The organism is Oikeobacillus pervagus (assembly GCF_030813365.1).
GTDB classification, from domain to species: domain Bacteria; phylum Bacillota; class Bacilli; order Bacillales; family DSM-23947; genus Oikeobacillus; species Oikeobacillus pervagus.
Window position 1 is genome coordinate 1 of sequence record NZ_JAUSUC010000004.1, and the last position, 115343, is coordinate 115343.

Genomic DNA, 115343 nt, shown 5'->3' on the forward strand with positions numbered 1-115343 from the left:
CTTGATTTCCAATGTTTTCTATTTTGCATTAAACATTGTAACCATGAAGGGAGAATTTGACCCTTTTCTTTTTACACAATTATATGGACTTTATCTGAGAGCTAAAAATTAGACATTTCCAAAAAGTCCACAAGCCTAGAGTCCCCTATATAATTGACAATTAATGGATGGTGCCTGGCACCCCCCATTTTATACCAAAAAACCTCCACTTTTTTGAATGGAGGTTTCTGGGGTCTAGTAAAATCGCTTAAATCCTTCGAAATGTTTTTTGTAATAGGAATTGGAAAGGCTGCTTATTTCTACTCCGTTATCGGCTGCATGAATAAATTGGTTATTCCCTACGTAAATTCCCATATGTGAAATTCCTTTTTTATATGTATTTTCAAAGAAGACGAGGTCTCCTACTTGTGGAGTATTAATATAATAGGAACGACTGTAATATCCTTCTGTATTGGTTCTTGGTATTTTTTTACCCGCCTTATTAAAGACATAGTAAATATACCCACTACAATCAAAGCCTGAAGGAGTCACTCCCCCCCATAAATAAGGTGTTCCGGTATGTTTCTTGGCTTCACTAATTAAAGATGTAGTAGAATTAGTCGATGCATTGCCAGACTCCTCATCTACTGTGCTACCATTTCCAGTAAGCTTTAACTTTTGACCAACATATATGATATTGGAATTTAAATTATTCACCTGTTTAATTGTTTGAACGGTTGTTTTGTAGCTTGAAGCAATTTTACTTAAAGTATCGCCGTTTTGAACAATATATGTACTTGTTGATGGTTGGGACGGTGTTGGGGTTGTTGGCTTAGGTGCTGGTGTATTAGAAACACTTCCTCCCACCTTTAATTTTTGACCACTATAAATCATATTACTTGTTAAGTTATTCCAATCTTTTAGTTGTTGCACCGTGATTCCATATTGGTTGGCAATTTTATGCAGGTAATCACCTGGTTGTACTGTATACGTTTGTCCTGATTGTGGTGCGGTGGTCTCTGGCTTCGTTTGTGATGGTTTTGATGGGCTTGGTGCTGGCGTAGTCGGCGTCGTTGGCTTTGGAATATGGTTGCCCACATTTAACTTTTGTCCTGAGTAGATCACATTGCTTGTTAAGTTGTTCCAGTCCTTAAGTTGTTGAACTGTAATTCCATGCTTAGTTGCAATTTTGTGTAAATAATCGCCTGGTTGCACTGTATACATTTGTCCTGATGAAACTTTCGGTGTAACGTTTTGTTTTGGAGTTGATGAAACCGTCGTATTTGATTCAGTGGAAGAATGAGAATCGGCTGTTACTTTTAACACTTGATTCACATAGATTGCATCTGACGAAAGGGAATTTAGTTCTTTCAGTTTTGCGACCGTTGTTTGATACTTTTGAGCAATTTTAAATAGAGTTTCGCCTTGCTGCACTGTATGGGTTTGAGAAGCTTCAGCTGTTGCGGCAAATCCTACTGAAACAAATGCTGCTGTTGAAAGCATAAAAAGTGATTTTTTCATGTCCTTTTTCTTCTCCTTTTATGTTATTTGATCTTTCCGTCTATCACTAGATAACATTTATTTTATAGGTTCTTAGTTCTGGTAAATTTGATATACCACCTAATTAATGTTCTATATCCCTTCCACATTTTCCTCCATTTTCCGAGGAAAGTTTTCATTTTTTTCACAAAAGAGACATTTTACCTAGTTTATTGTTAAATAAATACATGACTTTCAGCTTATATAAAGTGAAACTTCATTCGGTGGGTGGGTTCTTCATCTCCACTGAATGTTAGTTGAACTTATCGGACCTTTAGGGGCCGTGATCCTCCACTTAACTTCTTTGTTTCCAAATCATTTGGAGGTGGAGGTTTTACTGCCCATTAAGGCGGGATAAAATGAATGAATCTATGTGAATCGAATGATCCCATAAGAAAAACCGCCATTTTATGATATAGGTCGTAAAATGGCGGTTTTCTCGTATATATACTGCGGGCGGTTTTCTACATATTTTTCGAATAAAGTTCTTTCGTATAAATTAACTCATGTGCTAGTAGTTTTCCGTCGATCCAACGGAAATGTTGTTTCGTTTCGAATTTTTTAAATTTCATTGAACCATTCCCGTAGGATATCTTGTATTCTTCTTGAGTTGTAATATTAACTCCGTTTCTTGTATCTTCACTTTGGATGAAGTTTACATTTAGTAATTCTTCATATATCCCTTTTTTATCTAGGTAATCGATGTACTCTTGTGTTTTTTTGTAAATTGGTCCTGAAGGGTTCATATAACCTTCGACAAGGGAGAAATCGCGGTAATTATAGGCATCCACAGAGGCGTACATAAATTCACTCACTAGACTAGCCAGCCCGCTATAATATTCTCCATCCCCTGATCCCTCTTCTTCATGAATAGATGAAGATTCTCGGTCTTGAAGAGCCAAAAGGTCTTCTTCGTTAAAATTCAATACAATTGCTTCTTCTCCAACCACTTCTACCTCGTTACTTTTAATCATGCCATTTGCCGTTCTTAATTCAGCGTGAATGGTCACAGATCCATCTGTCGCAATGGGGCCTAGTTGATTAATTTCCTTGATCGATGCTCTAGAATTTCTCCCATTAACAAATAAAAGAGCCTCATCACGATTAGAGGAAATAGGAATAAACGCACCGTTCAATTTAATTTTTTGTTTTAATTCATTCTTTTTCGCTTCTTTAAAATCGATCTCTGTTTCAGCGGTTAAATTGGCATATTCCCCTTTAAATGATGCTGTCACTTTTTTTAACGTTCCCGGGAAATATTCGCCTATTGTTTCATATGTATTAGCTTCCTTTAATTGGTTGAACATTTGCTTTCCATCCGTCACTTTTACATGATCTAAGTTCGTCTTCATTTGCACTTCAATTCGCAGTGGCTGAAGATAATATTGATGATATAAACCGAATTTTTTCTCTCCCGGAACGATTTGAAGGATTTTGTTTCCCCTAGAATCTATGATAGGTTCCTCTGAATGACTTTTGGCTGCTGACATTAGCAGGCCATCAATGCTTGACCATTCATCTTGAATGTAAGATATCATTCCTTTTACATCTTCTTCTGTCAAATCACCTTTCTGATGTTCCCCAAGGATCATTTTCGCTGTCTTTAAATCCTTAGATCTCACTGCATCTGAGAATTTCTTCACCATTGTTTCACTACTGTATTGATTAGCAAGATAAAAATGAATACTAATGGCGATGATGAATACCGACACTAAAGTACCTATTCCGACGTAGAGCCTCTTTTTATTTGGCCGTTTAGTTTTTTTGGAAATTTCTTTTGAGCTATTCTGTTCCGGTAGGGTGGGGGATTCACTTTTCGTTCCACAATTCGGGCAAAAAAGCGCATCTGAGGAAAGGGAGGTTCCGCATTTCCTGCAAAAACTCATATGATTCACCTCTTTTTAGACATCTGTTTAGTTATATTATAAAACTTCAAACAGTAGGGTTTTCGGACTGTTGATTTCCCCTATCAAATTTAATGGCTTACTGACCAGTTATGTTCGACGCAAAATCCCCTATTAGGAAGTGGGAAGTTCAATATAGACAGTACGTTGCTAAAAAAGAATAAAATTTCTATTCCACAAATCCATAACAAATGTATCATATCTTTTTACTTGTGAATATAAAAAAATGAAATGGATGAACTTTTGGGAATGTGTTTGGATCGTAGTCGTTTTGAAGATGTTGAGAAATGTTAATGGAGAATTCACCTATATTTTGTGAAAGGGCCACCTTGTTTAAAGGAATCTCATATAGGATAGATTCTTTTTCTAAGATGGCCCTTTGAGTAGTTAAATTTGTGGTGTTGACTTCCATTGAAGGTAGACGTTTTTCGCTAATTCTACGGCACCATTGCTTCCTCCTTGGCCTTGAACACCTTCAAAAAGGATGGCTAAGACAAAGTTTGGATTATTTTGATCATACCCTGCGAATAGACCGTTTTCCTTTCCTTTAGATCCTTGTGCTAATTTTAGTTCGGCTGTTCCTGTTTTTCCAGCTAGTTTTAGTTGAGGTACATTGCCAATCTTGGCTGTTCCTTTTTCAACGACGGCACGAAGATCCTTTTTTAAAATATCGGCTTGTTTTTGTGTAATTAAATCTTTTTTCCATACTTCTGGCTTATCTTCTGCAAAGAGCAATGGCTTCATCATGGTCCCGTCATTGATAACTCCGCCGTAAATCGAAGCTAGATGCAACATGCTCATTAGGACCTCCCCTTGCCCGTATCCTGAATCAAGCAATAAGGATTCCTTATCTAATTTGCCACTATTGGAAACTTGTGAAGCGCGAATTGGGTATGAATATGGGAATTTTTCTGAAAAACCAAATTTCTTTAATCCCTTCACCATGTCTTCCCCACCGATTTCATTCGCTAGCTGTGCAAAATAAATATTATCGGAATATCTCATTGCATCATGCAAATCTACTGGTTTTCCAATATCTGATACACGAGTTACTTGATTCCACTTCAGCCCTTTTATGTTTCGTTTTTTATCTGGATCGAGCTTTCCTGTTTGAAATCCAACAGATGCTGTGATCGTTTTCATCGTTGACCCAGGTGCATAGGTCGCCGCAAAGCGATTAAGCATTGGCTTATTAGGATCTTTTTCAAGCTGATTATAACGGCTTTCGCCTATGCCATGAACAAATTCATTCGGGTCAAAAGCTGGAGAGCTAACAAGCGCCATTGTGTTCCCTGTTTTTGGATCAACTGCTGCTACAGAACCCGGCTTTCCTTTCATATGATCATAAATGAGCTTTTGTAATTCGGCGTTAATCGTCAGTTTTACTGATTTTCCATCTTTTGGTTGTTTCTTTGCAATAACGACTGTATCGCCTTCTACTTTCTCAATCATGATCTGGCTGCCATCCTCTTCATGCAGTTGCTCTTCAAGTAATTGTTCTAACCCTCTTTTTCCGACAAAGTCTTTTTCTGTGTAGCCTTTCTTTTTCAATTTTTTCAGTTCTTCCCCACTAACCTTGCCAACATATCCAACTAAATGTGCCGCTGATTCGTGATAAGGGTATTCGCGAATTTCTTTACTATTTGCTTGAACCCCTTCGATGGCTAGAAGTTGATTTAGTTTCGTTTGATTTTCAAAAGGAATCGTCTTAAGTGGAACAAAATATTGGGGTTGAACCCATGCTTGGTTCATTTGACTTTTAATAAACTCTGTTGAAATGCCTAATTGTTGCGATAGTAGCGCCAATCTTCCAGGGTCTTCACCAAATTTTTCCGGAATCACCCCGATTTCATAGCCTTTACTATTAATCGCCAAGGAATTTCCAAGTTGATCAAAAATTTCACCACGTTTTCCTTCTACTGTTTTCAAGCGAATTTTATCCCCATTTTCTAAATCCGGGAAAATATAGGTCGTATTCCAATCTAAATACCAATTTGTTTTTCCGTCACGTTCTTCTAATTTTAATACTGCTTTTTTACGGAATTGGATTTCTCCAGCGACGGTTTTCATTTTGACTTGAATAGGCAATTCGACTTTTTCGGACTTTTTCCAATCCTTCTCCTCTTTGATCTCTGCTTTTACCTGTAGGTCATGCACATTTAAATCTTGATATATCGTATGATAGCGGTCTACAAAGCCTTTCTTTTTAAATTCTTTCTTTGCTTTTGATGTTACATAATCTTGATAAAGAGTTTGAAAGTCTTGTTTATTCCAAAGCTTTATGTACTCTTTCAACCGTTCTTCCGGTGTGGGTGTTTTTTCACAAGCAGAAAGAAATAGGATATTGAATAGGAGCAATAAAGAACCTATTATGAAATGAGATCGTTTCACTTTTTTCTTCCCCCTTTCCAAGCGGTTTTCATGAATATTATAACAGCCTTCTACATGATTTGACATTGTGGTCAATTATTCTTCATAATTTGTCAAAATTGATAAATTCGTTGTTTGAAATGACAAACAACCGAGTAGAGAGTTATAGTCTTGTGAAAATCGTTGTAGGACATCATCCTATTATTGAACCAAAAGCCGGGAGTTGTTGTGCAAAAAAATCCGGGAAATAGGCATATATTATGGGAAATACGCAAATATTGGAGGTTCAAGTGCAAATCTTTAGAGAACTAGCGCATATTTGCGTGGGAAATAGGCATAATCCGACGGGAAATACGCAAATCTTTTTTCGAGAGGTCGAAATACTCCATGCTTTTCACTAGAAACTTAGATCAAGCGATTGAATAATCGAAAGATCTGCTCTGCTGTGACTTCTAACTGAGTACTTGCAATAGTAGGTTGTATAGCCTCTTCGATTGGCAGGCATTCTGTTTGAATAGAAAAAATCCCATCGAAATAGTCATTCAGTGATTCGAGGTTCATATCGACCCTCCCCCCAAGGCCCACGACAGGTTTATCATATTTTTTCGCAAGCTTAGCGATTCCAAATGGGACTTTTCCCATTAAGGTTTGATGGTCTATGCTACCTTCCCCTGTTATGATGAGATCCGCTTGTTTGACCTTTTCCTCTACCTTGTTGAGCTGAATGATCGTATCAATTCCTGAAACAATTGTCCCATCTAAAGCAGCTAATAGCGCTCCCCCTAACCCTCCAGCCGCACCGCTCCCATCCACTTTTTGAACATTTATTCCATATTGATGAAGAAAAATTTCACAAAGACGATGTAATCCCTGATCAAGTATCGCAATTTGATCATCTTTTGCCCCCTTTTGACGAGCGAAAATATAGGCCGCTCCATTTGGACCATAAAAGGGATTTTGAACATCACAAACAACTGTAAACCTAGTATTCTTAACAGAAGCTGGTACATATTGATCACAAATATTCTCCACTTTTAATAAGGGGTTTCCTGTAGGAGGTAATAACTTTCCATCGATGTCAAAAAGTTGCCATCCAAGCGCCTGTAGCATCCCAAGTCCCCCGTCATTCGTAGCACTTCCACCAAGTGAAACCATGATATGTGGAATCCCACGTTCAATCGCTGCTTTGATTTGTTCACCAAGTCCATATGTATTCGTGTTCATTGGATTCCGCTCATGTTCGTTGATGAGGGTAAGTCCACTGCTTTCGGCACATTCAATCCATGCTACTTGCTCATCACTTGCTGTGAATGTGATATAAGTTGCTTCAATCGGACTCATAATGGGGTTATGAACCGTGATTCGATGAGACTCTGCCTCATGATGTTGCTGCAGTAAAACATCTACAGTTCCTTCTCCACCATCTGCCATCGGAATGATTTCAATGTGAGCATTCCTCATCCCTTTTAAAATTCCCCGTTTAATTGCTTCTCCTACTTGGTTTGCAGATAATGAACCTTTAAATGAATCTGGAGCAATCATGACTTTCATTTATTCTTCCTCCATAGCGCATATTGTAGTCTTATTTTACCAATGTCTAGGAGACCTTACAAAAATAAAGAAAAAAGTGCAACGCAAATAAACATAGGAAATTTGCATAAATTCCCGGGAAATGAACAAAAACTAGGATATTCTCATGAGAAATAAGCAAAATTCCTTGGAAAATATACAAACAAAGAAACTCGCAAATTCTTCTGGGAATTTCTTTCTGTTAACCCCTTTCACATTGAAAAAAAGGAACCCCCCTCATATAGAATTCCGAGGATCTCCATTCAATAAAATTAATAATTCCACTCTTTTTATGAAACTATCGCTATTTTCCTTCGTATTAATAGGAAAGAAAACATTTTTTGAGGTGATATTATGTATAGTGAAGCTTCTTATGATTATATGCCGTCAGTCTTGAAAACATTTGCGATTTCTTTATCCTTTTCGTTATTAGGTATGGTTGCTGGTGTATTTGTTCCTCCTAGTTTGATTATCCCGCTTGTCGTTGTTGAGTTCATCATGTTATTGTCTGTTATGTTTTTTAGACGGAGAAAAGCAATCTCTTATACATTCTTGTATGTGTTTACCTTTATTTCTGGGATTACGATTTACCCGGCAATTGCCTACTATCTTTCCTCAATGGGAGCGAATTTAGTACTTGGGGCACTTGGAACAACTGTCGTCATTTTTACTGGGTTAGGTGTTTATGCGACGAAAACGAAAAGGGATTTTTCCTTCCTTGGGGGATTTTTAATGGCCGCGCTTTTGGCTTTAATTGTTTTAGGTATTTTTAATTTCTTCTCCCCTCTTACTTCAACAGCTATGCTTGTTTATTCTTTCATTGGGGTTCTTGTGTTCAGTGGATTTGTTCTATATGATTTCAATATGATGAAGAAATACGGAGTGACAGCAGAGGAAGTACCCTTAATGGCTCTTAATCTTTATTTGGATTTTATTAATATATTTTTGGATCTACTTAGATTTTTCAATATTTTATCAGATGATTAGTAGGAAGACTGATTTAGGAGGAGCCGAAATGATAGGCATCCTCCTTTTCTGATCGTTATATTTCACTAAGGATGATACCTAATCGTACTTTCGTTAAGGATCAATGAAGTTTTTCTTGTCGTAAGAGGTGGTCTGTGAAAGGAAGTGGAAGGATGTTGTTTAGCTATGAGAAAGGAAGCCATGCGCCCTTGCTTAATTAGGAAACTTCCAGTAACTAATTCTATCACTTCTTCTGGAATGAGTTTTTCCCCGTCTTTTATCGTAAATTGGATTCGGTAATCTTGCGGACTGACTTCCATTTCTATTTCCCATTGTTCATCTAAATACTGAATGGTTAACAGAAATTTTGTCACTCTCCTAACCTCAAATTCAACATATTTCTTATTGGACACATGTTTTAAAAAGTATTCTGAATTGGCTAGATGCCTTAACACATCAGAAATGTGACAAAATGAAACAATTTCCACCTGATCATTATTCCTCATCCTTTTGCCGCAAAAAACCAATAATAAACTTTTCTTACATGGATTATTTTTCATTTCTTAATACAAACCTCCTATAATTATATAAAAATAGATAATTTTTTAGGAATTTTGTCCTTATTTTATATTTTACTTGAATTTTTTCACAATCTTTCGTTTATTTAATATTAGAATACGAATTGTTATTCACATATAGAATATCTACCGTTTTTTCACTTGAAAAAAGATATGTTTTGGGAAAAACATAGGTAGGTGTTAGCATGAGCTTACATGAAAACTTGAGAAAGTATCGGTGTGAGGTTTTAAAAGAAGGGCAAGCTGAAATGGCCTTACGCTTAAATGTTAGCCAACCAACGATTTCAAAATATGAATCAGGCGATAGCAATATAACGGTTGATATGCTTAAAAATATTAAGGTCGCCTATCACATCCCTGATGACTTACTGATTGATTGGCTTTTGGATGAACAAACGAGTCATTATGATGCAGGTTTATTAAGAGAAAAGGTGAGCCAACTTGAGGATCAGGAAATCAATCAACTATTAGAGGATTATCCAGAATTAAAGAAAAACTTGCTATATTTTACATATCTATCAGAGCAAGATCGTGATAAAAAAGTCGCGGGAATTAATGAGATCTTTAAAGTGTTAAAAAGTTGGAAATAATTTTTATACGTAAATGAAGTGGGGGCTTGTGTTTTCTGGAACAAGCCCCCACTTTTTTAATAACTACGTGAGGGTCTTGCTGCATCTACTAAAAGGAAAACTGCCGTTAAAATATGCATTGCCATGCCAACAAATGGAATCCATGCGATAAAGGATGTTATAATTCCGAGTATACTCCCATGTGTGCTTTGCTCATCTTTCATACAGAAAATCAGTGTAATGATGTGCAAAACAGCCATCACCGCTAAAGGAACCCACGCAAAGCCTAATACAACCATACCGCCAATGATCGGAAATCCAAGAAACGCCTCCAATCCACCAGTTACCCATTTCAATATTTTTGAAGTACTCATAATATCCTCCTTCAATATCTCTTACTTGTATATACGTTGCCGATAGAATTAAGTTTCATAAATAATCTTTGAGAAAGAATATTTATAGGGATTCTAAGGGGATTGGGGAGAGATTGGGGGGTGTTTTCGAGGTGAATCGTGAGGGCACGGGGGATTTTGACTATTTCCCTAGCTGTTTTGCATATTTCCCGCAGCGTTTTGCGTTACGATTCGCCACTTTTGCGCTTCTTCATCGGATTTTTGCGCTATAACTTTAGTTTTTTGCGCTTGTTCTCGGGATATTTGCACTACTGCGACTTTACTTCCGATTCTCAAGAGGGGGGCTTCCCCGGACGACCACTTTTGACTATTTCCCAAACTAATTTGCATATTTCCCACTGCGTTTTGCACTACAATATGTCACTTTTGCGCTACTTCATCGGGTTTTTGCGCTATAACTTTAGTTTTTTGCGCTTGTTCTCGGGATATTTGCACGACTTCGACTTCTCGCAGATGCACATCTTTGACTTCCTTCAATCCCGGTATCTGTCCAAACATTTCCTCTTCAATAATTGATTATGTCCTTTTTCTATTTTTCATCATATAATGAAGCATACTATTAAAATGTGTAGCTTCGTTTTTTAATCGTGAATTCGGTATTGCAACCGGGACTTTTGAAATACATAATTATTTCATTCATATCCAATGGAAAGGAAGTTTTCTTATGTTCACACCATCTCCTGATTTGGAGGAAAGGTTAGGTCTCATTTTTAAGCATTTGCATGAAAACCCGGAAATTAGTTGGAAGGAAACGGAGACAACAGAGTATATTGCGAATTTATTAAAGAAGGAAAAGATTTCTTTTCGGAAGTTTGACGATTGTACTGGTTTGGTCGCTGAAATTGGCTCTGGTAAGCCGGTGGTTGCTATTAGGGCTGATATTGATGCTCTTTGGCAGGAAGTAGATGGAAAATTTCAAGCGAATCATTCATGTGGTCATGATGCCCATATGACGATTGTCATCGGCACATTGTTAACGATTAAAGAACAGGTTCGAGAAGGGACGGTTCGATTCATTTTTCAACCTGCTGAGGAGAAAGGGAATGGCGCTCTTGCGATGATTACAAGAGGAGTCATTCAAGATGTTCATTATTTATTTGGTGTACATTTGCGTCCAATTGAGGAAGTTCCTTTTGGAAAAGCGGCTCCTTCTATTCGACATGGCGCGGTTTTATTTTTAAAAGGGGAAATCACCGGTAATGATGCTCACGGGGCAAGACCACATCAAGGGGTCAACGCGATTGATGTGATGACTGCTTTAAATCAACAGTTAAAAACGATTTATTTATCTCCTTTTGACCCTTATTCTATTAAAATGACGAAGATGCAAGCAGGTGGAGAAAGCTTCAATATTATTCCTGGATCTGGGGAGTTTGCCTTAGATGTCCGTGCTCACAGCAATAGTTTGTTACAAAATCTACAAAAAAAGGTCGTTCGGGTTATTCATGGTGTTGCTTCTACTTTTGACGTGAACATTGATTATGAATGGACCGGTTTTACACCGGGAGCAGAGGTAGCACTCGAAGCAGAGGGAATTTTGCAAGAGGCCATTTTGGATGTATTAGGACAAGAAGGATTGGCCCCACCTGTCGTGACTCCTGGAAGTGATGACTTCCACTTTTATACGATTAAGGAACCGCAAGTAAAAGCGGCGATGTTAGGGCTTGGAGCCGACTTGACACCTGGGCTTCATCATCCGAACATGATATTTGACCATAGAGCTATTCCTATCGGGGTGAAAATTTTATCCACGGCCATTTTAAAAGGATTACAATCTAAATAAGTGCCAGGCACCATCCATTTCTTGGATATTACCTGGCACTTAGTTTATTTAAGTATTGTAACTTTCACTGTACGTACGCCCCAATTTCTTGCTTCTTGTTTCGTTTGGACGTATACATCAATTTTATTTCCTTTGATACTTCCGCCTTTATCTGCTGCGATGGCTTCACCGTATCCCTCTACATGTACTTTTGTTCCTAATGGAATGACTTTAGGATCTACTGCGATGACTTTTGCTTTTGGGTTTTTCTTTAGGTTGAAGCCTGTTGCTGTGATACCAGTACATCCTTTACAGTTTGCAGTATAGGCCGTAGATTTAACAGTGATGACTTTTTTAGATGGATTTGTATTGTTAACGACAGGTGTAGCGGCAGTATTTGGTGTATTTGTTTCAGAAACAATTAATTGTTCGCCAACTTTGATTAAGTTGGATTTTAAATTATTCCATTTTTTGAGTTGGTCGACAGTTGTTTTATAGTTACGAGAAATTTTGTATAATGTATCTCCGCGTTTCACAGTGTATGTTTGCGATGCAGCCGATGTAAATGATGCTCCGAAAGTTAACGTGCTTAAAACTAATATTGTTGCGAAAAACATTGTAATCCATTTTTTCATGAATTTACCTCCAGTTCTTTTTGAACAAGTCCTATTTTACCATGATATTTACCTAGTGATTTTACAGTTGTATAATGGTTCCATTACGTGTATATTTCAAATATGTTACAAGCAATCTGAATTTCGTACTAAATATATGAGGAATTTCCACTTTTGAATGTGCTTTATTAGAGGAAAGACAGATATTAAAAGGAAAATATACGTTATTGACGAAAGAAGTCATATGAAGTACATTCTTTTTATAATGCTAAAAAGTAGGAAGTGAGAACCATATGGGATTGTCCCGTTCGGAAAAACAAATGCCAAAAAAGAAAAAGCGGTTGAGAAAAGTTATTTTATTCCTCCTTCTCTTCCTTATAGTAGGTGGTGGGGTGTATGCCTACTCCATCTATCATTCTTTAAACAAAGCGATTAATACGATGCATGATCCAATGGATAAACATATTTCGAAAAAACGTGGTAGTAAAGTGAATTTGAAGAAAGTCGAACCTTTCTCGGTCTTATTGCTCGGTGTAGATGAACGTGAAGGGGATAGTGGAAGATCGGACACGATGATTTTACTCACGGTGAATCCTCACAAGGAATCCCTTCAAATGTTGAGCATTCCTCGTGATACACGTACTGAAATCATTGGAAAAGGAACGGAAGATAAAATCAATCATGCTTATGCATATGGTGGAGTCAAAATGTCGATGGCCACTGTCGAACATTTCTTGGATATTCCAATTGATTATTATGTAAAAATTAATATGGAAGGTTTCAAAGATATTGTGGATGCGGTTGGCGGAATTCGTGTGAACAATGAATTAGCCTTTTCCTATGAGGGGAAAAACTTTCCGAAAGGTTCGATCACTCTAGATGGTGAAGAAGCTCTATCCTTTACTCGAATGAGATATGAAGATCCACGCGGTGATTTCGGACGTCAAATTCGCCAACGTCAAATCATTCAAGGGGTCATTGATAAAGGGGCTAGTATGTCAACCTTATGGAATTATGATGATATTTTTCAAGCTTTAGGGAAAAATATCCGAACAAACTTAACATTTGATGAAATGATGACGATCCAATCAAAATACAAAAAAGCCGCCAAAAAAATTGTTCAAAATGAAGTAAAGGGTGAAGGAAAACGTATCGGAAAACCTTGGTACTATATTGTGGATGATACGGAAAAAGATCGATTACATGACTTACTTGTCGATCATTTAAATTTAAAATAATGTGAGGGGCTGTCCGAAAAGTAGTTTTCTAAGCCTAAATCGGTAAAATGCAAAACCCAAGAATGCTGTCATATCAACATTCTTGGGTTTTTAATTTGGGAGAAATTCATATTAAAATGGACTTTTGAGACAGTCCCTTTCTTACATTTACACTGAATGTTAGTTGAACTTTATGATAAATACAAGTGAAGCCGAATTTCCCGCTTAAAATATAAGGGAATTTGCTATAATAAAAGAATATGTATTTTTAATTAGAACGGGATTGGAGGATTTTTTTGAATGGCATTTCAAGTTGAAAGTTTGAAAAATGAGTTGACTTCTTTCAGTGAACATTTAAAAAACGAGCTGTCCCCCTCTTTAGAAGAGGATCGGGCATTGATTGAGGATGGATTCCAATTATATAAAAAACGGCCTGTCTACGATATTCAGGGGAATGATGAATTTATTTCTTGTGTTGTGCTCGATCCATCACCTGAAAGAGTTCGTCTCGATCTTGATTTTCCAACATTCAGCACCTGTACATGCGGGAGAAATCATTGGTGTTCTCACCAAATTGCAGCATTTTTCTCTGTATTAAAAGAAATGTATCCCGTTTCCATGTGGTTAGAGGAATGGAAGGAAACGACTTCCCCTCAAGCCAAGAAAAAAAAGCCTATTGAAATCCCAGGGGTGTCTTATGCTCGTGACCTGCTGAACGCGAGCATAAGAGCAGGTGACGATGGCCCTGAAAACTGGGGAAAGCGGGTTGAAGTCGCTTATCAAACGTTAAACTGGGATTATGTCAGAAAAAATCCTTATATTCTAGAAAGCCAAATTCAAAAACTTCATCATCAATTAATGAAAAAAAGTCCAATTGAACAGGAGTGGAGACCTTTATACCAATTATTTATAAGTCTCCATCTCTTCTTGTTGACCACTAAGGATTGTGAGCAAGCAAGTGAATCATCGCAGCATCTTCACAATGTTTCCTCTTCCGCCTTGTTTTTTTTAATCGAAGAAGGGGATGAAGCATTAGCTCAATTATCAAGCTGTGCGGCTCCTTTTGCTTTTGACCGATATATTCAAGCTTTAAAGGGAGAATGTCAGAAACTAATTGATGGAAATAGTACTGAAACAAATTACCTCTTTAAAAGAATAGAGTTCTATCGAATGATTTGGACTGACTTTTTCAAACGGGAACAATGGAGAAAGACGGAGCTCAAAAGACTCGAGTCGAAAGTTCAATCAAATGATTTTCTCGGAACTCTTGCTTACATGCACCAACTTTTTTTACTGAATAAGCTAGATAAATTTGCTGAACTTGCCTACTCTTTACCGAGTGTTTTTCTCCAATTTTTCAACTTTTGGATTCATTATGCCTTAGTACAGAAAAAATATGAACACGCAAGCATTTTAATAGAGATCATCAGCGAAAAGGTTCAAGATTTTCTTCGTTCTTTAGATGATGAATATGAAAAGGGACGATTTGCACGGTGGCTGATCCATGCCGTTGATCAAGATTGGATATCCAATCATCAGCCTGAACTATATGAAAAACTTTTAACCGCCATGCTCCCTTATAGTTTTTACTCATTAAATCAACATTTACTCGTAAGTCAGCAATTGAAAAAGTGGGCAGAATTGCAACTATGGGCAGAATTGGAGCTTTCGGAGTTGGAACATATGGGGCTTAAAGAAGTGACGAAAATATCACCGGAACTCGTCCTTCCAATTTATATTCATGGCATCCAATTCCTCTTGGATCAACGAAATCGTGATAGTTATAAAAAGTGCGTTAAATATTTGAAGAAGGTCCGCACTATTTATCGAAAAATGAAGAAATTAGATCACTGGAATCATTATTTTGACTTTATCCTTCAAAATACTAAGAGATTGCGGGCATTTCATGAAGAATGTAGAAAGGGAAAGTTACTAGATGAGTAAACTGGGGAATATTTCAATACACATGCATTGGTTAGAAGAAGAACAGCGCTTTTTTCTATTTGGTGAAGATCGAAACGGTTATATTATACGACCCGAGTATTTTGCCAAACAGTTTTTGCTATGGCATGAAGAAAGCTATTTTGGAACAAAAATTGACATCAGTGAAAAAGAAGAAATACCTGGAATCACTTTATCCGCATGGGAATGGGTAACGGCCTTAAGTGCCGAGAAATTTAGTCATCTTATTCATTGGGAGTGGGATGATCTTGGAGATTTAGGATTAGCGATTGCTCCTATTATTTATGAGACGATTTCAAGCGGAAAGTGGCTTCCAAATTTTAATCCTGATCACCAGCAATGGGTGATCCCTTCAGCTGTTTGGGATGAGTTTTCAAATGATTTTTGGAAAAACTCGACAGAAGGATTGAATCATCGTGAGCTAGTGAGAACTGTATTTGAACTATGTGCAAAACAATCGATTGAACAAAGAATGCCAGATCATGTAAAACACAGACTTGCAACAGTTCAAAGTGGATCCCTTTCTCCAGAAGAATTAACTCAATACTTCGATGAGGAACGGTGGCGAGAATGGATTGAAATCGATGAAAGTCCTCTCCCTTTTACCATTGGTCTACGTTTAACAGAACCAGAAGAAGATGAACTTCCATGGCAGCTTGAAACTATTTTGAGAAATAAAAAAAATCCCGAGAAACTTTATAGTGTGGATGCTAGACTTCCACGAAATTGGAAACAACATCTACCCCATGTTGAAAAAGAACAGAATCGATGGCTTCGCTTATTTCCATGGCTTGAAAAAGACGGTACATTAATGGGAGAGTTATCGGAAGAATTAGCGTGGCAATTTTTGACGAACGCAAGCGAAAAGCTACTGCAACTTGGAATTGAAATTTTGCTTCCTTCATGGTGGGAGTCGATTCGCCAAGCCTCCCTTTCATTATCTGCAAAAGTCCGGTCTAGCCAAACCAATTATCGGCGGTCATTCGTCGGGTTGAATGCTGTGCTTGACTTTGATTGGAGATTGTCTATGAATGGAGCCGAGTTGTCAGAGGAAGAGTTTCAACAATTAATTGAACAAAATCGACGACTTATAAAGGTGGATGGTGAATGGATTCAGCTCGACCCTGAGATGATTCAAAAGCTTCAGAAATTGATGAATCAAGCGAAAAAAGAAGGGTTAACGATTTCCGATTTGCTTGAGCAAGAATTAACTCCTGTTGAGTCATCCGATGAAGAGGAAGATCTTTCAATCCAAACATTTGCTAAGATCCAAATCGATTTAACTCGTTCCTTAAAAAAGATGATTTCACAATTAAAAGATACGACGACGATTCCATTGGAAGAGGCTCCTTCTACTTTACAAGGGGAATTACGGCCTTATCAGCAACTCGGGTTTAGTTGGCTCCTATTTTTACGTTCTTTCGGATTTGGGGCATGTCTTGCAGATGATATGGGTCTTGGAAAAACAATTCAACTTATTTCCTACCTTTTAAAAGTAAAAGAGAACGAAAAGAGTGACACACCAGCGCTAATCATCTGTCCGACTTCTGTTCTCGGGAATTGGCAAAAGGAATTGGAGAAATTCGCTCCAAGTTTACAAGTGGTCTTACATTATGGAAGTAATCGGCCACAGGATGAGGAATTTGTCAAGTCGGTTCAGCAGGCAGATGTCGTATTAACATCGTACGGACTGTCACATCTCGATTTCGATAGCTTATCCTCTATCCATTGGAGTACGATTGCTTTAGATGAGGCACAAAATATAAAAAATTCGCAAACCAAACAGTCAAGAGCGATTCGAAAGTTAAAGGGCATGCATCATATCGCTTTGACAGGAACCCCTATGGAAAATCGGCTATCTGAATTATGGTCTTTATTTGATTTCATTAATCATGGCTATCTAGGCGGGGTTCAACAATTTCAAAAGCGCTATATTCTTCCGATTGAAAAGGAGCATTCCAAGGAAAAAATTGAAGAATTGCAAAGCCGGATCCGTCCATTTTTACTAAGACGAACGAAAAAGGATCCTGACGTTGAATTGAATCTTCCTGATAAATTAGAACAGAAGGAATATTGCCCGTTAACCGCTGAACAAGCGATGTTATATGAGAGCTATATTCAAGAAACCTTCACCGAAATTGAAAAATTATCGGCCTTTCAACGAAGAGGGTTGATCCTACAGATGCTCAATAAATTAAAACAATTATGTAATCACCCTGCCTTATTTTTAAAAGAAAGTCGCTCAAATAAAATCATCGAACGTTCAGAAAAGCTCCAAAAGCTCGTCGATTTAACCGACTATATTATGAACAATCAAGAAGCCTGTCTTATTTTCACCCAATATATCGGAATGGGTGAAATGATCCAACAAGAACTTGAACAACGATTTAAAGTGAAAATTCCATTTTTAAATGGAAGTATGGCCAAATCACAGCGGGACAAACTTGTGGAACAATTCCAAAACGGCGAATATCCTATTTTCCTTTTATCATTAAAAGCGGGAGGAACAGGGTTGAACTTAACCGCTGCCAATCATGTCATTCATTATGACCGTTGGTGGAACCCTGCGATCGAAAACCAAGCAACAGACCGAGCTTATCGAATTGGACAAAAACGATTCGTACACGTCCATAAACTGATTACAACAGGCACATTAGAAGAAAAAATTGACGAAATGCTTGAGAAAAAACAAGCCCTTAATGATGAAATCATCCAAAGTGACCAATGGATCACCGAATTATCTGATACTGAACTTCATCAATTAATCAAGCTCCAATAGAAAAGGAAAGGAAATCCCTGAACGAAGGCGGTGTAGACCGCTTTCTCTCTGGGTTTTTTCTTTATTGGAGTATGATGCTTTTCTATTGGGTATACGGTTGTAGATCTGGTTTTCGTAGGTTTGGAGGTTTGTAGATTTGGATTTGATTATTTCCTATGGGCTTTTGCTTATTTCCCGTGAGGATATGCACCATTTCCCGGGGTTTATGCTTATTTCCCTAGATATTTGCGTATTTCCCATGATATTTGATTATTTCCCTTATTTTTTTGCACTTCTTTTCCTTTGGACTCAACCTCAGCTGATTTTTGACCGTATTCTGGATTTGATCATTTCCCTGCGATTTTTGCTTATTTCCCGTGAGGATATGCACCATTTCCCGGGATTTATGCTTATTTCCCTAGATATTTGCGTATTTCCCATGATATTTGATTATTTCCCTTATTTTTTTGCACTTCTTTTCCTTTGGACTCAACCTCAGCTGATTTTTGACCGTATTCTGGATTTGATCATTTCCCTGCGATTTTTGCTTATTTCCCGTGAGGATATGCACCATTTCCCGAAGTTTATGCTTATTTCCCTGGATATTTGCGCATTTCCCATGATATTTGATTATTTCCCTTATTTTTTTGCACTTCTCCCCTTCCTCCAGATCACACTAAAAACGAGCTGATCCATGAGGGGGGACCAGCTCGTTTTTTCGAGGAATATTTGGGGTAAAGTATCTTTTCATTTATTTGGGGAGGGTTCTCTATCATCTGGATGGATAGAGGGAGGTTATTAGGCAAACATATTACTAATTCTGGAATACTTCTCGGTTGGGTGATTGGTTAGTTTACTCTGCGGTTGTTTGTTTGAAGTCTATAAGTAGTCGTTTGAAGGTTCATTCGTTCAATATGTTCTAATTGACATATTCTTTGGTCTAAAAGGAGATAATTTGCATGCATTTTTCCAATTAAATAGACCATTTCTTCTAATACTGACTCCATTTTGTTTATACGAATGGATACTTCCGTCATAAATGTCACCCCGTCTAAGGAAATTCTAATAATGGAACTTCTTCTTGCTCTTCTTGTTGCTTTCTACTTAAGAAACGAATAGAATTCACTAATACCTCTGTTACATACACTTTCCTCCCTTCCTGATTTTCATAGGATCGCGTCCGCAAATGACCGATAATCCCAACTAATGATCCCTTTTCACAATACTTCGACGTATTTTCGGCCGTTTTATTCCAAATTGTGCATAAAATAAAATCAGTATCATTTCCTTCACTTTTTTTCGATCGAAAATGACGATTCACTGCAACAATGATATTCAAAAAGGCCCTTCCATCGTTTGTATAGCGCAATTCGGGATCTTTCGTCAAACGACCTACTAGTGTGACATGATTCATCATTGATCATCATCTCCTTTCATCTAGCAGGTATGTCTATCATATGCAAAAGTCGATAATTCGTAAAAGATAGAGAAAAGATAATTAAAGGGTAAAAAAAGTTCAAAATGGAGTTTTCCCTATAGTGAAAATAGGATTTTCAACAGCAAACCATCGTAAGAAAAGCCATTTTGAACTTTAACCCTTTTTTCCTATGCCGTATCTATTTACGATTTCTTTTTTCTCTATGTTATAATGAGTGAAAAATGAAGAATAAGGGGCTATTCGTGTATGAAAACCTTTAAAATGATTAGTTTTCAAATCATTGAACAAGATGCCGTGAAGAATATTGACTTTATTGATGGATTAATTATTAATAAAGAAGATGAAAAACGTACTTGGTTATTAGAGGCATTCGTAGACATTTCCCACTATGATTATTTTCGGGATGCTCAACAAATGACGGAGGACCTAGAAGTACAAGCGGTCATTTCACGCCCTGAAAATAATCCCGCTGTTTTTCTTACACATATTCGTGGGATTAAGAAATTGGGTTCTCATATGAGTATTCTTTTTGAGGGTCATATAAAACGATTGCGTAATGAATATGCCGAATTATTATTAGACGATCTCATTCAACAAGGTTTTGAAGGGGAACAGCTTCTCCTTGAATTTAAGGAAAAATTAAAGTCTAAACCAGAATTCGCCGCTAATCGATAATATCAAGGAATTTGGCGCCCAAAAAAGCTATCCCACTCGGAAACAGCCAGGCATCCTCAACATAATCTAAACAGAATGATTCAAACATCTTATCTAGATCATAATGACAATGGCAACCAGCCACTAATGGGGATAGCTTTTTTTAAAGCTTCAAATATTTGACTCTCTGCGTACAAAATTTTTTTAATGAAGGATTTGTGATTCTAACAAGTCTTCACCCGTATTTAATGTTTGTTGGAGTTTCGTAATAATATATTGGATATCTTGTTTGCGGTAGTCTAGAAGCGGCAGTTCTTGTTGATACACTTGGTAATAAAGGATTGTCGCTAATCTTAGCTCTTTTTCAGATGCAAGAGTCAAATATTCTTCTTTTTTTTTAATTCCTCATTTAAATAATCTATGTAAAATTTAGCTTCTGCTTTACAAGAGTAATCAAAATCCTCACCCAGTTGCTCTCGAAGTTCACTCAGCTCGGCAATTTGATCTTTTGTTGGCTCCTCCGACCATATTTTCCCGATCACTTCATTTATTTTCAAAGCAAGGTCTTCGTGGAACTTCGGATCAGCCTTTGTTTCTGCATCCACTTTTCCATACCAAGAAGCACTCGTTTCAATATATTTTTTCCACACTTTCATAAAATCCTCTAAATTATAGGCTTTTTCTGACCATTTGATGTCTGCCATATATTGCTCATAAGCTTTTGAAATTGAACGAGTGATACTTATTTTTACGCCATGGGACAGATTTTTAAACATTTATAATAAGTACCTCCTACATGTACTAAAGTACACTGTTAAATGTAACATATATAACTTTATCATAACAAATAGATGATTGACAAAGTATTTCTCCATTTAATTAGGGAAATAAGTGAATTAAAGGGGAGTGATACGAGACCGTGGGTATACTCTCTGCTAATAATAAAAGCAGGGAATTTCCCTGCTTTTTAACGATCTTTATTATCTTCATCTTTACGATCTTCTCTGTCTTCAATGGGCTCTTCTCCAGGAGTATTGTTATCCTCCATTATATCGCCATCATTGTCAGTATTTTGATCATTTGTCCCGTTATCAATATCATCATTTAAATCCATATCATTGTTGTTGACTCCATTGTTGTCATTGACTCCATTGTCCTCATCTACTACTCCTGGTTGATCGTTATCCTCTGGAGGCGGCTCATTATCATTTGTCGCACACCCTACTAGTAACATTGCTGCAAACAAAGAACCCCCAAAAAGTTGTAATAATTTCTTACTCACCTCGTGCATCTCCTTTCATTTGTCAAAAATATAAGCCCTCATTGCCGGCCTGTTTTTAGATTTACCAAAAAATCCATTATCATACTTCTTTAATGAAAATTTTTCAGTTAAACCTATTATGTTTGAAAATGTATTTTTGAAGGTGCAGGAGTGCTGTTGGAAGTAGCGCAAATATCCTCGGGAAATACGCAAATTTATCGGGAAATCAGCAATTCCTACTGAGAAATAGACATATATCACAGGAAATGTTCATATCTCTTCAGGAAATATGCCATTCGCCTTGGGAAATAGGCATATCCTTGATGTAAGACATTTTTTAGATTCGGGACTTTATCTTTGGACATACCTTTCCCCTGAGAAATACGCAAAACTGCCATGTAGTCGCCTTTCATGAAGTCTAGGTAACCTAACCCTAAAATAAGTAGTCAGCTTATTCTCCTAAAGCGAACATAATTTCCGCTTCGCAAACTAAATCCCCGTCTACGGTTGCAATTGCTTTTGCTTTTCCTAATTGTCCTCTTAGTCTGACCATTTCAACTTCTAATCGGAGTTGGTCTCCTGGTTTTACTTGGCGCTTAAAGCGACATTTATCGATTCCTGCGAAAAAGGCAAGTTTTCCTTGGTTTTCTTCCTTTTTCAGTACGGCGACGGCCCCCACTTGTGCCAATGCCTCTACGATTAAGACTCCAGGCATTACAGGATAATCAGGAAAATGTCCGTTAAAAAACTCTTCGTTTGCTGAGACATTTTTAATACCTACAGCCCTCTTTCCCTCTTCTACTTCTAAAATGCGATCCACGAGCAAAAATGGATATCGATGTGGGATAATTTCCTTTATTTGTTGAATATCTAACATATGTATCGCTCCTCACTTTAAAAATCTGTCTATATTATCCCTTAAGACCAAACAAATGTGCAAGCGCCTTGCCCATCGGCGTACGGATTTCGCAGTTTCCGACTGAGATAAAGGAAACACAGCGAGGTACTTCACGAGCTGATGTTGACTTATCGGAGGGAGTAAACGGAGAAATTCGCTAGACGATAGGCGCTGGAGCTAGACGTGAACAAATGTGCAAGCGCCTTGCCCATCGGCGTACGGATTTCGCAAGTTTAGACTGAGATAAAGGAAACACAGCGAGGTACTTCACGAGCTGATGTTGACTTATCAGAGGGAGTAAACGGAGAAATTCGCTAGTCGATAGGCGCTGGAGCTAGACGTGGACAAATGTGCAAGCGCCTTGCCCATCGGCGTACGGATTTCGCAGTTTCCGACTGAGATAAAGGAAACACAGCGAGGTACTTCACGAGCTGATGTTGACTTATCGGAGGGAGTAAACGGAGAAATTCGCTAGACGATAGGCGCTGGAGCTAGACGTGGACAACATTTTTAAAGGTGATCCACAGTTCTAAATTTTATACAATAAAAAAGGGAAGAACTTCTCCCCTTTTGTCTTATCTTAAACCATTCACTAAGCCCAGCATTTGGTCTGCTAATGTAATGGATCGTGATTGAAATTGATAGGAACGTTGGACATTCATCATATCGGTCATTTCCTTCGCTACGTCCACATTTGATTTCTCTAGGGAACCTTGTTGAAGGCTTATTTCTTGGCGTTCGATGCCAGTTAATTCTCGCAAAATTTCAGTCTCAGGAATCGGTGGATTATTGGGCATTCCAAGAAGATTCCCCCCTTTTTGTTCTAAATACTGCGGGTGGTCAACCATGACGATTCCAAGATTAATAAATTGTCCATCCCCAGTATCTAATACTCCTCCAGATTGTAATTGGATCTCTTTTGATTGGGATGAAAAAGTGATGAATTGATTTTGCTCGTCCAATAGAGGAAAACCCTGTGCATTTACAAGCATCACCTCACGATCATTTACCGGTGTCACATAGAAACCCCCGTCTCGGGTATAGCGAATTTGCCCTTCCCCATTTTCTTGAACCAATACTTTAAAAAATTGGTTTTCGTTTGTAAGGGCAAAGTCTAGTGGGCGGTTTGTCTCTTGCAAACTTCCTTGAGTTGTGACCATTTGTGATTGTGCTAGTTTTGCCCCTACTCCCATTCGGATTCCTCTTGGAGTGAGTCTAGGAAGATCGCGGGCTGGGTTTAATTGATTATTCATTTGTTGAACTAATAATTCTGTAAAATTGGATTCGCGACGTTTATACCCGTTCGTGTCTACATTCGCCAAATTATGCCCGATGATATCCAATTGTTTTTGCAATTGATTAAGTGTATTTGTTGCTGTGATCATTGTGCGATTCATAATTTATCCTCCTTAAGAAGACTAATTGAGTCGACCCACTTCATTTGCTGCCTTCTCCATGCTACGATCATAAGCTTGCAGAACTTTTTGATTCGCTTCAAAAGCACGATAAGCTGTCAACATATCGGTCATTGTTCTAGCTGGATCAACATTTGACCGTTCAATAAATCCTTGCTGAACTCGAAATGATACATTGTTCATCGTAAACGCGCTTGGTAATCTACCATTCTCCATTCTATATAAGCCATCGCCCATCTTTACTAAATCATGAGAATTGGCCGAATAAGCAATGCCTAATTGGCTTACAAACTCTCCTTCAGCAAACACTTGTCCATTTTCGTCTACAACGAATTGGTCTGTATTCGTACGAATTGGATTCCCATTACGATCAAGCACATATAAGCCACTAGCTGTTGTTAAATACCCTTCTCCATCCACTGTAAAATTACCGTTCCGAGTATATCGAATATTGCCTTCAGGGCCTTGTATAGTGTATAATACCGTACCACTTTCACCCTCATTATTCACGGGAAGGTCAATGTCTAATAAGGCCAAATCGGTCTTTATGCCTGTTTCCCGAAGATCCCCTTGCCGGAAGTTTGGAATTGTTTCTTGCATATAGACACCTGTATTCACTCCCCCTACAAAGGAAGAATGGGGAATCGTTAAATTTTTTTGAGTAGGAGTCTTAGTTTGATTAAGTTGGCTTAACAACATCTCAGGAAAAGCACGTAAAGTGGATTGATCCGATTTAAATCCAGGTGTATTCACATTCGCCATATTATTTGAAAGCATTTCGGTGCGGCGTTGTTGTGTAATCATCCCTGATGCAGCTGTGTAAAAGCCTCGAAACATCTTTTTCACCTCATAACATCTAGTTCTTTGTCTGTTATCCTTTTACCTTATATCGGCCATTACAGCAAAACTGTTAAATAAGTTTCCGACTGGAAAGCTTATCAATGTTATCCAACATAATTCCTGTTCCGATTACTACACAATCCATTGGGTTTTCCGCAATTAATACGGGCACCTTTAATTCGTCTGCAAGAAGTTGATCAATTCCGTGAAGTAAAGCTCCCCCACCTGTTAAAATAACCCCACGATCAATAATATCTGCTGAAAGTTCAGGAGGAGTTTTCTCTAACACATTTTTTGCCGCATGAACGATTGCAGAAACAGGCTCTCTAAGTGCCCCTTCAATTTCCTTTGAATTGATCGTTAATGTACGTGGTAATCCTGATACCATATCTCGTCCGCGAATTTCCATTTTTTCATCACGGGCTCCTGGATAAACGGTTCCAATATTAATTTTAATATTTTCAGCTGTTCTTTCCCCAATTAATAGCTTATACTGTTTCTTTATGTAACTTAAAATCTCCATGTCAAAAATGTCACCCGCCATGTTGATGGATTGAGACGTGACAATGTCTCCCATAGATAGGACGGCAACATCTGTTGTTCCCCCACCGATATCCACGACCATATTCCCGCTCGGTTGGAATATATCCATTCCAGCACCGATGGCCGCAACTTTTGGTTCTTCCTCTAAATAAACTTTCTTTCCGCCGCTTTTTTCTGCTGCTTCACGAATTGCCTTTTGTTCTACACTTGTAATATTCGTTGGGCAACAAATGAGAATTCTTGGCTTGGATAAGAACCCTTTGACATTTAATTTATTAAGAAAGTATTTGAGCATAGCCTCTGTTATGTCAAAATCCGCGATCACCCCGTCTTTCAGCGGTCGAATCGCAACGATATTTCCTGGCGTCCGCCCTACCATACGACGTGCTTCTTCCCCAACCGCCAATACCTTATTCGAGTTACGATCGATCGCTACTACAGATGGTTCGTTTAACACTATTCCTTGGCTTTTTACATGAATAAGAACATTAGCTGTCCCTAAGTCTATTCCAATATCTTTTGAAAACATGATTATACTTGCCCCTTTCAATTCCCTATATATGTAAATTCGTATGAATGAAGTTCTATTTCCCTAATTGTTTATTTTAGCATATAACATACAATAAAAGGTGAAAACGTATAAATTTTTACATTAGTTTTTTTAAGAAGATGACGTGAAAATACTTTATAAAATGGGCTTTCTACGGGGTGAGGCGAATACTATAAAAAGGGGCTGAATAATAGGGATTTCCATTTATCCCATAAAAATAGGCCTACCCACTGCAAAAGGGCAGACCTTTCCTTTACTTTGCTGATTCTTTTTTGTACTTTTTCTTTGTTGCTTCTCCTCCACGCAAATGTCGAATTGATTTATGATAATCTAATATGGCTTTCACTTCATTAGCAAGTTCAGGATTAATTTCTGGCAATCTTTCTGTTAAATCTTTGTGGACAGTACTTTTGGATACGCCAAACTCCTTCGCAATTACGCGAACTGTTTTTTTCGTCTCCACGATATACTTTCCAATCTTGATCGTTCTTTCTTTGATGTAATCGTGCACACCGCTCGACCTCCCTAAAGTTGGATGTGAGAAGTGTGAAATGAGACTCGCTCTCGCTTCATTTAATTACTGATGATTCGCATCAAAGTCCTAGAACAGACTGATACGCTAGAAAGCATACACTTTCTATTCGTTTACAGCATCCATTTTACATATAATATTCGGATCATTGCCTATTCAACGATTCCTCACCTCAAACACTCTCTATTGTGTAGGTTTGTAATCATTTTATTAGCTTGGATTAAAATATATGCACGAAAAAGCTAGAAAGGACAAGGGGTGAACGAGTTTTATTCAAAAAAGGGGAGTTTTCTCGTTTATTATGAACATTTTAGTTTAGCTTACTTCTTATTAAGGACCCTCAACTTGAAGTGGACGGGTTGAATCCTTAGACATTTGATCATTTCCCAATCGCTTTTGCCTATTTCCTACCGGGATTTGCACTTGTTCTACGGGGATTTGCTTATTTCCCCAGGTTTATGCTTATTTCCCGTAGAATATTGCGTTACTTCTGATGAGATTTGCACTTCTTCCCCTGATTACATATTGTTTTTTTGCGGAACGGGGATTTGTTCATTTTTCAAATGTATTTAGCCATTTTCAGAAAGATAGGTCCTTTCCCTAGGTTTTCAATTGGAAAAAGCAGCCCAGTTTTGATGAGCTGCTTTCTAAATGATTATCCTTGAGTATTTTGTTTTGGTTGTTCTTTTGGAGACTCTTCATCCGATTTGTCTTGGTCATTTGAAGGTGTCTCTTTCGTTTGTTCATCTTTTGATGGAGTTGTTTCTTCGTCAGAAGGTTGTTGTATGTCTGAAGTATCTTGGTTATCAGAAGGTTTTTGCTCTTGCGCTTTGTCTTCTGTTTTTGATTCTTCTTTTTCCTTCTCTTCTTTTGGAAGTTCGCTTAGTGAAGAGACAGGTTTGTTAAAATAGCTTTGTGGGTTAATCGGCTTATCATCTTTACGAATCTCGAAATGAACATGGATTCCTGCTTCTTCATTAAAAAGACTTTGTCCTGCTTTAGCAATCACTTGTCCTTGTGTAACTGTATCACCTTTTTCAACTTTCAAATCTTTTACGGATTGATAGACAGTGACCACACCATCACGATGTTCAATTTCGATTACATTTCCTAAGAAGCTATCCTCTTGTACATTTGTAACTTTTCCACTTAATGCTGCTGTAACTTCAAAGCTTTTTCCATCTTTTGAAGCGAGATCAATTCCAGTGTTTGGTTGATACGTATTATTGTAAACGACAAGTGCTGCCTCTTGTTTTTCTTTAGAAGCTTTATGATCATAGAATTCCTTTTTTATGACAGCTGCATCAGGGTTCTTCATAGGCATGACGATGTTCTCCATCGCCTTATTGACTTCAACCGCAGGATTATCAAAGTTTTCTTTATTGGCCGATTCATCATAACCATACTCATCTTTTACTTCGTCATCGCTCGCTTGATACCAAATAATACCTGAAATTAAAATAGCTGCACTCGCAAGATAAATTGCCGGAAATACCCAACGTTTTTTTAAAATGTTCCTCATTTTTTGAGAAGATTGTTTCTTTTCTTCCTCTCTCATTTTCATCACCTCAGCAATCATTGTGAACAGATGAGAGGAAATATATACCTAGTAGAAAAATTTTTTTATCTTCCTATTTTTCGACAACTCCAAACAAATTATGTATAAAAATGAAAAACTTTTTCGGAAATCTGCTTATGATAGAAAAAGTATTAGAAAATTTGCCACAAACTATTGATTCGATCAAAATAAATAGTGGTAGAATATATATGAAGAAAGATAACTTGATCTCTACGACCCCACCCTTACGTTCTCTATTTCTTTCACCTAGGTGGGATTTTTTTTGTTGTAGCATAATAAGCCAAAAGCAGAAGCGCCTCGGGTCTGGCGTACGGATTTCTCAAGTTTAGACTGAGATAAAGGAAACGAGAGCGATCGTTCATGAGCTGATGTTGACTTCGAAGGGAGAAAACGGAGAAATTCGCTAGACGATTATGTATCCAACATTTTACTGCAGGTCTAAATTTTTAGTTACGCTAAACAATAAACAAGAATGAGGAGGGGGTGAACTGTTGATGAGGTTATTGATCAAAATTATCTTTACAATAGCGCCTTTTTTGTATATGGGACTCATTTGGATATTATCCAGTATGCCAGATAATGTGGTGATCCAATTATCTGATGAAAAATTGGACGGTTTTTTTAAAGAGTCGCTACACTTAATTGAATTTGCGATTCTATACATTTTGTTCATTGTAGCTTTATTAGTGAATAAACAGTTAATTTTTCCTCTTCATATTGCTTCAGCCATCGTGGCAATTTTTTATGGATTTATAGATGAGATTCATCAGGCTTTTATTCCCTTTCGCTCCGCTACTTTGATTGATGCCATTAAGGATATGATAGGAGTATTTGTCCTTGCCTTCATCGTTCATCACACCTATTTTTCCCACCGTGAAAATAAAATATCCCAATTAATGCATAAAGTTGAGCGATGGGTCAATTTATAATCGACCATAATAGACAAGCAAATTGCCGGGCCTATTCATCGGTATGCCCGGCAATTATTTTGTCTATTTTCTAGCTGTCGTTTGATTTGCTAATAGTTTCTCTGAAGGGGAAATCTCTACATCCTGGTAATAATGTTTCACAATTTCTTTATAATTTTTCCCTTCCTTTGCCATTCCATTTGCCCCATATTGGCTCATACCAACTCCGTGACCATATCCTTTTGTTGTGATAATAATTTCATCCCCTTTTAGAACCCAGCTAAAGTCAGTGGAACGTAAATCTAATTTTTCGCGGACTTCTCTTCCTGTCAATTCTTGATTTCCGATTTTCACTGTTGCTACCCGTTTTCCAGGGGTTCTCGCCGTAATAATTCCAACATCTTTGGTCGTATTTAATTTCACCCCTAATTTCGCTTCAAATTCACTTAGTTTTAGTGATTTCTTAGATTGAAACTTTGGCGAATTTTTATCCCAAGGACTTTCTACACTTTTTAAATAGGGAATAGAATGATTCCAATAGGATTCTGAATTCTCTGTAAAGCCATTACTCGTTGAAAAGAATGAGGCCTCTATAGGTTCACCATTATAAGTTAAGATTTGTCCAGCTGTTTCGGATACAGCTTTTTCGATCTTCTTCATTTTCCAATCAAAACCCTTTCCCCAAATCCCTTTTAATTCTTGTTGATTTTTATAGACTTGGTGCTGAATCGTATCTGTGACATCGGCATTTTGGGGTAGTGTACCATTTGTAGGATTCATGATTTTTTTCACAATAAAGGTGCGTGCAGATAAAGCTTGTGCTTTTAATGCCTCTTTTTCAAAGTCTGCGGGCATTTCAGCTGCCACAACCCCCGCAACATACTTTTCTAATGGGAGCTTTTCTACGGTGTTTTGATTAGAACGAAAAACAGATACTTCAATGGAGGATTCTGGCTGATTTGTGTTTGATTTCGTCGGTTTTTCTAATTGTTCACCTAGCTTTCCTTTTGCCTGGTCATTTGAAGAGAAGGGGAGAACGAGCAGTGCTGGTACAGCCATTGCAGCTACGAGTAAAATAGAGAGTGCTACGATTACAGGATTCAACTTCTTCATGCTTGATGCCTCCACGGTTTAGATTTTTTAGGAAGATGAAAATCTTCGCTCCATTCATTCATATGGGAATGGACAAGGGAATATGTCTAAAAAAGAAAGAATAAAATGTTCCTCATTTGGACATACTGGAGGATGTGCAATAGAATCCAATGCGGAAGCGACTTGTTCATCGACGTACGAATATCGTAGTTTCTGACTGAGATAAAGGAAACGAGAGCGAGGTTTTTCACGAGCTGATGTTGACTTATCGTAGGGAAGAAACGGAGATATTCGCTAGGCGATAGGCGCTGAGATCTTCCCGTGGACAACATTTTTAAAGACTTATCCTAACAAATTAAAAAACCTACATGCCGTTGAATAGGGCAGGTAGGCTTTGGGTTAAGCGTTCATGTCTGTTATAAGCATTTCAGCTTTTTGGTCATCAGTTATTTCTTCATCTACACGCACAATGTTAGCACCTAATGCAGCGAGTTTCTCATGGAAATTCACATATCCACGGTCTAAATGCTTCAATTCCGTCACGCGTGTATAGCCATCAGACACTAAACCAGCTACGATTAAGGCTGCAGCTGCACGAAGATCTGTTGCGGCGACTTCTGCACCTTGAAGTTGTGAAGGACCATTAATAATAACAGATCGACCTTCAATTTTAATATTAGCATTCATACGGCGAAATTCTTCCACATGCATAAAGCGATTTTCAAAGACAGTCTCCGTAATTACACTCGTTCCTTTTGCACGAAGTAAAAGAGCCATCATTTGTGACTGCATATCCGTAGGGAATCCTGGATGTGGCATTGTTTTGATATCTACTGCTTTAATTTCCTCAGGGCCAATCACGCGTAGACCATCTTTTTCTTCAATAATCGTAACACCCATTTCTTCGAGTTTGGCAATTAAAGAAGTAAGATGTTCAGGGACTGCTCCTTGTACCAAAACATTTCCACCGGTAATTGCTGCAGCTGTCATAAAAGTGCCGGCTTCAATTCGGTCTGGAATAATATTATGGTCTGCACCAGTTAAATCTTCTACTCCTTCGATTCGAATCGTTCCTGTACCTGCCCCCTTGACATTCGCCCCCATTTTATTTAAAAAGTTGGCTAAATCAACAATCTCTGGTTCTTTTGCACAGTTTTCAATCGTGGTCGTTCCATCAGCCAGTACTGCAGCCATCATAATATTCTCTGTTGCTCCCACACTTGGGAAATCTAAGTAAATTTTTGCTCCTTTTAATTTCCCGTCTACTTCTGCTTCAATAAAGCCGTTTCCTACTTTCACTACCGCGCCCATTGCTTCAAATCCTTTAAGATGTTGATCAATAGGCCGAGAACCAATTGCACAGCCTCCTGGTAAAGCTACACGAGCTTTTCCTGTTCTAGCAAGCAATGACCCCATAACTAACACAGAAGCACGCATTTTTCTAACGTATTCAAATGGGGCCTCTATTAATAACTCTCTAGACGCATCAACAGTGATCGTATTGTTTTCAAAGGTTACGTTACAATTTAAATAACGCAATACCTCGTTGATCGTATATACATCGGAGAGTGCAGGTACATCACGGATGATGCTTTTTTCTTTACTAGCTAATAATGATGCAGCGATAACAGGCAATACAGCATTTTTAGCACCTTCAACTTTAACAGTGCCGCTTAGCCTTTTTCCGCCGCGGACGATGATTTTTTCCAAGAGTATTCCCCTCCGCGTCCAATTTCTCTATATTAATATTCAACAGTTATGATTGGTGTGCCAATTACAAAGGCTGTCTTCTGGCCCAATCTGTTTTGTCTTAATCCAATTTGCAAATTCATTTGTTCTGTTTCTAATGGGATGTCCGTCATCATTTCCTTACTATACGCAGAAATCGAGTAGAAGTCCTTTTCTTTCACCTTTTCCATTTCAACTGCCTGTAGATCAGCCATAATGGAATTTATTTGCTTTGGCAAAACTTCCTTAAGTTTACCATCAAAATTACCTTTAATACAAGAGAAAATAATCGGGTTGTTGTTAAAAATTCGTGAATAATTTGGTTGGAATTGTTCGGTCAGAAAATGAATCATTGCGCCTTCATGATCCTTTCCATTTACCGTGTAAATAATAAAGGATTGTTCTGGTTGATGGGTGGTGGAAATAACTTTTATGGATTGTTGAATTTGACTTTGTTGATTGGTTCCAATAAAAACTTTTCTCTCTTCTACTATATTTTCCGACCATGTCCAATGTGAAAAACGATTCTTTAGCTGATGAACTGTTTGTTCAACATTATCCCTATTTACCGTTTCTCTTGTATGTATTGACCATTCTGTAATTTCTCCGTTGTTCTTTTTGACCTGTGTAGCAATTTTTAATAAATCCATTTCATTCTTCTTTGCAATCGTTGTATCCCCAATGATAAAAATAATAAAAATGAGTAGTGCTATACTGATCTTTATCTGTTTCATTTTGTATTCCTCTCCTTTATTTACATTTTTGCCTAATGTAAGGGAGAGATATACATGGGAATATTCGTCAAGATCTTCCATGATTCTTCGCTACGATATGTTGGCTTTGAACAGTCGAATGAACGCTCACTTTATGCGTATTTATTCGCGATCACAGCAAATAATAAAAAATGATTAAAATCTGCATACTAAGGAATTATTATTAAAAGCAATCAAAATTTCAAGTATAAAAAGGTCCTATTTAGAAAAATACTTTTGTCGATTTTGATCTCTACATAAGTCAAAAGTTATTGAAAGATTAGTGGTAATTGCTGAGACCATAGTAAATAATCCAAGAAAAAGTTACTTATTGAAGATCCGATGGCAATTGTTAAAAGAACATATAATAATCGGGCTTGAAAAACTCGATTTGGCTTTAGTAATTTTTCAAATTGTAATGCTTGCAAAGCCCAAAAAGTGAGTGCTAGAAACACAAGATGAGTTAAGATGCTTACTAACGCTTGTTGGCCGAATCCCGATACCATAGTTCTCCTCCTATACCATACTGATTTCACAATGTACATTGTATCACATTCTACTCAATAATCGAATAATAAAAGGAGAAAACCCTTCCCTATCTCCTCTCTATTTTATGACAAAAATATCTGTATGATCTATGGATACTCCTAGACTTCCACAACATATATGAAGAGCCAACATTTTTCTCCTTGTCCTTTTGTAGAAAATGACTACTTTTGTACGGGGATAATAGACCCTTTTCGTAGTTTTTTGTCGTTATTTCTTGGGAAATATTCGATACTTACTGTGAAATTAGTAGAAACCAAATTCGGAAGCGCCTGCACATCGGCGTACGAATTTCGCAAGTTTAGACTGAGATAAAGGAAACACGGCGAGGTCCTTTTCGAGCTGATGTTGACTTATCAGAGGGAAAAGACGGAGAAATTCGCTAGACGATAGGCGCTGTAGCTAGACGATAACAAATGCGGAAGCGCCAAAGTTTTAAATTTTATAGCAGGATAATAGAAAAAAGAGGGAACCCAAATAAGGTTCAACCTCTTGATTACTCTATTAAAAAACATTAGCTTCCTTCACCCAAATACATATTGGTCATAAACTTCATGAGCCATTTTTCTAAATTCCCACTCATTTCTTGCTGCAGATCAAATAATTGTTGTTCATCAAGTTCTGATACATTGACTGCCTGATTTTCAGTTAGTTTAGGGAAGTTAAGTTTTTCCTTGAATTTAGTATTTCCTTTGAAATCAAGTGTTAAGCCAAATTCATCCGCATTCGTGCCAATTGTAAGATCAATACCAAACTTTTGATCCATATAATCTTTCTTTAAGTTGATCTCCGTCTCATCATCCAATGTGCCTGAGAAGCTTAGCTTTTCATTTTCAAAAGAATCCCCGCCTATTTCACCGTCAAAGGTATGTTTCGATTGCTTTTTCCCGTCTTTATTTTGATAATCGGATTGAAGATTTAATTGTCCATCTACAACCTTTTTACCGAATTCCTTCACAACTACTTTATACTTTGATTCCTCCCTATTCTTATCTTTTTGTTTTTTATCAAAAGATAAAACTAGCTCTTCGTCTTCTTCTGATTTCATTTCTGTATGGAATGACTTAATATGATGGCCATTATGATCAACTTGAAGTGTATTAACTTTTACATCAACTGGGTCAAGATCTCCGGCTTTAAATTCGATCTCCCTCTTCACGACGACTTTATCCTTATTCACCCAAACAGTCGAAGCGAACCCTGATGGAACACTAAGATCTTTTGCTTCTTTACTTAATTTTTGAAACTCTTCCTTTAATTCCTTCTTAAATTCTTTCGGTTCTGGGAATTCCCCCATCGGATCTGATAGTTTAAGATTATCATAGTAAAGAGCATAGCGTTTTTGTATGATCTTTAATAGCTCTTCGTCTTTGGATACCTTTTCAAAAAAGGCTGACATAAAATGTTGAACTTCTTTCTCGCTCATGTTTAATTCAATTTTGTTTGCATCCACTTCTTGGTCATCAACTTGAATTGTTGCCCCTTTTATTAATTTAAAGTTGTCTTCCTTCAATTCATCAAGCAAAAATTGTTTGTACGTTTCTTTTACATGGTCTTTTTCTTTTTCTGACAATAAAATATCTTCCCATTTCATCATATTATAACTATATTCATCTGGCCCCGCATAAGTTGGATCCACTTTCCGCATCATATCTCCGAAGTCCTTGGAATTTACGTATAAATATTGACTATACAGAAAAGGAACCCGCAATGCTAGTTGTTTACTTGATTGATAGATTTCAGCATCCGCTAACTTCGCATCATCCATCTTAACCGTAATCTTACTTTGTAATTGATTTTTATGTGGATCGATATCGGACTGGAGCTCTAAACTCATTTTTTCAATAATTTGTTGGATCATTTCTATATCCGGATTTTGCTCTGTCGTTGTAAATTCACCTGAAATATTGTACCTCGATGATGAAGGCTCACTCGTTAATCTTTCATTTAATTTTAATTCCTCTCCATACTTCTTTTGAAATTCTTCTGAGGCTTGTTTAAATGTTTGGGCCTCAGAATATAAATATAGTTCTTTAGGTGTTAGCTTGAAGTAAATAAAGTACACGTACAAAGCTCCCGCAATCAAAATAACAGCAATAATACTAATCCAAGTCCATAGCTTCGCTGTAGTTGTCTTTAACGTTCTTTTGTTGCTTGGCTGTTTTCCATCAAGATTACTCACTCATGTTCCTCCTTTTTCTTAAATTAAAAAATACAATCTGAATTGATTATATTTTCGGGAAAATGCGATTATGACAAGAAAAGTGAAGAACTTTTTTAAGAATGGACAAGCATTGCGACCTTCGTTAAAAAAATAAAAGATGGAGAACTAGTTTGAAGGACTGTTTTAAAAGCGGTTATGGATTCTCAGAGATGTTTTATGATTAGGGGGTTTGCTTTGATGAAGTTAGTAGGTATTGTTTCTACCTATAATTTCCATACGTAGGGAGCTCATGCGACTTCCTTTGATGATCGCTAATTTCCCCTGGGATGTGAATATTACCTGGCTATTTGACAATTTGTAATATTTTTTCCCTTGAGCATTTTTGACGGAAATAGCAACATGATAATGAGAAATAAATAAAAGGACTGTCCAAAAGGCAAGCCCTCACAATGATATTGCGAGAGACAAACCTTAGTAGACAGTCCTTTTCGTATTAGAATCTATTTTCGTGAACATTGATTCTATTAATCGCACGTTTTAAAGCTAATTCTGCACGAGTAAAATCAATATTGTCCTTTTGTTCTTGGAGACGTCTTTCTGCTCGTTCCTTTGCCGCTTTAGCACGTTGAATATCGATATCCTCTGCATTTTCAGCTGATTGTGCTAAAATAGTTACTTGCTCCGGACGAACTTCTAAAAAGCCACCGCTGACAGCAACTAACTTTGTGTCATTGCCGCTTTTTAAGCGGATAGCACCAATATTTAATGGCGCAACCATCGGGATATGTCCAGGTAAAATACCAAGTTCACCACTTTGGGCCTTTGCACTGACCATATCTACATCCGACTCATGCACTGGGCCATCAGGAGTGACGATACTGACTTTTAATGTCTTCATTTTTTACCCTCCTGGTCCCTTATTATACCTCTACACCCATCTCTTTAGCCTTTTCTACTACTTCTTCAATGCGACCAACTAGACGGAATGCATCTTCAGGAAGATGGTCATACTTACCATCAAGAATTTCTTTAAATCCTTTTACTGTTTCTTGTACTGGCACATATGAACCTGGTTGACCAGTAAATTGTTCAGCAACGTGGAAGTTTTGTGATAAGAAGAACTGAATACGACGCGCACGTTGTACTGTTAATTTATCTTCTTCAGATAATTCATCCATCCCTAGGATCGCAATGATATCTTGAAGTTCTTTATAACGTTGTAATGTTTGTTGTACTTTACGAGCTACTTCGTAATGTTCCTCTCCTACAATATCAGGTGACAATGCACGTGAAGTCGATGCTAATGGATCTACTGCTGGATAGATACCCATCTCAGAAAGTTTACGCTCAAGGTTTGTTGTTGCATCTAAGTGAGCGAAAGTTGTTGCTGGTGCTGGGTCAGTGTAGTCATCGGCAGGCACGTAAATCGCTTGAATTGATGTAACAGATCCAACATTTGTAGATGTAATACGTTCCTGTAAACGGCCCATTTCTGTTGCTAATGTTGGTTGATAACCAACTGCAGATGGCATACGACCAAGTAGGGCAGAAACTTCAGAACCTGCTTGTGTGAAACGGAAAATATTATCAATGAAAAGCAATACGTCTTGTCCTTGTTCATCACGGAAATATTCCGCCATTGTTAAACCTGTTAAAGCAACACGCATACGTGCACCGGGTGGTTCGTTCATTTGTCCAAAGACCATGGCTGTTTTACTAATAACACCAGAGTCGCTCATTTCATAATAAAGGTCATTTCCTTCACGTGTACGTTCCCCTACACCCGCGAATACAGAAATACCACCATGTTCTTGCGCAATATTGTTAATAAGCTCCTGAATTAAAACGGTTTTACCAACTCCGGCACCACCGAATAATCCGATCTTACCACCCTTAATATAAGGAGCAAGTAAGTCTACTACTTTAATTCCTGTTTCTAAAATTTCAACTTCTGTTGAAAGTTGTTCGAATGTAGGTGCTTCACGATGAATTCCATCACGACGAGCATCGCCAGGAATTGGCTCATTCAAGTCGATTGTTTCACCTAAAACGTTAAATACACGACCTAATGTTACGTCCCCTACTGGTACAGAGATCGGTTTTCCCATATCTTGTACTTCCATACCGCGTTGCACACCGTCAGTTGAAGACATAGCAATCGTTCTAACCGTGTCATCTCCTAAATGAAGAGCCACCTCTAAAGTTAGGTCGATGCTTACTTCTGATTCTGTTTGCGCTTTGTACGCGATTTTTAACGCGTTATAAATATCTGGAAGCTGACCGCTTTCGAACTTAACATCAACTACCGGACCCATTATTTGAAGAACGCGTCCTTTGTTCATCCTTATCCCTCCTAACTAAAACTTTCGAAACGAATTGATCTATGAAGGGCTGTAACAACATTCTACTTTGTTAGAAAGGTGCGCTGTATACTCACTTACCAATTTATCGAACAAATTGTCCTGTGTTAAATGCTTTCCCCTTCACTTCCAAGAGAATGTGACTATCTATGCTACAGCTGTACTTTTTATTCTAATGCTGCCGCGCCACCAACAATTTCAGTAATTTCCTGAGTAATGGCTGCTTGGCGAGCTCGGTTATATGAAAGTGTAAGATTATCGATAAGCTCTTTCGCATTATCTGTTGCATTTTTCATTGCTGTCATCCGTGATGCATGTTCACTTGCTTTTCCGTCAAGAAGTGCACCATAAATGAGACTTTCAGCATATTGAGGAAGTAAAATTTCTAAAATTTCCTCTGCAGAAGGTTCGTATTCATAGGAAATCAATTTATGTGATCCTGAAATATCAGTTAATGGCAAAACTTTTTTCGCTGTTACTTCATGCTCGATTGCACTTATAAAATGGTTGTAATACATGTATAACTCATCATAAGTACCATCTGAAAACATATTAACTGCCTTATTCGCTAAACTCTTAATATTAGCGAAATTCGGTTGATCTGGAACACCTACGATATCTAATACAACATTCATGCCTTTATGCTTGAAAAAATCACGTCCATTACGCCCAATTGCAATAATGGCATATTCATCTTTTGATTTATGACGTTCTTGAATTGTTTTTAAAACAAGGCGAAGAACGTTACTATTATAAGCCCCCGCCAAACCGCGGTCAGAGGTAATGACCAAATAACCGGTTTTTTTAACGGGGCGGGAGACTAGCATCGGATGTGTAACGTCTTTGCTTCCAAGAGCGATGCTCGTAACTACTTCTTGTATTTTTTCCATATACGGAACAAATGATTTGGCATTCGTTTCCGCACGGTTAAATTTCGCAGCAGAAACCATTTCCATCGCTTTTGTAATTTGACTTGTTTTTTTAGTTGAAGTTATTCGAGTTTTTATATCACGTAACGATGCCACTGGTCTTCACCACCCTTTTTAGAAAGATATGATCGGTATTTTAAAAACCTTTCATGTAGCTTCAGGCACTGTTCAGCTCGAAATAACGAGCTCGATGTAGTGCCCTATGCCTTTTCCTATTTATCAGAACATCTCTTATGCAAAAGTCTTTTTGAACTCATTGATTGCTGCTGCCATATCTTCATCAGCAGGCAAGTTCTTAGTTGTTCTAATATGTTCTAACAATTGGGTATGATTATTGTCTAACCAGCTTAAGAATTGATCTTCAAAACGACGAACATCCTCAACGGCAATATCATCTAAATGTCCTTTTGTTAATGCATAAAGGATCATAACTTGTTTTTCTACTTTAAGTGGTTTGTTTAGGTCTTGTTTAAGAACTTCAACAGTACGAGCACCACGATTTAACTTCGCTTGGGTCGCTTTATCTAAGTCAGAACCAAATTGAGCAAATGCTTCTAGTTCACGATAAGCAGCTAAATCAAGACGTAGCGTACCTGCTACTTTCTTCATGGCCTTAATTTGTGCCGAACCACCAACACGAGAAACAGAAAGACCCGCATTGATCGCTGGACGTACACCAGAGAAGAATAGATCTGATTGTAAGAAAATCTGACCATCTGTAATGGAAATGACATTTGTTGGGATATAAGCAGAAATATCACCTGCTTGTGTTTCAACAAACGGAAGTGCTGTAATTGATCCAGCACCATGTGAATCATTCAATTTCGCAGCACGTTCTAATAAACGTGAATGCAAGTAGAATACGTCACCAGGATAAGCTTCACGACCTGGAGGACGACGTAATAATAATGAAAGTTCACGATAAGCAGATGCTTGTTTTGTTAAATCATCATATACGATGAGTACATGTCTTCCATTAAACATGAACTCTTCACCCATTGATACACCTGCATATGGTGCAAGGAATAACAATGGCGCTGGTTGAGATGCAGATGCAGTGACAACAATCGTATAATCTAATGCACCATGTTTACGTAGTGTTTCTACAGTACCGCGAACTGTTGATTCTTTTTGACCGATTGCCACATAAATACAAATCATATCTTGATCTTTTTGGTTCAAGATTGTATCAATTGCGACAGAAGTCTTTCCTGTTTGACGGTCACCGATGATTAATTCACGTTGGCCACGTCCGATTGGAACTAAGGCATCAATCGCTTTAATCCCTGTTTGTAATGGTTCATGAACTGATTTACGATCCATTACCCCTGTTGCTGGGCTTTCAATTGGACGAGTTTTTGTTGTATTAATTGGGCCTAGACCGTCGACTGGTTGACCTAATGGATTTACAACGCGTCCAATAAGTTCATCCCCAACAGGAACTTCCATGATTCGACCTGTACGACGTACTTCGTCACCTTCATGAATATCTTTAAATGGACCTAAGATTACGATCCCTACGTTGTTTTCCTCTAGGTTTTGTGCCATACCCATGACACCGTTTGAAAACTCAAGAAGCTCTCCAGCCATGACATTGTCGAGGCCATGAGCACGAGCGATACCATCACCAATTTGGATAACCGTACCTACATCGCTTACTTTAATGTCTGACTGATAGTTTTCAATTTGCTTTTTTATCAGCGCGCTGATTTCTTCAGCTTTGATGCTCATGAATTTCACCCCTTATTTTTTCAATTCATTTTTATTTCATATCGATAAGTAAAACCGAATAAATTATACTGTTAATTCACGTCCGAGACGATCAAGTTTACCACGAATGGATCCGTCATAAATACGAGTTCCAATTCGCACTTTCATTCCACCAAGAAGATTTTTGTCTACGATATTGTTAATAATTAACGAGTTTTTGCCTATTTTGCGGGCAAATGTTGAAGAAACTGATTGTTCTTCTTCTTTCGTTAACTTTCTAACTGTCATCACATTTGCTTCAGCAACCCCACGCTCTTCATAAGCCAATTGTATGTAAGCTTCGGCTACTTCTGCGATAATATCTTCTCGATGACGTTCTGTTAATAACATTAATGTGTTTAAAATATATGGAGAGGCTTCGGAAAATGCCCCTTTTAATATTTCTTTTTTCTTATCAATCGTAAGCTTAGGTGACTTAAGTATAGCTAAAAGATCTGGATGACCATTGAATACTTGCTTCACAACTTGAAGTTCTCCTTCAATTGGCTCAATCACAAAGTTTTCCTTTGCAATTTGGAAAAGAGCCAACGCATAGCGCTTTGCTACTGCAGTATTACTCATCGCTCTTCTCCTGCCTCTTGAATATATTCATTGATTAATTTCTCTTGATCTGCTGCATTTAGCTCTTTTTCAATCACCTTAGAAGCGATTAGAACAGATAAGGAAGCAACTTGCTCACGTAAAGCAGCCATTGCTTGTTCTTTTTGATGGTCAATTTCAACCTTCGCTGATTCTTTCAATCTTTCTGCTTCAGATCGTGCTGCAGCAATGATTTGATCCTTTTGCTCTTCACCTTGTTTTCTAGCATTCTCCATCATAGCTTGTGCATCTTGGCGTGCTTGTTTAAGCTCCGCACGTGTTTCTTCTAATAATTTATTTGCTTCTATACGACTTTTTTCAGCCGAGTCAATTTCATTCGCAATATGATCTTCACGTTGTTTCATCATTCCCATGAGTGGACCCCATGCGAATTTTTTGATTAACAATAATAGAACGATAAACATTACTAATTGGAATAGGATATCGCCGCCATTAAAGCCACTTGCAGATCCAAGTACAAATGCGTCTGTAAACACGCTATTTCACTCCCTTCAAGAGGTTAAACCCTATGGTGGGCACTATATCAAACATCTTTAGTTCAAAAAAAACAATCAAGAATATCGCACATAAAGGAATGGCGAAGGTTCTCGTGGAATGATCTTCGCCATTCGGAACAAAATTCCTGTCAATTATCTACCTAATACCATGAACGCGATAACAACTGCGATGATAGGAATCGCCTCAACTAACGCAACCCCGATAAACATTGTAGTTTGAAGCATTCCACGTGCTTCTGGCTGACGTGCAATCCCTTCAACTGTACGTGATACGATTAAACCGTTACCAATACCTGCACCAAGTGCACCTAACCCTATTGCGATTGCTGCTGCTAAAAGACCCATTTCAAAAGTTCCTCCTTTAAATGTATAAATAAATTATTTTATTTAAAATGGTTGTTCAAACTGAACAGTTATATCTTAATGGTCGTCACTCACTTTGTGAGCAAGGTAAACCATTGTTAACATTGTAAAAATAAATGCCTGGATACTTCCTACGAAGACACTGAATCCTTGCCATGCTAATGTTGGAATAATGGCTGCAATCGTTCCTCCAACACCTGTTGCAAGTCCACCAGCTAGTAAAGTTAATAAAATTTCTCCCGCATAAATGTTCCCATAAAGACGGAGACCAAGAGTTAGAGTGTTTGCAAACTCCTCAACAATTTTCAGCGGGAATAAAAATGCCATTGGTTGTACAAATCCCTTACTGTACCCGCCAAAGCCTTTCATTCTGATTCCATAATAGTGTGACAATCCCACTACCATGATAGCTAATGTTAATGTTACAGTAGGATCTGCGGTTGGTGATTTCCACCAAAGAGTATCATCAATTACGACTGAAAACGGCAAACCTAGCATATTGGAAACAAAAATATACATTAATAATGTAATTCCTAACACATGGAATCTTCCACCTGTTTTCCAGTCCATATTGCTTTTAATAATATTTCTTACAAAATCCATTACCCACTCAAAGAAGTTCTGAATTCCAGTAGGCTTCATGGCTAAGTTGCGGGTTGATATCACCGCTATTAAGAATACGATTACACTAGCAACCGTAATCATTAATACATTCGCTAGGTTGAATGTAAGAGTAAACCCAAAAAGGTCCAAGTTATATAATGGAGCTTTATGATCCAACTTTTTTCACCTCTCTTCCCCGTTTTTACGTTTTATTAAAGATTGAATAATAAAATCTATCATAATGACGATATAAGATGTCATTAATCCCAAAATTACGCTAATAAAATGGAAATGATCTGGAAGTTCCAAAGCAATTATGACTGCAAATACCGCCCAAGCCATTCTTGAAAATGTTCCCAATGTTCGAACCCTTTGACCTGCTACAACAGCATCGCCAAAACGAGAAATTCGTTTGATCATGAGCCAGTGATTCAATAGACTAATGCTTGTCCCTAAAATAAGGCCTAAAAAGATCGTCTTGTATTCCGTAACCCCCCACCCAATACAATAAAGGGCGAGCAACGAAAATATGTATTTGCGATGTCGATTTAACATCTGATGGAGTTCCTGCATATTACATTAATCTCCTGAATTAAAGTGGTGGCGTATCGTTCGCATCATTGCATAGACTCCTGTTGATAGCCCCGTCAAAAGACCCACAATTAAAAAAATCGGCATAGTATGTAGTAGACGATCTAACCAGCGCCCTGCAAAAATCCCAATTAATATCGACCCGACTAACTGTGATAGTATAGCGCTATATAGTGCCATAGCATAAAATGGTCTTTTTTCGCGATCTTTCATCATAATCCTCTCAGAAATCAAAAATAGAACGATCAATTATACATTTAAAAAGTAGCAAAAAAAAGTGTTTGCCTAGAAAATATGGATTTTTTCTGTTAAACTATATCCTTTGTTAGCATACAATAGCAATATACTAATGTCAATGCGTTTTCAGTGAAAAAGTTCACACTCATAAATTTTAAAGTTCACAAAATTATCAAAATTCCCCATTAATCATTTCGACTTATTTTTTACAATTTACTTGGGGTTTCCTCAGATGTTAATATCTGTTGTATTACAGAGAGAAAAAAGAGAGAGATCCTCTTTTTTCCCCTCATTATATAGATGAATCTCCCCACTTTTGGTAATCTTCCTTTCCTTTACTTCTAACAAAAGCTACAAATATGGTATTTGTTAGGTCAATATTGTCGGGTAAAAGTAATTCTTTCTCTTTTAATCCCCGCTGCACATTTCTTTGACTATCTAATAACCCCATAAACCTCATCGTTTCTTTCTCGTACATAGCAATCCCAAATTCCTCTGACGTGCTTGGAAGATAGACTTCATAGCGAATCGTTTTGGGTTTGTCTCCTTGTACGAGGGTAAACCCCATCACTCTTGGATATTCGGGCTCGTTCATTACATATAGATAAGGTAGATGAATCTCTTCATTTCCTTCCTTTAAAGTAATATATCCATCCTTTACTTTCTGTTTTGTATCTTCCTCTTTTAAAAAGGCAGAAACAATGACTTCTTTTTCTTCATTTGGTTTTAAAGAAAATGGCAGAGGGAATTTCCATTGAAGCTGTCCTTTTTTGCTTGGGTGTTCAAAATGATAATGCTTTGTTTCGTTGCTTATGTTTCTCACCTTTAATTTTTTCTCTTTTTCAGGGTGCTGTCGGCTTTTCATTTTCCCAAAGGAGAGAGAACCTGGTATCACCATTGTTTGCATTGTAAGGGCTTCCTCAATTTGAACTCGGCCTGTCCCTTGCTCATACACATGAAGCGGGTTTCCCTTTTGATCCTCTAATAATTTCGCCGTGTTCATCAAAGCGGCTTTCACTTCAGCTGGTGTCCAATTGGGATATGCCTGTTTTAGGAGCACAGCTGCTCCTGCGATATGGGGAGCCGCCATACTTGTTCCTTGTAAGGAAAAATAGCCGTTTGGAATGGTACTTTCTATTTCAACTCCTGGAGCAACAATATCCGGTTTAATCTCCCAGTTTGTCGTCACTGGGCCCCGCGAACTAAATGACGCTAATTGATCTTGTTCTTTTTTTATCTCAGTCGTAATCAGTAATTTCATTGCTTCCATTTGTTTTTTCCATTTTTCAGCGATTTTTTTAGGGATCGTAGCTGCTGGAATTTGAAGCTGATGTTCAAGGCCCGCATGTAAATGCTGATTCGTATTATTGTATATAATGACGGCCTTCGCTCCTTGCTCTTGAGCATTTTCCACCTTTAATGTAAAAGGAATTTTTCCTCGTTTGATCAAGGCGATTTTCCCCTCTACATTTTGTAAATGCTGTCGTTCACCATATTTTCCATCTACAATCTCAAGAGTTTGCATCATTTCCCAAGGAATACTATTCTCCATCATTTGCAATTTTATTTGTTGACGGTTTTTATTCGTATAAACATATGGTATATGAAGGATCGGCGTTGATGCCCCAACGGAAATCGCCTTTTCTGATGTACCAGGTGTTCCGACTGTCCATTGATCCGGCCCCGAATTTCCATTTGATGTGACCGCGACAACTCCCTTTTCCACAACCCGATCGAGAGCTTTACTAATGGGCAAATCTGGACCATTCATCTCGCTGCCTAATGACAAGTTAATGACATCCATATCATCCTTCACTGCTTGCTCTAAACCTGCTAACACTTGATCGGTCGTACCAGACCCGTTTGCCCCCAACACTCTATAAGCATAAAGATCGGCTTCTGGGGCCACTCCCTCCATTCTACCGTTCGCCGCAATAACACCTGCTACATGGGTACCGTGGAATGTCATTGCCTGATTTCCTTCTCTCGCCTCCATTGGGAAATCATCCCCGTCTACAAAGTCCTTTCCACCTTTATAATTTCTTCGTAAATCCGTATGATGATAATCTACCCCTGTGTCAATAACCGCTACTTTTACTCCTTTTCCTGTTACTCGGTTTCCTTTTTGATCAAAATAGGACCTCGCTTTTTTCGATCCGATAAAAGGGATGCTTTCATTTGCTAATGAATGATATACATTGGCTTCATGCACATGTTGGATACTTGGATATTTCTTCTTCAGCTTTGCGATCTCTTTTCGTTTCCCTTCTACCGCTACTCCATTGAACACTTCTTTATATATATATTTAATAGACACGGTAGTGGACGAATGTCGTAATTGCCGAATCCAATTTTCATCAATGGGAGATTGTACTTCTAAAATGGCTGTAATCACTTCTTCCTCATCTTGCATTGGAAGAGAGGGTAATTTGATAGAGGCAAATACTGGATAAGGGAAAATAATAACAAATATGCAAAATATGAATAAAAGCTTTTTCAATTCGATCGCCCCCATATCCTTATTATTTGTTCATAGTCCCTTAATATTCAGGTGCCAGGCACCATCCAGAATTAGGAAAAAGGCAGATCCCTGTCATTCTCAAGGGTCTGCCTTTTTTATTTTTCTATTCGAATTGATCTGGTGTTTGTTCTGTTTGTTTAAAGAAGTAACGAATGGTTTCTACAATTCGGCGGGAGGCTTCTCCGTCGCCGTATGGATTATTGGCTTTTGCCATTTTCTCGTATTCTTCTTTATTCGTTAATAATTCTGTTGCAAGCTTGTAAATGGTTTCTTCTTCAATCCCTGCAAGCTTCAATGTACCTGCTTCAATTCCTTCTGGACGTTCTGTTGTATCGCGAAGGACGAGGACTGGCACTCCTAATGATGGAGCTTCTTCTTGAATCCCACCTGAATCCGTTAAAATAAGATGGGCTCTCGCTGCGAAGTTATGAAAATCGATTACATCTAGTGGTTCGATTAAATGAATTCGATCGTCATTTCCTAATATTTCATTCGCAATTTCACGCACTGCTGGGTTTAAATGAACAGGGTAAACAACTTGAACGTCCTTCTGTTCATTGACAATTCTTTTAATTGCTCGGAACATGTTTCTCATCGGTTCGCCTAAATTTTCACGTCGATGCGCGGTCATTAGAACTAACCGGTCAGTCCCGATTTTCCCCAATATTTCGTGTTGATAATCTTGTTTCACCGTTGTTTTTAAAGCATCAATAGCTGTATTCCCTGTCACAAAAATCGTATCTTGTTTCTTATCTTCCCGTAGAAGATTTTCTTTTGCTTTTGTTGTCGGAGAAAAATGCAAATCAGCCATAACCCCTGTTAACTGTCGGTTCATCTCTTCAGGGAATGGGGAGTATTTATTCCAAGTACGCAAGCCTGCTTCCACATGTCCGATTGCAATTTGATTATAAAAAGCAGCTAGACTTGCGATAAAAGTTGTCGTCGTATCTCCATGGACAAGAACAATATCTGGTTTGACCTCTTTCATTACCTTGTCCAATCCTTGAAGACCTATTGTTGTTACATCAACTAATGTTTGACGATCTTTCATAATGTTCAAATCATAGTCTGGATGAACTTGGAAAATATTCAGCACTTGGTCAAGCATTTGACGATGTTGAGCCGTCACTGTCACAATCGATTCAATCTCATCTGGATGTTTTTGTAATTCAAGAACAAGTGGCGCCATTTTGATTGCTTCAGGACGTGTACCAAATATCGTCATTACCTTTATGGGTCGGTTCAATGTCTACACCTACTCATCACATTATTTCGTTCCAAATAAACGGTCACCGGCATCGCCTAGTCCTGGAACGATGTATCCCTTTTCATTTAATTTTTCATCTAAAGCTGCAATAAAGATGTCTACATCTGGATGTAATTCCTTAATTGCTTCTACTCCTTCAGGTGCTGCGATTAAGCACATGAATTTAATATGTTTTGCGCCGCGCTTTTTCAAAGAGTTAATTGCTTCAACTGCAGAGCCGCCTGTTGCTAACATTGGGTCAACTAAAATAAAATCACGTTCTTCTACATCAGAAGGAAGCTTTGCATAATATTCTATTGGCTTTAATGTTTTGGGATCGCGATATAGACCGATATGACCCACTTTGGCCGCAGGAATTAGCTTTAAGATTCCATCAACCATGCCAATACCAGCACGTAAAATTGGAACAATCCCAATTTTCTTTCCTGATAATATTTTAGATTTTGATTTTCTAACAGGTGTTTCTACTTCAATTTCTCTTAAAGGCATATCACGAGTAATTTCGAAAGCCATCAGTGTAGCAACTTCGTCAACAAGCTCGCGGAACTCTTTTGTCCCTGTGTTCTTATCACGTATAAATGTAAGTTTATGTTGGATTAGCGGGTGATCAAATACAAACACTTTTCCCAAGGGAATCGCTCCTTCTACTTATGTAAATTATTTGGGCGTATCTATGATGTCTTCTTGTTGAGCATCACACTTTGTACTATTTTACAGAAAATAACCTTTTTCGGCAATGTGGAAAGGTGATTGCCACAAAACTTTCCATTTTGTATGACTTTCAACCTTGGAGATTTTTTGAGGCATTAAAACACCCGCTATTATTGTGCCACATTGGTCTATCATTTAGTAAAAAAACAATGATTTCTAAAGTCAAAATCCTTATACATAATGAGTTGACGGGATTAGAAGCAATGGAGGCTCTAGACTTTGAATTGGGTAGGAGCGCTGGCTTTTGCATATTTCCTGAGGTGATTTGACTATTTCCCCTGAGGTTTTGCGTCTCTTCTGAGGAGATTTGAACATTTCCCAGAGTTTATGCATATTTCCCATGATTTATTGCGCTACTTCCCGAGATTTATGCACCTGTTCCCACGCAGTTTCTCCGAGATACTATTTTGAAAAAGCTAGACAACATCAAATGTGAAAGCGCCTTGTCCATCGGCGTACGAATTTCGTAAGTTTTCGACTGAGATAAAGGAAACACAGCGAGGTCGTTCACGAGCTGATGTTGACTTATCGGAGGGAGAAAACGGAGAAATTCGCTAGACGATAGGCGCTGTAGCTAGACGACATCAAATGCGAAAGCACCTTGTTCATCGGCGTACGGATTTCGTAAGTTTTCGACTGAGATAAAGGAAACACTGCTAAATTTTATCGTTTCCTAAACAAAGAAAAAAGCTATCCATTGTGCTAGCCTCCTTCATCAAAAACACGGATTTATTAGAAGGAAGACCAAGCTCTACGGGACAGCTTCTTTCAAGTTACATTATTTATTCATATAAAGGAGATTTGCTTGTTAATGCCGCAACACGTTTACGTGCTTCTTCTAACTTCGCTTCATCTTCGTGGTTTTTCAATGTAAAGGCGATGATGGATGCCACTTCATCCATTTCTTCTAAACCGAATCCGCGGGAAGTGACAGCAGCTGTTCCAATGCGGATACCACTTGTTACAAATGGGCTTTCTGGGTCATATGGAATCGTATTTTTATTAACTGTAATTCCAACTTCATCTAGTACATGTTCTGCTACTTTCCCAGTTAAATTAAGAGAACGTACATCCACTAGGAGCAAGTGGTTATCTGTACCACCAGAGACTAATTCTAATCCCTCTTTTTGCAAGCCTTCCGCTAGACGCTTCGCATTATTGATGATATTTTGTGCATATTGTTTAAAATCATCTTGTAATGCTTCTCCTAACGCAATTGCTTTTGCCGCGATGACATGCATAAGTGGTCCACCTTGGATTCCAGGGAAAATAGATTTATCAATTTTCTTGGCAAACTCTTCTTTACACATAATCATTCCTCCGCGCGGGCCACGCAATGTTTTATGTGTTGTTGTTGTAACGAAATCAGCATATTCAACTGGGTTTTGATGTAAACCAGCTGCAACTAATCCAGCGATATGAGCCATATCCACCATTAAATAAGCCCCAACTTCGTCTGCAATTTCACGGAACTTTGCAAAATCAATTTCTCTAGGATAAGCACTAGCACCTGCAACAATTAATTTTGGCTTATGTTCTTGCGCTTTGGCACGCACATCATCATAATCAATTCGATGTGTTTCTTTATCTACCCCATACTCAATGAAATTATATTGAACTCCACTGAAGTTAACTGGGCTTCCGTGTGTTAAATGTCCACCATGAGAAAGATTCATTCCCAAGACCGTATCACCTGGCTCCAAAATAGTGAAATAAACAGCCATGTTTGCTTGAGCACCAGAATGTGGTTGAACATTGACATGCTCAGCACCGAAGATTTCCTTCGCGCGATCACGTGCTAGATTTTCGACAACATCAACATGCTCACATCCACCATAATAGCGGCGACCTGGATATCCTTCTGCGTACTTATTCGTTAATACAGATCCTTGTGCTTCCATTACAGCTTCAGAAACAAAGTTTTCAGAAGCAATCAATTCGATTTTTTCACGTTGTCTCTTTAGCTCAGCTTGTATCGCTTCGTATACAGCTTGATCTTGTGCGGCAATTTTGCTCATGATTAATCCCCTTTCAATTTAGACGAAAAATGATAGTTAAAATTATTTTTTTAATATTTTTTAAATTCTCCCCTATTCTATCATGTTTTTAAAAATTATAAAGCAACTAAAAAACTGTTGATTTTTTCAAAAAATTTATATAATAGGGGAAAAGCTTTTTCAAAATCTCCTTAAGAACAATGGTCATTGATCCTATTTTTTTCATAGACTGCCCGTGAACCACCAATTAATTTCGGTCTTGTTTTTGCAAGTGTAACATGCGCATTCCCAATCAACGGCTCTCTTACACGTACAGGAACTGCGACATGTTTCAAATGCATTCCAATGAAGGTATCTCCAATATCAATCCCTGCATCTGCTTGAATAAACTCTACAACAACAGGCTGTTGAAAGTGTTCAAATGCATATGTAGCCATAGCACCGCCAGCCGTCCGAACCGGTATTACCGCTACTTCTTCTAGCTGGTATTTTTCCAAAACATCATGCTCCACAACAAGGGCACGGTTTAAATGTTCGCAACATTGAAAGGCAACATGAATACCGGTTTGTTCAGCAAATTTCTGAATCCCGCGAAAAATCATTTCGGCAATTTCAAATGTACCAGATGTCCCAATTCTTTGGCCTGCCACTTCGGATGTAGAGCAGCCGACAATCAATAGTTGACCGCTTTTCAATTTTGCTTGCTCTTGAAACTCTGCTAATATTCTTGAAAGTTGTTGTTCCCAAATTTTTAATTCATTTAACACAGGATATCCCCTCTTTTTTGAAAGGCTGTTTTTGTAAATTTTTATCGTTAGAACAATATGATACTTTCTAGAACCTTTTCCACCATTTTTAGAATGAGGAATGAGAAGCGATCGACGACTAGCCGATTGCCTCTATTTGCCACAATCTTTCTATCCCAGGAAAAGTCTTCCGTTTGTTCGTATCATACATTGAAAAATAATTTTCAAAAAAATACGGATTAATTAAAGGTTTTTCTCTTCGTACTCTGAAATTTTCCCCACGCGTCTTTCGTGTCGGCCGCCTTCGTAGTCAGTCGTTAACCAAGCTTTCGCAATTTCTCGAGCTAATCCTGGTCCAATTACACGCTCACCCATTGCTAGCATATTGCTATTATTATGCTGACGAGTTGCTTTGGCACTAAATACATCATGTACAAGGGCACAGCGAATCCCTTTTACCTTATTGGCCGCTATGCTCATGCCGATTCCTGTACCACAAATTAAAATTCCTTTATCAAATTCACCTTTTGCCACTTTTTCTGCAACAGGCAAGGCATAATCAGGATAATCAACAGATGCTTCACAGTCACATCCAAAATCTTCATATTCAATTCCCATTTCTTCTAAAAGCGATCTCACTTCTTCTCGTATATGGATACCACCATGGTCTGATGCGATTGCTACTTTCATTACAAAAAAATCCTCCTTTGAAAGATCCATTCACTTATCTCCTTTTATTTTGTCATAATTGCATCAAAATATAAAGAAAGATCTGCGAATAAAAACAGATTGCCCCAATAGTGCTGGTTGTTTCCTAAGTTTCGTACAAAAAACTGCCCAACAGCTATGGAGCAATCTTAAAAAACTTACCTTTCAATCGGTTTTATAGGTTTAGCCTCTTCGCTTTTATTGCTTTTATCTGGGAAGAGAAAACTGAAGACAATTCCGAAAAAGGCCGCAATAAAGAAAGTGGAAAAACGCGAACTAATGATCGCCTCTAGCGGAGAGGAAATCCAGATGATGGTGCTGACAAACCCAGAAATAATCGTCGCGGTTACCCCGATGCCTGAATACCTTTTCCAAGTAAAGGCTAGAATAATCGCTGGCGATAGTGTACAACCGACACCTGCCCATGCCCAACTAACCACTAGATAGACGAGGGATTCAGAGGTTAAAGCAATGATCAGCCCTACGATTCCGGCTACAATAATGGTCAATCTAGAGATCTTTACAAGCTGTTTCTCCGTCACTTTGATTCCCAAGGCATTGCGGATAATATCTTCACTGATAGAGCTTGTGATGACAAGAAGTTGAGAATCGGCTGTGGAGATGATAGCGGCTAGAATTCCGGCTAACAAGAGACCTGCAATCCACGGAGGAACTAGATCCATCAACATAAATGGTAGAATCGTTTCAACATCTGCAAAACTTTGATCCTGGTAAAGAGTCAGAGCCGTTATACCGATCATAAAAGCTCCACTATAAGCCAATAGAGTCCAAATAATCGCGACAGTACTTCCTGTTTTTGCCTCCTTTTTATTTTTCAATGCCATAAATCGTGCACTTAGTTGTGGTTGTCCCCCTAAAAATCCGAAGAACCAGGCAAAATTATTAAATAGTAAAAGACCTAAAGCGAAACCGGTTAATCCCCCAGTCCATGAATCCATCCCAGGGCTTGACGTACTTAAAGCATGGCTAATAGATAAATCATTTGTGTAAATCTGGTATAAGGCAATGATAGGAAGAACGACAAGAGTGATGAGCATCATAATACTTTGGATCATATCTGTCCACACGACGCTGACGAATCCGCCTGTATAAGAAAGAATGATTACAATGATAATACTAATGATCATTCCAACCATTGGAGAAATATTGAAAACGGTGAACAGAGTTTTACCAGCACCTGCAATTTGTGCCCCGAAGTAAAACATCATAAAACATAAGATTAGAACGGTCGACAACCATATGATGACTTTTCCATGGGTACCAAATCTTTTTGCTAAATATCCAGGAAGTGTTAGTACATTATATTCTTCCGCATCACGAAGAAACCTCTTCGCCAAAAACAGCCATGAAAAGATGATTCCTAATGATATTCCGACCGCTACCCACACACCTGATAAACCTGTTGCAAATACAAAGCCAGTGTACCCTAATAATAGCCATGCCGATTCTCCGGTAGCTCTTTCGGAAAAGGCTAAAGCCCACCCCGGCAATCTTTTTCCACCTAAAAGGAAATCAGAATGTCCCATATCACGTTTACTAGAAAGTAGGCCTATCGCAAGCATGAACAAACAATATACAATAAATTCGATCATAATGACGGTATGCAATTGAATCAGCTCCTTTGTTTTGCTAGTAGACACATTATTTGGATCATTACAAATTGACATATTCCCCTATTTGTTTTTGTACGGCTTTTTCATACATCTTCTCCGCAACAAGGAGATCGAATAAGGCCATCCCGGTTGATTTAAAGACTGTAGGGTACTCATCTGAAATAGTAGGCACCACTTTTTTCGTTACTACTTCAGAAAAAGGGATCACTTGTGATGGATGAACCCATTGATTTTGGAGGGGATCGATTAAATCCCCTGTCTCCTTTTTGGCATCAATTGTGTCTATGAAAATTTGTTTTATATTCGTATATAATTGATCTGGAAATTCTCGCATATGAGGTTGATATGAACCTATCCCGATGATGAGCTTTCCATTGAAAAGACCTTCAACATTCGGTAAAACTGGGGAATTGGCTGAAGTAGATGTAATGATTATTTCTGCCTGTTGCACTAATTCCAATGGACTTTCTACAACATGAATTTTTTGCTTAGAATGGAGTAGATTTTGTAGGTTATGAATAAAAGCTGGTAGTTTGGAAGGGGATCGGTTATATAAATATATATGTTGAATATCACGAACAACGGAAGCGCCCATCAGTTGATATAAACCTTGATATCCAGTCCCTATTAGTCCCACTGATTGAACATTAGATGGCGAAAGATGTTTAATCGCCACACCACCTACTGCCCCCGTTTTTAACCCTGTCAATAATGTTCCATTAAGCAAAGCCTTAATAGACCCGTCCTTCCGATCGTTTAACACAACGATTCCTTGGGTTACCAGTTTCTTCTTATTATTAGGGAAAACGCTTACAATTTTTGTGCCAATTGATTGATTCGCAATACAAGGCATTAAAAGAAAGGAATTGTCTTGATCGCGAATCTGGTTTCTGATTGGCATTTGGAACTGACCTTTATCATATAAAGTATAGGCATCTTCCACCACATCGATGATTTCTTTCATTGATGTCGCTTGAAGAAGATTTGCTTCATTTAAAACGAGCATTTTACAGTCCTCCTTTTTTAAAAAGGCTTTGTTAAACCGGCCGTTGATGACTTCTACTCTTTAGGAGCCGCTTCTCAACTGGGCTTGAGCTTTCATTTGCACAGCCTTTAAGAAGTCTTTTACACAACGGCATCCTCTAATACGAGATCATTCTCTGCAAACCGTTCAAAACGAAGGGGAGTTAAATCAATCGCTTTATAATGTCCGAAGTAGATTAACTCGGCTAAACCTTGGCCGACACCTGGTGCTTGTTGCATGCCATGTCCACTAAATCCTAAAGCCATATAATACCCGCTCATCGATGGATGTTTTCCGATTATGGCATTATGATCGACTGTATTAAAGCTATAAAGTCCGGCCCAGCTTGATGTCATCTTGACTCTTTCAAAATTGGGAATCCGATGAGCTAGAATCGGCCACATTTCGTCATAAAACAACGATCTATTCACTGTAAAGTCAATTCCCGGTTTCGTTTCCTCTGAAAAGCCAGTTAAAATCTTTTTTCCTTCATGACGGAAATAGACACCAGTAGGGTCGACCGTAAGCGGTAATTCGTTATTCAGTGGCTTTTCGATATCAAATTGGAAGATTTGTCGTTTTAATGGATGGACTGGAAGTGAAATTCCTATTTTTTCACTTAAATATACTCCCCATGCTCCAGCACAGTTGATCACAATTGGAGATTGATAGATCGTACCATCCACTAGACGAATTCCTGTTATTTGCTTTTGTTCCTCTAAAATACCATCCACTTCTTGATATAAATATTCGACCCCCCGTCGTTGAGCATGCTTGCGATAGCTTTGCATGATGGAGTAAGGATCAAGATACCCATCTTCATGGCAATAAAGCCCACCAGCAAGGTCTTCAATATTTAGCTCATGTATAATCTTTTGCAGTTCATGAGCCGACAACACCTCTGAAGGCACTCCGTATTTTCTTTGGAGTAATTGTTGTTTTTTAAACATAGGAATCATCTCTTTATTTCCCAAAAATAAATATCCTCTTTGTTTAAAGTCAATTGTGGCTTGCTCTCCATCTAATTCCATCTCCTTAGGAAACTGTTTATACACTTGTAAGCTATGACGACTAAGCTGAATATTAATATCTGTTGTATATAATTGCCGAATCCCTCCTGCACTTCTAGCGGTTGAGGAAAATTCATAAATGGGGTCCTTTTCAAAAACAATGATTCGACCTTCATATCCTATATTTCTCAGGTGGTAAGCTGTGCTTGAACCCATTACACCACCACCGATGATGATGATATCTGCCTTTTTCATAGAATCCTCCTTTAACTATTGATTTTTAATATATTATGGTGAGATCCTCCGCTATAGAATGTATATTTTGCACAAAAAAACGATATATTTCTTATAGCTTGACCTTGCCATCACGATGTAAAAAAACAATGTCGTATAGGGGTGTGGTGAATGAAGCTACTTGAGCAAATTGCCCAATCGATCGTGGATAAAACAACTTCTGTGCTAGAGCTACCTATGAGTATTACGAATGAAAAAGGAATCATCATTGGTTGCACCGACCAGAATCGGCTTGGTTCATTTCACGGGGGGATCAAAGAGGTTTTGAATGCAGGAAAAGCGGTTGAATATACAGAAGAACAAGTTGCGAATCATCCCAATATCCTTCCAGGTGTCGCTACCCCCATCTTTTACGAACAGAAGGCGATTGGGGTATTGGGAATTGTTGGCAACAGCAAGGATATTATCAAATATGTCTATTTAATCCGAACTCATGTTGAAATGCTTCTCCATGAAACGTTGAAAATGGAGGCCTTTTCTGCCCAATTAAAAACAACAGAAAATTTTATTCGCTTTTTATTACAACAACACCATCATCCAACAAATGAACAGCTTATTCATTATTGTGAAATGATGGACTTCGATTTAGAAACATCAAGGAGATGTATCCTTATTCAAATTCAAGATTGCACTGAACTAGATCTGAACAACCAAGGTCATAGCATGTTACAGGTCGATTTTTTCCATTTAATTAAGAAGCTTTTTAAAGTGCATGCGGAGGATATCGTCACATCTATTCGTCTTAAACAATGGCTGATCTTTAAGGTAGCGAAAGATAAGCATTCTACCATGTTGGAAACTTGTGAGAAAGCCGTCAGGACCGTGAATCAATTTCTTTACGATCATCAACTGAAGGGAAAAGCCGTGATAGCCGCTGGAAATAGCTATAAAGGGGTCGACGGAGTCAGTCGGTCTTACAAACAAGCTTTAAAATTATTAACGGTTGGAAAACGTTTTTCTATGGACCAAGAGGTGTATTCCTATCAGAATTGGGAGGTGTTAACAAATAGCATCGTCCATGAAATCCAACAACCCTTTTTAGAATCAATGGTAGAATATATTGACCATTTCATAAACCATCCTCAGGCAGATATACTCACTTCTACGTTTTTCACCTATTGTCGGGAGGGATTAAATATTAGTAAGGCCGCCCGTCAGTTGTATGTTCATCGTAATACTTTGATCTATCGCTTAAATCAAATAGAGAAGCTTCTTTCTATCAATGTCCACTCTTTCGAACAATGTATGTTCCTCTATATTGCTTTAAAAGGTTGCAATCTCATTCAACACAATGATTCTAACTGTTAACTCCCCCTATCATACAGATGAAAATCTAGCATTTTTGGAATATATGAATTCAGCCATCATATATTGTAACTGTACAGATTTGAGTGAGAAATGAGGGGATTGGAGATGTCTTCATTTATTTCGAAGCGAGTTCAAAGTTTACCACCTTATTTATTTTCGATTATTGATGAAAAAAAGAAACTTTTGCAGAAAAAAGGCGTGGATGTGATTGATTTAGGGATTGGTGCTCCTGATTTACCCACACCTCCTTTCATTGTCAATCGTTTAATAAGAGAATTAGAGAATCCGGGGAATTTTAAATATTCTAGTTATTCAGGATGCAAAGAATATCGTGAGGCCGTCGCTTCTTTTTATAAAAAGCAATATAATGTGGACCTCGACCCCGATACAGAGGTCCTTACTTTAATAGGATCTAAAGAAGGGATTGCTCATGTGATTCCAGCGCTCATCGATCCTGGGGATACGGTTCTGATTCCTGATCCTGGATACCCTGTTTATCGGACAGCAACTGATCTTGCAGGTGGAAGTTGTGCCGACTTACCATTAGATCACGAAGACTATCGTCCGATGTTTACCCATATTTCCGATTCCATTCGTGAAAAGGCTAAGCTTATGTTTTTAAACTATCCAAGTAATCCAACTGCGGCAACGATTGAATTGGATATTTTTGAAAGCGCAATAGCTTTTGCAAAAAAACATAAGATCGCCATCATTCATGATTCTGCTTATGGATTGGTGACATTTGATTCATATAAAGCCCCAAGTATTTTACAAGTTAACGGGGCAAAAGAGATTGCCGTTGAGTTCGGTTCATTATCCAAAAGTTTCAATATGACTGGGTGGCGAATTGGCTATGTCGCCGGAAACCGCGAGATCATTCAAGCCTTATCCAAAGTAAAAAGCAATACAGATACATGTCAATTCCTTCCTATTCAATATGCAGCAGCCGAAGCTTTGAACAGTGATTTATCATCCGTTGACGAAAATAATCACATTTATAAACAACGTCTCGAAAAAATGATCAATGCTTTAAGGAATATAGGGATTGCTGTGAAAAAGCCACGAGGTACCTTCTTCATTTGGGCAGCCGTTCCAAGTGGATTGACTTCCCAACAGTTTACCGAAAAGCTGTTGGAAGAAGCTGGAGTCATCGTGACTCCTGGAAATGCCTTTGGACCATCTGGTGAAGGATATTTCCGTATTTCTCTTTCTGTCGCTACCGACCGACTAGATGAAGCTGTGAAAAGAATGATGACTCTTGATCTTGAGGTGATGAATCATGACTCAAACCACTGAGAAAACGGTACAGCGTAGGAAAATGACAGGAGCTAAGGCGATTATCGAGTGTTTAAAAATGGAAGGAGTTACAAAAGTTTTTTGCGTCCCTGGCGAAAGCTATTTACCCGTATTAGATGCCATTTATGATGAACCCACCATTGATTTAATTTCGGCGAGACATGAAGGCGGGGCTTCTTTTATGGCTGAAGGGTATGCTAAAGCGACTCGTAAGCCCGGTGTTGTCATGGCAACCCGTGGTGTGGGCGGAGCTAATTTAACGATTGGAGTTCATACTGCCTTTCAAGATTCCACTCCAATGGTTGTCTTTTTAGGGCAGGTTCATAGCCAATTTCGTGGGCGAGAAGGATTTCAAGAAATTGAATTAGATCAGTTTTTTGGACCCATTGCTAAATGGACGGTTGAAATAAAGGATGCATCAAGGGTGCCAGAATTGGTCCAACGAGCCTTTCGTATTGCTCAAACAGGCAGACCCGGTCCAGTTGTCATCTCCTTACCAGAAGATATGCTAAAGATCGACAGCAAAATGGTTTTCGGACCAAAAGTCACTTGTCCTACCCCAAAACCTTCACAGGAAGAAATGAGGCAAGTGGAGAATTATTTAAACAAGGCAAAATATCCGCTCATTATTGCAGGGGGTGGTGTCATTCATTCAGATGGGGAGCAAAATTTGATCCGATTTGCTGAAAAATATGATCTACCTGTTATGGCTGCCTTCCGGAGACATGATGTTTTTCCAAATCATCATCCTTTATATGCTGGCCATTTAGGATTAGGTACCGCTAAGGAAGTTCTAGCTTCCGTACGTAAAGCAGATTTGATTATGGCCATTGGAACCCGACTTTCCGAAGTAACCACCCAAGATTATACTCTTCTTTCACCAAACCAAACACTCATCCATATTGATATTGACACCAATATATTAGGATCTGTCTATCCACCAGATGTTGGGATTGTGGCTGATGCCAATGAAGCTCTTCTTGCCTGTCTTCATTTAAATATCGAATCTACCTGGAAAGACTGGGGAGAAAAATGTCATCATGGCTATCTTCATGCATCCACACAAAGCATGCCAAAGCAAAACTCTACTTTTACGAATGGAGAAGTCATTGAGCTATTACAAAAACTCTTGCCAAACAATGCCATCATCACAAATGATGCTGGGAATTTTGCCGGGTGGCTTCACGCTTTTTATCCATTTTCAACGGAGAAATCATACATTGGACCGACGTCTGGAGCGATGGGATATGGACTTCCAGCTGCTATTGGCGCAAAAATTGCTCATCCCGATCGTATCGTCGTCTCCTTATCAGGTGATGGTGGGATGATGATGACCGTTCAAGAGCTAGAAACAGCGTCACGTTATGAGATTCCCGTCATCAGCCTTGTATTTAATAACCGAATGTATGGGACGATCCGCATGCATCAGGAAATCCATTACCCCCAAAAGGTGAGCGGAACCGATTTAGGAAATGTTTATTTTGCAGAACTAGCGAAGTCCATGAATGCAAATGGGGTGAAAGTGAAAAGCCGGACTGAATTCGAAAATGCCCTCCTCTCAGCGATAAAAAGTTCAAAACCGACTGTGATTGAAATCGAAATGAACCAAGAACAAATATCTGTTTCAAGAACCATTCAGCAATTGCGTAGTTTTAAATAAAACCATTCAATTGAAAGGGGAAAAATCTATGTCTAATCTCATCCAAAACGAAAAGGTAGTTAATTATATTAATGGGGAATGGGTAACACCTGCACAAGGGAAATATGCTTCTATTATCAATCCGGCAAATGGAAAGGCAATTGGTGAAGTTCTTCTCTCCTCAGCCGGAGATGTCGATCATGCGGTACAAGCAGCCAAACAGGCCCAGAAACATTGGGCATTAGTACCTGCCCCACAAAGAGCCGAAGTTTTATATCGTGTGGGACTTATTATGAAAGATCGAAAAGAAGAGCTTTCCCGCATTTTAACACAAGAAATGGGAAAGGTGATTGAAGAAGCTCGAGGCGAAGTTCAAGAAGGAATTGATATGGCTTTTTACATGGCGGGGGAAGGAAGACGATTATTCGGGAATACCACCCCATCCGAATTAAAAGATAAATTTGCTATGAGCGTTCGTGTTCCGGTTGGAATTGTTGGCATTATTACCCCTTGGAATTTTCCAATTGCGATTGCTACGTGGAAGTCATTCCCTGCTATTGTAAGTGGCAATGCCGTCATTTGGAAACCAGCGACAGAAACTCCTTTAATGGCACGGGAATTAGTAAAAATTTTTCATGAAGCAGGTTTACCAAAAGGCGTAATCAACCTTGTTTGTGGATCCGGTTCACAAGTGGGGAATGCCATGGTTGAGCATCCTGATATTGATGTCATCTCGTTTACAGGTTCGAATGAAGTAGGTCGTAATATCGCCGGAACTTGCGGAAGTCTATTAAAAAGAGTCTCTCTCGAAATGGGCGGAAAAAATGCTGTCATTGTAATGGATGATGCGGATCTAGACCTTGCTGTGGAAGGAATTTTGTGGAGTGCTTATGGAACAAGTGGGCAAAGATGTACTGCATGTAGCCGTGTCATGGTCCATGAAAAAGTGAAGGAACAATTAGAAGAACGATTATTAGTGGAGATGGAAAAATTAACATTAGGAAATGGCTTAGATGAACGTGTAAAAGTAGGTCCTGTCATTAATAGCCAAGCACTTCGTAAAATTGATGAGTATGTGCAAATTGGTCAAGAAGAAGGAGCGAAATTACTTGCGGGAGGGTCGATTGCTAAAATCGACAAGCTAGAAAATGGTTATTATTATGCCCCAACCTTATTTACTGATGTAAAAGCAACTATGAGAATTGCCCAAGAGGAAATTTTTGGCCCGGTTGTATCGATCATCCCCGTGCAAAGTTTTGAAGAAGCAATTGAAGTAAATAATAGCGTCACATACGGACTCTCCAGTTCGATTTTTACGAAAGATGTTAATAAAGTATTTGCTGCACAACGTGATTTAGATACAGGAATTGTCTATGTGAATGCGGGAACAACGGGAGCAGAGATTCATTTACCATTTGGCGGAACAAAAGGAACAGGAAACGGACACCGCGATTCAGGAGTGCAAGCACTTGATGTGTTTACAGAATGGAAAAGCGTGTATGTTGACTTTAGCGGAAAGCTCCAACGCGCCCAAATCGACGTAGAGTAATCCCAAAAGCGGAAGCGACTTGTCCATCGGCGTACGAATATCGTAGTTTTCGACTGAGATAAAGGAAACACAGAGAGGGATTTTTCGAGCTGATGTTGACTTATCGGAGGGAGAAAACGGAGATATTCGCTAGACGATAGGCGCTGATGCTAGACGATACCAAATGCGGAAACGCCTCGATCATCGGCGTACGGATTTCGTAGTCTTTGACTGAGATAAAGGAAACACAGCGAGGCGATTTTGCGAGCTGATGTTGACTTATCGTAGGGAAAAGACGGAGAAATCTGCTAGACGATAGGCGCTGATGCTAGACGATAACAAATGCGGAAGCGACTTGTCCATCGGCGTACGGATATCGTAGTTTTCTAGATAAAAAAAAGGGATGTCTCGCAAGATGGAGATATCCCTTTTTGTGGTTGCTATTGGTATTTCATCTCTTTTGTGAATTCTGCTTTTGCCTATTTCCCGATGAGATTTGCATATTTCCCGGTGCGGTTTGCGTATTTCCTCAGATTTATGTTTATTTCCCCAAGGTATTTGCCTATTTCCAAAAAGATATGCTTATTTCCCACTGATATATGCGTTACTTCTTCATTACAAATGAAAGCGGACGATCGTTGATTTAAGCTCTTCGGCTTGCTTGCTTAAACTTTCGGTTATTTTTTCTATACGATCTGCGACTCTTGCCTGCTCTTTCGTCGCTTCTGTCACTTCTTCCGCTCCTGCAGATGTTTCCTCAGCGATCGCCGCGACTTCTTGTGACTGTTCAGAAGTATGTTGAATGCACTCCATTTGTCGATCCACTAAAGTTGAGATCGCTTCTGTGGTGCTGGCTACTTCATGAATGGTCACTGTCATTTCCTCTATGACAGCATTTGCTTCGGCTACTTTCTTCACTTCTTCATTTGCCGATTGAACTTGAAGAGAGATTTGTTGGACAACACTCCCGACTTCTTGCTGAATCCGTTTCATGAGTTCGGTCGTTCCCTGTACAGCTGTGGCACTTTCATCCGCTAATTTTCTAACCTCATCTGCTACAACAGCAAATCCTTTTCCATGTTCCCCTGCTCGTGCTGCTTCGATTGAGGCATTCAAAGCTAATAAATTCGTTTGAGCGGCAATATCCCCTACAAGTTGAATGATTTGCCCCACTTTATTCGCATTTCCTTCAAGTCTTTTCACCGCTTCTAATGATTTCTCATTATTCCTTGTTAATCTTTTAATTCCATGAATGAGCGTATCAATCGCTTGTTTACTTTGATTCAAACCAAGAACCATTTCATTCGATTGATTCTCGGATGCTTTTGCTTGCTCCTGTACCTGTCCTGCCATGTCAATGACATCTTCCATTAATTCTGCCGTCGTTTGAATGGAGATCGCCGAACTTTCAGCACCGGAAGAGATTTCATCGACCGTTCTCGCAATCGACTCCGCCTGTCTAGACGCTTTCTGAGCTTCTTCCGAAATCGTGATTACACTTTCATTTGTTAAGGTAAAATTATCATCAATTTTGTGAACCATTTCTCTTAAGTTTCCTAACATGACGTTGAATGCTTTCGCTAAAGATCGCATTTCATCCTGACCCTTTGGTAACTTCACATCTTGATGGATATCCCCTTTGGCAGCTTCTAATGCTGCTTGCTCCAAGTTTTGCAATGGTTTTACAAAAATACTTCCCGCAAAGTAAGCCAAAATTCCTGACCATGTAATCCCCAGTAATAAAGTGCTAATCGTAAAGACCATTTCATTGAGATGCGGGGTAAAATTAGGATGGATATAGTAAATAAAAAAGGCACTCGTAGAATATGTAATAATAGCTAAAGCAGTGGTAAATACCACCAACTTATTCCGAAGGCCAAATCTAAATGATTTTTTCTTCATTCTTTGTCTCCTCCAACAGGATCATTTTAATTTATCTATTAAAGCCTCAATCAATGATTCTAATTCTTCATATGTCTGTTTATAAATTTCAACAGATCCCCCATAAGGATCGTGAACATCCGGGTTTTCTAGACCATCTAACACATATTCCTTCAATGTGAATGTTTTTCCTTCTTCATTCGGATAATGTTGTACAATCATTTGCTTATGATTCTCAGTCATTGTAAAAATATAATCGGACCAATGGATCAGCTCTTCACTTAAAGGTTGGGATTGATGTTTGAACGGGAGCGTCTTTTCTTGTAAAATTTGAATAACTTGTGGGGAAGCATTACTTCCATTTGCAGCAAAGATCCCAGCCGATTTCACCTTTATATTCTTAGCCTTCATCTTTAAAATAGCCTCTGCCATTGGACTGCGACATGTATTTCCAGTACATACAAAAAGCACGTTCAATCTGACTACCTCCTAAATAATAGAAAAGACATTTCAACTTTCTTCATTCTTATTATATAAGATATCAGTTTTTATTTTAATATTCAGTTAAAAAAGTCATATGTCTTTGTACTTAAATTCCATTCCTTCTCCATAAACTCCTCTTTTTTTTCGAAACTTTTCATTTAGGATTGCGGACGGGAATCCTCTACCTCTTTAGAGTAGAGATGAGAGTACGCTTTTGTCGAAATCCCCTTGTGGGATGGCAAGACAAAACATGATATACTACTTACAAGAACGAGTGTTCTTTGAAAACTGCATTATATGGGGTTGTGGTGAAGAAAGAACAGTCACCACGTAAAATAATGCCTGTCATGTGGGAAAGACCCACTCATTTGAAACCATTGCAAGGTTCGGAATGAACCTTCGTGGAGGGCAGGTCGATAGACCGCCCGATGAAGCGAGAAGCTCAGTCAATTCATTGACGGGTAGTTCACTTCCTAGACAATAAAAAAAGCCCGAACGTGATGACGGACTTTAAATCGGTAATAATAGTTTGATTCCAAAGGCTAATAATATACTCCCTCCGAGTGCTTCGCTATATGTGCCAAGATATCCTTGAACCTTTCGCCCTATTAACAACGCAATCCATGTTAACGTGGTGGCTGCCACCCCAAAACAAACAAGAGCTGCTACCGTTCTAGCTCCATATATACCAAGGGTCAGCCCGACAGAGAAACTATCTAAACTAACCGATAAAGCAAATAAAATAACTCCAATCCCCACTGGTGTAACAATCGAGTCAGACTCCTTCTTAAAGCTAGAGAAAAACATTTGCAAACCTAATATGATTAATAGTCCTCCCCCAGCATATCCTGCAATGGTGCCAAATGTTTCAGATAGAAATCTCCCAGCGATTATACCTAATAACGGCATCCATACGTGAAAGAATCCTACCGTTAATCCTATATAAAAAATTTGCTTTAGACGAAGTTGGAACATTCCCATCCCAATTCCAATTGAAAAAGCATCCATCCCTAAAGCAAAAGACATTAGTAATAAGGTTAGTATTTCTCCGATATATGCCGTCATTGTTCTCCCCCTTTGGACTACCTATCATAAAGGTATGCAAGTCCAAAGAGGAATAGAATGATAACTTCCTCCACAATCCATCGTAGAGGGATTTTATAGAGGGATTTATTTTTCAACTAGTAAAATTACTCCATTTCCACCATCCACTGATGTGCGGCTGCTTTTTCCAATCGATTCATAATTGCCAAACCGACTCCTTCTTTCGGGAACACTTCCGAAAAGATGATATCCACATCTGTTTCATTAAACTTTCTTAACACATCATAAAGTGATTTTGCTACGGATGATAAATCTTCTCTTCTTCCACATGGAATAATGACATCTGCTTTATATTGAGGGACCCTCTCCTCTGTTGTTAACAATCCCACCTTTTTTCCCTTTGCTTGTTCATCCTGAATCACCTTCTGAATCCAGTGAATATGGCCATCTAGCAAATACATCGGCATATCCGGTGCATAATGCTTATATTTCATTCCAGGGGATTTCGGTTGACTTTCTTTGTCTTTAAGGGCGGGATCCAATGACACTTTTCCCACAATGGTTTCAATCGCCTCTTTTGTAATCCCACCCGGGCGCAAAATGACGGGAATCGGGGCAGTACAATCAACCACTGTCGATTCAACCCCAACACCTGTCTCACCGCCATCAACGACGCCAGCTATTCTTCCTTTTAAATCATCTAAAACATGTTGAGCCGTTGTTGGACTTGGTTTCCCGGATTGGTTCGCACTAGGAGCTGCAATGGGAAGTTGCGCCTGGGCAATCACTGCTAATGCAACAGGATGATTTGGCATCCGAATGGCTACAGTCTCAAGCCCTGCCGTAACTTTCTCAGATAATACATTCGCCTTCTTTTTAAAAATAATCGTTAAGGGTCCTGGCCAGAAGGCACCCATTAATTTCTTTGCGGCTTCTGGAATTGTAGCAACTAATTCATTCAGCTGACTTTGATTTGCAATATGTACAATTAGAGGGTTATCACTAGGACGTCCTTTGGCATGATATATTTTTGCCACAGCCTCATCCTTTAATGCATCTGCTCCTAATCCATATACTGTCTCTGTTGGAAAGGCCACAACCTCCCCCTTCTGCAATAATGTCGCAGCCTCCTTAATTTGTGGATAACTTTTTTTTGCATCCACAGGATTATCCACAACCCAATGTTTTGTTAACATGTGTACTCACCTTCAAATAACATTAATTTCTGTTCTAAAAACTTTGTCGAAAATAGCTTTATTTCTACATTTTTTCTTTTCCTACTTTTGTGAAGTATAAAAGAATATGCACATTATGACAAGTGTTATCCACAAAATGTGGATAGTATCAGCAGGAATGTGCATAAGTCTGTGGATAGATGTGGATAAATTTCAGAATTTACACACTAAATGACTTTTCCATCAATATTGCCTCAGAAAATTGTTTATAACTTTTGACGAAGGATGGCGAATCATCCACATCGACCTTCTGAAAGCCGAGTAAATGAAAGAAATCCACAGCACTATTTAACTTTGTATAAAGATAAATCTTCTCTAGCCGCTCTTCCACAGCAAACTTAAATGCCTCACGAAACAAGGCTACCACCTCATATTGTTCTACACAAGGTGAAATCACTAATGAGCGCAATAAACCCTTTCCTTCTTGCATATGAATCCCTAGAGTGGCAAGCACTTCCCCATTATCTGACTCTAATAATAGAAAAGGATGTAACTGACTATCCACATCTGCTGTGGAAACTTTCGCCTCTTGTAAAAATTTCATGATTCTATCCACATCTTTTTCAGATGCTTTTCTAATCGTTTTCAACATCTCATCCCCCATCCTTTCTCTTTTATCACTCTATGTTTTGTAAAAGAAAAGTAGAACGGGGATTTAATCATAGATTCACCAATAGTGATCCACAAACTACCTTTTATTTGAACAACTTTTTGGCCATTTCTACTACAAAAAATTTCACTTCTACTTCCTCATCTTCCTCTTCTACGTATACAGGTTGTTTGTCCTCTTCATTTTCCTCATTGCTAGATTTCTTATCCTCTTCCATGTTTTCTACCTTTTGGACGATGATCTCTTGTTGTTTTTCCTGTTCCTCCTCATGTATAATAGGCAATTCTTCTTTTATCCCTTCATTTATCGGTTCTTCTTTCATATTTTTTTCTACAGATTCTTCTTGTATTTCTTCTTCACTCACTCGTTCTGTTTCTACTTTTTCCGTTCCCTCTTTGATTGTGCTCGCTTCTACATCTTCCTCTACTCCTGGACCTACTGCTACACCATTTGAGAAATCCAAAAAACATAATGGGGGATAAAGGACACACCACCAATTAGCTCCTTCCCCTTCACCAAGGGTAATTAAGACTGCTTCATATTCACCAGCAGGATATAAAAACTGTCCATATAGTTTCGTAGGAAATTTCACTTTTCCGAAGTCTACTTTTAATTCTTGATTCATTTTCTCTCTTTCCATCACCTGTTTTGCAATTTGTTGAATTTCTGGAAGTTTCTCTTTTAATAAACTACGAGCATCTTCAAGTGAAGTTAAATCAGACACCCACTTTGTAATATGAACATTCACTTCATCACGAATCTTTCTTTTTAATTGTTGATCTTCACTACTATCACTATTAGCCAATATTCTTAAACGAATCGCCTCATTTGGAATCACAATCGTATCCTGTGCGGCTGTTTCCTGTTTCGGTATATATAAACTTAAAATCGTCCCAATCGTTAATAATAATAGATAAGCAACCGCTGTTATTTTTCTTTTTCTCATTTTATTTTCTCCCCCTTCTATCCACCATTGTGTTCAATTGTTAGAAAATTTAAACACGGAATAGAAATAATATTTTCATAGAAAAAAGAGAGTAAGAGAAACCTAGGTTAATAAATAGAGAAAAAAATGAAGAAGCCCTTTAGCCCCTTCATTTAATCCTCATCTATTGTTAAAAAAACCATCCGATCTTTCCCGTTAATATCAAAAACAACTTCTGCCTTTCCATCTGAAAAGGCCTTTCTTAAAAGACTAGCTACCATTTCCCCTTGTCCTGCTCCTACTTCAAAACCTACTATTGCCCGATTCTTTAACACTTTGGGCAGTTGCTGACAAAATGACCGGTACATATCTAATCCGTCTTCCCCAGCAAATAAGGCTAGTTCCGGTTCATATTCTTTTACAACATCTGATAGTTGCTCTTTATCCTTCAAGGGAATATAAGGCGGGTTCGACAAAATAATATCAAATGATTCCGATTGATCCATTAGAGGTTGAAGCAGATTCCCTCGTATCCAATCGATATCCGCATGTAGACGCTTTCCATTTTCGATGGCAACCTTCAAGGCGCTTTCAGAAATATCCACAGCTGTGACATTGAGGTCAGGACGTTCTAATTTCATCGTGATGGCAATTGCACCACTTCCCGTCCCGATATCGGCCATTCGCAGCTTCTGATCATTTGGAAAATGGTTCTGAATTTTTTTTAATGCATTCCAAACAAGCTCCTCCGTCTCTGGCCTTGGAATGAGGACATCTTGATTAACAAGAAAGGTTCGGCCGTAAAACTCCTCTGACCCGATTAAATATTGAACCGGAACTCCTTTTGCATGTTGCTTCACTAATTCTTGAAAGCGCTCCTGTTCATCCTTTGTCAGCTCATTTCGAATATTGGCATATAATTCAGCACGACTATTATTTAATACATGTTTCAACAATAGTTCTCCGGCATTGGCATCCCGTTTATGTTCTGATAAAAAAGAAGAAGCCCATTTAAGGGCCTCATATACTTTAAATGGTGTGCTCATTAGTCTTGTAGGTTCTCTAGTTTCTGTGATTGATCTTCCATAATCAGAGCATCAAGCACTTCATCTAGCTTTCCTTCTAGAATTTGATCTAATTTTTGAATGGTTAAGCCAATGCGATGGTCTGTCACACGATTTTGTGGGAAGTTATACGTGCGAATCCGTTCAGAGCGGTCCCCTGAACCAACCGCTGATTTACGTTGTGCGTCATATTCGGCTTGAGCTTCTTGTTGAAATTTATCATAAATGCGTGCCCGTAAAACTTTCATCGCTTTTTCTTTGTTTTTGATTTGTGATTTTTCATCTTGACAGGACACGACGATGCCCGTTGGCAAATGCGTTAAACGTACAGCGGACATCGTCGTGTTAACGCTTTGTCCACCTGGTCCACTTGAAGCAAATGTGTCAACGCGAATATCCTTTTCATTAATATCTACTTCTACTTCTTCTGTTTCAGGTAAGCAGGCAACGGTAGCCGTTGAAGTATGAATACGTCCACCAGATTCTGTTTCTGGTACACGTTGCACACGATGGGCTCCATTCTCATACTTCATCTTAGAGAAGGCGCCTTTTCCGTTAATCATAAAAATAATTTCTTTATAGCCTCCTAAACCAGTAGAGTTTGCATCAATAACCTCCGTCTTCCATCCTTGAGATTCCGCATACCGGCTGTACATTCGATACAAATCCCCGGCAAATAGCGCTGCTTCATCACCACCAGCTGCCCCACGAATCTCCATAATAACGTTTTTATCATCATTTGGGTCTTTAGGGATTAGAAGGACCTTAAGTCGTGCTTCATAATCTTCTAAATGATTTTCAAGCTCGTTGATTTCCTCTTTCACCATTTCCTTCATATCCGCATCAAGCTTCTCCTCAAGCATCGCTTTAGCGTCTTGATATTGTTGTTGTGCATCTTTATATTCACGGAAAACTTGAACCGTCTCTTGAATATCCGATTGTTCTTTAGAATATTCCCTTAATTTATTCGGGTCATTCACAATTTCAGGATCACTTAATAGCTCATTTAAATGCTCATAACGATCCTCCACTGCTTGTAAACGATCAAACATTAATTTCACCTCAAATTTTAGGTCTTAAACGTACTAATTATAGTATATAGAATTTTCTAATACGACGTCAAAATAAATCATATCCCTATGTACTCGCTTACTGAAAAGGAAAACTCCTATTGAAGGGTTCTTTCATTAGGAGTTTTCCCGAATTACACCTTTTAACGTTCCCTTATGTTCACATTCATCTGATATCGTGGAAGGGCTTTTGTTAATTTCTTTTTTAAACTTGCTTCTGCATCCTTACTTTGTTTCGCATCTTGATCTGTATAAACGGTTACATACATTTGTCTTCCATTAATCCAAACGGGGCCAGCCTCATAATTCGTAAATAATTCAACCACTTCTCTTGCTTTATTTATATCTGTTCCCCTTGTCGGCTGATCAGTGGATAAATCAATAAAATTCGGGTTTTGGTTTGTGTTTGTGCGATCAGTCTGAACATTCCTTAAGCTTAAATCATCTCGATCTTTATTCGTTACAAATCGAGTTCCATCGCGATCCTCCCTTTGTGAAAAAAGAGAACCTTCATTATCATCCATTTGACAAGCCGTTAAGAGAGATAAGGACATACAAATAGCGATTAAAAATTTCATCTCATGCACCTCCTTCTGTTATCTTTCCCTTTAGAAGGAGGTTTATTTTTCATTATATTTCCTTTTTGATTCCTACTCGGCTTTATACTTCATTTTGATCTAGGCACTTCATGATGATGACGACAGCGGGGTTCATAGCTTTCTGAAGCACCGACAAGAATGACGGGATCATCGTAGCGAGCTGGCTTCCCATTAATTAAACGTTGGGTTCGACTTGCAGGGGAACCACATATGGCACATACGGCTTGTAATTTCGTTACTAATTCAGCGACTGACATTAAAGCAGGCATAGGACCAAAGGGTTGTCCACGAAAGTCTTGATCAAGCCCTGCGATCACCACACGATGTCCACGGTTAGCTAAAGTATGGGCTACATTGACAATATCTTCATCAAAAAACTGAGCTTCATCAATTGCTACTACATCCATCTCTAAAGGGACAAGTTGCAGAATTTCATTCGATGATGCGACAGGAATAGCCATAACTGCCGACCCATTATGAGAAACAACTTCTTCCTCACTATAGCGATTATCTATTTTCGGTTTAAAGACAATGAATTGTTGTTTCGCAAAGTGTGCTCGTCTTACTCGCCGAATTAATTCCTCAGATTTCCCAGAAAACATACTTCCACATATAACTTCGATCCAGCCGGATTGCTTCATTACATACATGATAAAGGGGGCCTCTCTTTCTCAAAGCATTTTAACGAAGGCAGAAAAATAGAGACAATATTTACCTTCATTGTCTCTGTCTATTTGGCTCTGTTTAACGTGGCTATTGATTTTCACTTCAGGGGCTTCGCTTTCCGCGGGCTGTACAGCGAGCCTACGGCATCTGTATAGGTTTCCTGATTAGAACCTCGCTCCTTCCGTTCCTCCAATCAACATTGACCATTAACAAACCTATTTAAAGAATAAAAAACAGGCAAGCATTGTTCCCTTCTTACCTGTTTGATATTTAAATCATTATTTAAGACCGTATTTTTTATTGAATTTATCAACACGTCCGCCAGCATCAGCGAATTTTTGACGACCTGTATAGAATGGATGGCATTCAGAACATACCTCTACGCGTACTTCTTCTTTTACAGAACCGCTTTCGAACTCATTTCCACATGCACATTTAACGGTTACTTTTTTGTATTCTGGATGAATACCTGCTTTCATTCTTTTCATCTCCTTTTTGCCCTGAATCATTCCGAAACAGAGTTAACTAATCATAAGCGGATTTATTTCCCGCACACTTAAAACGCACTGACAATATTATAACAAGCTATAATTTCAAATGCAACATCTGGTTTTTTGCAATTTCAGGTTATTTTAGTAATCTTTTTGAATTACCAGATGACTTCAATTCTCCAACTAAATTTGCGATAAATTCTTCGTTTGTTTTCGATTGTCTTAGCTTGCGTAAAAATTTCTCTGCAAGATCTGGTGAATCTGACATTGTTTTTCTAATCTTCCAAATCATATCGAGTTGTTCTTTCTCAATTAACAGTTCCTCTTTACGAGTACCTGAACGACGAATATCAATTGCAGGGAATATTCTTCTTTCAGCCAAGTTACGGTCAAGATGTAACTCCATATTGCCTGTCCCTTTAAATTCTTCATAAATCACATCGTCCATTCGGGAACCAGTATCGACTAATGCTGTAGCAAGAATAGTTAAACTACCACCTTCTTCAATATTACGTGCTGCCCCGAAGAATCGTTTTGGTCGATGGAATGCAGCTGGGTCAATCCCCCCGGATAACGTTCTTCCACTCGGCGGAATGACTAGATTATAAGCTCTAGCTAAACGGGTAATACTATCCATTAAGATGACTACATCCCTTTTATGTTCAACAAGACGCATAGCTCTTTCTAACACAAGTTCTGCTACCTTAATATGGTTCTCTGGTACTTCATCAAATGTTGAGCTTACAATTTCAGCTTGTACAGACCGTTCTATATCCGTTACCTCTTCAGGACGTTCATCAATTAGAAGAACAATCAACTCTGCTTCTGGATTATTCATGGTAATCGCATTAGCAATCTCTTTCAACAGCATTGTTTTCCCTGCTTTTGGAGGGGCCACAATAAGTCCACGTTGTCCGAAACCGACGGGTGTAATTAAATCCATAATTCGGGTTGATAATTTTGAGGGTGATGTTTCTAGATTGATTTGGCGATCTGGGTACAGCGGTGTAAGTGCAGGAAAATGAACGCGCTCTTTAGCGGATTCTGGATCATCTCCATTCACGGCTTCCACATGCAATAAACCATAATATCTTTCATTTTCTTTTGGTGGACGAACCTTCCCTGATACTTTATCCCCATTTCTTAAGTCGAACCGACGAATTTGAGAGGCTGAAATATATATGTCTTCAGAACTTGGAGAGTAATTGATCGGTCTTAGGAAACCAAACCCTTCTGATTGGATAATCTCTAGGACACCTTCCATAAAGAAGAAGCCTTCTTGTTCCGCTCGTGCTTTTAATATGGCAAAAATTAGTTCTTTTTTTGTTAATTTACTATAGTAGGAAACTCTATATGTTCGGGCAAGTTCATATAGTTCCTTTAACTTCATGTTTTCTAAACCGGATATTGTTATTTCTTCCATTTTAACACCACGCTTTAATTATTCAGTTTTGACCCATATGTATTAAATTTTTCTCTTCATTATTCACTATAGAACCGCCTTCCTATGCGGGGAAATATAATTAGGAGTATGTTAAATCATTATCCTTTTTGAATAAATCATAATACGGAGTAACAAACTTAAAAATATAGGCAATTCGTTCTTTAAAGTAAAAAATTAGGAAGTATAAAGTCATGTTTATTTTAACCGCTCGAGTTGGATATAGCAATAACTGATATGTGAAGAAGGAATAAAAAGGAGTCAGGCCAAAAAATTAAAGGCGTCAGACCTCTCGTCACTGCAATATGAATATCACATTTGATGAGAAGTCATCCCCCTATAAAAGATTTCCTTAATTATTATAAACGAATTATTTAAGGTTTAATCACTAAATTTGGCTTTTTATTTAGACTATGGCGACCATCGATAAACCGAACTGTTCCTGATTTTGCTCTCATAACAACGGAATGAGTTGAACCATGTGAACCTTTAAATTGAACTCCACGTAATAACTCCCCATCTGTTACTCCTGTCGCAGCAAAAATCGCATCATCTCCACGAACGAGATCTTCCATTCGAAGAACCTGACTTAAATCGATGCCCATTTTCTTACAACGTGTTACTTCCTCCTCATTTTGTGGAACAAGTTTTCCTTGGATTTCTCCGCCTAGGCATTTTAAGGCAACAGCAGAAATAACCCCTTCTGGAGCACCACCTAAACCGAACAAAATGTCTACGCCTGTATGATCAAATGCTGTGTTGATCGCTCCCGCAACATCTCCATCATTAATTAATTTAATCCGAGCACCAGCTTCTCTTAATTGTGAAATAATATGTTCATGACGAGGACGATCTAAAACCGTCGCTACTACATCTTGAATATCTTTATTCTTTGCTTTGGCAACAGCTTTTAAATTATCAATCACAGATGCATTTATATCAACTTGACCTACTGCTTCAGGACCTACAGCGATTTTTTCCATATACATATCTGGAGCATGTAGAAGGTTTCCTTTATCAGCAATAGCTAAAACAGCTAAAGCGTTCCAGCCACCTGACGCCACAATATTTGTCCCTTCTAATGGGTCCACCGCTATATCTACACCAGGACCATTGCCTGTCCCTAATTTTTCACCAATATAAAGCATTGGTGCTTCATCCATTTCCCCTTCACCAATGACTACAGTACCTTTCATTGGAACGGTATCGAATACATTTCGCATAGCAGTAGTGGCTGCATCATCGGCTTCCATTTTCTTTCCACGTCCCATCCAGCGAGCGGAAGCGAGTGCAGCTGCTTCGGTCACACGAACAAGCTCCATTGTTAAACTTCTTTCCATTTGTATTCCTCCTGTGTTACAAAGCCAAAATTTCAATTCCGTAAACAACTTAACATGTTTATTGTAACACAATCATGTGTTAATAAGTGTATTTTTACGAGCTTTTTATTTGTTCTAATTCTTCCTTAGTTAACTCTTCTCTCCAAATGGTTGCTCCAAGGTCATTCAGCTTTTCCACTAAATGACTATACCCGCGGTCAATATGTTCGACTCCTGTTACTTCTGTTATTCCTTCAGCCATTAGTCCGGCTATCACTAGAGCCGCGCCCGCTCTTAAGTCACTTGCTTTCACCCTTGCTCCTTGAAGTTTATAAGGTCCATTTATAATCGCCGATCTACCTTCCACTTTAATGTTGGCATTCATTCTTCTTAATTCATCAATATGTTTGAATCTTGCTGAATAAATTGTATCGGTTACAATAGCCGATCCTTCTGCTCTCGTTAATAAAGAGGTGAATGGTTGTTGCAGATCGGTTGGGAAGCCCGGATATACTAATGTTTTAATGTCAACTGCTTTAAGTCGATCAGATTTACCAACGAATATTTGGTCATCCCCAATATCGATTGGAACACCTATCTCACGAAGCTTGGCTGTTAATGATTCAAGGTGAAGTGGGATCACATTATCAATGACAATTCCTTCTCCAGTTGCAGCAGCCATAATCATGAAAGTTCCAGCTTCAATCCGGTCAGGAATAATCGTATGACGGCATCCATGAAGCTCTTCCACACCGTCAATACGGATCACATCTGTCCCCGCTCCTTTAATCTTCGCCCCCATATTAGTAAGCAATGTTGCAACATCAATAATTTCAGGTTCTTTCGCGGCATTTTCAATGATTGTACGTCCTTTTGCTTTTACAGCAGCAAGCATAATATTAATAGTTGCTCCAACGCTGACAACATCTAAATAAATTCTTGCCCCTTTTAACTCTTCAGCACGTAAATAAATAGCCCCTTGTTCATTTGTCACTTCTGCTCCCAAAGCTTCAAACCCTTTAATATGCTGATCAATAGGTCTTGGGCCTAAATGGCATCCACCTGGAAGACCAATGACTGCATTTTTAAATTTTCCAAGCATAGCTCCCATTAGGTAATAGGATGCCCGAAGCTTTTTCACGTTTCCATTTGGAAGGGGCATAGCAATCATATTGGAAGGGTCAACTTTCATTTCCCCAGCAACAAAGGACACTTTCCCACCGATTTCTTCTAGTAGACTTTTTAAAATTCGCACATCAGAAATATCGGGTAATCCTTCTATCGTCACATTAGAGTCTGCCAGAATGGTTGCTGGTATGAGAGCAACTGCGCTATTTTTTGCACCATCTATTTTGACTGTTCCCTTAAGTGGGTAACCTCCAGCAATTTTTAGCTTTTCCATTTTCTACTCCCTTCCAAATATACTAGTTGAATAACCGTTTCTTGCCCCTCTTTAGTCAGCAGAGGAGTATTTGTTGGCAAGAAACGATTAGTGAGCCTTTTTTAGCATGCCTGGGCAGGGCCTTCGCTTTATTCTACCTAGCCCTGGCTCCCAGGCGCTCGACGTTAAACCAATGACTATTTTTCTTTTAGTTTGAACATTTTTTTGTAAAACATGTATGATTTTACAAAATTTCTAAGATTATTTTGGAGACTTGTTCAAGCTATACAGTCGCCTCCGCTTTTAGGCTTATCCAGCTGCGGCTCCTAGCTGCTCGAGGTCAAATGTCCATCCTTTCTGTGGCAAAGGACGCCACGCCAAGGTTGGACATTTGCTTGTCGCAGCTGGGCAGTCGCCTACACTTTTAAGCTTATCCAGCTGCGGCTCCTAGGCGCTCGAGATCAAGTGCTAAAGCCTTTCTGTGGCAAAGGACGCCACGCCAAGGCTTCAGCACTTGCTTGTCGCAGCTGTACAGTCGCCTCCGCTTTTTTCTCTATCCAGCTGCGGCTCCTAGCTGCTCGAGGTCAAGTGCTAAAGCCTTTCTGTGGCAAAGGACGCCACGCCAAGGCTTCAGCACTTGCTTGTCGCAGCTGTACAGTCGCCTCCGCTTTTTTATTTTCCTGTTCGGTTTTTCCAGTCGGCTAGGAAGGCTTCTATTCCTTTGTCTGTTAAGGGGTGTTTGAATAATTGGTTTAATACTTTAAATGGTACGGTTGCGATATGTGCTCCTTTTAGTGCTGCTTCTGTAATATGTTGTGGGTGGCGAATGGATGCTGCGATAATTTCTGTTTCGATTCCATGAATAGCAAAAATGTCAGAAATTTGATCAATTAATTTTAAACCATCATGGCCGATATCATCTAGTCGTCCTAAAAAAGGTGATACGTAAGTTGCTCCAGCACGTGCAGCTAATAATGCTTGGTTCGCACTAAAGATAAGGGTGACATTTGTTTTAATACCCTCTTTTGAGAATATTGAAACAGCTTTTAGTCCTTCTGGAGTCATGGGAACTTTCACTGTAATATTAGGAGCGATCTGTGCTAATTCACGACCTTCTTTGATCATTCCTTCAGCATCTAAAGCAATAACTTCTGCACTAACAGAACCATCAACAAGCTCTGTAATTTCTTTTAATCGATCATGAAAAGAGATATTGTTTTCCTTTGCTACAAGTGAGGGATTGGTTGTTACTCCAGATAATATTCCCCATGAATGAGCTTCTTTTATTTCCTCCATGTTCGCTGTATCAATAAAAAATTTCATCTTATTCACTCCTTATCCTATTATGTACATATGTGAAAAACTCCCTATGATGTATTGTTCACAAGGGAGTTCTCTTTGTAAAACAATCTTTACTAAAGTCACATTCTTTTAAAAAGTGGCTTTTACAAGAATCTTAACATTCTTTCTATTGCTTGTCGCGCCTGGACAGTCGCCTACACTTTTAAGCTTATCCAGCTGCGGCTCCTAGGCGCTCGAGGTCAAATGTCAATCCCTTACAGAAGGCAAAGGACGCCTTCTTTCAGGGCTTGTCATTTGCTTGTCGCGCCTGTACAGTCGCCTACACTTTTAGGCTTATCCAGTTGCGGCTCCTAGCTGCTCGAGGTCAAATGTCCGTCCTTTCTGTGGCAAAGGACGCCACGCCAAGGTTGGACATTTGCTTGTCGCAGCTGGGCAGTCGCCTACACTTTTAAGCTTTATTTGTGGAACCGAATTCTCTCATTTTTCCAATTACTGTTTCTTTAATTGTTTCTCGTGCTGGTCCTAAGTATTTCCGTGGGTCATACATTTCTGGATTGTCTGCTAATACTTGGCGAACTGTTTTTGCAGAAGCAATTTGGTTTTCGGTATTTACGTTAATTTTGGCTGTTCCAAGTGAAATAGCTTTCTGAATATCCTTCGTTGGAATTCCTGTACCTCCATGAAGAACTAATGGAACGTCTGTACGATTAGAGATTTCCTCCATCTCTTTAAACCCTAAATTTGGTTCTCCCTTATATGGTCCATGTACAGAACCTAATGCTGGTGCTAAGCAATCAATGCCTGTTTGTTTGACTAAATTTTCACATTCATTTGCATCGGCATAGATGACTCCATTTGCGACAACATCATCTTCTTGACCACCGACAGTTCCTAATTCAGCTTCAACAGAAACTCCTTTAGAATGTGCATATTCTACTACCTTTGTTGTAATTTCAACATTTTCCTCAAATGGATGATGAGAAGCATCTATCATTACAGAAGTAAAGCCCGCATCAATTGCTTCTTTACATTTATCAAAGCTTGATCCATGATCTAAGTGAATGGCTACAGGAACTGTAATTTTATAATCTTCTAGAAGTCCTTTTACCATATTAACAACTGTTTTAAAACCGCCCATATAGCGGCCCGCGCCTTCAGACACCCCAAGAATGACTGGAGATTTCTCTTCTTCTGCTGCTTGGAGAATCGCTTGAGTAAACTCTAAGTTATTAAGGTTGAATTGACCGACAGCATAACCCTCTTTTTTTGCTGTTATCAGCATTTCTTTCATGGAAACTAAAGGCATAATCTTTTTTCCTCCTTAAACATTACATCCTAACGATCTAAACGTATGTCACATAAAAAGAATTGATTTCTCTTTTAAAATTCACCATTGTAATGATACCAAATTCGCGTCTCATTTTCCAACAAGTTTGAGCTTGTCACAAAAATAACAAGACTATTCATTATTTTGCCTCCGATTTTGAAATATATTGTTTAACCGCCCTACGAATATCGTCTATATCAAATGGCTTAGCAAAATGGGTTAAAGCACCAAGGTCTTTTGCTTCCTGGATCATGTCAAGCTCGCCGTAAGCCGTCATAATAATGACGCGGATTTCGGGATCCTTTTGTTTCAATCTTTTTAAAATCTCGATTCCGTCCATTCCTGGAATTTTCATATCCAAAAGAACCAGATCTGGGGTATGACTTTCAGCTATTTCCAATGCCTGTATTCCATTGGCTGCTTGAAATGTATCATACCCCTCCTTTTGCAAAACTTCATTCAGTAAAATCCTAATTCCAAATTGGTCATCCACAATTAAAACCCTTTGTGACATTCTTAATCCCTCCCATGTTCAAAAAACGAATCATTTTTATGTATAATCCCCTGCTCATTCCATTCTTTTGTAACTTCCTTAGTAAAGTATGAAGGCGAATTAACCCCATGGGTGGCCCATCCACATTCTTTTGTAACTTCCTTAGTAAAGTATACTTCTATTTAAGCTAACTAAATTCCTGCCTTCGTTTTTGTACTTTCCTAAAGATCCTTTTAAAATAGAAACAGCTTTCAATGACTTATTACGTCAAACAGTCCACCTAATTTTTTATTGTTAAAATTATCCATATCAGTATCCTCAATTTGCACTTTTTCAAAAAAGGGGTAATCTGTACATGTTAGGGAAAATTGAGATCCACTATTAAATAGTTTTTCTCAGCCCATACAATCATTCACGGTGTAATCCTAATTGAACATGGGGGTTGATCATATGTTAAAAATGTTTACAACACAATTAATTGGCTTATTACAACGGATTCAAAATCGTGAGCAATACTCTATAGAGGATGGTGCGCGATTATTGGCTCAGGCATTGGCCGGTGAAGGAAATATTTATATTCATGGAATTGATGAAATGGAGGGGATTACTTTAGAGGCCCTTAATGGTTCGGAACCATTTGAAAGAGGGAAGGCTCTTCGGGATCTTTCCGTTTTGAATTCTATTGACCGGGTTTTGCTTGTTTCCCGTTATTCCACCGATGAAAAGGCTCTTCTTCTGGCTGAGCAGCTCATTGATAAAAACATTCCTTTTGCCGCTATTTCGACTTCTATCGAAAATGATGCACCTTCTTTGGCCACATTAGCGGATGTCCATATCGATCTAGGTTTATCAAAAGGCCTCATTCCAAATGATGAAGGAGAAAGAGTTGGCTATCCCGCAAGCATTGCTGCATTATATGTTTATTTTGCTTTGAAATTAGCAATGGATGAAATATTAGAAGATAACGACTTTTAGGAGATATAAGATTATCCTGTTGTGGTACATGAGGGCGGCAGGTTTGATCATTTCCCAATCGCTTTTGCCTATTTCCCACGTTTATTTGCACATCTATGATTTTGGGGCGGGGCTAATTCTCACGGTTGTGGGCGTAGTCAAGTCCTGAACTCATCTAATATTTCAAATTGAACTAATTTCCTTCATAGTGCAGAACCCCTCTATCCTTGATAAATAGAGAGGTTCTTGATTTGCAGTTTATTTTCTGCGATTTTCTATAGATGCGCCAATAAAATCTCTAAATAATGGTTGTGGGCGTGTAGGTCTTGATTTGAACTCTGGATGGAATTGGGCTGCGACGAACCATGGATGTTCTTTTAATTCAACGATTTCGACTAAACGTCCATCTGGGCTTGTACCAGAGAAGACAAAACCCGCTTGTTCCATTTGTTCACGATATTCATTATTAAATTCATAACGATGGCGATGACGTTCATAGACTACTTCATCTTTATAGGCCATATAAGCCTTCGTTCCTTCTTCTAATTTACAAGGGTATAAACCTAAACGTAATGTACCTCCAAGGTCTTCAACGTCTTTTTGCTCAGGCAGTAAATCGATAATTGGGAACTTCGTATTTGGATCAATCTCTGCGGAATGAGCCCCTTCTAAATGAAGGACATTTCTCCCAAATTCAACGGTAGCAAGCTGCATACCTAAACAAATACCTAAAAATGGAATCTTATTTTCCCTTGCATATCGGATGGAGATAATTTTCCCTTCAATTCCACGATCTCCAAATCCCCCAGGTACTAAGATACCATCTACCTCTTTTAATAGATCTGCCACATTGTCTGCATTCACATCTTCAGCATTGATCCAATCAATTTCAACATCTGAATCAAATGCATATCCTGCATGCTTTAATGATTCAACAACGGAAATATAGGCATCTTGAAGTTCAACATACTTCCCAACAAGAGCAATTTTGGTTTTGCGTGAAAGGTTTTGAACTTTGTTAACCAATTCTCTCCATTCCGTCATGTCTGCATCATGGCACTGAATTTTTAAATGTTGACAAACGATTTCATCCATGTTCTGTTCTTGTAAAGCGAGTGGAACTTCATACAATGTTTCAGCATCCATTGCTTCAATGACAGCATGAGGATCGATATCACAGAATAAAGCTAATTTATCTTTCATCTCTTGTGAAATCGGCATTTCAGTACGAACAACGATAATATTAGGCTGAATTCCTAAACTACGAAGTTCTTTTACACTATGCTGTGTTGGTTTAGTTTTCATTTCCCCTGCAGCTTTAAGATAAGGAATGAGTGTACAATGAATATACATCACATTGTTAGAACCAACATCGCTTTTAATTTGGCGAATCGCTTCTAAAAACGGCAAAGATTCAATATCCCCAACTGTCCCGCCAATTTCAGTAATGACAACATCTGCTTTCGTTTCTTTTCCTGCACGGAAAACGCGGTCTTTAATCTCATTTGTAACATGTGGGATCACTTGGACTGTACCACCTAAGTAATCGCCACGGCGTTCTTTTCTTAATACAGATGAGTACACTTTTCCAGTTGTCACATTGCTATATTTATTCAAATTAATGTCGATGAAACGCTCATAATGTCCTAAGTCTAAATCTGTTTCTGCACCATCATCTGTGACGAAAACTTCCCCATGTTGGTATGGACTCATTGTTCCAGGATCGACATTGATATACGGATCAAATTTTTGAATTGTAACATTCAGCCCTCTATTCTTTAATAATCTACCTAATGAAGCTGCTGTAATCCCTTTTCCTAAAGAAGAAACTACTCCTCCAGTTACAAATATATATTTCGTCAATTAAGGTTCCCCCTTCAATTTCATTATGCATTATATGGAATATTATTATAATTTTCCCTGAGTATGGGGGTAAAATACAAAAAAAACGCCCCACTTACTAAAAAATAGTAAGGGAGCGTTTTTTATGAATCCGTTCATAAAGAGCCCAAATAAAATACTACAATTGTAATGAAAAGAAGTCAAGTAGAGATTATTCTTCCTCTTCATCGTCATCATCGAGGTCTTCATCATCCAACTCTTCATCCTCGAGATCGAATTCTTCCTCATCCTCTTCTTCAAGATCGACGCCATCTAGTTCCTCATCTTCTTCATCATAATCCTCTTCTTCTACAAGATCGTCGATGTCCTCAAATTCAATATCGTCTTCCTCATCATCTAAATCGTCTATTTCATCCAACTCTTCTTTTTGGACTACTTTTTTCGACTTTTTCTTTCTTGTTTTAATCGTTGGTACCGTCTCTTCTTCTATTTGTTCAATTGGATACCATGCTCTTAAGCCCCAACGATTGTCTCCCAGAGCGATAAAGCCACCATCCACATTTAAATCTGTATAGAATTGAACCATTCTTTTGTGTAATTCCTGATCAGAAATACCACTTATTTGCTGAATTTCCTGAAGAATTTCCTGGAACGTCATAGCTTGTTTCTTGTTTAAAAAAATTTCATATGCGATTTCAATAAAAGACATTTCTCTAATTTCTTCTTTTGACAATTGATCCAATTTCAACGGTCGTACACTCCCTTTCCTATTTCAACACTCTATTATAAAGAGTTAAAAAGGCGTAAATCATCTAAAATACATATTTTCCATTATAAACAATTATCAATTGTTTATGCTAGTTAAAACTGTGTATTTCTGTACTTTTTCTAAGGAAAAGGAGTAATGAAATTAAGTTCCCGCTAGTTAAGCAAAAATTAATGCAATTATCTTTTATTCAGGTCGAGATTTGCTCAAGTTTTTTCTTTTTCCCCTGTTGACCGGAAAGCGGAAAAAGGCCTCGTTTCCTATTTAACATTTTCTTATTACGTTCTATCTCGAGAATTTTTAGATTGTTTTAATTCTAAATATCCGATCACAAAAAAATAAATGGATAGAAGTAAAAAAGGAATGGCGCCTAATTGAAGCTCGTATAAAATATATGTGCCAATAATCAGTACAATAATGAATATCCATTTCGCTGTTCGCTTCACTTCTTCACTTCCTAAATAATTTCTGCTTTTATCCATTATATGCTATAAAAAGGGTTCGAAAAACATACGGTAAGTAAAAAGCATGTTAAACTTGCTACTTTATTGTTTTAGTTTTAGGAAGGTTAAAAAAATCGAGAGAAAAGGCTTATAGTGATTTTCCACACCATAAGCCTTTATTGTCAGATTACATATTTCGGCGGTACTGGCCACCTACTTCATATAATGCCCGTGTAATTTGCCCAAGACTTGCTACTTTCACGGCCTCCATTAATTGTTCAAAAATATTTTCACCATTCACTGCTGCTTGTTTCAATCTCTTAAGGGTTGCATCTAATTGATCTTCATTGTTCTTCTGGAATTTACGTAAGTTTTCAATTTGCAATTCTTTCTCTTCCTGTGATGCACGTGCAATTTCCATACTATTAATCTCATCAGCTGAAGGTGGGTTCGGGTTCAAATAGGTGTTGACTCCAATGATTGGGAGTTCTCCCGAATGTTTCAGCATTTCATAGTACATCGATTCTTCTTGAATCTTTCCGCGTTGATATTGCGTTTCCATTGCACCTAAAACGCCTCCACGGTCATTAATCTTTTCAAATTCATTTAGTACTGCTTCTTCCACTAAGTCCGTTAATTCCTCAATAATAAACGATCCTTGAAGTGGGTTTTCGTTTTTCGTTAAACCATGTTCTTTCGTAATAATCAGCTGAATCGCCATTGCACGACGAACTGATTCTTCCGTTGGCGTTGTAATGGCTTCATCATATGCATTCGTATGAAGAGAGTTACAATTATCATGCAAGGCCATTAATGCTTGCAATGTTGTACGAATATCATTGAAATCAATTTCCTGTGCATGTAGAGAGCGCCCAGATGTTTGAACATGATATTTCAATTTCTGTGAACGACTATTCGCACCATATTTCTCCTTCATAGTAGTAGCCCAAATTCGGCGAGCGACACGGCCAATTACACTATATTCCGGATCTAATCCATTGGAGAAGAAGAATGATAAGTTTGGTGCAAAATCATCAATATTCATTCCTCGACTTAAATAATACTCAACGAAGGTAAATCCGTTCGCTAATGTAAAGGCTAATTGTGAAATAGGATTTGCCCCTGCTTCTGCGATATGATAACCCGAAATGGATACAGAATAATAGTTTCTTACTTGATTTTGAATAAAGTATTCTTGAATATCACCCATTAGTTTTAATGCAAATTCTGTAGAGAAAATACATGTATTTTGTCCTTGGTCTTCTTTTAAAATATCTGCCTGAACAGTTCCACGGACCGTTTGCAATGTTTGAGCTTTCACATCTTCGTATTCATGTTGGCTAAGTGGACGTCCCAGCTCTTTTTCTTTCCTTTCAACTTGCTGGTCAATCGCTGTATTCATAAACATAGCTAGAATAATAGGAGCTGGACCATTAATCGTCATGGATACAGATGTGGATGGATGACAAAGGTCGAAGCCAGCATATAATTTCTTCATATCATCCAATGTACAAACATTCACACCACTTTCCCCAACTTTCCCGAAAATATCAGGGCGATGATCCGGATCTTCTCCGTACAACGTAACAGAGTCAAATGCTGTACTTAAACGTTTCGCTGAATCATCCTTTGATAAGTAATGGAATCGTTTATTGGTTCTTTCCGGTGTTCCTTCTCCAGCGAATTGACGTTTCGGATCTTCCCCTTCACGTTTAAATGGGAACACCCCAGCTGTATAAGGATAGGATCCCGGAACATTTTCTTTATAGATCCATTTCACAATTTCCCCAAAATCTTTATATTTTGGAAGAGCAACTTTCGGTATATCTAAGCCAGACAAACTTTTCGTCGTTAACTCTGTCACGATTTCTTTGTCGCGAATTTTCGTTATCAATTGCTTCTGTGAGTATTGATCCTTTAATTTCTCCCAGCCTTGAATCATCTTTCTCGTTTCTGGCAAGATTTTTTCTTCTATGCTTTCTTTTAATGCACGTAACGAAGCAAGTACTTCCTCATTCTTCTCTCTCAATTCTAATTGCTCAATGGTTCCCTCAATTTGGAATAATTTCCGTGCTAAATCTGACTGTTGCTCTGCTCTCTTATGATAATTTCGAACAGTATCGACAATTTCTCGTAAATAAAAACGACGATCATTTGGAATAATGATATTTTGTTTGCTCACATCGACATCTTTGCTAAATGTAGTGACCCAATTAAGTTCTTTTTTCTCGTTCACTATTTCAACTAAAGCTGCAAATAAGGCATTTGTTCCTTGGTCATTGAATTGGCTCGCAATGGTTCCATAGACTGGCATATTTCCAAGGTCTTCATGGAAGCGCTCGCGACTTCTTTGATACTGCTTTTGGACTTGTCGTCTTGCGTCTTCAGATCCTTTTCGCTCAAATTTATTAATAACGATAAGATCAGCGAAGTCAATCATATCAATTTTTTCCAATTGAGTAGGCGCACCAAATTCACTTGTCATAACATACATTGAAATGTCGCAAATTTCAGTTATTTCCGCATCCCCTTGACCAATTCCACTAGTTTCCACAATCACGAAATCATAACCGGCTGCTTTTACCACGTTAATGGCATCTTTAATCGCAAGAGATAGTTCCGATCTTGAGTTACGTGTAGCTAAACTTCTCATATACACCCGCGGGTTGAAAATCGCATTCATCCGAATTCGGTCACCAAGCAAAGCTCCGCCTGTCTTTTGCTTCGTTGGGTCAACGGATAAAATCGCTACCTTTTTATTCGTAAATTCATTTAAAAACCGGCGAATCAATTCGTCCGTAAGAGAACTCTTTCCAGCTCCCCCTGTACCCGTAATCCCTAAAACGGGAACTGGCTTTGCTAATGTCTTTACTTCACTAAAAATTGCTTCTGCTGCTGCGGCGGCCTCTTGTTTGGCATCGACTTGATACTCAGCTAATGAGATCAGTCTTGAAATCGATGGAATATGACCATCTTTTAATTTTGAAACTTCTTCTTGGATGGAATTTGTCACTGTAGGAAAATCACATTCTTGTAGCATCATGTTGATCATGCCTTGTAGGCCGTACTTACGACCATCTTCTGGGGAAAACACTCTGGCGATTCCGTATTCGTGGAGTTCATCAATTTCTCGAGGTAGAATAACACCGCCTCCACCACCATAAATTCGGATATGAGAAGCTCCTCTTTCTTTTAGTAAATCATAAGTGTATTTAAAGAATTCCATATGTCCACCTTGGTAGGACGAAATAGAAATTCCTTGTACATCCTCTTGAATAGCAGCATTTACAATTTCCTCGACGGAGCGATTATGTCCCAAATGGATGACTTCCGCCCCACTAGCTTGTAGAATTCTTCTAATAATATTGATCGACACATCATGTCCATCGAACAAACTTGAAGCTGTCACAAAGCGTAAATGATTTTTTGGCTTATAAATTTCTACTTTATTATTCATTGGTATCCCCCTTGTTTTTTGGTTTGAAACCGTTTATTCCCGAAAATAAAAAGTTTGTTTGCATCTCAATGTATTCCTCAAGTGAAAACGCTTTCTTCAAAGACCAACGTCTAAATCCCCACATTTGTCCCTCTACAAAAATGTTATGTGCTAAAAGTCGGACTTCTTTGTCTCTCATTTCTAATTCACCATTTTCAATACAACGACGAATTAAGATCTCAAACATCCCCACCATATCCATTTCCTTACGTAGCACATATGGCAACGCGTCTTTTGAAAGTGATTTTGCTTCTTGGTACATAACAAGCACTTCATCTTGTAATTCATCCATTACGTTGAAATAGTAGGCAATTCCTAATTTCAAACTTTCCAGTGTTCCCTCTGACAAAGTAATCTGTTGTAATCTGTCTGATACTTGATCATAGATGCTATCACAAACTAAATAGAGAATATCTTCTTTTGTACGAATATATTCATATAATGTACCAATGCTAAAACCAGCTGCTTTCGCAATTTCACGTGTTGTTGTCCGGTGAAAGCCCTTCTGCTTAAAGAGATGTACTGCTCCCCTTATCATTTCATCTCTTCTTTTTTGAACTAGTTGTTGATCTTTCACTGTTGCATGCACTTTTCTTTTCGAATTCAATTTAATCGACCGCCCCTTATCATTTCTCCCTTCAAATGGAAATAATTTCTTACCCCATGTATCCATCCTTTGTAAAAGCAAAGAGGATCACTTCATGTCTAACCCCGCAAAATATATTCGTATATATATCATTTCATTTCCTACCGACTACATACCGTATATTCTTTAGTGAGCTAGACGATTTCAAGTCATCCTCTTCATAAGTAATTCTCGCTTTCTCATCAAAACGAAGCGATATTCACCAATGTGGAGAAGGGTGAACGAAATAAATCATTGCCTTATTTCGTTACCATTCGAGAGATTACTAATCTTTGAATTTCTTGTGTTCCTTCGTAGATTTGCGTTATTTTTGCATCGCGCATATAACGCTCAACCGGATAATCTTTCGTATATCCGTATCCACCAAAAATTTGAACAGCTTCTGTTGTTACTTTCATAGCTGTATCTCCTGCCAATAATTTTGACATAGCAGATGCTTTCCCATATGGAAGACCTTCAGACTCTAACCAAGCTGCTTGATAGGTTAATAAACGAGATGCTTCAATCGAAGTAGCCATGTCAGCGATTTTGAATGAAATCCCTTGGTTTGCAACAATTGGTTTACCAAATTGTTTACGTTCTTTTGAATATTCAATGGCTGCATCTAACGCACCTTGTGCAATTCCAACCGCTTGTGCTGCGATTCCATTTCGGCCACCATCAAGAGTCATCATCGCTACTTTAAAGCCATCGCCTTCTTCCCCTAGTAAATTTTCCTTCGGTACTCGGCATTCTTCCATAATAATTTCCGTTGTAGGAGATGAACGAATTCCTAGTTTCTTTTCTTTCTTTCCAACTGAAAATCCTTCAAATGAACTTTCAACGATGAATGCACTTGTTCCGCGGTGTTTTTGTGTTGAATCTGTCATGGCAAATACAACATAGATATCCGCAATCCCACCATTTGTAATAAAGATTTTAGAACCATTTAGTACGTAGTGGTCACCTTCTAGACGTGCAGTTGTTTTCATTCCACCTGCATCAGATCCAGAACCAGGCTCTGTTAAACCGTAACCTCCAATTTTCTCACCTTGTGCCATTGGTTTTAAATATTTTTGTTTTTGTTCCTCTGTACCAAATTTATAAATTGGCCAACCTGCTAGGGAAGTATGGGCTGATAATGTTACCCCTGTAGATGCGCAGACACGTGAAAGTTCTTCTACAGCAATACAATACGCGAGGTAATCCATTCCACTCCCACCATATTGCTCTGGCCAAGGAATACCTGTAAGTCCTAATTCAGCCATTTTGTCGAAAATTTCGCGGTCAAAACGTTCTTCTTCATCTCTTTCAGCAGCAGTTGGTGCTACCTCATTTAGTGCAAAATCACGAACCATCTTACGAATCATTTCATGTTCTTCTGATAATTGGAAATTCATATTTTTTCCCCCTTATTTTATTAATTGTTTACTAATCACTATTCGTTGGATCTCACTCGTTCCTTCATAGATTTCAGTAACTTTTGCGTCACGGAAATAACGCTCAACTGGATAATCTTTCGTATATCCGTATCCACCAAATACTTGAATTGCTTCCGTTGTCACTTCTACAGCTGTTCTTGAAGCATATAGTTTCGCCATGGATGCTTCTTTCCCGCATGGTAATCCAAGAGCACGTAGATTAGCAGCACGATAAACTAATAGTTTGGCAGCTTCCACTCCCGTCGCCATATCTGCTAATTTAAATCCTACCCCTTGTTGTGCTGCAATAGGCTTACCAAATTGGACACGTTCTTTTGCATATTCTGTTGCTGCTTCCAGAGCTGCTTCAGCAATTCCAAGAGATTGTGAAGCAATTCCAATGCGACCAACATCTAAATTGGCCATCGCAATTTTGAAGCCTTGACCTTCTTCCCCTAGAAGGTTTTCAGCTGGTACTACCATATCTTCAAATGTTAATTGAACAGTACGAGACCCGTGTAATCCCATCTTATCTTCATCTTTTCCGATGATTAATCCTGGTGTACCTTTCTCCACGATAAAGGCAGAAATCCCTTTGCTCCCTGCTTCTGGGTTAGTGGAAGCAAAAACAACATATGTATCTGCTTCTCCCCCGTTTGTAATAAATACTTTTGAACCATTAATTATATATTGATCCCCTTGTTTGACTGCTCGAGTTTTCAAGCTTGCCGCGTCTGAACCAGCACTAGGTTCTGTTAAGCAAAATGCTCCCAAATATTCTCCCGCCGCTAATTTCGGTACATACTTTCTTTTCTGCTCTTCATTTCCAAAGTATAAAATCGGATTGGTTCCTACTGAAGTATGCACAGAAAGAATCACACCGACTGTTGCGCTTACTTTCGACAATTCATTGATTGCAATAATATAGGATGTGAAATCCATATTACTGCCACCATATTCTTCTGGAATCGTAATTCCCATCAGCCCTAATTCAGCCATTTTCTTAATAATCTCTCTTGGAAATTCCCCTTCTTCCATACTTTCAACAAAAGGTGCAATCTCAGTTTGGGCAAAATCCCTGACCATTTTACGCATCATTTCTTGCTCTTCTGTAAATAAAAGCTTCACAATTATGTCCCCCTTTTTCATGCTGCCATGTCAAATCGAACATCCTTCCACTTATTACTCGTAAGTGTAGAATCCTCTGCCAGTCTTCTTACCTAACCAACCCGCTTTTACATATTTTCTCAATAATGGGCATGGGCGATATTTATCATCACCGAATCCCTCATGAAGGATTTCCATAATGTACAAGCATGTATCAAGACCAATAAAGTCAGCTAATGTTAATGGTCCCATTGGATGGTTCATCCCAAGCTTCATCACATCATCGATCGCTTCTTTTGTTGCTACCCCTTCATATAAAGTATAGACAGCCTCGTTAATCATTGGCATTAGAACACGGTTCGAAACAAATCCTGGAAAGTCATTTACTTCGACTGGTACTTTGCTTAATGCTTTCGTTAAATCTTCAATCGCTTGATAGACTTCATCTGTCGTTGCTAGACCGCGAATAATTTCAACTAATTTCATAACAGGAACTGGATTCATAAAATGCATTCCAATTACTTTTTCTGGACGTTTCGTTGCAGCTGCAATTTCTGTAATAGGTAATGACGAAGTATTTGACGCTAAGATTGTTTCTTTTGGTGCAATTTCATCAAGCTGTTCAAAGATCTTTGTTTTAATTTCCATATTTTCAACAGCTGCTTCAATGACTAAATCAACAGATGAAGCGTCTTGGAGATTAGTGGATCTTGTAATATTAGCTAATACTTGATCTTTATCCGCTTCTGTCATTCTTCCTTTATCCACTTGTCTTGTTAAATTTTTAGTAATGACTCCGAGTCCTCGATCTAAAAATTCATCCTTTAAATCATTTAGTACTACTTGAAATCCTGATTGGGCGCATACTTGGGCAATACCGGATCCCATTTGTCCTGCTCCAATAACCATTATTTTTTGGATTTTCATCATTTGTTCCCCCTAAATGTTTACAATCTATCAAAATAATTCGCAAGATCGTTCTTGATTATTGCTTTGGTACTTCAATCATGATGGCGTCCCCTTGACCCCCACCACTACAAATTGCCGCAATCCCAATACCTCCGCCTCGTCTTTTCAATTCATAGGCTAATGTTAAAATGATTCTCGCTCCACTAGCACCGATTGGGTGACCTAATGCAACCGCTCCACCATTGACATTCACCTTATTAGGATCAAGATTAGCGATTTTCATACTAGCAAGAGCAACAGCAGCAAAAGCCTCGTTAATTTCAAATAAATCAATTTCTTCTACTGTTTTCCCTGTCTTTTTCAGAAGCTCATTAATGACTAAACCTGGTGTTTGTGGAAAATCGGCTGCTTCAATTGCAATAGCTGAATGTCCTAGTATATAGGCCAATGGCTGCTTTCCTTCTTTGGCAGCACGTTCTTCATTCATGACGACAAGTGCAGCTGCCCCGTCATTTACACCTGGTGCATTACCAGCTGTAATGGTACCGTTTTTATCAAAAGCTGGAGAAAGTTTTGAGAGTTTTTCTAAAGAAGTGTCTTTCCGTGGTGCTTCATCCATCGAAACCGTGATAGGTTCTCCTTTTCTTTGTGGTACTTCTACTGGAACAATTTCATCTTGAAACTTCCCTGACTCGATTGCTTGAATAGCTAGTTGATGACTTCGGTAGGACCATTCATCTTGGGATTCTCTTGATAGATCCATTTCTTCGGCTGTTTTATTCCCATATGTCCCCATATGTACTCCGGAGAAACTGCATGTTAATCCATCATGAACCATTAAATCGATGACCTTCGCATCCCCCATTCGTAGACCATTTCTTACTTTTGGAAGAAAATAAGGTGCATTTGACATGGATTCCATTCCACCAGCCACAATCACCTCTTCATCCCCAGCACGAATAATTTGATCCGCCAATGTAACACTTCTTAACCCTGAAGCACAAACTTTATTTACTGTTTCGGTTTTTACATTCCAAGGAATCCCAGCCTTTCTAGCGGCTTGGCGAGATGGAATTTGCCCTTGACCTCCTTGTAAAACAGTTCCTAAAATTACTTCATCCACTTCATCTGGAGATACATTTGCTCTTTGTAGTGCTTCTTTGACCGCAATTCCTCCAAGTTCGACTCCTGTAAGAGAACTTAGTGAACCGCCAAACTTTGCAAAAGGTGTACGTGCCCCTCCTAAAATAACCGTTCTAACCATTCCAATCACTCCTTTCACATTGGTAAACGCTTTCACTTCTTCGACTGAACGCTCGCTCGCATAAAATGATGAAGGAAAGGGACAGATTGTCCCTTTACCTCTATTCTATAAGAAATTTGTCTGAATTTAAACAATTTTATTAAAAAATCATAAATTTATTAGATGATCATGCTAGATTCCCTAAAGTTCGTTCATTTTCCAAGTATTCATGCACATTCCCTTGGTTATTTCGGGGACCTTGTTTCTTTGTTTAGCTAGATTAAGATGCGACCGTGTCATTCTTCGGCTCCCCACAGACCGCTTTTTCAAGAATTTCAGCAACATCAAGTGTAGATACTTTGTCCTCTACTTCCTTCGCCTTCGTTCCGTCAGATAGCATTGTCAAGCAGTAAGGACAACCTGAACTAATAACGGATGGATTCACATTTAAAGCTTGTTCAGTACGCGCAACATTGATTCGATGCCCTGTATCTTCCTCCATCCACATAAGTCCTCCACCTGCTCCACAGCACATTCCTGTTTCACGGTTACGTTCCATTTCAATTAATTTCACACCTGAAATTGATTTTAAGATTTCACGTGGAGGATCGTATACTTCATTGTAGCGCCCTAAATAACAGGAATCATGGAAAGTGATGGTTTCATTTACTTCGTATTTAGGAACTAATTTTCCTTCTTTCACAAGCTTCGCTAACAATTCTGTATGATGATACACCTCTGCTTCTAAACCAAAATCAGGGTATTCATTCTTAAATATATTGTATGCATGTGGATCAATCGTGACGATCTTTTTCACATCATTTTTCTCAAATTCTGCAATATTAGCTGTTGCTAACTCTTGGAATAAGAACTCATTTCCTAGACGGCGTGGAGTATCTCCAGAGTTTTTCTCCTTATTTCCAAGTATTGCAAATTTCACACCTGCTTCATTTAATAATTTAGCAAAGGATAGAGCGATCTTTTGGCTTCGGTTATCAAATGCACCCATAGCGCCAACCCAGAATAAATATTCGAATTCTTCTCCGGCTTTCTTCACTTCTTTTACAGTAGGTACATGGATATCCTCTCTGCCTTCACGCCAATTTTCCTTCTCTTTGCGGTTTAATCCCCAAGGGTTTCCTTGACGCTCGATATTTTGCATCGCTCTTTGTGCGTCAGCATCCATTTTCCCTTCTGTTAAGACAAGATAACGACGTAAGTCAATAATTTTGTCAACATGTTCGTTCATAACTGGACATTGATCTTCACAGTTACGACACGTTGTACAGGCCCAAATTTCCTCTTCTGTAATGACATCCCCAATTAAACTTGGGTTATATTCAAGTGTTGCTGCAGCTTCCCCAGTACCTTGAGCTTGTGCTAATGCTAGTTGATTCCCCTTTGTATTAGAAAAAGCAAACGTTGGTACCCATGGTTGCTTCGATGTCACAGCAGCACCATGTAATGTCAGATGATCACGGAGTTTTACAATCAAATCCATCGGGGAAAGAATCTTCCCTGTACCTGTCGCTGGACACATATTCGTACATCTTCCACATTCTACACATGCATATAAATCAACTAGTTGAAGTTGATTGTAATCTTCAATTTTCCCTACACCAAAAAACTCTTGAGATTCATCTTCAAAGTCAATCGGTCTTAATTTTCCAGGCTTGTCTAAACGGTTTAAATATACGTTCGCAGGCCCAGCAAGTAAGTGAGCGTGTTTTCCTTGTGGAACATACACTAAGAACACAAGTAGTGTGACTAAATGAATCCACCACATCACATAAAACACTGTGATAGCGGCAACTTCACCTATACCGGCAAATGCGACACCAATGGCAGAAGCAACGGGTTCAGACCATGCCCAATGCACGTTCCCTCCTTCATGCCAAATTAAATCCATTCCATTTCCAATTAGAACGGAAACCATCAGCGTTCCAATAAAAATTAATACAAGTCCTGATTTTAAACCGCGTTTTAAACGTACAAGCTTTTCGATGTAACGACGATAAAACGCCCAGACAACCGCCACTAAAATAACAAGTGTGACAATCTCTTGGAAGACTTTGAATCCTTCGTACAATGGCCCTAAAGGTAAATGAGAGCCTGGAACAATTCCTTTCCAAATAAAATCAATGGCTCCAAATTGAACTAGGAGAAATCCATAGAAGAACATAACGTGGTATGCTCCACTTTTCTTATCCTTCAACAATTTCTTCTGACCAAAAACAAAAACCCAAATTTTGTTCAGACGTTCCTTTACATTATTATCGAACTCTACTTTTTTCCCTAACTTAATATATTCAATACGCGTTTTGACCACGTATAGAAACAATCCAACTCCGTAAGCGATTACAAGAATGGTTGCAATTAAGTTAATCCATAATAATCCGTTCATACCTTAGTAAACACTCCTTCCCAAGATGTCATCATCTTGCCCCCCTTTTTGCAAAAATGAAAAATTTTCAGAATGTTTCTTAACTCTATTATATAGTGAATGAGCATTCAGTCAACGCTTTTTATTAAAAATTTTAATCGGGAAATTTTTCCATGATGTTGAAGGGGAGATTTTGAATTTAAACTACTAGGAAAAGGGCAGACTATCTTGTACTAGAAATATAACATGTTTTTCTGAATTTGATTAGTCTTTATTTTTTAAAAATTTTTAAAACAAGAGAGGGATTTCCCATTGATATGGTTATGGACCAGTTTGTTCATCGCAATATTTTTATTTTTTTTGATCATATTAGATTTTCGATTAGGGGAAAAAGCATTTCGTCAAAAAGCAGACATCCGACATTTTCCACCTCGCCATAGTGATATGAAATTGTACAATGATGGGCCTGAATTATTTCACGATTTGTTTGAGGATATAGCAAAGGCTAAAAAAAGTGTCCATACCCTTTTTTATATTGTGAAAGATGATCAATTTAGTCAACAATTTCTTTCCCTACTAGAGAAAAAGGCAGAACAAGGAGTAAAGGTGAAACTCCTTATGGATTGGCTTGGTTCCTATAAAGTAAAAAAATCTACCATTCGTCAATTAAAAAAGAATCATGTTGACATTGCCTTCACACACAAATCGCGTCCGCCATTTTTCTTTTATACTCTCCAAAAAAGAAATCATAGGAAAATTACCGTAATTGACCATGAAATTGCTTATCTTGGCGGCTTTAATGTTGGGAAGGAGTATATAAATCAAGATAAAAAACTTTCACCTTGGAGAGATTATCATATAAAAATCATTGGCGAAGGAGTTCATGATCTTCAACAGGAATTTCTTTTAAATTGGAAAAATGCGACGGGAGTAGATTACTTGCAAGAAAAAGCTTATTTCCCTCCTCAACCGAAAGGGAATATTCGACACCATTTTCTTTCGACTGAAGGAGTTGGCTTAGAGGGAACCTTTTATGAATTTATTTCGAATGCGAAATATTCGATCATCATCGGATCCCCTTATTTCATCCCTAGTCAAAAAGTTTTTTGCGCTTTAATAGACGCCCTAAACCGTGGGGTTAAAGTGACCATTCTAATTCCAAAGATGGCCGACCACCTAATGGTGAAAGAAGCGGGGTTATCCTATTTAAAAAAGCTCCTCGAACTAAATGCGGAAGTGTATTTATATTTAAATGGATTTTATCATGCGAAAGTATATATATTTGACGACAAAATTTGCGATGTAGGAACAGCCAATTTCGATCAAAGAAGTTTTTTTATTAACGATGAATGCAATTGCTTAATTCACGATGAAATCTTTATTCAAAAAGTAAAGCACATGTTTCTCGTAGATCTTAATAATTCAGAAAGGCTCACTATAAAACAATTGCAGAAAGCTAGTTACTTCACAAAGTTCAAAATGATGATCGGCAAAATGATTGCACCATTTTTGTAAAAACAAAAGCAGAAGCGCCTTGATCATCGGCGTACGGATTTCGTAGTCTTTAACTGAGATAAAGGAAACACAGCGAGGTCCTTTTCGAGCTGATGTTGACTTATCGTAGGGAAAAGACGGAGAAATTCGCTAGACGATAGGCGCTGTTGCTAGACGAAAACAAAAGCAGAAGCGCCTCGTACATCGGCGTATGAATTTCGTAGTCTTTGACTGAGATAAAGGAAACACAGCGAGGCAGTTTTACGAGCTGATGTTGACTTATCGTAGAGAAAAGACGGAGAAATTCGCTAGACGATAGGCGCTGGAGCTAGTAGTGGATAACATTTTTAAAAGGTTATCCACTGTTTTAAATTTTATCCCTAACTAGACTTCCCTCAACGAAAAAAAGATTGAAATAATGGAGAAAGCCATGTGATGATCTTGAATCCAAGATAAATTCCAATAATCCCTGCTATTCCGGCAAGTGCTGGTGGGGCCGGAATGGGTAGTCGAAAAATGGCGAAAATAACTCCTACAGTAAAACCACAAAGTAAGGATAAGAAGACTTCTTTCACGATTTTCCCCCTTTATTATTTTTCCTTATTATGTTACTTGATTTTCCCTCTATACTAAAAAAACTGCCTCCTATTAGCGGGGCCCTAAAGGTATTTACCAAGAGGTACAGGCGCTTTTTTGAGGCAGTTCCATTTGTTACATTTTTTCTGGAGCAGAAACACCGATTGTATTTAAAGCGTTTTTCAATGTCATTTGCACAGCTTTCACCAATGCAAGACGCGCTTTGGAAAGAGCTTCATTTTCTGTATTTAATACTTTCTCAGCATTGTAGAAGCTGTGGAAAGTAGAAGCTAATTCTTGAATGTATGTCACCACTCTATGTGGAGTACGCTTCCCAGCTGCGTCTGAAATGACTTGCGGGAATTCCCCTAATTTCTTCAGCAAATCGATTTCCTTTTCCGCCCCAAGTAATGATAAATCCGCATTAGATTCTAATGTAAATCCATGATCTTCACCTTGACGTAAAATACTAGAAATTCGTGCATGAGCATATTGTGCATAATAAACAGGGTTTTCATTTGATTGTGAAACAGCCAAGTCAAGATCAAAGTCCATATGAGTATCAGCACTTCTCATCGCAAAGAAATAACGGACGGCATCTAAGCCAACTTCTTCAATCAGATCACGCATTGTGACGGCCTTCCCAGTTCTTTTACTCATCTTCATTTTTTCGCCATTTTTATACAAATGGACAAGTTGAATAATTTCAACTTCCAAGGCATCGCGGTTATATCCAAGCGCTTCAATGGCTGCCTTCATTCTCGGAATATATCCATGATGGTCGGCTCCCCAAATATTAATCACCTTTTGATGTCCACGATCAAATTTATCTTTATGATAAGCAATATCTGGTGTTAAATACGTATACGATCCATCGCTTTTAATTAATACACGATCTTTATCATCCCCAAATGTGGTCGAACGGAACCAAACGGCGCCATCCTTTTCATAAATATGGCCATTTTCCCGAAGTGTATGTAATGCTTCATCAATTTTTCCATTTTGATATAAGGAAGTTTCAGAAAACCATACATCAAAGTTCACACGGAAATTGGCTAAATCCCTTTTTAATTTTTCCATCTCATATTTTAAACCGAATTGACGACAGAAATTGTACCGTTCTTTCTCATCCATTTGGGCAAGTTTCTCTCCATGCTCTTTCGCTAGATCTTTTCCAATTTGAATGATGTCTGCTCCATGATATCCGTCTTGTGGCATTTCTTTTTCTTTTCCTAATGCTTGAAAATAACGTGCTTCAACCGATAAGGCTAAATTGTGGATTTGATTTCCAGCATCATTTGTATAATATTCACGGGTTACATCATATCCTGCTTTTTCTAAAATATTACATAAGGAATCCCCTACAGCAGCCCCGCGAGCATGACCAAGATGAAGATCCCCTGTTGGGTTGGCTGATACGAATTCAACTTGAACCTTCTCACCATTCCCAACAGTTGACTCGCCGTAATGATCCCCAGATTTTAAAATCGTCGGGATTAAAGCCGTTAAGTATTGATTGTTCATATAAAAATTAATAAAACCTGGTCCAGCAATTTCAATTTTTTCAATAGAAGCTTTCGTTGAGTCGAAGTGTGTGATGATTTCTTCTGCAATCATTCTCGGTGCTTTCTTAGCAATTCGTGCAAGTTGCATGGCCATATTGGTAGAGTAATCACCATGTGCCTTTTCCTTCGGTGTTTCTAAAATAACTGCCGGGATTTCTTCCTCTTTCGCTAAGTTTGCTTTTATAACGGCCGCTTTGATTTCAGCCTTTAGCTCTTCTTGTACTTGTTCCGTAATGTTTACCAACTGTTTTCCTCCTCCTTATATTGAATGCTCATAGTATAATTCCCTGCTATTTGTTCTTGCATCATCAACTGATAAGAGATTTGAAATTCACCATTTATAGGAATGTCTGTATATGTATGATGGGCCAATTCGTTTGTCCTTGTTGTTAGAAGTAATGTCCCAAATGGGCTTTCATGAGAACCATTTAACGTTCCCTCTAACTGAAAAGGTAGCCTCATTTTAATCGCACCATTTCGCAAAATAAGTGCTTGTTGCTCAGACATTTTCACAATCGTTTGAACAGTACCTTCTTCATGTACTTCTTCATATTTTAAATAAGAATTATTTCCCTTTTGATAGTATTGACCAAATAGAGCGAGTTCAATAGTTTCCTTCTCATCTTCCTGCTCTATTGTTGTCTTTAAGTGAATTTTGACAGGCGTCTTTTTAGCGGGTTCTGCCAAAACATCCACATCCTTTTATTTAAATTTCATTGCAGCGGAGTATTTTTTGCAATTGCAGCTTATGGCAGTCGCCTCCACTTTAACTTTATCTAGTTCCGGCTCCTAGCGGCTCGAGGTCAACTGACTGTCCTTTCTGTGGCTAATTGCGGCCACGCCAAGGCCCTTCATTTGCTTGTCGCCGCTCGGCAGTCGCCTCCACTTTAACTTTATCCAGTTCCGGCTCCTAGCGGCTCGAGGTCAACTGACTGTCCTTTCTGTGGCTTATTGCGGCCACGTCAAGGCCCTTCAGTTGCTTGTCGCCGCTTGGCAGTCGCCTCCACTTTAACTTTATCCAGTTCCGGCTCCTAGCGGCTCGAGGTCAACTGACTGTCCTTTCTGTGGCTAATTGCGGCCACGCCAAGGCCCTTCATTTGCTTGTCGCGCCTATACAGTCGCCTTCACTTTAACTTTACCATTATAGGAATTATTAGTTTAAAATGCAATGGATCAATTTTTTGTTACTTTTGGCCAAAGGCAATTGGTTTCAAAAACTTGAGGAGCAAATGAAGCAGAAATAGAAAAGGGGGTTCCAAAAAGACTAATCGTCTATGGAACACCCTTTCTTTATTTCTATTGGTTTTTGTTAAAAAATATTTTTTGATCCCATTAGTCCCACTTCGAACCTTTTCGCCCTAGAGATCGCTTTATTCTAATTACAACAAAGCTTACCAAAATAGCCTTTTTATTTTACCCAACCGAGAAGCATTTCACGAATGAGCTTGCTCGCTGTATTAGCGGTTTGTTCAGAGGCATCGTAGACAGGAGCCACTTCCACTAAATCAGCTCCAATGACTTGTACTTCTGATCTGGCAATTTCATGGATGGAGGCAAGTAATTCCTTAGAAGTAATTCCCCCTGCATCAACCGTCCCTGTGCCAGGTGCATGGGCAGGGTCAAGCACATCGATATCAATCGTCACGTATACTGGACGATTCATCAATTTTGGCAGTATTTCCTTTAATGGTTCCAGTACTTCAAATTTAGAAATATGCATGCCGTTTTCCTTTGCCCATTGGAATTCTTCTTTCATCCCGGAGCGAATCCCAAATGAATAAACATTTTCTGGCCCGATTAATTCGGCCACTTTTCGAATAGGTGTGGAATGGGAAAGCGGCTCTCCTTCATATTCCGTCCGTAAATCTGTATGCGCATCCATATGAATAACCGCTAGATCAGGGTATTTTTTATAGACAGATTTCATCACCGGCCATGAAACAAGATGCTCTCCCCCCATACCTAGCGGAAATTTCCCATCGTTTAACAGCTTATCCACAAAAGCTTCAATCATATCTAAACTGCGCTGTGCGTTTCCAAATGGGAGAGGAATATCTCCCGCATCGAAATACTTGATCTCCTTGAGTTCACGGTCCAAATAAGGACTATATTCCTCTAAACCAATCGATACTTCACGAATACGACCGGGACCAAAACGAGAACCAGGGCGATAACTGACTGTCCAGTCCATCGGCATTCCATAAAGTACTACTTCACTCTCTCCATAATTTGGACAACTACCAATAAATACTTTACCTGAATAAGCTTCATCAAAGCGCATTATGTGCTCCCCCCTATTCTGTTAAGTCTTTTACGAATTTCGGCAACACAAAAGCTGCTTTATGAAGTTCTTTCGTGTAGTATTTTGTTTCAATCTCATGAAAGCGTTCATCGCGAACTTGTAATGGATCATATTTTTTGGATCCTATTGTAAATGTCCAAAGTCCACTTGGGTATGTTGGAATATTTGCTACGTAAAGGCGTGTGATTGGGAAAATTTCTTTCACATCACGTTGCACTTCACGAATAAGATCCGCTTTAAACCAAGGGTTATCCGTCTGGGCAACAAAAATCCCATCCTCTTTCAAAGCTTTCGCAATCCCAGCATAAAAACCTTTTGTAAATAGATTAACAGCTGGTCCTACTGGTTCTGTAGAATCAACTAAAATTACATCATATTCATTTTCACTTTTGGCAATATGCATAAAGCCATCATCTACACGTACTTCGACACGGTCGTCGTCTAATCCACAAACAATTTCAGGTAGAAATTTTTTAGAGTACTCAATAACCTTTCCATCGATATCCACTAATGTCGCTTTTTTCACACTTGGGTGTTTTAAAACTTCACGAATAACACCACCATCGCCCCCTCCAACGACTAGAACGTTTTCTGGATGAGGATGTGTGAATAATGGAACATGTGCCACCATTTCATGATAAACGAATTCGTCTTTAACAGAAGTCATCACCATGCCATCAAGTAGCAACATATTTCCCCACTCTTCTGTTTCAACCATTTCAAGGTATTGAAAATCTGTTTGTTCTGTATGTAAAGTCTTTTTGATCTTCATCGTAATACCGAAGTTTTCTGTTTGTTTTTCTGTAAACCAAAGTCCACCCATGTGATCGGCACCCTTTCTTTGTTAAAAAGTTAAATATTTTTAAACATGAGAAAAATTATAGTAGAAACTACTAAATTTTAAAATAAAAACTTTTATAGAAGACGAGATTATTTTGATCCTCTTCAAAAAATAATAAGATAAAAGACTTCTCATGTTTAATTATCTTCTCATTTTTCCATACTAGTAATACATTTTTTTACCTAGATATAAGTGAGGGGAAATACAATGGAAATCATTACGAATTCTAGGTTCAACCGAGCAATGAAATACTTACGTGCTCTCATCATTATATTCTTCAGTATCCTTTTATTATGTTTAGCAGGGATCCTTGGATTATTCATTTACGCAAAAATACTGGGCCCCCCACCTCTTGCTGTCCCACAATCTACCCTCTACTTTTCCAACGATGGTCATTTAATTGGGGAGAGTAATAGCGGGGAAAAAAGATATTGGGTCGATATCGAGGATATTTCACCCCATATTATTCATGCTACCGTTGCCATTGAGGATCGCAAGTTTTACGATCATTTTGGCCTAGACTTAAAAAGAATCGCCGGGGCCGTTGTTGCTGATGTTAAAGCAATGGCAAAGGTTCAAGGTGCTAGTACGATTACACAACAATATGCTAGAAACCTCTTTCTTTCCCATGAAAAGTCTTGGAATCGAAAGCTTTCTGAAGCATTCTATGCTATTCGCATTGAGATGAACTATACAAAGGAACAGATCTTAGAAGGTTACTTAAATACCATTTATTACGGACATGGTGCATACGGAGTACAGGCAGCTAGCCAGTTTTATTTTGGTAAAGATGCAAAAAATTTAACATTGGCCGAAGCTTCTATGTTAGCCGGGATTCCAAAGGGGCCTAGTCTATATTCTCCAGTCGTCTCTACAGAAAAAGCAAAGCAGAGGCAAGCAATCATCCTTCAGGAAATGGAGGAGTTAGGCAAAATCCATCATGAGCAGCTTGTAGCAGCTAAAAATGAAAAGCTAAAAATAATTGGCGAGTATTCTCAACAACAATTAAGTGTTGCACCTTATTTCCAGGATGTCGTGAAAAATTTATTAAAGACAAAATTAAATATCGATGACCGAACCATCGATTTAGGTGGCCTACGAGTCTATACAACATTAAATACGAAACAGCAGAAAATTGCCGAAAAGGCCGTCCAAGAAACAATTTCACCTGATTCCGAAATCCAGTTGGGCTTTGTAGCGATGAATCCAAAAAACCATTACGTAACCGCACTTGTAGGGGGACGAGATTATGAGGAAAGCCCCTATAATCGAGCGGTCCAAGCGATTAGACAGCCCGGTTCAACCATGAAGCCAATCCTCTATTATGCAGCATTGGAAAAAGGGTTTACACCGGCTACAACGATGAGAAGTGAACCGACGACCTTTACCTTTAACAAAGGAAAAGATCAATATCAACCACATAATTTCAACAATAAATATGCGAATGATGAGGTCACAATGGCACAAGCACTAGCTGTTTCCGATAATATTTATGCTGTCAAAACCCATCTTTTTCTCAATGAGCAAACATTGGTCGATACTGCGAAAAAGTTTGGAATTACGACTGATTTAAAAAAGGTGCCTTCTCTTGCTCTTGGAACTTCAGGAGCAAAAGTAATAGAGATGGTGAATGCCTATAGTCTTTTTGCAAATGGTGGAAAAGCCAGTGAACCGGTATTTATTAAACGTGTGGAAAATTACGATGGGGAAGTCATCTATGAGAACAAATCAACAGAAGAGCAACAATTAAAGCCTGATTTAACGTTCGTCATGTCCCATATGATGACAGGGATGTTCGATCCAAAACTAAGTGGGTATGCGAGTGTAACTGGTGCGACGATCTCCAATCAATTAACAAGACCTTACGCTGGAAAATCTGGGTCTACTAAAGCAGATCATTGGATGATTGGTTTTACCCCCCAACTTGTATCGGGTATTTGGACGGGATATGACAACGGAAGTGAGATCACCCTAACCGCTGATAAAAAATATGCGAAAAAGATTTGGGCAAAATTTATGGAGGAATCCCTAGCGACGAAGCCGATTAAGAAATTCAAGCCTCCTAAAGGGGTGAAAGCCGTATCCATTAATCCAACAAACGGAAAACTCGCTACGCCCCAATGCCCTGTCTCACGTATCACGTATTTTTCAAAAGGGACAGAGCCGACAGAATATTGCACCGATCACCTCGACCAACCGAAGAAAAAACAAAAACCTAAGAAGAAAAAAGAAGAAGAAAATGAAAAAAATTGGCTACAACGCCTCCTCGGAAGGTAAGAAACAAAAGCGGAAGCGCCTTGATCATCGGCGTACGAATTTCGTAGTTTTTGACTGAGATAAAGGAAACACGGCGAGGTAGTTCACGAGCCGTTGTTGACTTATCGGAGGGAAAAAACGGAGAAATTCGCTAGACGATAGGCGCTGGAGCTAGACGACAACAAAAGCGGAAGCGCCTGATCATCGGCGTACGGATTTCACAAGTTTAGACCGAGATAAAGGATACACGGCGAGGTAGTTCACGAGCCGTTGTTGACTTATCGGAGGGAAAGAAATTCGCTAGACGAAATTTTTCAAACGGACATCCAGTAAGCTAAATTTTATCGTTTCTTAAAAAGCAATTGAAAAACCTCGGGTGTGCGGCCCGAGGTTTTTCATGTCCTAGTATACTTATGCAACTTTGTATATAAGTTTACTTTTTTTCGCCCTAAACAGCAAGATGCGAACAAGAAATTAAAAAAAGTTCAAAAAATGTTCACTTTATTGGAATTAATTGCTATGCTAAACTACTTTTTAACTCCTCGCTTGAATGTCTCCATATATTTTCATCATGATTTTTCAAGAATTCTCCCAATACTTTCTTTGATTTCTCATCCATATGGTCAACAATAATATGCCCTTTCATCGATTTATCCATTCGGTTTACATGCTCTGGAAGGGATTTATACCCTCTTCGGATCTCACGGTTTACCGTCATTTCGCAAGCTGTTACGCCATAATAATAGGGGCCTTCCTCATTTCGATCAATGGTTACCCACACTAACCAGTATGGTTTTCCCCCTTTTACTTCTTCTTTATTAGGTAAAAATTTAATCCCCTTTTCCACTGTACTCCGAGCATGCATAGCTCCAATATCGACAAATGCTTCTCCCTCTTCAATATCCACAAATACAGGAGATACATTTTCTAAGCTTAAACTCCCTTTTCCAAAACCACGATGACCGTCCGTTGGGTCATTTTTAATAATATTAAAGTCCATTTTTTTCTTATTTTCCAATCAAACCACTCCCTTAAAATAATGTTTGTTGATCCCATCCATAAAGGGCAGTAAAACCCACTGAATGAAGTCTTACTTTATGAAAATAATGTAAATAGCTGAATAAACATAGAATTAAAGCCTTTTAAAATAGCTGGAATCACAATGCTAAAAATTGGCTGAATGGTAACTCGGTATAGCGGGGTGATCACAATAATGAGGAAAATTAATACACCATATTGTTCCCATTGACTCATCTTGACTCTTATATGTACAGGAGCTAAATCCTCGATGATCCGATAACCATCCAGTGGTGGCAGTGGCAAAAGATTAAAAACAAATAATACGACATTAAGCCACACCATCATATTCAGTAAATCAATCAAAAACATCGGGGCATTGTTCATCCCACTAGAGATGAAAAGAAACATAATCGCATAAGAAATCACAGCGATGACTAAATTACTTAAAGGACCAGCTAAGGAGACAAGTACTCCTGCAAGGCGTGGTTTTTTAAAAAACTTTCGATTGACTGGCACAGGTCGCGCCCACCCAAATCCTGTTAATAATATAAATAAAGCTCCGAACGGGTCTAAATGATGGACAGGGTTCAATGTTAATCTTCCCTGATTCTTCGCTGTCGGATCTCCAAATTTATAAGCAACAAATGCATGGGAAAATTCATGAACCGTAAAGGCAACTAATAAAGTAATGATGACAAAAGGTAATTCCTCTAATGAAAACGCAAAAAATCTCTCCAATCGCTCGCTCCCCTTTTAACCTTCCTAAAAACATGAAGGAAATCTATGTATTAATAGTATACAAAAAAGGGAATCATTTCATCCCATAAGCATGTCACCTTGCTTGTTTCTTTAGAAAAGAATACAATTTGAATGATAAAAAATATTAGAAAAGGGGCGATTTATATGCCATACGTAACGGTTAAAATGCTTGAAGGACGAACAGAAGATCAAAAAAGAGCATTAGTAGAAAAAGTAACAGATGCCGTAAGTGAAACAACTGGTGCATCCAAAGAAAAAGTCACTGTTTTTATTGAAGAGATGTCGAAAAACCACTATGCCGTGGCAGGAAAACGTTTAAGCGATCAAGAGTAGGAGATCCGATTCTAGTGAGAAGATCTAAGGGGAGAAGTGGATTAGCGCATATATTCTTAGGAAATATGTATAAACTTTGGAAAATGGTGCAATTGTCCGTGGGAAATATACAAATATTTCAGCAAATACGCAAATGTTCGTGGAAATTATGCATAAAGTCCGGGAAATGGTGCAAATCCCTTGCTTCGGGTACACAACACATAGGTCTTCTAGAAACCTACATAGTTCAAGAAAAAATAGCTAAGCACTTAATTCGGCTTAGCTATTTTTGTTAATTTTTCTATATATTTATAGGCGTCTTCAATTTCTTCTTCTGTGTATCGCTGTTTGCTTTTTAAAGTGAAAATTTTCTCTGCCACTTCTTGTCGTTCTAAATGAGAAAAGTAAAGGACAGTCGATACTAGTTCAAGAAAGCGAGCATTTTGTTCATTCATATCAAGTACACATTCTTCTAAATAAGGAATCTCCACTTGGTAGCGTTCCAAGAAATGGGTTCCTTCATCGGAAACTGTGTAGCGATACTGATAATAGCCACCCTTCTTCTCCCTTACTTCATCGATAAATCCTAGATTTGTTAATTCTTCTACTTTTAAAGTTAATTCCTCGGAATAAGGACCATAAAAGTGAAATTGGAATTTTTCTTGGAAGGGAAAAGTGAGTTGTTTCGCAATATAAATCATCTTTTGTAATTTTTTTCGTCCAACAATTTCACCACAAGCAGCAAAGGTACTCATCAATTTTGCATGTTCTTTCAACAATGGTACGTCAACTCCTACTTCAAAAAGTCCAAAATTCTTTACTAAATTTCTAATATACGACGAATTTGACGTTTAATCGCCGGTTCCGATGAGTCATCTTGAATGAAATCAGCAGGGAAATACAGTTTATGATCGGTTCTTCTTTTTCCGGAAATAGCATCGACTATATCTGACTCCCTCGACAACTCACGCAGTTCATCATTTTTCATTAATAAGTAAATAGGCAAACGTTCCTCTTCTTCACCAGGTCGGTAAAAATCGTATGGTAAATCCGATGAGGAATCCACAACTAGATAATAATCCGGGTCAATCCCTGCTTCTTTAAATAATTTTTCAAGTTCACTATGTTTGCGGTATTCTTTTGCAGGGTCAAATTCAACATACTTAAATAAATGTCGATTCACAAATCGGTGACATAAGTCTTTTAAAATAGCGTCCTCTTCCTCTTGCCACATTTGGAAATAGTAGAGAATAATCGCTTCATCTAATTTTAAATAGTCTTCTAATGTTACCTGATCCTGAAATAAAGAATAAAAATGCAGGGGTTCATGTTTGAAAGAGTAGTGATTGCGGTGCAATTCTTTCGCTCGATGTAAAATTTTCGTTAAAATCACTTCCGCACTTCTCGTTACAGGATGGAAGTATACTTGCCAATACATTTGATAGCGGCTCATTATGTAGTCCTCAACCGCATGCATTCCACTATATTTAAACACAACTTGCTCTTCGCGTGGCCTCATCACTCGCAGGAGCCTTTCCATATCAAAATGCCCATAGCTAACCCCCGTGAAATAGGCATCACGTTGTAAATAATCCATCCGATCGGCATCAATTTGACTTGAAATGAGACTGATGACTAAGGTATTATCGTATGTTTTTGCAATGACTTCTGATACTTTTTTAGGAAAATCAGCTGAAACTCGCGCAAGAACAGCATGAACTTCTGTATCCCCTAATATAATTTCTCTTGTGAAGTTTTCATGGTCTAAATGAAATACCTTTTCAAACGAATGAGAAAATGGACCATGTCCTAAATCATGTAGAAGAGCAGCACATAATGATAATAATCGCTCTTCTTTATCCCATCCTGGTCGTCCAGGAAACACATCATCTACAATACGGCGAACAATTTCGTACACTCCCAAAGAATGATTAAAGCGACTATGTTCCGCCCCATGGAAAGTTAAAAACGATGTTCCTAATTGTCGAATTCGACGCAATCGTTGGAATTCCTTCGTTCCAATTAAATCCCAAATCACGCGATCTCTAACATGAACATAACGATGAACAGGGTCTTTGAAAACTTTTTCCTCACTTAATTTACTTTTGGAATATTCCATTTTTTACCCTCTTCCTACTTAACATGTATCTATTATAACGTCTTTTGTCGAAAAGAGAAGGGATATATATGCCACAAATCTCCACCCATTATCTAGAAATGACAATCAGCCGGGGATTTTTGCCTCCCCGACTGACTTATGAGCGAATTTTGAGATTTATGAGCGACTTTTCTGATTTATGAGCGACTTTTCTAATTTATGAGCGACTTTCCCCAACTTATGAGCGACTTTTCCAATATATCGATTTCTCGACAAAACTTGACACATATCTCAACCCTCTCCGCCTATGATGTCATTCTTATTTCAATTTAATCGTAAAAATGAGATCCTCATTTATCTTCATATGGCTAAAATCATGAGTTACGGCTTGATATCTTTTATGAGCATCTAACGCTGGTAAAACTTGAATAAATTCATTTTTTGAGTTTCCAGGCATCACTTCATTTTCAACCACATTCCCATGTTCATCTTCAAAAGTAAGGGAGTTTGCTTGATAGGTAGGAAGCCTCCCCTCCACTGTGTAGATGACTTTTGTTTGGTTGTTTTCTGTAATCATTTCTTTTATCGTGATTTTTCCGAGTTTCCCTTGCTGTAACTCCATTGGAAAATGTCTGTCTAACGGTTTTCTCACTTCATTCGGTTCTTTCCCTTTATACGAATATTCATTTCCATCTTCATCTACCCCTCCCCCACCAGAAGGAGCGATATCAACCGGAATGATGGTGAGCGATTTAGGAATTTCTTTTACTCGGCTATATTCCATTTGACTATGGAACGATTTACGATCAGCGGAACCGGCACCAATGGCTACTTGTGTTAATTCATTTCCTTTATCATCGAAAGCAAACCAATCACTATATTCAAAGATGCCATGAGCCCCCGCTTTGTCCCCACGATATTTACCACTCAAATAGATATACGAACCAATTGGAGAAAAGACAACCTTATCTATATTAATAGCGCTCTTAGGAAATTTAACTTTTTGATTTGGTTTAAAAACAACCGTTTTTTGAGAAATTTCATTTTTGGATACATCAAAGGCAAACTTCCATTTTCCTTTAACCCCTGCAAGCTCCCGTACATTTAAACTAACATTAAATTTATCAGCAACATCTAATGAACTAATATCAAATTCATCACTACCAACATAAGTGTACGAGTTCTTAAGTTTACCTGTTCCCCCTCCTGATGCCCAAAATGACTTTCCGTTAATTTTTATATCTCCATGGGTTAACCCCCCCACCATCTCATCATCGAATTTCTGATCACTTTTGATGGTATACCCAATCATTAATTTCGATTCATCCGCAACGACTTCATTAATCATTAATGTTAGACCATTATCTGTGACACCTTGGTCGAGTATTTGAGAATATTTGGCGTAATCGCCTTTATCACCGTTTAAAGCTTGAAGAACAGAACCGATCACAGGGATATTTTCTGCAAAAGTAGGAGAGATCGCCCCAATGCCAATCATCGCCGCAAGCCCTATAGCTGCCGCCCCTGAGGCATATTTCACTCTTTTTCGTTTTTTACTCGCATTGATTCTCCTTTTCAAATTGTTTTTGATTCTCTTTTTCTGAAGTGGTGATATTTCCATTTCAACCCCTTCCCATTCCGATTCATCCATCTTAATCCCATTTAATAATTTATAAATATCCTTTTCTTCTAAATTAAAATCCTTTTTCTCCATTACTATACATCTCCCCTAAGCACTAAATTTTTTCTCAACGTTTTACGGCCTCTTGAAAGTCGTTGGTCTACCCAATTACGGTCGACTCCGAAATAAGCAGCAATGCTTTCAATTTTTTCATGGAAAAAATATCTACGAATTAGAATTTCCCGGTCGGCTTCATTCATTGTGTTAATTGCACTTAGAAGTTCTTTCTTATTTTCTTTCGATAAAATCAAACTTTCCAAATCGACATGATCATTTAAATCATAATCATCTACGCATTCCATGGCGCTCTCTTTGTATACTTTTCGCTTATAGTCAATTGCTTTGTATTTAGCAATCGCGGCAATCCAATTTTTAAACTCTCCTTTTTCCTCATCAAAGCGGTCAATATGATTCCAAACCGCCCAAAATACATCATTGCTGCATTCTTCTACATAGGATAAATAAAAGGAGTGATTGAGCACACTGCCTACCACTTTGAATACAAGGTTACTGTAGTGGTCGACAACGAACTCAAGCGCTTTCTGATCCCGCTTCTTTAACCCCGCGATGAAATTATGTTCATCTATTCCCACTCCACTTCCTCCTCTATTTAAGCTTCTCATTCTTTAATACGAAGCAAATCTATCGTTTCTGACATATTATTTTTAAAAAAATAAAAATAAGGATCGCTTTTCTCCCCGACTGCCTTATGAGCGAATCCTGAGATTTATGAGCGAATTTTCTGATTTATGTACGAATTTCCCTATCTTATGAGCGACTTTTGCAATATATCGATTTCTCGACAAAATTCGACATTGCTCTCATAGGCAAACAAAAAACGGGAACCCCTCCATCTCTGAGGCATCCCCGTTATCATTTATTTTTTTAGTTTTTTTTCTACTTTATCCATTAATTCTTCTTCCGTCAAAGCAGCTACAGGCCGATTATTTACAAATGTGAATGTTTTTTTTCGGCCGGGTCCACAATATGATTGACAGCCGATATCAACCTTTGCATCCGGATCGATCTTTTTAAGTTTCGGCAACAAAGTTTTCAAGTTAACAGCCTGGCAATCATCGCAAACTCGAAATTCGTTTGCCATCTATAACACCCTTTTCTTTCTTAAAATGTAAAACATGCTCTATATAGTAGAGGGGTAAATCGCCATTACCCCGAATAAATATGTTCCAAACTACTCGATATTGTACATCTAATTTCCCATATTTGCAAGTGAGTTACTCCCAGCCACAATAAGTGTATAAAACCAACAAAACTATTAGAAATATAATTATTTTCCATTTTGGTATAAAAGAACATCTTTTGGCCAATATTGATAATACAAAAATGTTTAGGCTCTTTTTTAAAATGATTGTTATTTTTGAGGTAGAAGGAATGCTTCTAATCTGGTAATTCACCGATTGCTCCTAATCTCACATCTGGTTTCCCACTCAAGAAGTTGAAAGCATTATTTTCACCCAATTTGTAACAATATTTACAAAAGGAGTAAAATTTAAATAGGGATGTGATTTATATGAAAACTCGCCAAGATGCATGGACAGAAGAAGATGATTTATTATTAGCTGAAACAGTGTTACGTCATGTCCGCGAAGGAAGTACACAGCTAAATGCCTTTGAGGAGGTTGGCGATCAATTAAATCGAACATCTGCCGCCTGTGGTTTCAGATGGAATGCAGTTGTACGTCATCAATATGAAAAAGCTCTGCAATTGGCCAAGAAACAACGAAAACAAAGACAACGCCTCTTAGGGAAGGAGTCCAGTGGAAAGAAGAAATTACTCTATCAACCACCTACACCCTCTCCTGAAGAACTGGAAGCCATGTCTCTATCACTTGCTTCTGATCAAGAGCTAGCCGTGGAAGAAGTACCTGATATCCAACAATTAAACGCGCATATAACGGAAACTGAGGAAGCATCTAATCATATAACACTAGAAAAAGTCATTGCTTTCTTGCAAAACATGACTCAATCCAACTACCAAGCGAATATTTTAAAAAGTGAGAATGCAAGATTGAAACATGAAATTGCCAGCCTAAAAAAACAGAATGAAGAGCTAGCAGCAAAAGTCATGACATTAGAGCAAAACTCCGAAACGATGCAAGAGGATTATGAAACATTGATGAAGATTATGAATCGAGCTCGTAAACTGGTCCTTTTTGAAGAGGAGGATCAATCCACTTCTACATTCAAAATGGATCGAAATGGAAACTTAGAAAAAATGGCTGAGTAATGATTTTGTATAGATACAAGAGGAAATCGGTGAAAGGCCGATTTTCTCTGTATTTTCACTTTCCTTGAAGAATTTTATTATTTCTATCTACTATTCGTTGATAAAACCCTTCATAAAGGTTCAATTCTTCCCCTTCTAATTGACTGGAATATATTTCTTCACTCAAGTCTTTTAGCGCAAAGAGAAATCTCTTCATCACATCTTGAATCGTGATTTGCTTATGAAATAAATCAGACAGTGAAGCCATGACTTCCGGTTGAATATCTGGATAGACCCATTTGGTTTCTTCCCCTTTTTTACTAATCTCATAAAATTTTCGAATCAGCTCGGCCCGTTTTTCCCCGCTGCCAGTTACACAAAGATAGATTTGGACAGCGACTCCATTTCTCATCCTTCTTTGTGAAATCCCTGCGAACTTTTTCCCGTGAATACTTAAATCATAACTCCCTGGACAATATGATCCGACAATCTCTCGCGCTTCAATATCCACAGAAAAGTCACGGAACATTCTTTGAATTAATTGCCACATTGCTTCATACCCTCGATTAATATCAATTCCCTTTTCGGTATCAGGGAAAACAAGTGATAGATTTAATACCCCGCTGTCTAATACGACCGCCAAGCCACCAGAGTTTCGTACAATATATTGAAAGCTCGCTTCCTCTATCACTTCCAAGCCTTCATCCAAATTTGGGAGCTTCGTATCTTGGATTCCAAGTACAATCGTATCGTGATGAACCCATGCTCTTGCAGTAGGAGGCGAGATTTGCGAACCAATGGATGTACATAATGTATCATCGGTCGCAAACGACTGAAGCGCATGAAACATCGGTCCTAAGCTTGATTGATCGATAATTCTCCACTTTTTCTGATGCAATAATGATAACGATTGCTCCATGATTGATTCTCCTTCTTTTATTGTTCTATTTACCTTAAAGTATTCTATGATTTATTTTTTCTTTATTATAGTAGGAAAACAAATAGATAGCGAATTTCTTCTCCTTCTTGATCTTTTCAAAAGTTCATCAATTCGACAAATTGCGGGACTTTATTTTAGCAAACGCACATGTTTCTTGCCCTAGTTAATTGGATAAACTATGATATAGTAAAGAGTAAAATATTAGTTAGGAGTTGAATGTAATGGCTGAAGCCGCACAAACATTAGATGGTTGGTACTCTTTACATGATTTTCGATTAATGGACTGGACTTCTTGGAAATGCCTTTCCAGTGATGAACGTCAAGTTGCCATTCACGAATTCCAACAATTTTTGTCGAAATTAAACAAAACTGAGGAAGCTAAAGAAGGCAGTCATTCTTTTTATTCAATCGTTGGCCAAAAAGCAGATTTTATGCTCATGATTTTACGCCCAACTATGGAAGAATTAAATGAACTGGAGAACGAATTTAATAAATTAACAATTGCTGAATATACCATTCCTAGTTATTCTTATGTTTCTGTTGTCGAATTAGGAAATTACATGCCTTCAGATGAGGATCCATACCAAAACGAATATGTACGTTCCCGTCTATATCCAATTTTACCAAAGACAAATCATATTTGCTTTTACCCAATGGACAAGCGTCGTCAGGGCAACGAAAACTGGTATATGCTCCCAATGGAAGAGCGTCAATCTTTAATGCGCAGCCATGGAATGATTGGTCGTGGATACGCTGGAAAGGTAAAACAAATCATTACCGGTTCAGTCGGATTCGACGATTACGAATGGGGCGTTACATTATATGCTGATGATGTCCTTCAATTTAAAAAATTAATATATGAAATGCGTTTTGATGAAGTAAGTGCTAAATACGGAGAATTCGGTTCATTCTTTGTAGGAAATATTTTAAAAGAAGATCAACTATCCAAGTTTCTCTATGTAAAATAATTTAATTATACAAATGCGAAAGCGCCTTGATCATCGGCGTACGGATTTCGTAGGTTTCGACCGAGATAAAGAAAACACAGCGAGGTACTTCACGAGCTGATGTTGACTTATCGTAGGGAGAAAACGGAGAAATTCGCTAGACGATAACAAAGGTGAACAACAGTTCTTAATTCTATAGTTTTCTAAACAAGATAAAGACTTTCAGTTCGTAAAACTGGAGGTCTTTTTTTGTGTTTTGTCATCTTTCCTTTCCTTTCCTCATAAGAATAAGATTGTGAAGTTTCCTAAACAAGAACAAAGTGAATACATCATTTGATTGCACATAAGCGGGGTGAAAGGATGGCCGTCGTTGCACATACAGAGGAAGATGTAAAGCTTCTCGCTCGTTTAATGAGGGCGGAAGCAGAAGGTGAAGGACAATTAGGAATGTTAATGGTTGGAAATGTTGGGATTAACCGCGTACGTGGGGATTGCCTTGATTTTAAAACAATTAGAACGATTCGGGGAATGGTTTTCCAAAGTCCTGGTGGCTTTGAAGCAACGCAGAAAGGATATTTCTACCAAAGAGCAAGACAAAAGGATATTGACCTTGCAAGAAAAGTGATTAAGGGAAATCGATACCATCCAGCAAGCTTTTCTTTATGGTTTTTTGAACCTTCGGGGCAATGTCCAGCCCAATGGTTTAACCAATGGAATGCTGGGCGATATAAAGCACATTGTTTCTATAAACCTACTCAACAAAATTGCCCTTCCGTATTTTAATTTAGTTTTCAGAACGATTAAGCACATACCTTTATGTAGGATTTCATATCTTTTACAAAGACTACCTACTATCTATTATTAAGAAAAAAGTGAGGAGGATTATTTTGAATAAAAAGATGAATCCATATACTTATGGTTATAACCCGCAAACCTATTATCCAAGTTCAAGTCAACCGTATTATACGAATCCCCAAACAAATCCAATGGCAACCCAAGGGCTTCAGGTACCTGTTCCACCTTCTGCAGCCCCGCAACCTTCCATCGCACAATTCGTTCCTGGAATGTTGCCTTTAGAAGAATCATATATTGAAAATATCTTAAGGTTAAATAAAGGGAAAGTCGCAACCGTGTATGCAACATTTGAGAATAATCGGGAATGGAATGCTAAAGTGTTCAAGGGAATCATTGAAGCCGCTGGTCGTGACCACGTAATTTTAAGTGATCCTCAAACTGGAAAGCGATATTTAATTCCAATGATTTATGTGGACTATATTACATTTGATGAAGAAATTGAGTATGAATATCCATTTGGATCAGCCCCATCAACGGGTTTTCCACAACGTTAAAAAGTGGGGGCGTAAATCATTTTTCGTAAGAATCTAAGTCCGCGTGAGAAGTAGCTCAAAATGGTGCGGAAAATAGGCATATTTTTCGGGAACAAGCGCAAAAGTCCCAAAGACAAGTGCAAATCCTCGTGGGAAATAGGCAAACACCGAATTCCCAACACTCCCACGAAAGTTAAACAAGGCTAATCTCATCCTATTTCTTATGAGATTAGCCTATTTATCATTTAAAATAATTTATTTGCTGCCATAGCGAGTAGAACCCAAGCAACTAGAAAAGAAACACCACCAAATGGTGTAATCGCTCCTAACACTCCAATCTTCGTTAAAGTCAAAATATATAGGCTTCCTGAAAACAAAATAATTCCGATTAACATGAGCCATCCAGACCAGTTTAATAAAGAGCTAGCTGCCTGCCCTGAAATGATTCCAACCACAATCAAGCCTAGTGCATGAAACATTTGGTATTGTACCCCTGTTTTCCAAATTTCTAAATATCTTGGCTCAACCTTTCCTTCCAGGCCATGCGCACCAAAAGCACCTAAAGCCACCGCTAGAAAAGCATTAATTGCCCCAATGATCACAAATACTTTCATTTTTTTCATCTCCTTAAAAGTCAAATATGGATTCTCCATTGACACCATCATCCGTTTGTAAGGTCTCTCCCTGATTTTGACTAAACCCCACTGATTTTATACTGGCAGGTCCAGTCATTCGATCCGTGAATGTTGAATTTGGAATAGCTTCCTTTTTACCGGGGGGTTCAGCCTCTAATATTAATTCACACATTGTCATGATGGAGTATACGTGATGCAACATATTCTCTTTTCCATCCTTTTTCGCCTTGGCTATTTCTTGTTCCATCTTTTTAAGTAACAGATCCAAACTAATTTCCAAGCGGCTCCCTCCTTTTTGAAACGAGAGGATTTGATATAAAGCGAAAATCCTGCCAAACTCCTCTATATTTAAAAAATAATGATCTACGTATGAATTCCCTAATTTCCATACTACCTTTACACCTCTTTCATTTCAAATCGGAAGTGATGATCATTTGTTACTTTTTTGTGAGAAATGTAAACAATGATGGCCCGAAGATTGTAATACGATGTTCGATGGAAGTTGTTTACTTTTAAAATGATACGCTTTACAACCACGTGGATTTTTCGGATCCCACGTAATAAAAAAGTGTTTACATTGAAAACAATTGATCCGTTTATTATCCTGCAATCCATTTACACCCCCTGCATAAAAAGCATGATATATTTTTTTACAAAATTGGAATTGAATTTGTTACAATATTGGTCATATGAACGAAATCCATCTGTCGCGATGTATGGATCATAGAATCTGAGGAGGTTACAAATGAAAACATATCCTGAATGGTTAAAAGAAGTAGATGGAAGTCTTTGGTTGACAGAAGATGACCGTAGTTTATTAAAAATTGACTATAAAATAAAAGAAGTGATTTTCTCTAAACAATCCCCTTTACAACATGTAATGATTGTGGATTCATATGATTTTGGAAAAATGCTCATCCTGGATGGCGTTGTCCAAACAACCGCTGTCGATGGCCATATTTATAATGAAATGATTTCACATGTCCCACTCACTTTACATCCACATCCTAAGAAGATCTTAATCATTGGTGGCGGGGATTGTGGTGCCGCTCGAGAAGCCGCTAAACATACGAGCCTTGAACAAATAGATATGGTAGAAATTGACGAAT

At 38.3% G+C, this 115343-nt stretch carries 107 protein-coding genes and 1 pseudogene (1 of these 108 running past the window's edge); 22 read left to right on the forward strand and 86 right to left on the reverse strand.

What is annotated here, in order from left to right; translation table 11 throughout:
• Window positions 1-234: 234 nt before the first annotated feature.
• From J2S13_RS02400 to J2S13_RS02415, 5 genes and pseudogenes are all read right to left on the reverse strand, one after another.
• Window positions 235-1500 (reverse strand): C40 family peptidase, encoded by a 1266-nt coding sequence (locus J2S13_RS02400; RefSeq protein WP_307256086.1) that lies wholly within the window; start codon window positions 1498-1500, stop codon window positions 235-237.
• Window positions 1501-1982: 482 nt separating this feature from the next.
• Window positions 1983-3230 carry a TcaA NTF2-like domain-containing protein gene (locus J2S13_RS02405; RefSeq protein ID WP_307256087.1) on the reverse strand — a complete coding sequence of 416 codons (1248 nt, stop codon included), beginning with the start codon at window positions 3228-3230 and terminating at the stop codon, window positions 1983-1985.
• Window positions 3231-3338: 108 nt separating this feature from the next.
• Window positions 3339-3404 (reverse strand): annotated as a pseudogene (locus J2S13_RS16860) (zinc-ribbon domain-containing protein); the annotation flags it as partial.
• A gap of 405 nt (window positions 3405-3809) precedes the next feature.
• Window positions 3810-5813 carry a penicillin-binding transpeptidase domain-containing protein gene (locus tag J2S13_RS02410; protein WP_307256088.1) on the reverse strand — a complete coding sequence of 668 codons (2004 nt, stop codon included), beginning with the start codon at window positions 5811-5813 and terminating at the stop codon, window positions 3810-3812.
• Between the two features lie 384 nt (window positions 5814-6197).
• Window positions 6198-7343 (reverse strand): glycerate kinase family protein, encoded by a 1146-nt coding sequence (locus tag J2S13_RS02415; RefSeq protein ID WP_307256089.1) that lies wholly within the window; start codon window positions 7341-7343, stop codon window positions 6198-6200.
• Window positions 7344-7715: 372 nt separating this feature from the next.
• Between J2S13_RS02415 and J2S13_RS02420 the strand changes: the two genes are divergently transcribed.
• Entirely contained in the window at window positions 7716-8348 is a 633-nt protein-coding gene (locus J2S13_RS02420) for a Bax inhibitor-1/YccA family protein (RefSeq protein WP_307256090.1), read from the forward strand.
• Between the two features lie 65 nt (window positions 8349-8413).
• Here the strand turns inward: J2S13_RS02420 and J2S13_RS02425 are convergent, their stop codons facing one another.
• Entirely contained in the window at window positions 8414-8887 is a 474-nt protein-coding gene (locus J2S13_RS02425; protein WP_307256091.1) for a hypothetical protein, read from the reverse strand.
• Window positions 8888-9090: 203 nt separating this feature from the next.
• Here J2S13_RS02425 and J2S13_RS02430 point away from each other — a divergent pair, with 203 nt between their 5' ends.
• Window positions 9091-9495, forward strand: a complete 405-nt coding sequence (locus J2S13_RS02430) for a helix-turn-helix domain-containing protein (RefSeq protein WP_307256092.1) — start codon at window positions 9091-9093, stop codon at window positions 9493-9495.
• 56 nt (window positions 9496-9551) lie between these two features.
• On the opposite strand, the gene J2S13_RS02435 is transcribed toward J2S13_RS02430, so the two are convergent.
• Window positions 9552-9848 (reverse strand): hypothetical protein, encoded by a 297-nt coding sequence (locus J2S13_RS02435; RefSeq protein WP_307256093.1) that lies wholly within the window; start codon window positions 9846-9848, stop codon window positions 9552-9554.
• A 703-nt stretch (window positions 9849-10551) separates the two neighbouring features.
• Here J2S13_RS02435 and J2S13_RS02440 point away from each other — a divergent pair.
• A complete protein-coding gene (locus J2S13_RS02440; RefSeq protein ID WP_307256094.1) occupies window positions 10552-11670 on the forward strand; it encodes a M20 peptidase aminoacylase family protein in 1119 nt (372 codons plus the stop codon).
• Between the two features lie 44 nt (window positions 11671-11714).
• On the opposite strand, the gene J2S13_RS02445 is transcribed toward J2S13_RS02440, so the two are convergent.
• Window positions 11715-12284 carry a 3D domain-containing protein gene (locus tag J2S13_RS02445; protein ID WP_307256096.1) on the reverse strand — a complete coding sequence of 190 codons (570 nt, stop codon included), beginning with the start codon at window positions 12282-12284 and terminating at the stop codon, window positions 11715-11717.
• A gap of 272 nt (window positions 12285-12556) precedes the next feature.
• On the opposite strand from J2S13_RS02445, the gene tagU reads away from it, so the two are divergent.
• The 4 genes from tagU (at window position 12557) to J2S13_RS02465 (ending at window position 18891) form a co-directional block, all read left to right on the forward strand.
• Window positions 12557-13501 carry a polyisoprenyl-teichoic acid--peptidoglycan teichoic acid transferase TagU gene (gene tagU / locus J2S13_RS02450; protein ID WP_307256098.1) on the forward strand — a complete coding sequence of 315 codons (945 nt, stop codon included), beginning with the start codon at window positions 12557-12559 and terminating at the stop codon, window positions 13499-13501.
• A gap of 279 nt (window positions 13502-13780) precedes the next feature.
• The gene (locus J2S13_RS02455) at window positions 13781-15424 is read left to right on the forward strand and encodes a hypothetical protein (protein WP_307256099.1); all 1644 of its coding nucleotides are present in this window, start codon (window positions 13781-13783) and stop codon (window positions 15422-15424) included.
• The gene (locus J2S13_RS02460; protein WP_307256100.1) at window positions 15417-18221 is read left to right on the forward strand and encodes a DEAD/DEAH box helicase; all 2805 of its coding nucleotides are present in this window, start codon (window positions 15417-15419) and stop codon (window positions 18219-18221) included. The genes J2S13_RS02455 and J2S13_RS02460 overlap by 8 nt, the downstream gene beginning before the upstream one ends.
• Window positions 18222-18357: 136 nt before the next feature.
• Window positions 18358-18891 (forward strand): hypothetical protein, encoded by a 534-nt coding sequence (locus J2S13_RS02465; protein ID WP_307256101.1) that lies wholly within the window; start codon window positions 18358-18360, stop codon window positions 18889-18891.
• Between the two features lie 157 nt (window positions 18892-19048).
• Here the strand turns inward: J2S13_RS02465 and J2S13_RS02470 are convergent, their stop codons facing one another.
• On the reverse strand, window positions 19049-19237 hold the full coding sequence (locus J2S13_RS02470; RefSeq protein ID WP_307256102.1) for a hypothetical protein: 189 nt from the start codon (window positions 19235-19237) through the stop codon (window positions 19049-19051).
• Between the two features lie 14 nt (window positions 19238-19251).
• Complete coding sequence (locus tag J2S13_RS02475; protein WP_307256103.1) at window positions 19252-19617, reverse strand: single-stranded DNA-binding protein; 366 nt, start codon at window positions 19615-19617, stop codon at window positions 19252-19254.
• A 267-nt stretch (window positions 19618-19884) separates the two neighbouring features.
• Here J2S13_RS02475 and J2S13_RS02480 point away from each other — a divergent pair, with 267 nt between their 5' ends.
• Window positions 19885-20313 (forward strand): YwpF-like family protein, encoded by a 429-nt coding sequence (locus J2S13_RS02480; RefSeq protein ID WP_307256104.1) that lies wholly within the window; start codon window positions 19885-19887, stop codon window positions 20311-20313.
• A 183-nt stretch (window positions 20314-20496) separates the two neighbouring features.
• Here the strand turns inward: J2S13_RS02480 and J2S13_RS02485 are convergent, their stop codons facing one another.
• The 9 genes from J2S13_RS02485 to spoIIQ form a co-directional block, all read right to left on the reverse strand.
• Window positions 20497-20673: a hypothetical protein gene (locus J2S13_RS02485; RefSeq protein WP_307256105.1), complete on the reverse strand. Its 177-nt coding sequence runs from the start codon at window positions 20671-20673 to the stop codon at window positions 20497-20499.
• A complete protein-coding gene (locus tag J2S13_RS02490; protein WP_307256106.1) occupies window positions 20670-21068 on the reverse strand; it encodes a hypothetical protein in 399 nt (132 codons plus the stop codon). The genes J2S13_RS02485 and J2S13_RS02490 overlap by 4 nt, the downstream gene beginning before the upstream one ends.
• A gap of 191 nt (window positions 21069-21259) precedes the next feature.
• On the reverse strand, window positions 21260-21574 hold the full coding sequence (locus J2S13_RS02495) for a hypothetical protein (RefSeq protein WP_307256107.1): 315 nt from the start codon (window positions 21572-21574) through the stop codon (window positions 21260-21262).
• Between the two features lie 430 nt (window positions 21575-22004).
• Complete coding sequence (gene fabZ / locus J2S13_RS02500) at window positions 22005-22430, reverse strand: 3-hydroxyacyl-ACP dehydratase FabZ (protein ID WP_307256108.1); 426 nt, start codon at window positions 22428-22430, stop codon at window positions 22005-22007.
• Window positions 22431-23026: 596 nt separating this feature from the next.
• Window positions 23027-23848 carry a flagellar hook-basal body protein gene (locus J2S13_RS02505; RefSeq protein ID WP_307256109.1) on the reverse strand — a complete coding sequence of 274 codons (822 nt, stop codon included), beginning with the start codon at window positions 23846-23848 and terminating at the stop codon, window positions 23027-23029.
• 21 nt (window positions 23849-23869) lie between these two features.
• Window positions 23870-24703 (reverse strand): flagellar hook-basal body protein, encoded by an 834-nt coding sequence (locus J2S13_RS02510; protein WP_307256110.1) that lies wholly within the window; start codon window positions 24701-24703, stop codon window positions 23870-23872.
• A 73-nt stretch (window positions 24704-24776) separates the two neighbouring features.
• Window positions 24777-25778, reverse strand: a complete 1002-nt coding sequence (locus J2S13_RS02515; protein ID WP_307256111.1) for a rod shape-determining protein — start codon at window positions 25776-25778, stop codon at window positions 24777-24779.
• A 274-nt stretch (window positions 25779-26052) separates the two neighbouring features.
• Window positions 26053-26310: a sporulation transcriptional regulator SpoIIID gene (spoIIID, locus tag J2S13_RS02520; protein WP_307256112.1), complete on the reverse strand. Its 258-nt coding sequence runs from the start codon at window positions 26308-26310 to the stop codon at window positions 26053-26055.
• A 676-nt stretch (window positions 26311-26986) separates the two neighbouring features.
• The gene (gene spoIIQ, locus J2S13_RS02525; RefSeq protein ID WP_307256113.1) at window positions 26987-27889 is read right to left on the reverse strand and encodes a stage II sporulation protein SpoIIQ; all 903 of its coding nucleotides are present in this window, start codon (window positions 27887-27889) and stop codon (window positions 26987-26989) included.
• 515 nt (window positions 27890-28404) lie between these two features.
• Between spoIIQ and J2S13_RS02530 the strand changes: the two genes are divergently transcribed.
• Window positions 28405-28839, forward strand: a complete 435-nt coding sequence (locus J2S13_RS02530; protein ID WP_307256196.1) for a VanZ family protein — start codon at window positions 28405-28407, stop codon at window positions 28837-28839.
• A 63-nt stretch (window positions 28840-28902) separates the two neighbouring features.
• Here J2S13_RS02530 and spoIID read toward each other — a convergent pair whose 3' ends face one another.
• The 24 genes from spoIID to J2S13_RS02650 all read right to left on the reverse strand — a co-directional run bounded on the left by spoIID (window position 28903) and on the right by J2S13_RS02650 (window position 54923).
• On the reverse strand, window positions 28903-29931 hold the full coding sequence (spoIID, locus tag J2S13_RS02535; RefSeq protein ID WP_307256114.1) for a stage II sporulation protein D: 1029 nt from the start codon (window positions 29929-29931) through the stop codon (window positions 28903-28905).
• Between the two features lie 378 nt (window positions 29932-30309).
• Window positions 30310-31620 carry a UDP-N-acetylglucosamine 1-carboxyvinyltransferase gene (gene murA, locus J2S13_RS02540; protein ID WP_307256115.1) on the reverse strand — a complete coding sequence of 437 codons (1311 nt, stop codon included), beginning with the start codon at window positions 31618-31620 and terminating at the stop codon, window positions 30310-30312.
• Window positions 31621-31652: 32 nt separating this feature from the next.
• Window positions 31653-32372 (reverse strand): YwmB family TATA-box binding protein, encoded by a 720-nt coding sequence (locus tag J2S13_RS02545; RefSeq protein ID WP_307256116.1) that lies wholly within the window; start codon window positions 32370-32372, stop codon window positions 31653-31655.
• Between the two features lie 287 nt (window positions 32373-32659).
• Window positions 32660-32896, reverse strand: a complete 237-nt coding sequence (locus tag J2S13_RS02550) for a DUF1146 family protein (protein WP_307256117.1) — start codon at window positions 32894-32896, stop codon at window positions 32660-32662.
• A 554-nt stretch (window positions 32897-33450) separates the two neighbouring features.
• Window positions 33451-35118 (reverse strand): DUF6583 family protein, encoded by a 1668-nt coding sequence (locus J2S13_RS02555; RefSeq protein ID WP_307256118.1) that lies wholly within the window; start codon window positions 35116-35118, stop codon window positions 33451-33453.
• Between the two features lie 475 nt (window positions 35119-35593).
• On the reverse strand, window positions 35594-35998 hold the full coding sequence (locus J2S13_RS02560) for a F0F1 ATP synthase subunit epsilon (protein WP_307256119.1): 405 nt from the start codon (window positions 35996-35998) through the stop codon (window positions 35594-35596).
• Between the two features lie 22 nt (window positions 35999-36020).
• On the reverse strand, window positions 36021-37442 hold the full coding sequence (atpD, locus tag J2S13_RS02565; RefSeq protein ID WP_307256120.1) for a F0F1 ATP synthase subunit beta: 1422 nt from the start codon (window positions 37440-37442) through the stop codon (window positions 36021-36023).
• A 185-nt stretch (window positions 37443-37627) separates the two neighbouring features.
• Window positions 37628-38485: a F0F1 ATP synthase subunit gamma gene (locus J2S13_RS02570; RefSeq protein ID WP_307256121.1), complete on the reverse strand. Its 858-nt coding sequence runs from the start codon at window positions 38483-38485 to the stop codon at window positions 37628-37630.
• Window positions 38486-38620: 135 nt separating this feature from the next.
• A complete protein-coding gene (atpA, locus tag J2S13_RS02575) occupies window positions 38621-40120 on the reverse strand; it encodes a F0F1 ATP synthase subunit alpha (RefSeq protein ID WP_307256122.1) in 1500 nt (499 codons plus the stop codon).
• 63 nt (window positions 40121-40183) lie between these two features.
• The gene (locus J2S13_RS02580) at window positions 40184-40720 is read right to left on the reverse strand and encodes a F0F1 ATP synthase subunit delta (RefSeq protein ID WP_307256123.1); all 537 of its coding nucleotides are present in this window, start codon (window positions 40718-40720) and stop codon (window positions 40184-40186) included.
• Complete coding sequence (locus tag J2S13_RS02585; RefSeq protein ID WP_307256125.1) at window positions 40717-41235, reverse strand: F0F1 ATP synthase subunit B; 519 nt, start codon at window positions 41233-41235, stop codon at window positions 40717-40719. Before J2S13_RS02585 ends, J2S13_RS02580 begins: the two co-directional genes overlap by 4 nt.
• A 153-nt stretch (window positions 41236-41388) precedes the next feature.
• Window positions 41389-41601, reverse strand: coding sequence for a F0F1 ATP synthase subunit C (gene atpE, locus J2S13_RS02590; RefSeq protein ID WP_307256126.1), 213 nt, complete (start codon window positions 41599-41601; stop codon window positions 41389-41391).
• A 75-nt stretch (window positions 41602-41676) separates the two neighbouring features.
• Window positions 41677-42399: a F0F1 ATP synthase subunit A gene (atpB, locus tag J2S13_RS02595; protein ID WP_307256127.1), complete on the reverse strand. Its 723-nt coding sequence runs from the start codon at window positions 42397-42399 to the stop codon at window positions 41677-41679.
• Window positions 42400-42405: 6 nt separating this feature from the next.
• Window positions 42406-42795, reverse strand: a complete 390-nt coding sequence (locus J2S13_RS02600; protein ID WP_307256128.1) for an ATP synthase subunit I — start codon at window positions 42793-42795, stop codon at window positions 42406-42408.
• Window positions 42796-42801: 6 nt separating this feature from the next.
• The gene (locus J2S13_RS02605; RefSeq protein ID WP_307256129.1) at window positions 42802-43026 is read right to left on the reverse strand and encodes an AtpZ/AtpI family protein; all 225 of its coding nucleotides are present in this window, start codon (window positions 43024-43026) and stop codon (window positions 42802-42804) included.
• Window positions 43027-43342: 316 nt separating this feature from the next.
• Window positions 43343-45550, reverse strand: coding sequence for a S8 family serine peptidase (locus J2S13_RS02610; protein WP_307256130.1), 2208 nt, complete (start codon window positions 45548-45550; stop codon window positions 43343-43345).
• A 124-nt stretch (window positions 45551-45674) separates the two neighbouring features.
• Window positions 45675-46817 carry a non-hydrolyzing UDP-N-acetylglucosamine 2-epimerase gene (gene wecB, locus J2S13_RS02615; protein ID WP_307256131.1) on the reverse strand — a complete coding sequence of 381 codons (1143 nt, stop codon included), beginning with the start codon at window positions 46815-46817 and terminating at the stop codon, window positions 45675-45677.
• 21 nt (window positions 46818-46838) lie between these two features.
• Entirely contained in the window at window positions 46839-47468 is a 630-nt protein-coding gene (upp, locus tag J2S13_RS02620; RefSeq protein ID WP_307256132.1) for a uracil phosphoribosyltransferase, read from the reverse strand.
• Between the two features lie 863 nt (window positions 47469-48331).
• A complete protein-coding gene (gene glyA, locus J2S13_RS02625) occupies window positions 48332-49567 on the reverse strand; it encodes a serine hydroxymethyltransferase (protein WP_307256133.1) in 1236 nt (411 codons plus the stop codon).
• A 170-nt stretch (window positions 49568-49737) separates the two neighbouring features.
• Complete coding sequence (locus J2S13_RS02630) at window positions 49738-50313, reverse strand: TIGR01440 family protein (RefSeq protein WP_307256134.1); 576 nt, start codon at window positions 50311-50313, stop codon at window positions 49738-49740.
• A 222-nt stretch (window positions 50314-50535) separates the two neighbouring features.
• A complete protein-coding gene (rpiB, locus tag J2S13_RS02635) occupies window positions 50536-50982 on the reverse strand; it encodes a ribose 5-phosphate isomerase B (protein ID WP_307256197.1) in 447 nt (148 codons plus the stop codon).
• Between the two features lie 176 nt (window positions 50983-51158).
• A complete protein-coding gene (locus J2S13_RS02640) occupies window positions 51159-52613 on the reverse strand; it encodes a sodium/proline symporter (protein ID WP_370873937.1) in 1455 nt (484 codons plus the stop codon).
• A 61-nt stretch (window positions 52614-52674) separates the two neighbouring features.
• The gene (locus J2S13_RS02645) at window positions 52675-53640 is read right to left on the reverse strand and encodes an ornithine cyclodeaminase family protein (RefSeq protein WP_307256135.1); all 966 of its coding nucleotides are present in this window, start codon (window positions 53638-53640) and stop codon (window positions 52675-52677) included.
• 119 nt (window positions 53641-53759) lie between these two features.
• Complete coding sequence (locus J2S13_RS02650; RefSeq protein WP_307256137.1) at window positions 53760-54923, reverse strand: NAD(P)/FAD-dependent oxidoreductase; 1164 nt, start codon at window positions 54921-54923, stop codon at window positions 53760-53762.
• Between the two features lie 150 nt (window positions 54924-55073).
• Here J2S13_RS02650 and J2S13_RS02655 point away from each other — a divergent pair, with 150 nt between their 5' ends.
• The 4 genes from J2S13_RS02655 (at window position 55074) to J2S13_RS02670 (ending at window position 60754) form a co-directional block, all read left to right on the forward strand.
• Complete coding sequence (locus tag J2S13_RS02655) at window positions 55074-56270, forward strand: CdaR family transcriptional regulator (RefSeq protein WP_307256138.1); 1197 nt, start codon at window positions 55074-55076, stop codon at window positions 56268-56270.
• A gap of 105 nt (window positions 56271-56375) precedes the next feature.
• Window positions 56376-57566, forward strand: coding sequence for an LL-diaminopimelate aminotransferase (locus tag J2S13_RS02660; protein WP_307256139.1), 1191 nt, complete (start codon window positions 56376-56378; stop codon window positions 57564-57566).
• Window positions 57550-59226: a thiamine pyrophosphate-binding protein gene (locus J2S13_RS02665; protein ID WP_307256140.1), complete on the forward strand. Its 1677-nt coding sequence runs from the start codon at window positions 57550-57552 to the stop codon at window positions 59224-59226. Before J2S13_RS02660 ends, J2S13_RS02665 begins: the two co-directional genes overlap by 17 nt.
• Window positions 59227-59254: 28 nt before the next feature.
• Window positions 59255-60754 (forward strand): aldehyde dehydrogenase family protein, encoded by a 1500-nt coding sequence (locus J2S13_RS02670; RefSeq protein ID WP_307256141.1) that lies wholly within the window; start codon window positions 59255-59257, stop codon window positions 60752-60754.
• A 594-nt stretch (window positions 60755-61348) separates the two neighbouring features.
• Here J2S13_RS02670 and J2S13_RS02675 read toward each other — a convergent pair.
• The 17 genes from J2S13_RS02675 to J2S13_RS02755 form a co-directional block, all read right to left on the reverse strand.
• Window positions 61349-62635: a methyl-accepting chemotaxis protein gene (locus J2S13_RS02675; protein ID WP_307256142.1), complete on the reverse strand. Its 1287-nt coding sequence runs from the start codon at window positions 62633-62635 to the stop codon at window positions 61349-61351.
• A 21-nt stretch (window positions 62636-62656) separates the two neighbouring features.
• The gene (locus J2S13_RS02680) at window positions 62657-63085 is read right to left on the reverse strand and encodes a low molecular weight protein arginine phosphatase (protein WP_307256199.1); all 429 of its coding nucleotides are present in this window, start codon (window positions 63083-63085) and stop codon (window positions 62657-62659) included.
• 522 nt (window positions 63086-63607) lie between these two features.
• On the reverse strand, window positions 63608-64162 hold the full coding sequence (locus tag J2S13_RS02685; RefSeq protein ID WP_307256143.1) for a manganese efflux pump MntP: 555 nt from the start codon (window positions 64160-64162) through the stop codon (window positions 63608-63610).
• Between the two features lie 125 nt (window positions 64163-64287).
• Complete coding sequence (locus J2S13_RS02690) at window positions 64288-65337, reverse strand: L-threonylcarbamoyladenylate synthase (protein ID WP_307256144.1); 1050 nt, start codon at window positions 65335-65337, stop codon at window positions 64288-64290.
• A 199-nt stretch (window positions 65338-65536) separates the two neighbouring features.
• On the reverse strand, window positions 65537-65965 hold the full coding sequence (locus tag J2S13_RS02695) for a GNAT family N-acetyltransferase (RefSeq protein ID WP_307256145.1): 429 nt from the start codon (window positions 65963-65965) through the stop codon (window positions 65537-65539).
• Between the two features lie 106 nt (window positions 65966-66071).
• On the reverse strand, window positions 66072-66932 hold the full coding sequence (gene spoIIR, locus J2S13_RS02700; protein ID WP_307256146.1) for a stage II sporulation protein R: 861 nt from the start codon (window positions 66930-66932) through the stop codon (window positions 66072-66074).
• Window positions 66933-67084: 152 nt separating this feature from the next.
• Entirely contained in the window at window positions 67085-67957 is an 873-nt protein-coding gene (prmC, locus tag J2S13_RS02705; protein ID WP_307256147.1) for a peptide chain release factor N(5)-glutamine methyltransferase, read from the reverse strand.
• Window positions 67957-69027, reverse strand: a complete 1071-nt coding sequence (gene prfA / locus J2S13_RS02710; protein WP_307256148.1) for a peptide chain release factor 1 — start codon at window positions 69025-69027, stop codon at window positions 67957-67959. Before prfA ends, prmC begins: the two co-directional genes overlap by 1 nt.
• Window positions 69028-69188: 161 nt before the next feature.
• The gene (locus tag J2S13_RS02715) at window positions 69189-69623 is read right to left on the reverse strand and encodes a hypothetical protein (RefSeq protein WP_307256149.1); all 435 of its coding nucleotides are present in this window, start codon (window positions 69621-69623) and stop codon (window positions 69189-69191) included.
• Between the two features lie 89 nt (window positions 69624-69712).
• Window positions 69713-70294, reverse strand: a complete 582-nt coding sequence (locus J2S13_RS02720; RefSeq protein ID WP_307256150.1) for a thymidine kinase — start codon at window positions 70292-70294, stop codon at window positions 69713-69715.
• Window positions 70295-70588: 294 nt separating this feature from the next.
• Entirely contained in the window at window positions 70589-70789 is a 201-nt protein-coding gene (rpmE, locus tag J2S13_RS02725) for a 50S ribosomal protein L31 (protein ID WP_307256151.1), read from the reverse strand.
• 148 nt (window positions 70790-70937) lie between these two features.
• Window positions 70938-72224, reverse strand: coding sequence for a transcription termination factor Rho (gene rho, locus J2S13_RS02730; protein ID WP_307256152.1), 1287 nt, complete (start codon window positions 72222-72224; stop codon window positions 70938-70940).
• A gap of 392 nt (window positions 72225-72616) precedes the next feature.
• Entirely contained in the window at window positions 72617-73582 is a 966-nt protein-coding gene (gene glpX / locus J2S13_RS02735; protein ID WP_307256153.1) for a class II fructose-bisphosphatase, read from the reverse strand.
• A gap of 94 nt (window positions 73583-73676) precedes the next feature.
• A complete protein-coding gene (murA, locus tag J2S13_RS02740; protein WP_307256154.1) occupies window positions 73677-74963 on the reverse strand; it encodes a UDP-N-acetylglucosamine 1-carboxyvinyltransferase in 1287 nt (428 codons plus the stop codon).
• A 651-nt stretch (window positions 74964-75614) separates the two neighbouring features.
• Window positions 75615-76265 (reverse strand): fructose-6-phosphate aldolase, encoded by a 651-nt coding sequence (gene fsa / locus J2S13_RS02745; RefSeq protein WP_307256155.1) that lies wholly within the window; start codon window positions 76263-76265, stop codon window positions 75615-75617.
• A 427-nt stretch (window positions 76266-76692) separates the two neighbouring features.
• The gene (locus J2S13_RS02750; protein ID WP_307256156.1) at window positions 76693-77550 is read right to left on the reverse strand and encodes a class II fructose-bisphosphate aldolase; all 858 of its coding nucleotides are present in this window, start codon (window positions 77548-77550) and stop codon (window positions 76693-76695) included.
• 160 nt (window positions 77551-77710) lie between these two features.
• Window positions 77711-78085, reverse strand: a complete 375-nt coding sequence (locus J2S13_RS02755) for a response regulator (protein ID WP_307256157.1) — start codon at window positions 78083-78085, stop codon at window positions 77711-77713.
• 429 nt (window positions 78086-78514) lie between these two features.
• Here J2S13_RS02755 and J2S13_RS02760 point away from each other — a divergent pair, with 429 nt between their 5' ends.
• Complete coding sequence (locus J2S13_RS02760; RefSeq protein ID WP_307256158.1) at window positions 78515-79039, forward strand: DUF2529 domain-containing protein; 525 nt, start codon at window positions 78515-78517, stop codon at window positions 79037-79039.
• 237 nt (window positions 79040-79276) lie between these two features.
• Here J2S13_RS02760 and pyrG read toward each other — a convergent pair whose 3' ends face one another.
• From pyrG to J2S13_RS02810, 10 genes are all read right to left on the reverse strand, one after another.
• Window positions 79277-80881 carry a CTP synthase gene (gene pyrG, locus J2S13_RS02765; RefSeq protein WP_307256159.1) on the reverse strand — a complete coding sequence of 535 codons (1605 nt, stop codon included), beginning with the start codon at window positions 80879-80881 and terminating at the stop codon, window positions 79277-79279.
• Between the two features lie 190 nt (window positions 80882-81071).
• Complete coding sequence (gene rpoE / locus J2S13_RS02770) at window positions 81072-81608, reverse strand: DNA-directed RNA polymerase subunit delta (protein WP_307256160.1); 537 nt, start codon at window positions 81606-81608, stop codon at window positions 81072-81074.
• A 296-nt stretch (window positions 81609-81904) separates the two neighbouring features.
• Window positions 81905-82072: a hypothetical protein gene (locus tag J2S13_RS02775; RefSeq protein WP_307256161.1), complete on the reverse strand. Its 168-nt coding sequence runs from the start codon at window positions 82070-82072 to the stop codon at window positions 81905-81907.
• A 184-nt stretch (window positions 82073-82256) separates the two neighbouring features.
• Window positions 82257-85526, reverse strand: a complete 3270-nt coding sequence (icmF, locus tag J2S13_RS02780; protein ID WP_307256162.1) for a fused isobutyryl-CoA mutase/GTPase IcmF — start codon at window positions 85524-85526, stop codon at window positions 82257-82259.
• On the reverse strand, window positions 85519-86172 hold the full coding sequence (locus J2S13_RS02785; protein ID WP_307256163.1) for a TetR/AcrR family transcriptional regulator: 654 nt from the start codon (window positions 86170-86172) through the stop codon (window positions 85519-85521). The genes icmF and J2S13_RS02785 overlap by 8 nt, the downstream gene beginning before the upstream one ends.
• A gap of 278 nt (window positions 86173-86450) precedes the next feature.
• Window positions 86451-87590: an acyl-CoA dehydrogenase gene (locus tag J2S13_RS02790; RefSeq protein WP_307256164.1), complete on the reverse strand. Its 1140-nt coding sequence runs from the start codon at window positions 87588-87590 to the stop codon at window positions 86451-86453.
• Between the two features lie 12 nt (window positions 87591-87602).
• On the reverse strand, window positions 87603-88739 hold the full coding sequence (locus J2S13_RS02795) for an acyl-CoA dehydrogenase (protein WP_307256165.1): 1137 nt from the start codon (window positions 88737-88739) through the stop codon (window positions 87603-87605).
• 54 nt (window positions 88740-88793) lie between these two features.
• A complete protein-coding gene (locus tag J2S13_RS02800) occupies window positions 88794-89645 on the reverse strand; it encodes a 3-hydroxybutyryl-CoA dehydrogenase (RefSeq protein WP_307256166.1) in 852 nt (283 codons plus the stop codon).
• Window positions 89646-89703: 58 nt separating this feature from the next.
• The gene (locus J2S13_RS02805) at window positions 89704-90891 is read right to left on the reverse strand and encodes an acetyl-CoA C-acetyltransferase (RefSeq protein WP_307256167.1); all 1188 of its coding nucleotides are present in this window, start codon (window positions 90889-90891) and stop codon (window positions 89704-89706) included.
• 259 nt (window positions 90892-91150) lie between these two features.
• A complete protein-coding gene (locus J2S13_RS02810) occupies window positions 91151-93274 on the reverse strand; it encodes a (Fe-S)-binding protein (RefSeq protein ID WP_307256168.1) in 2124 nt (707 codons plus the stop codon).
• Between the two features lie 291 nt (window positions 93275-93565).
• Between J2S13_RS02810 and cls the strand changes: the two genes are divergently transcribed.
• Window positions 93566-94768: a cardiolipin synthase gene (gene cls / locus J2S13_RS02815; protein ID WP_307256170.1), complete on the forward strand. Its 1203-nt coding sequence runs from the start codon at window positions 93566-93568 to the stop codon at window positions 94766-94768.
• A gap of 374 nt (window positions 94769-95142) precedes the next feature.
• Here cls and J2S13_RS02820 read toward each other — a convergent pair whose 3' ends face one another.
• From J2S13_RS02820 to speE (J2S13_RS02840), 5 genes are all read right to left on the reverse strand, one after another.
• Window positions 95143-95322 (reverse strand): XapX domain-containing protein, encoded by a 180-nt coding sequence (locus J2S13_RS02820; RefSeq protein ID WP_307256171.1) that lies wholly within the window; start codon window positions 95320-95322, stop codon window positions 95143-95145.
• Between the two features lie 136 nt (window positions 95323-95458).
• Complete coding sequence (gene argS / locus J2S13_RS02825; RefSeq protein WP_307256172.1) at window positions 95459-97132, reverse strand: arginine--tRNA ligase; 1674 nt, start codon at window positions 97130-97132, stop codon at window positions 95459-95461.
• Window positions 97126-97575, reverse strand: a complete 450-nt coding sequence (locus J2S13_RS02830) for a YwiB family protein (protein WP_307256173.1) — start codon at window positions 97573-97575, stop codon at window positions 97126-97128. Before J2S13_RS02830 ends, argS begins: the two co-directional genes overlap by 7 nt.
• 721 nt (window positions 97576-98296) lie before the next feature.
• Window positions 98297-99169 (reverse strand): agmatinase, encoded by an 873-nt coding sequence (speB, locus tag J2S13_RS02835; RefSeq protein ID WP_307256174.1) that lies wholly within the window; start codon window positions 99167-99169, stop codon window positions 98297-98299.
• A 13-nt stretch (window positions 99170-99182) separates the two neighbouring features.
• On the reverse strand, window positions 99183-100013 hold the full coding sequence (gene speE, locus J2S13_RS02840) for a spermidine synthase (RefSeq protein WP_307256176.1): 831 nt from the start codon (window positions 100011-100013) through the stop codon (window positions 99183-99185).
• Between the two features lie 225 nt (window positions 100014-100238).
• Between speE (J2S13_RS02840) and J2S13_RS02845 the strand changes: the two genes are divergently transcribed.
• A complete protein-coding gene (locus J2S13_RS02845) occupies window positions 100239-102308 on the forward strand; it encodes a transglycosylase domain-containing protein (protein ID WP_307256177.1) in 2070 nt (689 codons plus the stop codon).
• Window positions 102309-102804: 496 nt separating this feature from the next.
• Here J2S13_RS02845 and J2S13_RS02850 read toward each other — a convergent pair whose 3' ends face one another.
• Window positions 102805-103287: a YwhD family protein gene (locus J2S13_RS02850; protein WP_370873939.1), complete on the reverse strand. Its 483-nt coding sequence runs from the start codon at window positions 103285-103287 to the stop codon at window positions 102805-102807.
• Between the two features lie 95 nt (window positions 103288-103382).
• Window positions 103383-104045, reverse strand: a complete 663-nt coding sequence (locus J2S13_RS02855; protein ID WP_307256179.1) for a site-2 protease family protein — start codon at window positions 104043-104045, stop codon at window positions 103383-103385.
• 165 nt (window positions 104046-104210) lie between these two features.
• Between J2S13_RS02855 and thmT the strand changes: the two genes are divergently transcribed.
• Window positions 104211-104399, forward strand: coding sequence for a 2-hydroxymuconate tautomerase (gene thmT / locus J2S13_RS02860; RefSeq protein ID WP_307256181.1), 189 nt, complete (start codon window positions 104211-104213; stop codon window positions 104397-104399).
• A gap of 248 nt (window positions 104400-104647) precedes the next feature.
• Here the strand turns inward: thmT and J2S13_RS02865 are convergent, their stop codons facing one another.
• From J2S13_RS02865 to J2S13_RS02885, 5 genes are all read right to left on the reverse strand, one after another.
• A complete protein-coding gene (locus J2S13_RS02865; RefSeq protein ID WP_307256182.1) occupies window positions 104648-105157 on the reverse strand; it encodes a YwgA family protein in 510 nt (169 codons plus the stop codon).
• Window positions 105158-105198: 41 nt separating this feature from the next.
• Entirely contained in the window at window positions 105199-106497 is a 1299-nt protein-coding gene (locus J2S13_RS02870; RefSeq protein WP_307256183.1) for an HD domain-containing protein, read from the reverse strand.
• Window positions 106498-106795: 298 nt separating this feature from the next.
• Window positions 106796-108190 (reverse strand): DUF4179 domain-containing protein, encoded by a 1395-nt coding sequence (locus J2S13_RS02875; protein ID WP_307256184.1) that lies wholly within the window; start codon window positions 108188-108190, stop codon window positions 106796-106798.
• A 2-nt stretch (window positions 108191-108192) separates the two neighbouring features.
• Window positions 108193-108750, reverse strand: a complete 558-nt coding sequence (locus J2S13_RS02880) for a sigma-70 family RNA polymerase sigma factor (protein WP_307256185.1) — start codon at window positions 108748-108750, stop codon at window positions 108193-108195.
• A gap of 284 nt (window positions 108751-109034) precedes the next feature.
• The gene (locus J2S13_RS02885; RefSeq protein ID WP_307256186.1) at window positions 109035-109259 is read right to left on the reverse strand and encodes a YuzB family protein; all 225 of its coding nucleotides are present in this window, start codon (window positions 109257-109259) and stop codon (window positions 109035-109037) included.
• Window positions 109260-109688: 429 nt separating this feature from the next.
• On the opposite strand from J2S13_RS02885, the gene J2S13_RS02890 reads away from it, so the two are divergent.
• Window positions 109689-110405 (forward strand): RsfA family transcriptional regulator, encoded by a 717-nt coding sequence (locus tag J2S13_RS02890; protein WP_307256187.1) that lies wholly within the window; start codon window positions 109689-109691, stop codon window positions 110403-110405.
• A gap of 55 nt (window positions 110406-110460) precedes the next feature.
• Here the strand turns inward: J2S13_RS02890 and lipL are convergent, their stop codons facing one another.
• On the reverse strand, window positions 110461-111303 hold the full coding sequence (gene lipL, locus J2S13_RS02895; protein WP_307256188.1) for an octanoyl-[GcvH]:protein N-octanoyltransferase: 843 nt from the start codon (window positions 111301-111303) through the stop codon (window positions 110461-110463).
• Window positions 111304-111545: 242 nt separating this feature from the next.
• Between lipL and hemQ the strand changes: the two genes are divergently transcribed.
• The 3 genes from hemQ (at window position 111546) to gerQ (ending at window position 113620) form a co-directional block, all read left to right on the forward strand.
• Window positions 111546-112292, forward strand: coding sequence for a hydrogen peroxide-dependent heme synthase (gene hemQ, locus J2S13_RS02900; RefSeq protein WP_307256189.1), 747 nt, complete (start codon window positions 111546-111548; stop codon window positions 112290-112292).
• A 339-nt stretch (window positions 112293-112631) separates the two neighbouring features.
• On the forward strand, window positions 112632-113054 hold the full coding sequence (locus tag J2S13_RS02905; RefSeq protein WP_307256190.1) for a cell wall hydrolase: 423 nt from the start codon (window positions 112632-112634) through the stop codon (window positions 113052-113054).
• A gap of 116 nt (window positions 113055-113170) precedes the next feature.
• Window positions 113171-113620, forward strand: a complete 450-nt coding sequence (gene gerQ / locus J2S13_RS02910; RefSeq protein WP_307256200.1) for a spore coat protein GerQ — start codon at window positions 113171-113173, stop codon at window positions 113618-113620.
• A 224-nt stretch (window positions 113621-113844) separates the two neighbouring features.
• Here the strand turns inward: gerQ and J2S13_RS02915 are convergent, their stop codons facing one another.
• The 3 genes from J2S13_RS02915 to J2S13_RS02925 form a co-directional block, all read right to left on the reverse strand.
• Window positions 113845-114213, reverse strand: coding sequence for a DUF423 domain-containing protein (locus J2S13_RS02915; RefSeq protein ID WP_307256191.1), 369 nt, complete (start codon window positions 114211-114213; stop codon window positions 113845-113847).
• A 13-nt stretch (window positions 114214-114226) separates the two neighbouring features.
• On the reverse strand, window positions 114227-114514 hold the full coding sequence (locus J2S13_RS02920; RefSeq protein WP_307256192.1) for a YwdI family protein: 288 nt from the start codon (window positions 114512-114514) through the stop codon (window positions 114227-114229).
• A 116-nt stretch (window positions 114515-114630) separates the two neighbouring features.
• Complete coding sequence (locus J2S13_RS02925; RefSeq protein WP_307256193.1) at window positions 114631-114849, reverse strand: hypothetical protein; 219 nt, start codon at window positions 114847-114849, stop codon at window positions 114631-114633.
• A gap of 130 nt (window positions 114850-114979) precedes the next feature.
• Here J2S13_RS02925 and speE (J2S13_RS02930) point away from each other — a divergent pair, with 130 nt between their 5' ends.
• Window positions 114980-115343, forward strand: the beginning of a protein-coding gene (speE, locus tag J2S13_RS02930) for a polyamine aminopropyltransferase (protein WP_307256194.1). It continues 503 nt past the right edge of the window; 364 of the gene's 867 nt are visible here — the first part of the coding sequence; it begins with the start codon at window positions 114980-114982; its stop codon lies beyond the right edge, outside the window.

What these genes read in the sequence shown, in the direction of transcription:
- J2S13_RS02655 (WP_307256138.1), top strand. Translation starts at nt 55,074, where the DNA reads ATGAAGCTACTTGAGCAAATTGCCCAATCGATCGTGGATAAAACAACT.
- J2S13_RS02905 (WP_307256190.1), top strand. Translation starts at nt 112,632, where the DNA reads ATGGCCGTCGTTGCACATACAGAGGAAGATGTAAAGCTTCTCGCTCGT.
- J2S13_RS02530 (WP_307256196.1), top strand. Translation starts at nt 28,405, where the DNA reads ATGAGGTTATTGATCAAAATTATCTTTACAATAGCGCCTTTTTTGTAT.
- J2S13_RS02550 (WP_307256117.1), bottom strand. Translation starts at nt 32,896, where the DNA reads ATGGTATCGGGATTCGGCCAACAAGCGTTAGTAAGCATCTTAACTCAT.
- thmT (WP_307256181.1), top strand. Translation starts at nt 104,211, where the DNA reads ATGCCATACGTAACGGTTAAAATGCTTGAAGGACGAACAGAAGATCAA.
- J2S13_RS02800 (WP_307256166.1), bottom strand. Translation starts at nt 89,645, where the DNA reads ATGAAAATCCAAAAAATAATGGTTATTGGAGCAGGACAAATGGGATCC.
- J2S13_RS02515 (WP_307256111.1), bottom strand. Translation starts at nt 25,778, where the DNA reads ATGTTTTCAAAAGATATTGGAATAGACTTAGGGACAGCTAATGTTCTT.
- spoIIR (WP_307256146.1), bottom strand. Translation starts at nt 66,932, where the DNA reads ATGAGAAAAAGAAAAATAACAGCGGTTGCTTATCTATTATTATTAACG.
- tagU (WP_307256098.1), top strand. Translation starts at nt 12,557, where the DNA reads ATGGGATTGTCCCGTTCGGAAAAACAAATGCCAAAAAAGAAAAAGCGG.
- icmF (WP_307256162.1), bottom strand. Translation starts at nt 85,526, where the DNA reads ATGAATAATAAAGTAGAAATTTATAAGCCAAAAAATCATTTACGCTTT.
- rho (WP_307256152.1), bottom strand. Translation starts at nt 72,224, where the DNA reads ATGGAAGAAATAACAATATCCGGTTTAGAAAACATGAAGTTAAAGGAA.
- prfA (WP_307256148.1), bottom strand. Translation starts at nt 69,027, where the DNA reads ATGTTTGATCGTTTACAAGCAGTGGAGGATCGTTATGAGCATTTAAAT.
- J2S13_RS02605 (WP_307256129.1), bottom strand. Translation starts at nt 43,026, where the DNA reads ATGAAAGATCGCGAAAAAAGACCATTTTATGCTATGGCACTATATAGC.
- J2S13_RS02670 (WP_307256141.1), top strand. Translation starts at nt 59,255, where the DNA reads ATGTCTAATCTCATCCAAAACGAAAAGGTAGTTAATTATATTAATGGG.
- J2S13_RS02445 (WP_307256096.1), bottom strand. Translation starts at nt 12,284, where the DNA reads ATGAAAAAATGGATTACAATGTTTTTCGCAACAATATTAGTTTTAAGC.
- lipL (WP_307256188.1), bottom strand. Translation starts at nt 111,303, where the DNA reads ATGGAGCAATCGTTATCATTATTGCATCAGAAAAAGTGGAGAATTATC.
- J2S13_RS02600 (WP_307256128.1), bottom strand. Translation starts at nt 42,795, where the DNA reads ATGCAGGAACTCCATCAGATGTTAAATCGACATCGCAAATACATATTT.
- spoIIQ (WP_307256113.1), bottom strand. Translation starts at nt 27,889, where the DNA reads ATGAGAGAGGAAGAAAAGAAACAATCTTCTCAAAAAATGAGGAACATT.
- J2S13_RS02925 (WP_307256193.1), bottom strand. Translation starts at nt 114,849, where the DNA reads ATGGATTGCAGGATAATAAACGGATCAATTGTTTTCAATGTAAACACT.
- J2S13_RS02545 (WP_307256116.1), bottom strand. Translation starts at nt 32,372, where the DNA reads ATGAAACAGATAAAGATCAGTATAGCACTACTCATTTTTATTATTTTT.
- fsa (WP_307256155.1), bottom strand. Translation starts at nt 76,265, where the DNA reads ATGAAATTTTTTATTGATACAGCGAACATGGAGGAAATAAAAGAAGCT.
- speB (WP_307256174.1), bottom strand. Translation starts at nt 99,169, where the DNA reads ATGCGCTTTGATGAAGCTTATTCAGGTAAAGTATTTATTGGTAGTTGT.
- J2S13_RS02455 (WP_307256099.1), top strand. Translation starts at nt 13,781, where the DNA reads ATGGCATTTCAAGTTGAAAGTTTGAAAAATGAGTTGACTTCTTTCAGT.
- J2S13_RS02475 (WP_307256103.1), bottom strand. Translation starts at nt 19,617, where the DNA reads ATGATGAATCATGTCACACTAGTAGGTCGTTTGACGAAAGATCCCGAA.
- J2S13_RS02755 (WP_307256157.1), bottom strand. Translation starts at nt 78,085, where the DNA reads ATGTCACAAAGGGTTTTAATTGTGGATGACCAATTTGGAATTAGGATT.
- fabZ (WP_307256108.1), bottom strand. Translation starts at nt 22,430, where the DNA reads ATGTTAGATATTCAACAAATAAAGGAAATTATCCCACATCGATATCCA.
- J2S13_RS02560 (WP_307256119.1), bottom strand. Translation starts at nt 35,998, where the DNA reads ATGAAGACATTAAAAGTCAGTATCGTCACTCCTGATGGCCCAGTGCAT.
- hemQ (WP_307256189.1), top strand. Translation starts at nt 111,546, where the DNA reads ATGGCTGAAGCCGCACAAACATTAGATGGTTGGTACTCTTTACATGAT.
- J2S13_RS02490 (WP_307256106.1), bottom strand. Translation starts at nt 21,068, where the DNA reads ATGTTTAAAAATCTGTCCCATGGCGTAAAAATAAGTATCACTCGTTCA.
- J2S13_RS02845 (WP_307256177.1), top strand. Translation starts at nt 100,239, where the DNA reads ATGGAAATCATTACGAATTCTAGGTTCAACCGAGCAATGAAATACTTA.
- J2S13_RS02870 (WP_307256183.1), bottom strand. Translation starts at nt 106,497, where the DNA reads ATGGAATATTCCAAAAGTAAATTAAGTGAGGAAAAAGTTTTCAAAGAC.
- speE (WP_307256176.1), bottom strand. Translation starts at nt 100,013, where the DNA reads ATGGGTGGACTTTGGTTTACAGAAAAACAAACAGAAAACTTCGGTATT.
- J2S13_RS02915 (WP_307256191.1), bottom strand. Translation starts at nt 114,213, where the DNA reads ATGAAAGTATTTGTGATCATTGGGGCAATTAATGCTTTTCTAGCGGTG.
- J2S13_RS02470 (WP_307256102.1), bottom strand. Translation starts at nt 19,237, where the DNA reads ATGACGGAAGTATCCATTCGTATAAACAAAATGGAGTCAGTATTAGAA.
- J2S13_RS02760 (WP_307256158.1), top strand. Translation starts at nt 78,515, where the DNA reads ATGTTAAAAATGTTTACAACACAATTAATTGGCTTATTACAACGGATT.
- J2S13_RS02420 (WP_307256090.1), top strand. Translation starts at nt 7,716, where the DNA reads ATGTATAGTGAAGCTTCTTATGATTATATGCCGTCAGTCTTGAAAACA.
- J2S13_RS02435 (WP_307256093.1), bottom strand. Translation starts at nt 9,848, where the DNA reads ATGAGTACTTCAAAAATATTGAAATGGGTAACTGGTGGATTGGAGGCG.
- J2S13_RS02805 (WP_307256167.1), bottom strand. Translation starts at nt 90,891, where the DNA reads ATGGTTAGAACGGTTATTTTAGGAGGGGCACGTACACCTTTTGCAAAG.
- J2S13_RS02640 (WP_370873937.1), bottom strand. Translation starts at nt 52,613, where the DNA reads ATGATCGAATTTATTGTATATTGTTTGTTCATGCTTGCGATAGGCCTA.
- J2S13_RS02875 (WP_307256184.1), bottom strand. Translation starts at nt 108,190, where the DNA reads ATGGAGAAAAAGGATTTTAATTTAGAAGAAAAGGATATTTATAAATTA.
- J2S13_RS02430 (WP_307256092.1), top strand. Translation starts at nt 9,091, where the DNA reads ATGAGCTTACATGAAAACTTGAGAAAGTATCGGTGTGAGGTTTTAAAA.
- J2S13_RS02510 (WP_307256110.1), bottom strand. Translation starts at nt 24,703, where the DNA reads ATGTTTCGAGGCTTTTACACAGCTGCATCAGGGATGATTACACAACAA.
- rpmE (WP_307256151.1), bottom strand. Translation starts at nt 70,789, where the DNA reads ATGAAAGCAGGTATTCATCCAGAATACAAAAAAGTAACCGTTAAATGT.
- J2S13_RS02505 (WP_307256109.1), bottom strand. Translation starts at nt 23,848, where the DNA reads ATGAATCGCACAATGATCACAGCAACAAATACACTTAATCAATTGCAA.
- atpA (WP_307256122.1), bottom strand. Translation starts at nt 40,120, where the DNA reads ATGAGCATCAAAGCTGAAGAAATCAGCGCGCTGATAAAAAAGCAAATT.
- J2S13_RS02750 (WP_307256156.1), bottom strand. Translation starts at nt 77,550, where the DNA reads ATGCCTTTAGTTTCCATGAAAGAAATGCTGATAACAGCAAAAAAAGAG.
- J2S13_RS02440 (WP_307256094.1), top strand. Translation starts at nt 10,552, where the DNA reads ATGTTCACACCATCTCCTGATTTGGAGGAAAGGTTAGGTCTCATTTTT.
- glpX (WP_307256153.1), bottom strand. Translation starts at nt 73,582, where the DNA reads ATGGAAAGAAGTTTAACAATGGAGCTTGTTCGTGTGACCGAAGCAGCT.
- spoIID (WP_307256114.1), bottom strand. Translation starts at nt 29,931, where the DNA reads ATGAAGAAGTTGAATCCTGTAATCGTAGCACTCTCTATTTTACTCGTA.
- gerQ (WP_307256200.1), top strand. Translation starts at nt 113,171, where the DNA reads ATGAATCCATATACTTATGGTTATAACCCGCAAACCTATTATCCAAGT.
- J2S13_RS02715 (WP_307256149.1), bottom strand. Translation starts at nt 69,623, where the DNA reads ATGAAATTTTTAATCGCTATTTGTATGTCCTTATCTCTCTTAACGGCT.
- J2S13_RS02690 (WP_307256144.1), bottom strand. Translation starts at nt 65,337, where the DNA reads ATGTTAACAAAACATTGGGTTGTGGATAATCCTGTGGATGCAAAAAAA.
- J2S13_RS02685 (WP_307256143.1), bottom strand. Translation starts at nt 64,162, where the DNA reads ATGACGGCATATATCGGAGAAATACTAACCTTATTACTAATGTCTTTT.
- J2S13_RS02415 (WP_307256089.1), bottom strand. Translation starts at nt 7,343, where the DNA reads ATGAAAGTCATGATTGCTCCAGATTCATTTAAAGGTTCATTATCTGCA.
- J2S13_RS02460 (WP_307256100.1), top strand. Translation starts at nt 15,417, where the DNA reads ATGAGTAAACTGGGGAATATTTCAATACACATGCATTGGTTAGAAGAA.
- murA (WP_307256154.1), bottom strand. Translation starts at nt 74,963, where the DNA reads ATGGAAAAGCTAAAAATTGCTGGAGGTTACCCACTTAAGGGAACAGTC.
- prmC (WP_307256147.1), bottom strand. Translation starts at nt 67,957, where the DNA reads ATGAGCACACCATTTAAAGTATATGAGGCCCTTAAATGGGCTTCTTCT.
- rpiB (WP_307256197.1), bottom strand. Translation starts at nt 50,982, where the DNA reads ATGAAAGTAGCAATCGCATCAGACCATGGTGGTATCCATATACGAGAA.
- J2S13_RS02660 (WP_307256139.1), top strand. Translation starts at nt 56,376, where the DNA reads ATGTCTTCATTTATTTCGAAGCGAGTTCAAAGTTTACCACCTTATTTA.
- J2S13_RS02890 (WP_307256187.1), top strand. Translation starts at nt 109,689, where the DNA reads ATGAAAACTCGCCAAGATGCATGGACAGAAGAAGATGATTTATTATTA.
- J2S13_RS02675 (WP_307256142.1), bottom strand. Translation starts at nt 62,635, where the DNA reads ATGAAGAAAAAATCATTTAGATTTGGCCTTCGGAATAAGTTGGTGGTA.
- glyA (WP_307256133.1), bottom strand. Translation starts at nt 49,567, where the DNA reads ATGAGCAAAATTGCCGCACAAGATCAAGCTGTATACGAAGCGATACAA.
- J2S13_RS02480 (WP_307256104.1), top strand. Translation starts at nt 19,885, where the DNA reads ATGAAAACCTTTAAAATGATTAGTTTTCAAATCATTGAACAAGATGCC.
- J2S13_RS02425 (WP_307256091.1), bottom strand. Translation starts at nt 8,887, where the DNA reads ATGAAAAATAATCCATGTAAGAAAAGTTTATTATTGGTTTTTTGCGGC.
- J2S13_RS02400 (WP_307256086.1), bottom strand. Translation starts at nt 1,500, where the DNA reads ATGAAAAAATCACTTTTTATGCTTTCAACAGCAGCATTTGTTTCAGTA.
- J2S13_RS02810 (WP_307256168.1), bottom strand. Translation starts at nt 93,274, where the DNA reads ATGAACGGATTATTATGGATTAACTTAATTGCAACCATTCTTGTAATC.
- J2S13_RS02580 (WP_307256123.1), bottom strand. Translation starts at nt 40,720, where the DNA reads ATGAGTAATACTGCAGTAGCAAAGCGCTATGCGTTGGCTCTTTTCCAA.
- J2S13_RS02885 (WP_307256186.1), bottom strand. Translation starts at nt 109,259, where the DNA reads ATGGCAAACGAATTTCGAGTTTGCGATGATTGCCAGGCTGTTAACTTG.
- J2S13_RS02650 (WP_307256137.1), bottom strand. Translation starts at nt 54,923, where the DNA reads ATGAAAAAGGCAGATATCATCATCATCGGTGGTGGTGTAATGGGTTCA.
- atpE (WP_307256126.1), bottom strand. Translation starts at nt 41,601, where the DNA reads ATGGGTCTTTTAGCAGCAGCAATCGCAATAGGGTTAGGTGCACTTGGT.
- J2S13_RS02645 (WP_307256135.1), bottom strand. Translation starts at nt 53,640, where the DNA reads ATGCTCGTTTTAAATGAAGCAAATCTTCTTCAAGCGACATCAATGAAA.
- J2S13_RS02665 (WP_307256140.1), top strand. Translation starts at nt 57,550, where the DNA reads ATGACTCAAACCACTGAGAAAACGGTACAGCGTAGGAAAATGACAGGA.
- atpD (WP_307256120.1), bottom strand. Translation starts at nt 37,442, where the DNA reads ATGAACAAAGGACGCGTTCTTCAAATAATGGGTCCGGTAGTTGATGTT.
- J2S13_RS02790 (WP_307256164.1), bottom strand. Translation starts at nt 87,590, where the DNA reads ATGAATTTCCAATTATCAGAAGAACATGAAATGATTCGTAAGATGGTT.
- J2S13_RS02720 (WP_307256150.1), bottom strand. Translation starts at nt 70,294, where the DNA reads ATGTATGTAATGAAGCAATCCGGCTGGATCGAAGTTATATGTGGAAGT.
- J2S13_RS02850 (WP_370873939.1), bottom strand. Translation starts at nt 103,287, where the DNA reads ATGGACTTTAATATTATTAAAAATGACCCAACGGACGGTCATCGTGGT.